This window comes from Allobosea sp. P2_A10 (assembly GCF_056405115.1).
Map to the genome: position 1 here is coordinate 112727 of NZ_JBFUCS010000004.1, position 113376 is coordinate 226102.

Sequence of the window (113376 nt, forward strand, 5' to 3'; positions counted from 1 at the left end):
TCGCGATCCTGTGCGATCTGCCCTGGACGCCGTTCTTCGTCCTGCTCTGCTTCATGATGCATCCGGTCCTGGGCACGATCTCGCTGATCGGCGCGGGCCTGCTGTTCGGGCTGGCGATGCTGACCGAGATCCTGACCAAGAAGGGCGTCGATACCGTCTCACGACTGTCGCACGACGCCTCGGTCTTTGCGGCGTCGGCGCTGCGCAACGGCGAGGTCGTGCGCGGGCTGGGCATGGGCGACACGGTGCTGGAGCGCTGGTGCGGCCAGCAGAGCGCCGCCGTCGCGGCCAACGCCCAGTCGGCCGAGCGTACCGCGATGCTGGTCGCGCTCTCCAAGTTCGCCCGGATGGCGGTGCAGACTGCCGTGCTGGCGGCCGGCGCGTGGCTTGCCATCGAAAAGCAGATCTCGCCCGGCGCGATGATGGCCGCCTCGATCATCATGGGCCGCGCGCTCTCTCCCGTCGAGCAGATCGTCGGCCAGTGGAAGCGCATCGTCGGTTGCCGCGGCTCGTATCGCCGGCTGAACGCGCTCTTCACCGCGCTGCCGCAGCAGGCCGATCCGGTCCATCTGCCGGCACCCGTCGGCCATATCGAGGCCGAGAACCTGGTGATCTGCCCGCCCTCGGCGACGCGACCCTCGGTCCGGGGCGTCAGCTTCGCGCTCGAGGCCGGCGACAGCCTGGCGATCGTCGGCGCGTCGGGCAGCGGCAAGTCGAGCCTAGCGCGGGCGCTGGCCGGCGTCTGGGAATTGCGCAACGGCGAAATCCGCGTCGATGGAGCAGCGCTCGACCAGTGGGACCGCAACCAGCTCGGCAAGAGCGTCGGCTACCTGCCGCAGGATGTCGAACTCTTCGCCGGCACGGTCGCCGACAACATCGCGCGGCTTGGCGAGATCGACTCCAAGGCGGTCGTGGCGGCGGCCCGCGCGGCCGGCGCCCATGACGTCATCCTGCGCCTGCCCAAGGGCTACGATACGCCGATCGGCGAGGGCGGCGTCGCACTCTCGGGCGGCATGCGCCAGCGCGTCGGCCTCGCCCGGGCGCTCTATGGCGACCCCAAGCTGATCGTGCTCGACGAGCCCAACTCCAATCTCGACGAGGATGGCGAGCGCGCGCTCGCCCAGGCGCTGGCGGCGATGAAGGCGGCCGGCCGCACTGTCATCCTCGTCACCCATCGCCCGCAGATCCTCGCCTTCGTCGAGAAGGTGCTGGTGATGTCCTTCGGCAGCGCGCTCGCCTTCGGCGAACGCGACGACGTGATCGCCCGGATGCGCGGCAACAAGGTCGCCGCCGTCGAGAACCGCCGCTCGGCCTGAGCGGCGCGAAACCCTCCACCCAACCCAGATCCGCACCCTGCGGATTGCTCAAGAAAGGGAGATAACGTTATGATCCGTCAGACATTCACCATTCGTCGGTATCCGGGCGCCCAGCAGGGCTCGGGCCTTCCCGTCCGGAGACCCCGCATGTCGCTTCGCTCGCTCCTTGCCGCCGCCATGCTGGCCTGCGCCAGCCTTGGAGCCGCATCCGGGGCGCTCGCCCAGCCTGCCGCCTCGGCCAAGCCGCCGGTTCTCGTGCCGCTCGACCAGGCTTTCATGCGGGCCGCGACCCAGCTTTTCGACAAGCTCGATGCGGCCGCCGGCGAGGCGACCGTCGTCATCGACCCGCTGGTCGACGGCGTCAGCGGCATCCAGTCGGCTGCGACGCGCGGCTTCGACAGGCGCATCGCAGAACTCGTCGCCGAGCGCTACAAGCACGTGAAGGTGCTGCCGTTCACGCCCGAAAACGTCGCCAAAGCGCGCTTCGTCTTCATCGGCACCTTCAACACCATCAACAATGCCGGCCAGCCAGCCGGCGAGCGCGACGCCTTCTGGATCTGCTTTGCGCTGGTCGAGCGCGAGGCCAAGACGGTGTTCGCCCGCAGCGTCGCCCGCGCGACCGTGAGCAATGTCGATATCGCGCCGGCCAAGGCCTATGCCGACACGCCGGTCTGGGGTCTCGACGCCGCGACGAAGGCCTATATCGAGGCCTGCCAGAAGTCGCAGCCCGGATCGCCGGTCGCGCCGGCCTATCTCGACCAGCTCCAGGCCGCGGCCCGCATCCGCGAGGCCACCGTCGCCTACGAGGCCGGCGACCATCGCCAGGCGCGCGACGGCTATCGCGAGGCCAAGGCATTGCCGGGCGGCGACCAGCTGCGCGTGCTGAACGGGCTTTATCTGTCCTATTCGGCGCTGGGCGAAGGCAACGAGGCGAATGCGGCCTTCGGCCAGATGGTCGAGCGCGGCTTCACGCTCGGCAAGCTCGGCGTGATGTTCCTGTTCGAGCCGAACTCGACCGCCTTCAACGCCGACACGCGCGTGTCGGGCAGCTATCCGGACTGGCTGCGGACCATCGCGGAGCAGGCCGGCAAGACTAATGTCTGCCTGCAGGTCGTCGGCCATGCCAGCCGGACAGGTTCGGAAGCGCTGAACGACCGCCTCTCGCTCGACCGCGCCGCCCGCATCGCTTCGCTGCTGAGCCAGCAGACGCCGGCGATATCGAGCCGGCTGCGGCCGTCGGGCGTCGGTTTCCGCGAGACGCTGGTCGGCCTGCCGCGCGACGACGCCAGCACCGCCGTCGACCGCCGGGTCGAATTCAAGGCGGCCCCCTGCGCATGAGCATGCCGCGCGATGGGCGCCGACCGCTTCCGGCCGGTGCGGCCGTCAACGACGATCTCTCGATCGAACGCAGCGTGGCCACGGGCCCCGCTGCGTTCGCCTATTCGGGCTGGAGCGGGGCCGGGCGGCAGCCCGTCGAGATCGTCGAAGCCTTTCCGCAAGGACTAGCGATCCGGCGCGAGGATGGTGCGGTCGTGGCGCTGACGGGATGCGAGGCGGCCTTCGCCAGCCGGCTGCAGGCCTTCGCGCAACGGGCGCAGGCGCTCGATGCGCTCGGCCATCCCTTCATCGCGCCTGCCGGCATGTCGGTTGCCGAGCAAGGCACGCAGTATCGCGTGCGGCCCTCGACCGGGGCCGTCACGCTCGACAGCTGGTGCAACGACCTGCTGCGCCGCCCGAGCCCCGAGGAGGTTGCAGGCGTCGTCGAAGCGATCGCGGATGCGCTGGCTTGCGCCCATGCGGCGGGCCTCGTCCATGGAGCGATCTCGGCACAGCAGATCCAGCTGACGACGGCGGAGGATGCGACCCTGTGCGGCTTCATGCTCGGCCCGCCGGACGGGGCCAGCGCCGCGAGCGATATCGCGGGTTTCGCCGCGACGCTCTACACGATGGTGACGGGGCGCACCCCGCCGGAGCCGCAATTCGCCGAGGCGCGCCACGCCGCCGCGCATATCGCGCCCTACGACTATCCGACCGCCCTGCTGCAGGCGATCGACGCCGCGCTCGGACTCGGGCGGAGCGTCCCACCGGTCGAGCCCTCGCAATGGCTCGCCCAGATCAGGGTTGCTGCCGGCATGGCTGCGCCGGCGCCGACCGTGGTCGTGCCCGTGTCGGCGCGCACCTCGCCTTCAAAGCCGGAAGCCGCAGTGACGCCAAAGCCGGAGAGCGCGGTCCCGGCTGCTGCGAAGCCCAGACGGCTCTGGCCGGCGGTCGCCGCAGCCGTTGTGCTGCTCGCCGCGGGCGGGACCTGGCTCGCGATGCAGCTCGCGCCGCGCCTGAGCCCGCAGCCGACCCCGGCTGCGGTGACGCGCCCCGCCGAAGTTGCGGCCGCACCGCCCGTAGCGACGGCTCCCGCCCCAGCGCCGGTTGCTCCGGCCGCGCCGCAGCCTGCGCCGGTCGTGGTTGCGCCGCTCGTCGCCCCTCCAGCTCCCGTCGCGGTCGCGCCCGTCATCGCCGCGCCGCCTCCAGCCCCTGCGCCCGATCCGGTGGCGGCGCTGGCCGCGCGCGTCGCCGCCGCCACCCAGCGCTCGATCCTGCTCGATCTGATGGCGGCCGGCGCCGGGCTGGAGCTCGTCACCGCTCGGCTGACCGCGCTCGGCTATATTCCGGTCGTAGCCGGCAAGGCGAGCGTACTGCGTCGCCCGGGCGAAGCGGAAGCCTTCAGCGATTGCGCCGATTGCCCTGAGCTGATGCTGGCGCCCGCCGGCGAGGTTCGCATGCAGATCGTCACCAATACCGGGCCGCGCAGTCTGTCGATCACCCTGCCGAAGCCTTTCGCCGCCGGGCGGCACGAAGTCACGCGGGCGCAATTCGCCGCCTTCGTCAAACAGACCGGCCATGCCGTGCAGCCCGGCTGCCATGTCCGCGCTCCGGTCTGGCGCGAGGATCCGCGCCTGTCATGGCAGGAGCCGGGCTATCCGCAGACAGATGACGACCCCGTCGTCTGCGTCAGCTGGAACGATGCGAAAGCCTATGCCGCCTGGCTGTCGCGGCTGACAGGCCAGCGCTATCGCCTGCTTTCGGATGCGGAATGGCACCACCTTGCGGCGCGGATGGCTGACGATCTCAACAACCCGACGCGGCTTTGCGCCGTCGGCAACGGCGCCGACGAGACCGCCAAGGAGAGCAATCCCGGCTGGACGACCGCCACCTGCCGCGACGGCTATCTGAATACCGCCCCGGTCGGGCGGTTCGAGGCCAGCGACTGGGGCCTGAGCGATCTCAGCGGCAATGTCTGGGAGTGGGTCGAGACCTGCGCGCCGGACCCGACGATCCCCGATCAGCCATTTCCGCCGCCGACATGCCGGGACAATGCGCCGCGCATCCTGCGCGGCGGCTCATGGGCCGATCCGCCGTCGTTGCGGACGCTGGATTCGCGCCTCGTCAGTGCGCCCGGCGTGCGCGACCATGTCGCCGGATTCCGCATCGCCCGCGACGTTGGGCCCTGAGGGTTTTCGGCGCAGACGGGTCTTGTCGCTGGCATGGCCGGTTGGAGAAGAGATTTCTCTCCGATGGGCTGTTTCCAGAACCAGACTGCTTATTTCTCGCGCCGAACCCCGATCAGTTGAAAATTTCCTTCCATCGTTGCCATGTGTGCAGCGCAGCGAGGGTTGCCGCGCGCGCCTTGCCGGGCCGGTTGCGCCGGCACCGTCGTTGCGCTGAACTCTCGCTTGAAAATGACGGTTGAAACGGGGGGCGTCATGCCGCTGAAGCATATTCTCGGCCTCGATCATGTCGTGGTCACCGTGCGCGATCTCGACGCCTCGGCTGCGGCCTGGCGAAAGCTCGGCTTCACAGTGTCGCCGCGCGGGACGCATTCGCCGCATCTGGGCACCGGCAACTACACGATCATGCTGTCTGAGGATTATCTCGAGCTGCTGGGCGTGCTGACCGAGACCGACCAGAACAAGCCGACGCGCGACTACCTGAAGGATCGCGAAGGCATCGAGCGCGCAGCCTTCACCACCGACGATGCCGCCGGGGGAGCCGCCGAACTGACCGCGCGCGGGCTCGTTCCGCTCGGCCCGGTGCATTTCGGCCGCCCGGTCGATTTGCCCGGTGGCGGCACCGGCGAGGCGAAGTTCAACGTCTTCCGCTGGCCGCTCGACCAGAATCCCGGTGGCCTGCGCATCTTCGCCTGCCAGCACCTGACCCGCGAGACGGTCTGGATTCCGGAACTCCAGAGCCATGCCAATGGTGCGTCGCGGATCGTGCGGATCGAGGTCCTCGCCGCCGATCCGCAGAAGGCCGCCGCGCATCTGAGCGGGCTGATCGACGAGCCGGCGACGCCTGCCGGCGACGGCTGGCGCGTCGCGTCGGGCGGCAGGCGCGCCGATTTCCTGTTCTACGACGCCGTCGGCTTCGCCCGGCGCTATCCCGACACGGTCCGGGCCGGCGCGGCCTCGGGCGGCGGCGTCGCGGTCGTGCTGGCGAGCCCGGATCTCGCTGCGACGGGCAAGGCGCTCGGCCCGCTCGCGATCGTCCATGACGGCGCGGTCAGCGTTCCCGCAAGCGCCGCCAGCGGCGTCGTCGTCAGTTTCGTGACCGATTGAGCAGCCTGTCGTTTTTTTGAGCAGCCCCCGTATTTACGCCGTTCCCGCCTTGCCGCATCGTCATCGCACAGCGATGGCCACAGGCCCGGCACCGTCAGGAGAATTTCCATGGATATGACCCGTCGCGCCGCGCTTCTGACCGGCGCCGCCATTGCCGGCAACGTGCTCGACCCGATGCGCGCTTTCGCGCAGGCAACGCCCCGCAAGGGCGGCGTCTTCACCGTCCATTACGGGGCCGAGCAGCGCCAGCTCAATCCGAGCCTGCAGGCCTCGACCGGCGTCTACATCATCGGCGGCAAGATTCAGGAGCAGCTCGTCGATCTCGACGCGGCCGGCAATCCGGTCGGCGTGCTCGCCACGAGCTGGGAGGCCGCGCCCGACGGCAAGACGATCACCTTCAAGCTGCGCGACGGCGTGAAGTGGCATGACGGCAAGCCCTTCACCTCGGCCGACGTGCAGTACACCGCGATGGAGATGTGGAAGAAGATCCTGAACTACGGCACGACGCTGCAGCTCTTCTTGACCGCCGTCGACACGCCCGATCCGCTGACCGCGATCTTCCGCTACGAGCGGCCGATGCCGCTGGCGTTGCTGCTGCGCGCGCTGCCCGATCTCGGCTACATCTCGCCGCGCCATCTCTACGAAGGCAAGGGCGACATAAGGCAGAACCCGGTCAATCTCGCGCCGGTCGGCACCGGCCCGTTCAAGTTCGTGCAATATGAGCGCGGCCAGTTCGTCATCGCCGATCGCAACGCCGACTACTGGCGGCCCAATGCGCCCTATCTCGACCGCATCGTCTGGCGTGTCGTCACCGACCGGGCCGCTGCTGCTGCCCAGATGGAAGCAGGCCAGATCCATTACAGCCCGTTCTCGGGCCTGACGATCTCGGATTCGGCGCGGCTTGCCAAGGATCCGCGCTTCATCATCTCGACCAAGGGAAATGAGGGCAACGCCCGCACCAACACGGTCGAGTTCAACTTCCGCCGCAAGGAACTGGCCGATATCCGGGTGCGGCAGGCGATCGCGCATGCGCTGGACATACCCTTCTTCATCGAGAACTTCCTCGGCGACTTCGCCAAGCGCGGTACCGGGCCGGTGCCCTCGGTCTCGACCGATTTCTATCCGGCCGATAACGGCCCGCAATATCCGTTCGACAAGAAGCTCTCGGCCAAGCTCCTGGACGATGCCGGCTTCAAGGCGGGCGCTGGCGGCACGCGCTTTTCGCTGCGGCTGCTGCCGGCGCCGTGGGGCGAGGACATCTCGCTGTTTGCAACCTTCATCCAGCAATCGCTGTCGGAGGTCGGGATCAAGGTCGAGATCGTGCGCACCGATGGCGGCGGCTTCCTGAAGCAGGTCTACAACGACTGGGAGTTCGACCTCGCCACCGGCTGGCACCAGTACCGCAACGATCCGGCCGTCTCGACCTCGGTCTGGTATCGCTCGGGCCAGCCCAAGGGCGCGCCCTGGACCAACCAGTGGGGCTGGACCGACGATACGATGGACAAGATCATAGACGATGCGGCAACCGAGGTCGATCCGGCCAAGCGCAAGGGGCTCTATGGCGATTTCGTCCGGCGCGCCAATACCGAACTGCCGATCTGGACGCCGATCGAGCAGATTTTCGTGACCGCGATCAGCGCCAAGGCGCGCAACCACTCCAACACGCCACGCTGGGGCTCGTCCTCCTGGCACGATCTCTGGCTGGCCGAGTGAGGCGATCTTCCGCGGCCTTCGCTCTGAAGAGAGCCCGCTGCCGTCATTCCGGACAAGCGGCGCAGCCGCGCCGATCCGGAATCCATCATAGAACACCGTCGTGCCTTATGGTGGATTCCGGGTCTGCGCTTCGCTCCGCCCGGAATGACGCGCGTTTGATAACGAAGATGCCATGGTTTCGCCTCTCAACAGAACTGCGTAATCCATGCGCGTCCTGACGCTGGCCGCCCGCCGGCTCGCCGCCTCGCTCCCGACGCTGGTGCTGATCCTGATCGGCGTGTTCGTGCTGCTGCAATTCGCGCCGGGCGACACGGTCGACGCGATGATGGCGCAGATGGGCGGTGGCGACGCCGCGACCGCGCGCGACCTGCGGCGGTTCTACGGGCTCGATCTCTCGGTCTGGGCGCAGCTCGGCAACTATCTCTGGCGGCTGGTGAGGCTCGATCTCGGCTTCTCCGCGATCTACGGCAAGCCGGTCGCGACCGTGATCGTCGAGCGGCTGCCGGCGACGATCCTGCTGATGACTGCGTCGCTTTCGCTCGCTTTCTTCTTCGGGCTGGTTCTGGGCGTCGTCGCGGCGCGGCGCGTCAATCGCTGGCAGGACACGCTGATCTCGACGCTCGGGCTGATGTTCTACGCGATGCCGACCTTCTGGTTCGGGCTGATGGCGATCGTCGTCTTCGCGATCTACCTGCAATGGCTGCCGGCGGGGGGGTTCGAGGATATCACGGTCGTCCATTCCGGCCTGTCCCGGACTTTCGACATCGTCCGCCATCTCGCGCTGCCGACGCTGACGCTGGGGCTGTTCTACATGGCGATCTATCTGCGCATCATGCGCGGCTCGATGCTGGAGGTCCTGAACCTCGATTTCGTCCGCACCGCCAGGGCCAAGGGCATGGACGAGACCCGCGTCGTGGTGCGCCATGTCCTGCGCAACGCGCTCCTGCCGATGGTGACGCTGATCGGCCTGCAGGCCGGCACGATGCTGGGCGGTTCCGTCGTGGTCGAGAGCGTGTTCTCGTTGCCGGGCCTGGGCAGACTGGCCTATGAATCGGTCGTCCAGCGCGACCTCAACACCCTGCTCGGCATCGTCTTCGTCTCGGCGCTCTTGGTGATCGCGGTGAATTTCATCGTCGACCTGCTCTATGCCCGGCTCGACCCGCGCATCACGACGGGGACGTGAGATGAGCTCGTTCCTGAAGCTTTATTTCCGCTCCCCTCCGGCGATCATCGGGCTCCTGCTGCTGCTGCTCGTGCTGGCCATGGCGGCATCGGCCGGCTGGTTCTACCCGAAGGACCCGCTGGCGCTGGCCGGGCGGCCGCTGGTGTGGCCCTTCGCCAATCCGCGCTTCCTGCTCGGCACCGACAATTCCGGACGCGATATCGCGGCGCAGATCTTCCATGGCGCGCGCATTTCGCTGCTGATCGGCGTGGTCGCCACCGTGATCTCGATCATGATCGGCATCACCATCGGCGCGCTGGCGGGCTATTACGGCAATTGGGTCGACACCGCGCTGATGCGGCTGACCGAGGCCTTCCAGACGCTGCCTAATTTCCTGCTGCTGCTGGTGCTGGTTGCGGTCTTCGGCTCGACCATCACGACGGTGACGATCGCGATCGGCGTCGTGTCATGGCCGGCCTCGGCGCGGCTGACGCGGGCGGAGTTTTTGTCGCTGCGCAACCGCGAATTCGTGCAGGCCGGGCGCACGCTGGGCCTCAAGGACATCAAGCTGATCTTCGGTGAAATCCTGCCCAACGCCCTGCCGCCGGTGATCGTCTATGCCAGCGTCGTCATGGCGGTCGCGATCCTGCTGGAGAGCGCGCTCGCCTTCCTGAAGCTCTCTGACCCCAACGTCGCCTCCTGGGGCAATCTGATCGGGGCCGGGCGCGACGTGCTGCGGGTGCAATGGTATGTCTCGGCCATTCCCGGCATTGCCATCCTCGTCACCGTGCTTGCCGTCTCGCTGGTCGGGCAGGGGCTGAACGACGCGCTCAATCCAAGGCTGAAGGGCCGGTGAGCGCGATCCTCGTCCTCGACGCCGTCAGCGTCAGCCTGCCCAGGGGCGCCGATCGGCCACACGCGATGGAAGGCGTCACGCTTTCGGTCGCTGCGGGCGAAATCCTCTGCGTCGTCGGAGAATCCGGCTCGGGCAAATCGATGACCGCCAATGCGATCATGCGGCTTCTGCCCCAGCATGTCGCGATCGATGGCGGGCGCATCCTGTTCGAGGATCGCGACCTCGCCTCCGTCAACGAAGCCGAGATGCGCAAGGTCAGGGGCGCCGGCATCGCCATGATCTTCCAGGAGCCGATGACGGCGCTGAATCCGCTGCGCACCATCGGCGACCAGATCGGCGAGATGTTCGAAATCCACACCGATCTCGCGAAGAGCGCGATCAAGGCGAAGGTGCTGGCGCTGCTGGAGGAGGTGCGGATTCCCGATCCCGTGCTGGCGGCGAAAGCCTATCCCCACGAGCTTTCGGGCGGCCAGCGCCAGCGCGCCATGATCGCGATGGCGCTGGCGCTCGATCCCAAGGTGCTGATCGCAGACGAACCGACGACGGCGCTCGACGTGACCACGCAGGCGCAGATCCTCAAGCTCATTCGCGAATTGCAGGTGCGCAAGGGCACAGGCGTTCTGTTCATCACCCATGATTTCGGTGTCGTCGCCGAGATTGCCGACCGCGTCGCGGTGATGAGCCAGGGCCGCGTCGTCGAGCAGGGCGCGGTCTCCGAGGTGCTGGAAAACCCGCAGCATGCCTATACGCGGCAGCTGATCGCCGCCGTGCCGCCACTCAAGGCCCCGCCGCCGCGCGAACTCGCGGCCGAGCCGATCCTGACCATCGACCATGTCTCGAAGACCTACCGCACCGGCGGGTTTCTGGGGCGGGGCCAGCGCGTGACGCATGCGGTGAAGGACGTTTCGCTGGTCCTGCCCAAGGGCGGCACGCTCGGCATCGTCGGCGAGTCCGGCTCGGGCAAGTCCACGCTGGCGCGTTGCCTGGTGCGGCTGATCGATCCCGACAGCGGCGAGATCAGGCTGAACGGGCATGATCTCGCCAGTCTGACGCGCGAGGAGATGCGCAAGGAGACGCGTCATATCCAGATGGTGTTCCAGGATCCCTTCGCCTCGCTCAATCCGCGACGCAAGGCGGGTGAACTGGTGGCGCAGGGCCTGATCGTCCACGGCGCGCCGCGCTCCCAGGCGCTGGCGCGGGCACGCGAGCTGTTTGCGCTGGTCGGGCTCGATCCGGCTTCGACCGAGCGCTACCCGCATGAATTCTCCGGCGGGCAGCGCCAGCGCATCGGGCTGGCGCGGGCGCTCGCGCTCGAGCCCGACGTACTGATCGCCGACGAGCCGGTCTCGGCGCTCGACGTCTCCGTGCAGGCGCAGGTGCTGAAGCTTCTGGCCGAACTGCGCCAGCGGCTGGGCCTTTCCATCGTCTTCATCACCCATGATCTGCGCGTCGCGGCGCAGGTCTGCGATCTCGTGGCGGTGATGAAGAATGGCGAGGTCGTCGAGGCCGGGCCGATCGGCGAGGTCTTCGGCAATCCGCAACATGTCTATACACAGGCGCTGCTGGCCTCGATTCCCGGCCGGGAGTTCGGGCTTCGGCGCGAGCTGGCGCCGGCATAGACCGGCGCGGTGCGGCATCGGCTATACGCGGTCGATGTTTCGCTTCAGACGCGCATTGACACAGCCAAGCCATGCGGGCCGGCCTATGATGGGTCGCAAGGCCACTGCTGAGAAAGGACAATCCCATGCCCACGATCACCACCACGGACGGCGTCGAGATCTTCTTCAAGGACTGGGGCGCGAAGGATGCGCAGCCGATCGTCTTCCATCATGGCTGGCCGCTCAGCGCCGATGACTGGGACACCCAGATGCTGTTCTTCCTCGCGAAGGGCTATCGCGTCGTCGCCACCGACCGGCGCGGCCATGGCCGTTCGTCGCAGGTCTGGGACGGGCACGACATGGACCATTACGCCGCCGACGCCTCGGCCGTCTTCGAGGCGCTCGATCTGAAAAACGCCGTCCATATCGGCCATTCCACGGGCGGCGGCCAGGTCGCACGCTACGTCGCCAAATTCGGCGAACCGCAGGGCCGCGTCGCCAAGGCCGTGCTGGTCAGCGCGGTGCCGCCGCTGATGCTCAAGACCGAGAGTAACCCGGGCGGCCTGCCGATCGAGGTGTTCGACGGCCTGCGCGCCGGGCTTGCGGCCAACCGCGCGCAGTTCTTCCTCGATGTGCCGACCGGGCCGTTCTACGGCTTCAACCGGCCGGGCGCGAAGGTCGACCAGGGCGTGATCTGGAACTGGTGGCGGCAGGGCATGATGGGCAGCGCCAAGGCCCATTACGATGGCATCAAGGCCTTCTCCGAGACCGACCAGACCGGGGATCTCAAGGCGATCAGCGTGCCGACCCTCGTGCTGCATGGCGACGACGACCAGATCGTCCCGATCGGCGCCTCGGCGCATGAATCGATCAAGCATCTGAAGAACGGCACGCTCAAGGTCTATCCGGGCTATCCGCACGGCATGCTGACGACCCATGCCGATGTGCTGAACGCCGACCTCCTCGCCTTCATCAAGGGCTGATTCCAAGGCGGGGCGTGCCGCTCTTTCGTTCCAACCGCGCCGTCATTCCCGACAAGCGGCGAAGCCGCGCCGATCCGGAATCCATCGTAAGGCGCTGACTGTGCTCTACGATGGATTCCGGGCCTCCGCTTCGATGCGCCCGGAATGACGGCCCGGTTTCGTGTCAGATCAGCGTGCTCTTGGGACAGTGTTGCCGGTCAGCGCGGCTGTCTCGGTACGAAGAACGGGGTGTCCTGCAACTCCGGCTCATCGAAGGCTTCGAGATCGGCGCGGATCTCGTCGATGTCGTCGCGGAAGAACGCGCCGGTGATCGCCTGGGCGATGCGTTCGGCGGCGACCGGCGTGCCGGGAATGTCGCTGGCGATCGCGCCATGGCTGGCATGGGCGCCGTAGTTCAGCAGATGGATGCGGGCGAGTTCCGGCGGCGCGGCTTGCGAGCGCGGCGTCAGCTCGAAGCCGGGGCCGAGAAAAGGATAGGCCGAGAGCTCCGGCCGGCGCAGCGGCTCGGGCGGCTCGTAGACGTCGCCCCAGCGCGCGATGAACGGCGCGAAGGCGGCAAGCTCGGGCATGCGGGCGAGATCGATGGCGAAGCCGGTGCCGACGATCAGGAAATCATGCTGGCGGACGATCTCGCCTTCGGGCGCGGAGAGTGCGAGTTCGACCTTGTCGTCGCGACGAACCGCCGTCCTGACGCCGTGGCCGAGATGGATCCGCAAGCCCTTCTGCCTGAGCGCCCGCAGCACGGTCTCGTGTGGCGGCGGGGCCGGCGTGTCGTTGAGATAGACGAAGAGCGACCAGCGCTGCGCGGGTTCGAGCCCGTGCCAGCCATGGAAGAAGCCGGGCGAAGCCGAGCCGCGACCCTTGTTGATCTGGGGCAGGGCGTCGCGGCGGATATACATGTCGACGCTGCCGGCGCCGCGTTCGAGCGCGGTCGCGGCATTGTCCCAGGCCGAGGCGCTGCCGCCGATGACGGCGATGCTCCTGCCCGAAAGCCCCGCGAAGTCGATCGGCTCGTTGCCATGGGCCGCCAGATCGGGCCAGAGCGCGGGGTCGACGAAGCCGGGCACGAGATTGCCGCCCGCGCCGCCACGCCCGGTCGCAAGGACGACGCGGCGGGCATGGATGAGGCCCGACCCCTCCGGCGACGTCGTGTAAAGCACGAGCAGGCCGGCTGCCGGCTCGATCCGCTCGACCTTGACGCCATGGCTGACGGGGAGGGCGAGCACGCGCTGCAGCCAGGAGAGGTAATCGACCCAGACGGCGTTGGGGATCTTGTAGAGGCTCTCCCAGGCGCTTTCGCCGAAGCTCGCCTCGTACCAGGCGCGGAAGGTCAGGGACGGGATGCCGGGGACCGGGCCGGGCAGGAATTTCGGCGAGCGCAGCGTGTCCATCCGCGCATAGGTCACCCACGGGCCCTCGCGGCCGGGCTCGTTGGCGTCGAGCAGGCGGATATTGGTGATGCCCTTGAACATCAGCGCGGCCGCGGCGCCGATGCCGTTCATGCCCGCGCCGATGATGACGACGTCGGCGACCGGCTCGCCGGCCGGCGTCGTCCTTGGCCTGAGCCAGGGTTTCGCCGGCAGCATCAGCCGTTCGAGGTCGCGCCTGATATCGCGCTCATGGGCGGCCAGCGGGGACATGGCGTGGCGGTCGATCAAGTTCACGAATATCTCGTCATGCGATTGTCTATGCGGCGCGCGACGGTCTTGCGCGGCACATGTCCAGCAAGTTCAGGGCCATGCCCGTCAGTTGGAGGAACCCGATAGCATGACGGGGTCACCTCCGCAGCCGCGCGGGCGGCCTGCGCCCATGCGCTCAGTCGCCGGCCTTGCCGGCATGGTTGATCAGCAGGTCGAGCGCATGCTTGATCACCGCGCGCTCCTCACTCGTGAAGGGCGCGAGCACGCGCTTTTCATGCTCCGTGGCGGCTTTCAGCACGGGGGCTGCCTTGGCGGCTCCGGCCTCGGTCAGATGGATGACGGCGCGCCGCCGGTCGGCTGCGTCGATGCGGCGCTCGACGAGGCCGCGCGCCTCCATGCGGTCGAGCAGTTTGGTCATGCGCGGCTGCTTCATGATCGCCATCTCGGCGAGTTCGCCGACGCCGAGCCCGCCGCCGTCGCTCAGGCACGCGAGCACGCGCCATTCCGCCACGGAAAGCCGCCAGTTCACGAGCGCGGCATGGAACTCGTCCGAGACGGTCTGGCTGGCGCGCGAGAGCAGGTATGCGAGGTAGTTCCTGGCGAAGCCGTCATGGGCGAGGGCGCGCGGACGCTGCCGCCTGGCCGCGCCGTCGATCCGTCGCAGCACGCCCGAGTGGAACAGCAGCGGGTCCTGCGTCTGCGCCTGAAGCTGCAGGACTTCGCCGACGAGGATCATGTGGTCGCCACCATCATAGCGCGCCCAGGTCCGGCACTCGATCACCGGCGCGACGCCGTCGAGGACCGGCGCGCCGGTGAGGCCAACGGCGAACGGGATGTCGGCGAATTTGTCGGCGCCGCGCCTGGCGAAGCGCAGGGCCAGTTCGTGGTGATGGGCGCCGAGAAAATGGATCGCGAAGGCCTCGGCCTCGACGAAGGCGGCATAGCTCGGCGCGGCCTTGGCGACGCTCCACAGGACCAGCGGCGGATCGAGCGAGACCGAGGAGAACGAGTTCGCGGTCATGCCGACCGGGCGGTCAGGCCCTTGCGCGGTCACGATCGTGACGCCGGTCGGAAACTGCCCGAGCGCCTGCCGGAATTCGGCCGGCGTCGGGCCGGGGCGAGGCGGAACCGGCGCGCGTGCTGCGGTCATGACGGCCTCCGGGAGAACCCCGCCGGCAAGAGCCGGGCGGCATTCACTCCCATCAGAGAAATATTCCTTTTCATATACCATGCCCGCGCTCTAGCATAGTGTCGGGCCTTGGAGAGCAGGACATGATCGCGGACCGGATCGAGGCGAAATGGATCGACGCCTTCGCGGAGGTGTTCGCGCGCTGCGCCGTCAAGCCGGGCGAAAGCGCCGCGATCCTGTCGGAGACGCAGTCGCGCGCGCTCAACGTCCATCTGGCCGAACTGGCGTTGCTGCGACTCGGCGCCAGGCCGTTCCACATCGTGCTGCCGACGCCGCGAAATCCTCATCCCGTGCCGGTGCGCTCGACGGGGGCCTGCGAGGCCATCGGCGGGCTCGCGCCGGTCGTTTCCGCACTGGCAGCGACCGGTTTCGTCGTCGATTGCACGGTCGAGGGCCTGATGCATGCGCCCGAAACGCCGGCGATCCTGAAGGGTGGCGCGCGCATCCTGGTGATCTCCAACGAGCACCCGGAAGCGCTGGAGCGGCTCGCGCCCGATCCGGCGCAGGAGACCAGCGTCCGCAACGCGGCGCGTCTGCTGCGCAACGCCCGGCGCATGCGCGTCACTTCTGCGGCCGGCAGCGACCTCGACATCGTTATGGAGGGGGCGGCGACGGTCGGCGTCTGGGGCTGGACCGAGAAGCCGGGCACGCTGGCGCATTGGCCTGGCGGCCTCGTGGTCAGCTTTCCGCGCGCCGGCAGCGTCAACGGTACGCTGGTGCTCGACCGTGGCGACATCAACCTGACGTTCAAGCGTTACATCGAGCAGCCGATCAGGCTGACGCTGGCCGACGACTACGTCGCCGATATCGAGGGCGACAGCGTCGATGCCGGACTGTTCCGCAGCTATCTCGCCGCCTGGGGCGACCGAAACGCCTATGCCGTCTCCCATGTCGGCTTCGGCATGAACCGCAAAGCCCGCTATGAGGCGCTCGCCATGTATGACCGGCGCGACACCAACGGCACGGAACTGCGGGCAGTCGCCGGGAATTTCCTGTTCTCGACCGGAGCGAACGAATTCGCCGGCCGCTACACCGCCGGGCATTTCGACCTGCCGGTGATGCGCACGACGATCGCGGTGGACGATACCGTGGTGGTCAGGGACGGTGTGCTGCAGGACGCCTTCGGCTGAAGCCGAACCGGCCGGGTCGTCATGACCGGGCGTCGGCGACGCCCTCATGGCTTACCCGCCCGCTCTTTCAGGCGAAAATGCTGGACCTTGCCGAGCGCGTTGCGCGGCAGGTCTTCGACGAAAACGACCTCGCGCGGGGCCTTGAAGCGGGCGAGTTCGGAGAGGACATGGGCGATCACGGCGTCAGCGTCGAGCGTCGCGCCGTGTCTCCGCATCACATAGGCGACGGGCACCTCCTGCCAGCGCGGATCGGGACGGCCGATCACGGCGGCGTCGACGATATCTGGGTGGGCGGTCAGCACGCGCTCGATCTCGGCGGGATAGATGTTCTCGCCGCCCGAGATGATCATGTTCTTCTTGCGGTCGTGCACCTGGAGATAGCCCTGCGCATCCTGCGTGCCGATATCGCCGGTGGCGTACCAGCCCTGCGACAGGGCGGCAGCGGTCGCCGCCGGATTGTTCCAGTAGCCGGAGAAGACATTTGGGCCGCGCACCATGACCTCGCCGGCCATGCCCGGTGGCAACACCGCGCCGCGCTCGTCGGCGACCTTCATCTCGCAGCAAAGCCCTGACAGGCCAGTGGAGCCCGGCCGGGAGCGATCTCCGCCAAGCCGCGTATAGACGGAGATCGGGCAGGTCTCGGTCGAGCCGTAGACCTGAAGCACCGGCACGCCCCGCGCCTCGATCGCGTCGACCAGCTTTTGCGGCACGATGGTCGAGCCGGTGGTGAGCGCGCGCAGCGACGACAGATCGGCCGTCTGCCAGGCGGGATGGTCGAGCACGGCCTGGATCGTGGCCGGGACGAGCACGGTATGGGTCGGCCGCTCCGTCGCGATCGCGGCAAGCGTCTGCGCCGGTGCGAAGCGGGCATGGATCGTCACCGTCGCGCCGTTGTGCAAGGCGGGCGTGGTCTGGATGTTGAGGCCGCCGACATGAAAGAAGGGCAGCACGGTCAGGATGTGGTCGCTCGAGGTCAGCGCGTGCATGTGCTGGCTCATCACGCCGTTCCAGAACAGCGCGGCCTGCGTCAGCACCGCGCCCTTGGGCCGGCCGGTGGTGCCGGAGGTGTAGACGATCAGCACGGGATCATCGAGGCCGGCGCGGGGCTGGATGACGGGTTGCGCGTCCGCCAGTAAATCCTGCAGATCGGCAGCGTCGGTGACTGCGCCGTCGAGGCTGACCAGTTGGAGTGCGGAAAAGCCTTCACGCAGTGTCTCTGCGCGGTCGGCGAAGGCCGCGTCGAGCGCAAGGATCGTCGCGCCGCAATCGGCCAGGATGAAGCGCTGCTCGGCGACCGCGAGACGCCAGTTGATCGGCGTCAGGATCGCGCCGAGCCGGGCGCAGGCATAGAGCAGGACCAGGAAATCAGGCCGGTTCAGGCTGAGGATGGCGACGCGATCCCCGGCGCGGACGCCGAGCGTTGCGAGCGCGCCCGCCGCAGCGGCGATCCGCGCGGCGAAACCGGCATAGCTCAGCGCTTCGCCCTCAAAATTTAACGCCGTCTTCTCCGGCGAGAAGGCGGCGTTGCGCTCGATCAGGCTGGCGAGATCCATGTCGCGTATCCGCCTGCGCTCAGTTGTCGGTCTCGCCGGGCTCATAGAGCGCCTCGCGGCCGAGCCTGTCGAGGCAGAGTTCGGCGGTCCAGGGCAGCATCAGCGAGCCGCAGCGGCTGTCGCGGTAGATCCGCTCCAGCGGAAGCGCGCGCAGCATCGCCTGGCCGCCGCAGGTGCGGATGGCGAGCCTCGCGATGTCGTTGGCCGTTTCCATGGTCGAATACTGGGCCGCATAGGCGCGCAGCACCTGCTCCTTGCTCGGATTGGGCCGCGCTTCCGTCACCGCCTGGAACCACAGCGCCTTGGCCTGCTCCAGCTTGATGCGCATTTCGGCCAGCGCGATCTGCTTGGTTGGGAACATGCGCCGCTTCACCGGCGGGGTGCCGGGCATCTCGCCGCGCAGATAGCGCACGGTGAAATCATAGGCCGCCTGGGCCAGGCCCATATAGGTCGGCGACAGGGTCAGGAACATGTGCGGCCAGCGGCTTGCAGCCTGGAAATAGACCCCGCGCGGCATCAGGCTGGCGTCGGCGGGCACGAAGACGTCCTTGAAGATCAGCGTCCGCGAGACCGTGCCGCGCATGCCGAGCGGGTCCCAGTCGCCGACGACGGAGACGCCTTCCGACGCGGCCGAAATGGCGAGGTAGAGCGTGTTGCGGCGCGAGGCCTTGCCGTCCTCGCCGATCTCGGTGCAGAGCACGCCATAGTAGTCGGCATGGCCCGAGAGCGAGGCGAAGATCTTCTTGCCGGAGACGATCCAGCCGCCCTCGACCGGCCGGGCTTCCGTGCCGAAGGCAGCCGCGCCTGCTGCCGCCGCGCCGCCTTCCGAGAAGGGCTGGGAGTAGATCGCGCCGTCCTCGACGATACGGCGGTAGTGGATCGCACGCCTGCGCTCGTGCTCGGCGCGCGCCTGCGGCTCGATCTCAAGATCGTCGGTCAGCGGCCCCGACCATAGCGTCGAGCAGACATGCATGTTCCAGGTCAGCGCGGTCGCGCCGCAATAGCGGCCGATCTCGGCGGCGACGATCGAATAGGTCTGATAGTCGGCCCCCAGCCCGCCCTGCGCCTCGGGAATGCAGATGCCGAGCAGCCCCTCTCGGTGCAGATCCCGGTAGTTCTCGCTCGGGAATACCGCCTCGCGATCATAGGCGGCAGCGCGCGCCGCAAAGACCGTCCGGCCGAGTTCGCGCGCCTTGTCTGCGAGCGCGGCCTGCCTGTCGGTCAGACGGAAGGCTGCGGGGTCGAACAGGGGCGCGTCGGGCGCGGAGACGGCCTGAGGCTGCGTCGTGGCGTGGGCGTTCATCGACGGGCTCCTTCTCCGGTCGGGACATGACGGCGCAGGAAGTCGGCCAGGATGGCGTCGACCTCGGCAGGGCGTTCCAGATTGGCGAGATGCCCGGTCCCGGGCAGGCAGACATACTCGGCGGCCGGGATCTTCTCGGCCATCTTGCGCATCATGTCGTGGGGCGCGTTGCCATCTCGCTCGCCGGCGAGCACCAGCGCGGGCATCGTCAGCCGGGGCAGGGCGGCGCGCTGGTCGAAGCCAACAAGTGCGCGGACGACGGCGCGATAGGTCGCATCGGGGACCGAAGCCATGCAGTCGCGCGCGACTTCCAGCCCGGCTGGATCAGGGTCGTCACCGACGAGCTCGGTCACGATGCCGGGGGCGAGCGTCGCCATGGTCTGCCCACGGTCGAGCGGATCGAGCCTCGTCGCCACGAAAGCGCGCTGCCAGTCGCCGTCGGGGCGGCCGAAGGCCGGGCTCGTCTGCGCCAGGACCACGGCGCGCGCGGCGTCGGGATATTCGGCGCAATAGTGCTGGACGATCATGCCGCCGATCGAATGGCCGACCAGCACGGGCCGATCGAGCTTCAACGTCGCGATGAAACCGTGCAGCGCCCCGGCGAGCGTGGCGATCGTCGTCTCCGCGAGCGGCTTCGACTGGCCGTAGCCGGGCATATCCCAGGCGATGGCGCGATAGTCGCCCGCCAGTGCCCCAAGCTGGCGCCGCCAGGCGCGGGCCGCTCCGCCGATGCCGTGGAGGAAGACGATTGCCGGCGCGGCCGGGTCGCCTTCCGCTTCATAGGAGAAAAGGCCGTCAGCGGTCATAGCCACGCGAGCGTCTCCATCACGATCCCGATCGCGGAGATGCTAGCAGAACTGATTTATATGAAAAGGAATAGTTTGAAGCTTGAAGCAATCTGACTTCCGCAGGCGAACGCCCAACAAAAAAGGCCCCGCGTCTCTCGACGCGGGGCCTTCCGGAAGTGGGACGCTCAGCGGAACAAGGCGAGCGATTTCGACAGGGTGATCCAGACGCCCCAGGCGAGCGGCAGGCCAACAACCGCCCAGGCCAATGCGGCCGTGCCGTCGAAGCCACCCCGACCGATGCCGAAGGAGCCGGTCTGCACCGTTGCGCTGGCGCTGGCGCTCTTGGCCTGGAGGGCGGCGACCTCGGCGTCCTTCATGAACCAGCGCGTCGCGACGGGCCGGATCAGCAGGTTGCAGATGAAGCCGAGCACCAGCATGCCGGCGAGGATGTACATCGTCCGGTCATAGACCTGCGCGCGCGGCACGCCGGCGGTGATCTGGGCCTCGCGGATGTAGTTGACCACCACCGGGCCGACGATGCCCGCCGTCGACCACGCCGTCAGCAGGCGACCATGAATGGCGCCGACGAACTGCGTGCCGAACATGTCGGCGAGATAGGCCGGCACCGTCGCGAAACCGCCGCCATACATCGACAGGATGATGCAGAAGAAGGCGACGAACAGCGCCAGCGAGCCGATGCTGGCCGCCCAGGGCGAGAGGCCGTACATCACGATGCCGAGCCCGAAGAAGGTGGCGTAGGTCAGCTTGCGGCCGAGCTTGTCCGACAGCGAGGCCCAGAAGAAGCGGCCGACGATGTTGAACAGCGAGAGCAGGCCGACGAAGGCCGCCGCGATCGTGGCGATCTGCCGCTTCTGGTCTGCGTCGAGAGCGGCGAAGGCGATCTCGGGCTTACCGATGAGCTTGCCGGCGAAGATCTCCTGCAGCATCGGCGAGGCCATGCCGAGCACGCCGATGCCGGCGGAGACGTTGAGGCAGAGCACCGCCCAGATCAGCCAGAACTGCGGGGTCTTGTGCGCGTTCTGGAGGTGGACGTGGCCAGACGTGATCATGGCGTTCTGGGTCGCGGGCGGGGTCCAGCCCTCGGGACGCCAGCCTGCCGGCGGAATGCGGTAGCCGAAGGCGCCAGCCATCATGAAGACGAAGTAGATGCCGGCCATCACGACGAAGGTCTGCCAGACGCCGACCGCGGTCGGCGTCTTGAAGTAGTTCATCAGCATGTCGGCGAGCGGCGAGCCGATCATCGCGCCGCCACCGAAGCCCATGATCGCCATGCCGGTCGCCATGCCGCGCCGGTCGGGGAACCACTTCACCAGCGTCGAGACCGGGGAGATGTAGCCGAGGCCAAGACCGATGCCGCCGATGACGCCGGAGCCCAGCCACATCAGCCAGAGCTGATGGCTGTAGATGCCGAAGGCCGAGATCAGCAGGCCGCCGCACCAGCACAGGGCCGAGACGAAGGCGGCCTTGCGCGGACCGGACCGTTCCAGCCAGCCGCCCCAGATCGCAGCCGAAGAGCCGAGCAGCACGAAGAACAGCGTGTACATCCAGCCGAGATCGGCGACCTTCCAGTCGCAGGCCGTGGTGAAGAGCGCGGTCATCAGCCCGGCGTCGGCGGCGCAGGCGACCGGCTTGGTGATGCCGACCGCCTGGCTGAGCGGCAGCCAGAACACGCTGAAACCATAGGCCATGCCGATGCAGAGATGGATGCAGAGTGCGGCCGGCGGCACCAGCCAACGGTTGAAGCCCGCCTTGGCGATGATGCGCTCCCTGTCGAGCAGACCCGCCCCCGGGCTTATTTGCCCGATGTCCTGTGCGATTGTCATGTCAGTTCCCTCTTCCCCAAACCTGAAGTCTTACAATTCGGACCGGATTGATGTCCCGGCCCGTTGTCTCGTTTCGTCATGCCGCAAATTTCCGCTCGCATCGCCTTGCTATCGCCCTTGCGGCGGCCGGATCGCCGGCAGGGCGAGCCTTACGAGCGGCTGGATATCATCCGAGCCGGCATTGAAGGCGGCGAGGAAGTCCTCGCGCATTCGCCGGCTCCAGAACAGGTTGATGTGCTCGGCGATGGCGGGCACCGCCTGCTCCTCGGGATAGGATCTGAAGAAATCCGCGATCTGCCCGGCCATGCGCGCAAGCTTTTCGCGCTGCTGCGCCTTGTAATCGGCGGCGTGAGAATCGGCGGCGAGCGTCTCGTCCATCATCGCGCGGCGGTCTCCATCACATCCAGCTTTTCGTCCTGAGCGAGCGCGCCGGCAAACAGCATGGCGGCGTCATCGCGCGCGATGCAGACCAGCGTCAAGCCGAGACGGTTCGCTCGCTCGATCGCGAGCGAGGTCGGGGCCGATATCGCAACCAGCGTGCCGGCTCCGAAGATCGCGGCCTTCTCGACCATTTCGAAGGAGGCGCGGCTGGTGACGAGGATAAAGCCGCCGGCTGCATCATGTCCGGCCCGCAGCCTTGCGCCGATCAGTTTGTCGAGAGCATTGTGACGGCCGACATCCTCGCGCGCCGCCAGGATCGCGCCGCCGAGGTCGCACCAGGCGGCGGCGTGGACGGAGCGGGTCAGGCGGTTCAGCGGTTGGTGCCGTTCGAGCGCGACGAGAGCTTTGTGGATGGCGCTGGCCGACACGGTCTGGCGCATGCCGCCCTGCTCGGCCAGCGGCAGTTCGGCCAGCGTCTCGACGCCGCAGAGACCGCAGGAGGTCCGGCCCGACAGGTTGCGCCGGCGGGCCAGATGCTCGCGAAAGCGACCCGGGGCCAGATCGACCGCGACGACGAGACCGTCGGCCTGCGGCGTTACGGTGATGCCCCTGATCTCGTCCGCGCCGCGGATAATGCCTTCGGTCAGGCTGAAGCCGGTGACGAAATCCGCCAGATCGGACGGTGTCGCCATCATCACGGCATAAGGCAGCGTGCCATAGACGATGTTGACCGGGGCCTCGACGGCGACCTCGGCCATCGTCGGGACAATTCCACCACCCGCGAAGCGAACCGGCCGGACCGGCAGCGCGCAGGAGGCCGGCGGCTGGGCTGGCGGGCTATTCCGCGGCATCGGGCAGCTGTCCCGCGATCCGGCGCAGCGAGATGTCCTCCTCGCGGTTGCGCTCCTGCCATTGCGAATAATAGTTCGTCCGCCGGACTTCGACGGCCGTGACCTTGTATTCCGGGCAGTTCGTCGCCCAGTCGGAGAAGTCCGTGGTGATGACGTTCGCGCCGGTCTCGGCGTGATGGAAGGTGGTGTAGACGACGCCGGGCTGCATCCGCTCCGAGACCTCGGCGCGCAGCGAGATATCTCCCGAGCGGCTGGCGAGCGCGACGAGATCGCCGGTCTTGACGCCGCGATTCTCGGCGTCGAAGGGGTGGATCTCCAGCACGTCCTCGTCATGCCAGGTCGAGTTCGCGGTGCGCCTGGTCTGCGCTCCGACATTGTATTGCGACAGGATGCGGCCGGTGGTCAGGATCAGCGGATAGCGCGCGCCGGTGCGTTCCTCTGTCGGCACGAACTCCGTGATCATGAACTTGCCCTTGCCGCGCACGAAGCGGTCGACATGCATCAGCGGCGTGCCGGTCGGGGCCTTGTCGTTGCAGGGCCACTGCACCGAGCCGAGCTTGTCGAGCTTGTCGTAGCTCACGCCAGCGAAGCTCGGCGTCAGCCGCGCGATCTCGTCCATGATCTCGCTGGGATGAGCGTAGGCCATCTCGTAGCCGAGCGCCCTGGCGAAATCGATCGTGACCTGCCATTCCGCCTTGCCGGCGAGCGGCGCCATCACCTGCCTGACGCGGTTGATGCGGCGTTCGGCGTTGGTGAAGGTGCCGTCCTTTTCCAGGAAGGACGAGCCTGGCAGGAAGACATGGGCGTATTTCGCCGTCTCGTTCAGGAACAGGTCCTGCACGACGACGCATTCCATCGCGGACAGGCCGGCCGTGACATGCTGGGTGTTGGGGTCGGACTGGGCGATGTCCTCACCCTGGACGTAGAGCGCCTTGAAGGTGCCGCCGACCGCCTCGTCGAGCATGTTGGGGATGCGCAGGCCCGGCTCCACGTCGAGCGTCACGCCCCACATCATCTCGAAGATCTGGCGCGTGGCGTCGTCGGAAACGTGTCGGTAGCCGGTGAATTCGTGCGGGAAGGAACCCATGTCGCAGGCGCCCTGGACGTTGTTCTGCCCGCGCAACGGATTGATGCCGACGCCGTCGCGCCCGATATTGCCGGTGGCCATGGCGAGATTGGCCATGCCCATCACCATGGTGGAGCCCTGGCTGTGCTCGGTGACGCCGAGGCCGTAGAAGATCGCGCCATTGCCGGCATTTGCATAAAGCCGTGCCGCCGCACGCACCTCGGAAGCGGGCACGCCGGTGAATTCCTCGCTCGCTTCGGGGGAGTTGACCTCCTGCGCGATGAAGCGGGCCCAGATCTCGAAATCGCCGAGGTCGCAGCGTTCGCGGACATAGTCCTCGTCGATCAGCCCCTCGGTGACGACGACATGGGCGATCGCGTTGATCAGCGCGACATTGGTGCCGGGCAGGAGCTGGAGATGGTGCTCGGCCTTGATATGGGGCGATCTTACCATGTCGATCCGGCGCGGATCGGCGACGATCAGCTTGGCGCCTTGGCGCAGGCGCTTCTTCATGCGCGAGGCGAAGACCGGGTGGCCGTCGGTCGGGTTCGCGCCGATGACGAGGATGACGTCGGCCTTGGCGACCGATTTGAAATCCTGAGTGCCTGCCGAGGTGCCCAGCGTCGTCTTCAGGCCGTAGCCGGTCGGCGAGTGGCAGACGCGGGCGCAGGTGTCGACATTGTTGTTGCGGAAGCCGGCGCGGACCAGCTTCTGGACGAGGAAGACCTCTTCATTGGTGCAGCGCGACGAGGTGATGGCGCCCAGCGATTCGCGGCCATACTGGCCCTGGATGCGCTTGAACTCGGACGCGGCGTAGTCGATCGCCTCCTCCCAGGACACCTCGCGCCAGGGATCGGTGATCTTCTCCCGGACCATCGGCTTGGTGATGCGGTCGGTATGGGTGGCATAGCCCCAGGCGAAACGGCCCTTGACGCAGCTATGGCCCTCATTGGCCTTGCCGTCCTTGTAGGGCACCATGCGGACGACCTTGTCGCCCTGCATCTCCGCCTTGAACGAGCAGCCGACGCCGCAATAGGCGCAGGTCGTGATCTTGGAATGCTCGGGCTGGCCCATCTTGATGACGCTGGTTTCCATCAGCGTCGCGGTCGGGCAGGCCTGCACGCAGGCGCCGCAGGAGACGCATTCGGAGCCGAGGAAGTCGGTCGGGCCCGCGGCGACGCGGGAATCGAAGCCTCTGCCCGTAATGGTCAGCGCGAAGGTGCCCTGAACCTCCTCGCAGGCGCGGACGCAGCGATTGCAGACGATGCACTTGGTCGGATCATAGGTGAAATAGGGGTTGGAGGTGTCCTTGGCCAACCAGTTCTCGTTGGCGAGGCCGTCCGTGCCCTTGGCGAAGACGTGGTTCTCGCCCTCATAGCCATAGCGCACCTCGCGCAGGCCGACGGCGCCGGCCATGTCCTGCAACTCGCAATCGCCATTGGCCGAGCAGGTCAGACAGTCGAGCGGATGGTCGGAGATGTAGAGCTCCATCACGCCCTTGCGAAGGCCGGCGAGGTTCTCGGTCTGCGTGCGTACGACCATGCCTTCTTCGGCCGGCGTGGTGCAGGAGGCCGGCGTGCCACGGCGGCCCTCGATCTCGACGAGGCAAAGCCGGCACGAGCCGAAGGGTTCGAGCGAGTCGGTGGCGCAGAGCTTGGGAATCTTGGTGCCCAGCGACATCGCAGCCGCCATCACCGAGGTCCCGGCGGGAACCGTGACGCTCTCGCCGTCGATCGTCAGCGTCACCGTCTTCTCCGAAATCCGGATCGGCGTGCCGAAATCGATCTCCTTGATCAGGCTCATCGGAAGCTCCTCATTCGGCGGCCATGGGCAGAACCGGCCGGTCGAAATCCTCGGAAAAATGGTTCAGCGCGCTCATCACGGGCATGGGCGTCAGCCCGCCCATGGCGCACAACGATGCGTCGGTCATCAGCCGGTTGAGATCGCGCAGCACGGCGATGTTCTTGGGCCGCTCGATGCCGGCGATGATGCGGTCCATCGTCTCGACGCCGCGTGTCGCGCCGATGCGGCAGGGCGTGCACTTTCCGCAGCTTTCCTTGGCGCAGAACTCGAAGGCGAAACGGGCCTGCTTGGCCATGTCGACGCTGTCGTCGAACACGACGATGCCGCCATGGCCGAGCATCGCCTTCATCGCGGCCAGCGCCTCGTAATCCATCGCGACGTCGAGCTGATCCGCCGTGAGATAGGCCCCAAGCGGGCCGCCGACCTGCACGGCGCGGATTGGCCGGCCAGACAGCGTGCCGCCGCCGAGATCCTCGATGATCTCGCGCAGCGAAATGCCGAAGGCGAGCTCGATCAGCCCGCCGCGTTTGATGTTGCCGCCGAGCTGGACCGGCAGGGTGCCGCGTGAGCGGCCCATTCCGTAATCGGCATAGGCCTGCCCGCCATGCTGGAGGATCCACGGCACGGCCGCGAATGAGAGCACGTTGTTGACGATGGTCGGCTTGCCGAACAGGCCTTGCAGGGCCGGGATCGGCGGCTTGGCGCGGACGATGGCGCGCTTGCCCTCGAGACTTTCGAGCAGCGAGGTTTCCTCGCCGCAGATATAGGCGCCGGCGCCGAGCCGCACTTCGAGGTGGAAGGCGTGGCCCGTGCCGAGCACGCTGTCGCCGAGGATGCCGGCGTTCTGCGCTTTCAGGATCGCTCGCGAGAGCGCCTTGTGGGCGTGGGGATATTCCGAGCGCAGATAGATGTAGCCCCTGGTCGCGCCGACGGCGACGGCGGCGATCGTCATGCCCTCGATCAGCAGGAAGGGGTCGCCCTCCATCAGCATGCGGTCGGCGAAGGTGCCGCTGTCGCCTTCGTCGGCGTTGCAGACGATGTATTTCTGCGGTCCGGGCGCGTCGTGGACGGTCTTCCACTTGATCCCGGTCGGGAAGCCGGCGCCGCCACGGCCGCGCAGGCCCGAGGCCTTCACCGTCTCGACGATCTCCGCGCCGGTCATGCCAAGCGCGGCCTTGAGGCCGGCGAGCCCGCTATTGGCCTCGTAGGCCGCCAGCGAGAGCGGGTCGGTGACGCCGATGCGGGCGAAGGTCAGGCGCTGCTGGCGCTTCATCCAGTCGAGGTCGTCGGTCGGGCCAAGGCGCAGATCATGCGCCGCGCCGGCGGCGAAGCCGGCCTCGAACAGGCCGGCGATATCCTTCACCGCGACCGGGCCATAGGCGATGCGACCTTCCGGAGTCTCGACCTCGACCAGCGGCTCAAGCCAGAGCATGCCGCGCGAGCCGTTGCGGACGAGGTCGATGGTGACGCCGCGGCGCTGCGCCTCGTGCAGGATCGCGTTCGCGACACGCTCGGCGCCGACAGACAGCGCCGCTGCGTCCACCGGAACAAAGATCCTGACGGGATTTTGATCGGCCGTCATTGCCGAATCCCCCCATGCACGCCGCAGAGTTCGGCCAGCAAGGCGGCATCGACGCGGCCGATCAATTCGCCGTCGACGAGAGCCGACGGGCCGAGCGCGCAATTGCCGAGGCAGTAGACCGTTTCGACCGCGACCTCCGCGGAATGGCCGTGGCCATCGACGCCGATGCCATGCTGACGGGCGAGATCGTCGACCAGCGCTTCGCAGCCGAGCGCCTGGCAGGCTTCGGCGCGGCAGAGCTTTACCACGCGGCGCGGCGGCGGCGCGGTGCGGAAATCGTGGTAAAACGAGATTGTGCCGTGGATTTCGGCGCGGGACAGGTTGAGCGCGTCGGCGATCAGCGGCACCACGCTGGCATCGACATAGCCAAACTCCTCCTGCAGCGCGTGCAGGATAGGCAGCGTCGCGCCTTCGAGATGGGCGAGGCCCGTCACGATCGCTTTGGCTTCGATCTCGTCCCAGGCTGGATATCCGGCCATTCTTCCTCCATTCGACGCGGTTCGCCCGACGATCGCTTTTGCAGAATGGTGGCCTAAGCTGGAATCATTTCAAATCGTTTGTTCCAACTGTATGATAGTTTTTGACTATCATAATCTCGCGTTGAACGACCGATGATGCAAGACGTTTTCGATGCAGCGCAATAATCTTGGACTTTCGTCGTATTTTGCGGTGCAGCATAATTGCCGGACCAGAAGTCGATAGCTGTGGTCTATCTGACGATCGGCCGTGTCGGCAGGGCGGCCTCGGCGACCGGGCGCGACATCATCAGGAGGTTGCGGGCCAGCGGCGCGAAGGGTTGCCGGTCGGCGACGATCAACCCGATCGTGCGCTGGGCATCGGGCTCGACCAGCGGCAGCGCCTTGGTTCCCAGAGGCACGCCGAAGAACTCCAGCAGCTGCAGCGAGACGATGCTGGAGACGCCCTGGATGCCGGCGTGCGAGCAGAGGTTGAAGATCGAGTTGGTCTCGATCGCCGGGCGCGGCGCGGCTCCGACCGAGCGGAAGATGCCGTCGATGATGCGCCGGTTCTGCATGTCAGCCGTCAACAGGCAGAGCTTGAGTTCGCCGGCCTCGGCCCAGCTGATGGTCTCGTAGCCGCCGAGCGGCCCGTCCTCGCGGGTCAAGAGGACATAGGATTCCTGGTAGATCGGCTTCGAGATCACGCGGTCGAGCGGTTCGTTGTCGAGATAGGTCAGGCCGACATCGAGCTCGAAATTGTCGATCCGGTCCTGGATTTCGGTCGAGGTCAGCGACAGCACCGTCAGCGAGACCGCCGGATAGCGCGACGAGAAGGGCGCGGTGATATGGGCGATCATCGGCAGCGCGGTCGGGATCGCGCCGAGCCTGATGCGGCCGCTGACGCCCTCCTTCAGTTCGGCAATCGATTCCTTCATCAGGTCGGCTTCGGCGAGAATGCGCCGGGCATGGGTCAGGACGGCCTCCCCCTCCTTGGTCAGCCCCTGGAAGCGGCGGCCGCGCTCGACGATGAGCACGCCGAGCTCGTCCTCGAGCTGGGCGATGGCCGCTGAGAGCGTCGGCTGCGAGACATGACAGGCTTCCGCGGCGCGGCGGAAATGCTTCTCGCGGGCGAGCGCGTCGAGATAGATAAGCTGGCGGATGATCATGACGCCTACAGCTACATCGCGGCCGGCGGTCTTGGCCACCGCTTCCGGTGTCGCCGCCGGCAGTCCGGGACTCTCAGCCTGACGGAGGGCTGGCGATCGCCGCGCCCGGATTGAGGATGCCGAGCGGATCGAAGGCGTGCTTGACCGCCGCCATCAGCTCCAGCGCCTCGGGCTGGGCGGTTTTGCCGAGCGCCCCGACATAGGCGCGGCCGATGCCGTGCTCTGCGGTGATGCTGCCGTCGAACTCCGCGACGATCTCGAAGATGCAGGCGTTCACCGCTGTAGTCATCGCTGCAAGGGCTGCGGCGTCGGGGACTTCGCTGCGGTCGAAGCGCAGCGTGACATGGATGTTGCCGTCGCCGACATGACCGACGAAGAGTGGCTGCGCCGAGGGAAATTGCCGGGCTGTCCGCTGTTCGACGGCGGCGATGAAGGCGGGAACATCGGCGGTCGCGACGCTGCTGTCATGGGAGGCTGCCGGACCGGCGCGCCGGTTGGCCTCGGCGACGGCAAAGCGCAGATGCCAGATCGCCCTGGCCTGCGCGCCGCTTTGCGCGACGACCGCGTCAGTGATGACGCCGGCCTCCAGCGCCGCCGCGAGCACGTTCGTCAGGGTCTGCTCCAGGCCGGCCTTTGCATCGCTGTCGGCGATCTCGATGAAGACATACCAGGGGTGGCGCTGGCCGAGCGGCATCGAGGTGCCCGCGACGAGATCGAGCGTCAGGCCCATCTCGGCGTCGCACATCAGTTCAAAGCTCGAAATCGTCTCGCCGGCGGCCTCCCGCAGCAGGCCGAGCAGCGCGATCGCGTCGGCCGGGTTCGCCATGCCGCAAAGCGCGCTCGCGCTCGCTTTTGGCCGCGCGAAGAGCTTGAAGGATGCGGCGGTGACGATCCCCAGCGTGCCTTCCGAGCCGATCAGCAACTGGCGCAGCGCATAGCCGGCATTGTCCTTGCGAAGCGGCTTGAGACCATGAATGACGGCGCCGTCGGCACGCACATATTCGAGGCCGAGCACGAGATCGCGCACCGTGCCGTAGCGGATGACGCTGATGCCCCCGGCATTTGTGGCGACGACGCCGCCGATCTGGCAGGAGCCCTCGCTGCCGAGGCTGAGGGGAAACAGCCGGTTGGCCTGTTCGGCCGCCTGCTGGACGCGGGCCAGCACGCAGCCGGCCTCGGCCGTCAGCGTGTTGCCGTCGGTGTCGACCGAGCGAATGCGGTCGAGGCGGCCAAGCGAGAGCAGCACGGCATCGCCTGTCTCGTCGGGCGTCGCGCCGCCTGCCAGCCCGGTGTTGCCGCCCTGCGGGACGATGGCCGTGCGGGTCGCCGTCGCCCAGCGCAGGATCGTCGAGACATCCGCGACGGTTCTGGGGCGCAGCATCGCAAGCGCGCGGCCATGCCGGCGGCCGCGCCAGTCGGAGAGGTAAGGCGCCATCGCCCCGGCGTCTGTGACGATGCAGGAGGCGTCGAGCAGGCCGTCGAGGCCGGTGAGCCCGGGCATGGCGTCAGACGGTCCCGGCATCGACGATGAAATTCTGGCCGGTGCACATGCGGGAGGTCTCCGAGGCGAGAAAGAGCACCATGGCGGCGATATCGTCGGGCAGGATCTCGCCCTTGATCGCCTGCGCCTGCTGGGCGGCGGCCCAGCGCTCCGGCGTCATGTGCAGGGTGCGCTGGCGCTCCGTCATGACCCAGCCGGGCGTGACGCAGTTGACCCGGATGCCGTCAGGACCGAGTTCGCGCGCCAGCGAGCGGGTGAAACCGAGGATGGCCGCCTTGGCCGTGGTGTAGGCGATCATGCCCGGCGCGCCCTTCATCCAGGAGGTCGAGCCGAGATTGATCAACGAGCCGCCGCCCGCCGCGCGCATATCGGGCGCGAGCGCCTGCGCGACGAACATCATCGGACGCAGGTTGATCGCGAGGCGGTCGTCCCAATAGTCGGGCGTCACGCTGTCGAACGGGTGCCGGGCGTCATGGCCGGCATTGTTGACGCCGATCGAGAACGGGCCGCAGGCGGCGCGCGCCACGACGATGGCGGCTTGCGTCGCGGCGATGTCGCGCAGATCGACATGATGGAACGAGACCGTGCCGCCGGCCTCGGCAAGGCTTGTGGCCAGCGCCTCGCCGCGCTCGCGATCGATGTCGAGAAAGGCGACCTTCGCCTTCTGCCGAGCCAGTGCCGTGACGATGGCGCGGCCGATACCGTCAGCGCCGCCGGTGACCAGCGCCGCGCGCCCGGCGAGGTCGGGATAGATCGCGGCCGGCGTCATCCGCCGAACTCGTTTGACGGCAGGCCGGGCACATCGACCCGCAACGTGAACAAACCGCCTGAAAAAGGCGCTTCGGCCAGGATGCGCGATGACAGCCGGACCCGCGCCGAGGTGATGAACAGCGTTCTCAGGTCATCGCCGCCGAAGGCGATGCTGGTCGGGCGTGGCACGGGCATCGCGACCTCTCGCACCAGCCGGCCGTCGGGCGCATAGCGGTGCAGGCACCAGCCGTCCCAGATCGCGCACCAGACGAAGCCTTCGCTGTCGACCGCCAGACCGTCGGGGCGGCCAAGGCCGGAGTCGATCTCGGCGAAGACGCGGCGCTGCCCGAGCCGGCCCGATGCGAGGTCGAATTCGTAGGCGTAGATGCGCCCCGGCGCGGAATCGGCGAAATAGAACGTCTCCCCGTCCGGGCTCCAGTCGAGGCCATTGGCGACGGTAAGGCCGCTCTCGCGGCGCTCCCAGCGCAGATCGGGCGCGATCGCATAGAGCGAGCCGCTGGTCCGGCTGGCGTCGAGCCGCATCGTCCCGGCCCAGAGCCGGCCCCGGCGATCGCATTTGCCGTCATTGAAGCGGTTGTCGGAAATCTCGGCCTCGGGATCGACCAGCGGCGTCAGGGTTCCGTTGGCGAAATCGAACGCTTCCAACCCGTCCTGCGTCAGTGCGACGAGTCCGCCCTTGCTCCTGCCGACCACGGCGCTGACGAGGCGGGGCAGTACGACCTCTTCATTCGCCGATGTCGCGGGGTCGAAGCGGTTGACCGACGGCGCGAGGATGTCGACCCAGTAGAGCCTTTTCTCGCGGGCCGACCAGACCGGTCCTTCGGCAAGATGCGCGCCCCAGGGCAGGACGCATTCGACGCCCGGATCGACCGCGCGAGCAGAGCGCGGTTTGGCGCTGATGCTCATCTGCGTGGTGCCGACATTGCCTGAGATCTGCCGCGCCGCCGCCATCAGGTCGCGTCCGGTGACGTGGAGCCGGTCCCTGGTCAGGCGCGAGGACGGGCCGAACACGCCGATCGCGGCAACGGCGCGTCCGGTATGATCGAAGATCGGAGCAGCGACCGAGGCGACGCCGGCGACGTGCTCCTCGAGCGAGACCGCATAGCCGCGGGCGCGCGTCAAAGCGAGATCGGCGAGCAGCGCGTCCTCCTCGGTGAAGGTCGAGGCGGTGAAGCGTTCCAGCACGATCCGGTCGAACATCGCGCGCTGCTCATGCGGCAGGGCGAAGGCGAGCAGCGCCTTGCCGCCGGCTGTGCAATGCAGCGGGGCGCGACGGCCGACCTCGACGCGAAAGCCATACGGGCCGCCACGACTACGCTGGTCGATATAGAGCACCTCGTTGTTGTCGGTGGCGCAAAGCGCGGTGGTTTCGCGCGTCTCCTCGGCCAGGCGATCGAGCACGGGGGCGGCCGCGCCGCGCAGATCGAAGGATTCCCAGACGCGATGGGCGAGCTCGAAGAGCCGGTGGCCGAGCCGGTAGGTCGCGTCGCTCTCTTCCTGCCGGATCAGCCGGAACAGCACGAGGGTGTTGAGCATCCGCGCCAGCGTGCCCTTTGGCAGGCCGGTTGCGAGCTGGAGATCGCGGAAGCGCGGCGGCGAGGGCGCCTCGCCGATCACGTCGAGCAGATAGAGCCCCTTGGCGAGGGCCGCCGCGCCGGTGGGGACGTCGCGCTCGTGCGGCGTCAGGACGTGCGTGTCGCCCGCGCCTGCGCCGCCTCGTCGATCATGCGGTCGAACGTCCATTGCGGTTCATATCCCAGTTCGGTCCGGATCTTCGCATTCGACGTCGTGTAGAAAACGCCGCTGCCGGGCAGGTCGATGGTCTTCAGCGGCAGCCCCGTCAACTCTGCCATTCGCGGCAGGGCCGCCGCGAAGTCGACGGGCTCGGTCGCGCCCAGATTATAGGTCTGGCCGGCGGCCCCGGGATGGTCGAGCGCGAGCAGGATGCCGTCGACCATGTCGCGCGTATCGGTGATGTGCATGCGGAAGGGGCGGCCGGTCTCGCTGCGCGAGAGCACCAGCGCCTCTCGTCCCTCATCGGCCTGCTTCAGCAGGGCGACGGCCGCGGCATTGCCGAAGCCCTCCTGCTGCCTGATCTTGGGATGCAGGAAGAAGCGCGGGCCGGAGAAGACGCTTGTGGGGTCGAGCAGTTCGGCGGCGTCCTGCGTATGCGAGATGCGCAGGATCGTCGCCGGCGTGCCGCTGGTGCGCTCGAAGAAGCGGACCAGTTCCTCGCCGAGCAGCTTCGTCAGCCCATAGGGCGAGCGCGGGTTCAGGGGATGCCGTTCGTCGAGCGGGAGGTAGTCCGGCAGGTTCTCGGGATAGACCTCGCCGGAACTCGCGAAGACCAGACGCTTGAGCTTCTGGCCCGCGGCCTCTTCGATGAGAATGCGTGTGCCCTCGACATTGGCGGCGAAGAGCCGGTCCCGGTCGCCCGGCAGCCAGGACATGAAGGCGCCGAGATGAAGCACGGCGTTTGCGTCGCGCAGGGCATCGCGAGCAGCCGCACGATCGTCGAAGCCGCCGATGACCTCGCGATACGCGGGATGAGCAATGCCGGCCGGGCGCAGGTCGAAGCCGGTGACGCCATGGCCGGCGCCGAGCAGGCGGCGCACGACGCGCGAGCCAACGCGACCGGCGCTGCCCGTAACGAGGATGGAAATGGCGTCGCTCACCTGATCGCCTCCTGCGACGCCGCGTCGAAGACATGCAGCCGCGCCGGATCGAAGGAGAGCGTCATCGCCTCGCCCGGCGGCCTCCCGTCCGGGTTCATCAATCGCGCGATCAGCGAATGACCGCGCGCATCGTCGTCGCGCGCCAGACCCTGGACCCGGTTCTCTGTGGGCAGATCGACATAGACATATTGCTCGCTGCCGAGGCTTTCGATCAGGCGCGGCCGTACCTCGACACTGACCGGGCCGGGGCCGGCGGCGATATGCTCTGGCCGCAGGCCAAGAACGGCCTCCTTGCCGACGAGCGCCCGGGCATTTCCAGGCGGCAGGGCGACGTCCTGCCCGAACAGCCTGACCTGCGCGCCACCGGGCCCGGCGACGACGGGTGAGCGCAGGAAATTCATGCCCGGCGAGCCGATGAAGCCGGCGACGAAAAGATTGGCCGGCTCGCGGAACATCACGTCGGGCGGCGCGATCTGCTGGACGACCCCGTCCTTCATGATCACGATGCGATCGGCCATCGTCATCGCCTCGGTCTGGTCATGCGTCACATAGATCGTGGTGACGCCGAGGCGCTTGTGCAGCGCGCTGATCTCGGCGCGGGTGTGGACCCTGAGCTTTGCGTCGAGATTGGAGAGCGGTTCGTCCATCAGGAAGGCGAGCGGTTCGCGCACGATCGCCCGGCCGAGCGCGACGCGCTGGCGCTGGCCGCCCGAGAGCGCGCGCGGACGACGGTCGAGCAGATGGTCGATGCCGAGGATCTTCGCGGCCTCGCCGACGCGGCGGTCGATTTCGGCGGCCGGCGTGCCGCGCATCTTCAGGCCGAAGCCCATGTTCTTCGCGACCGTCAGATGCGGATAGAGCGCGTAGTTCTGGAAGACCATGGCGATGTCGCGGTCGCCCGGCGCGAGGTCGGTGACGTCGCGCTCGCCGATCGAAACCTTGCCCGAGGACGCCTCTTCCAGCCCGGCCAGGATCTTGAGCATGGTCGACTTGCCGCAGCCCGACGGGCCGACCAGCACGACGAACTCGCCGTCCGTGATGTCGAGCGAGAAATCCTTGAGCACCGACATCCCGCCATAGGATTTGGTCACATGCTCGATGGTGATGCCGGCCATTCCGTCGCCTCTTATTTTTCGGCGCCGGCGGTCAGGCCGCCGACGAGATAGCGTTCGAGGAAGAGGTAGATCAGCAGGACCGGCAGTGCGACGAGGATGGAAGCGGCCGAGATGTCGCTCCAGTTGCTGACGTATTCGCCCTTCATCGTGGTGATGCCGAGATTGGCGGTCCAGTTGTCCTGGGCGTTGGTCAGGAAGGTGCGGGCATAGGCGTAGTCCGACCAGGACAGAACGAACCCATAGAGCGCGGTCGCCGCCAGCCCCGGCGCCGAGACGGGCAGGATCACCCTGACCATGGCGCCCAGCGGGGAGCAGCCATCGACCATCGCGGCCTGTTCGAGCTCGCGCGGGATCGTGTCGAAATAGCCCTTCAGCATCCAGGTCGTGAACGGGATGATCAGCGTGGCGTGGGCGAGGATGATCGACCACAGGCTGCCGATCAGCTCGAGCTGGCGGAAGATGCCGAAGAGCGGGATCACCAGCAGCGTCGCCGGCAGCATCTTCGCGGTCAGGATGAACAGGCCAAGCGACTGGCCGCCACGCACCCTGAAGCGCGACAGGCTGTAGCCGGCCAGGACCGAGACGGTCATCGAGAGCACGACCGCGCCGATGGCGGCGAGCGCCGAATTGCCGAGCCATTGCAGGATCGGCCTCTCGGCCAGGATCTTCGCGAAGACGCCCCAGCGCGGCTGGTCGGGCCAGAATTTCGGCGGCAGCTGGCGCAACTGGTCGGGCTCCGACAGCGCGGTGACGACGAGCCAGTAGATCGGGAAGACCAGCAGCGCGCAGGCGAGCACGATGGCGGCGTAGAGGATGATGCTTTCGAGGCGGCTTCGTTTCATCGCCATGCCCTCACATCGTGTCCGGCGCGCGGGCGATCATCAGCCGGCTCGCGATCACACAGACGATCAGGGTGATGACGCCGATGGCCGAGGCGTAGCCCATCTTGAAGAAGCCGAAGGCCTGCTCGTAGGTCATGATCGAGAGGCTTTGGGTCGCCTTCAGCGGCCCGCCGCCTGTCATGACGTAGATGATCGAGAAATCGCGGAAGACCCAGAGCATCACCAGCACGAGCGTGACCCCGAGCACCGGCATCAGCGAGGGAATGGTGATGTGGACGAGACGCTGCCAGGCGCTGGCGCCGTCGACCCGGGCGGCGTTGTAGAAATCCTCCGGGATGGATTGCAGCCCTGCCAGCATCATGATCGAGACGAAGGGATAGCCCTTCCAGACCATCACGACGCAGACGACGGCGAAGGCGGCCGGCGGCGAGGAGAACCAGGCGATCGTGGTGTCGACGAGGCCTGCCTTGATGAAGAGCCAGTTCATCAGGCCGAAGGACGAATCGAACAGCCAGGCGAAGATCACGACCGCGATGACCTCGGGCACCGCCCAGGGCAGGGCGACCAGCAGCCGTGCCAGCGCCTGCCCCCGGAAGCGGTTGTTGACCAGCAGCGCTGTCGACAGGCCCAGCACGAAGCACGACGCGCTGACGATGACGACCAGCTTGAAGGTGACCCAGCAGGCGTTCCAGAAATCCTCCGAGGCGAACAGCCGCTCGTAATTGGCCGTGGTGAAGGGCCGGCGCGGCTGGTCGAGCCGGGCGATGTTGACGTTCTGGAAGGAGAGATCGACCGAGACAAACAGCGGATAGACGATGATCAGCGCGATCAGCAGTACGGCCGGCGCGAGCAGCAGGTAGCCGAGCCAGTGCCGGCGGCTCGGTCGCGCGAGGTCGAGGAAAGCGGGGCGGGACATGATGTCTCCGGGCTGGTCGTCATTCTCGGGCGGCGCGCAGCGCAGACCCTGGAATCCCATGACGGAAAGGCGCTGGTTTCCGAGATGGCCGGGTCAAGCCCGGCCATGACGTCGCTCACTGCTTCTGCAGCGCCTCGGCCTTCTTCTGCATGGTGGCCGCGACGACCTTGGGGTCGAGATCCTGGATGATCATGCGTTGCGATTCTTCCATGACCATCTTGGCGAACTCGTTGAAGACGAGTTCGAGGCCCTTGGGGATGCGGTCGACCTTGGCGTCGGCGGCGGCCTTGGTCGCCTTCACCAGCAGGTCGAAATGCGGGGTGTCCTTGCTCGCGGCCGAGGTGTCGGCGCGCGGGCTTGGCGGCGGTGAGGCGCCCAGCGTCGCATAGGTGCCCTGGAATTTGTCGGAGGTTGCGATCTGGATGAAGTCCCAGACCAGCTTCTTGTTGTCCTTGGGCGCATCGGCCGCGATGCCCAGCACATTGGACGAGCCGCCCACCGGCGGATCGAACGGCACCATGGCGAGCTTGATCTGGTCCTTCGCCTTGCCCTTCTGGATGATCGGCCAGAGCCAGGGCCCATCCATCTTGAGCGCGATCTTGCCGTCGGCGAACATCTGGCGGACCTCGCCGGCGGCGAGATCGCGCGGAGTCAGGCTGCTCTTGATGATGGTCTTCCAGCGCGAGAGGCCCTCGACCATCTGGGGCGTGTCGATCGTCACCTTGCCGGCCTCGTTGGTCCAGCGCCCGCCGGCGTCGAGCGTGTAGTTCATCATCTCGCTCATGTACTGGCCGCCGCCGCCCCTGGTCTCGTGGCCGGTGCCGAACTGGTCGGTGATGCCGTCGCCGTTGAGATCCTTGGTGAGCTTCTTCGCGGCGGCGAGGAACTCGGCGTAGTTCCTGGGTACCTCCAGCCCCTCCTTCTTCAGGAGTTCCTCGTTGTAGGCCATGACGTAGCCGAAATAGAGCATCATCGTGCAGACGGTCTGCTTGTTCCAGGTGCAGGTGTCCTGGCCGGCCCAACCCTTGAGATCGAGCTTCGCGTCCCTGATGTAGCCGTCGAGCGGCTCCAGCCAGCCATTATCGGCGAATTTCTGGAACTCGAAGGAGGCGAGATGGACGATGTCGGGCGGCTTGCCGCCGGCAAACAGCGTCGTCATCGTGTCGGCATAGGCGCCGCGCTCGACCTTGGTCCATTCGATCCTGACGCCGGGATGGCTCGCCTCGAACTCCTTGATGACCGAGCCCCACCAGTCGCCGACGCCGCGCTCGTCCTTCTGCCAGGAAACGAATTTCAGCACCTTTCCCTGCGCGAAGGCGGCGGTGGAGGCAAAGCCCGATGCGAGCCCAAGGGCGATCGCGACGGCCGATAGCAGCACTCTGTTCCTCGACATGGCACATCCTCCCAGATGATGCGGTTTTCAGCTTTTGTATCGTTGCAGCAGGTCGAGCGCCTGCCTTGAGGGTTCGACGCCGAGCCCCGGACCGCTCGGCAAGGTGTAGAATCCGGCGTCGCAGTCCATGTCGCCGACGAGCAGCCGGCGATTGGGCTCGAAGATCGAATGCTGGAATTCGTGGCACTCCACCGCCGACAACGCCGAACTGGCGTGCAGGCTCGCGGCCAGGAAAAGGCCGATGCCGATGGTGGCGTGGGGAATGACGCGCAGATGGTGCGCCTGCGCATATTGCCCGATGCGCATGAATTCGGTGACGCCCTTGTGCCCCATCTCGGGCTGGACGATGGCGCAGGCGCGTTTCGCGACGCGGGGCACCAGATCATAGACCGTGCGCCATTCCTCACCGGCGGCGACGGGCGTGGCGACATGGGCCGCGACATGCGCGAGACCCTCGTTATCCTCGGGCTTGACCGGCGCCTCGGCGAACCAGAGGCCGTGCGGCTCCATCTGCCGGATCAGCGCGACGGCCTCCTCGCCGGTGTGGACCCAATGCATGTCGCAGGCGATGCGCGCCTTCGGCCCGAGACGGTCGCGCAAAGTCGCCATTTCCGCGATGACGCCGTCATCGGCGACGGGGGCTGCGAACTTGAAGCTGTCGAAGCCTTTTTCCTGCCATTGCGCGGCGAAATCGGCGCGTTCGCCGCGGGTCGGCTTCGGCAGGCCGGAGATATAGGCCGGCAACCGCTCGTGGCGTTGCCCGCCGAGCAGCTTGACCAGCGGCAGGTTCGCCAGTCGGCCGCAGATGTCCCAGAGCGCGATGTCGATGGCGGCGAGCGCATCGAGATAGAAGCCGCCGGTATAGCCGCGCACCCGCATCAGATCGTAGAGATCGTCATGGATGACGCAGACATCGCGCGGATCGCGGCCGACGACGAAGGGGCCGAGCAGATCGTCGATGATCGCCATCGCGGCGCCAGGCGCGACGATGCCATAGGTCTCGCCCCAGCCGACGCAGCCGCCGGTCGTCTCGATGCGGACGACAACGGTGCGGTCGACCACGGGATAGACGGTGCGGTTGCCCCGGCGCACGAGATAGCCGCGCTCGTTGACGCTCTCGCCCTCGCGCAGCGCGCCGAGATAGGGCGTGTCGCGCGGAATGGTGATCGAGAACACCTCGACGCTGGCGACGCGCTCGCTCATTCGCGCATGCTCGCAACGAGGGGGCGGGGTGACGCCTCAGCCTGCATCAGGTCGGCGCAGGCTTCGAGCCATGCGTCGATCTCGGCGATGTCGTGGGCGTCCATCGGCGGCACGGCGGCGCGCACCGTCCGGTTGTCGAGGATGCCGCGCCGGCACAGCACATGCTTGGTGAAGGCCATGCGGAAATTCGCCTGGATAACCAGCAGCGGCAGCGTGCGCATGTAGACCTCGCGGGCGCGGCCGACATCGCCCGAGCGAAAGGCGCGGTCCATCGCGACATGCACGTCGGAGAGTTCGACGGCCGGCATCGCGCCGCAGGCGCCGCGATTATACTCGTCGATCAGGTAACGCGCGCCGCCACCGCCGATGACGCCCTTGAGATGGGCTGGTTTGCCCGCGACCAGCGCCGAGATAGCAAGCCCCGACGGCAGCGTCTCTTCCTTGACATAGGTGATCGCGGGGTTGCCGTTGACGATGGCGAGGATGGTGTCTGGCTTGAGGTCCGAGCCGCGCGGCGCAGGCGCGTTCTGCAGAACGATTTCGAGGCCGGGTACGGCGTCGGCGATGTCACGATAGAAGGCGGAGACAGCGTCGAGACCGACGCCGACGCTTTTGGGCGCCTGGATCATCACCGTGGAGACGCCGAGGCTCATCGCATCGCGCGCATACCCAGCCGCTTCGGCGACGGTCGGCGCGCTCGCGCCCGCGACGATCGGGACCATGCCGGCGACACGATCGACGACCACCTTGAGCAGCGTCGCGCGCTCGGCCGCCGTCAGTTCATCGACCTCGCTGGCGAAGCCCGGAAAAACGACACCGTCGACGCCTGCCGCGAGCGCGAAGTCCGTGATTGCCGCCATCGCCGCAGGGTCGATCGCGCCTTCAGTCGTGAACGGTGTCGGCAGGACCGGCAGAATTCCCTTGAGCACGCTTCATCTCCCGATCGATCCATATGTTGGATCGTATGTTTTCTTATATGGATCGTATTTTGAGGAAGCCGACGCGTCAACCTGGATCATCGCCGGTCGGCACAACGAAAGCTCGCAGGCCGTGTCGCAACATTGTTGAGCCACGTTCACTAAGACTGCGATGGCGTGCAGCCTAAAATCGGCCGGCCGGCGCTTACAGGCATTTCGCCGCGCTTGCTCTGCAAAATTTGGCATCGACAGAATGAGCCCTGCTCACCTAGTCTCGTCGTAATGCCGCCAGATGAAGCGGACCCGGAGCAAACGCCATGGACGCCCATCACATTGCCAATGCACGCCCCGAGCGTGCCGATTTCGAGCTGTCCGAGGAGCGCGAAGCGATTCTCGACGCTGCCGACCGTTTCGCCCGCAACGAGCTCTATCCGCTCGCAGCCCGCATGGACGCCGAGGAATGGTGGCCGCCGGACGCCTTCAAGGCGATCGGCAAGGCCGGCTTCTTCGGCGTCACGGTGTCCGAGGAGGAGGGCGGCTCGGGCAGCGACCTGTTCGCCAGCGGGCTGATCCTGCAGGGTTTTTCGCGCTGGAACCATGCGCTTGCGCTCAGCTGGGTCGCCCATGAAAACCTCTGCCTGAACAACATCTTCCGCAATGCCGAGCCGCATCTGCGCAAGAAATACCTGCCCGGGCTGTGCTCCGGCGAACTCGTCGGGGCGCTCGGCCTGACCGAGCCCGGAGCGGGCTCGGATGCGCTCGGCTCGATGAAGACGACGGCGCGCCGCGAGGGCGACGAGTGGGTGCTGAACGGCCAGAAGCTCTACATCACCAACGGCCCGGTCGCCGACGTCATCCTCGTCTACGCCAAGACCAGTCCGGATAAGGGTCCCAAGGGCATTTCGGCCTTCATCGTCGAGAAGGATTTCCCCGGCTTCAAGGTGGCGCAGAAGCTGACCAAGATGGGTTTTCGTGGCAGCCAGACCGCCGAACTCGTCTTCGACGAATGCCGCGTGCCGGCGGAAAACCTTGTCGGCGGGGTCGATCGCGGCGTCGCCATCGTGATGAGCGGGCTCGACCTCGAACGCGCGATGATCTCGCCGATCTGCCTTGGAATCTGTGAGCGCGCGCTCGAACTCAGCATCGACTACGCCAAGACGCGGGTCCAGTTCGGCCGGCCGATCGGCGAATTCCAGATGGTGCAGTCCAAGCTCGCCGACATGTATGTCTGGGTCGAGACGATGCGGACCTTCAACTACCGGGTGCTGGCGGCTGCCAACGACCTTGAGGTGGGCGGCGGCGGGCGGGGCCGCATCCATGCGCTGACGGCCGCCTCGGTGATGTACACGGCCGAGACGATGAACCGCGTCCTCAACGAGGCCGTCCAGATCCATGGCGGTTCCGGCTATATCTGGGAGAGCGAGATCAACCGGCTCTATCGCTCGGTCAAGCTGCTCGAGATCGGCGCGGGCACGACCGAGGTGCGCAAGCTCATCATCGCCGGCGAATTGCTGAAGGGCTGAGGCGGCGCGATCGATTCTCGCAAGCGGGAGCAGAGCCCGGCGCCCATGCGCGGCGCGAGGCTTGCTAGAGCGGCCCGTGCGGGCGACCTTGCCCGGCACGCCGCGCCAGCACTGCCGCATTCCGACGAGGACGACCGCCGATGACCAACCCCGCCGATCTGAGCGCGGCCGAGATGCTTGAAGCCTTCCGGGCGAAGACGCTGTCGCCCGTCGAGGTGACGCAGGCCGTCATCGCCCGCATCGAGGCCGTCGAGCCGAAGCTCAAGGCGCTCTACGCCTATGATCCCGAGACCGCGAAAGCCGACGCCAGGGCGTCGGAGGCGCGCTGGGGCAAGGGCGAGGCGCTGGCGCTCGACGGCGTGCCCGGCACGATCAAGGAGAACGTCGCAACCAAGGGCATTCCGATGCCGCTGGGCACGGCCGCGCGCGATCTGACGCCGATGGCAGACGATGCGCCGGTGACGGCGCGGCTGCGCGAAGCCGGCTTCATCTGCCTCGCCAAGACGACGATGCCCGATTACGGCATGCTCTCGTCGGGGCTGTCGAGCTTCCACGAACTCGCCCGCAATCCCTGGGATCTGACCAAGAACCCCGGCGGCTCCTCGGCAGGCGCGGGCGCTGCCGGCGCTGCCGGCTACGGCCCCTTGCATATCGGCACCGATATCGGCGGTTCGATCCGGCTGCCGGCCGGCTGGTGCGGGCTCGTCGGCCTCAAGCCCAGCTTCGGCCGCGTGCCGGTCGACCCGCCCTATTACGGCCGAGTCGCCGGGCCGATGACGCGCACCGTCACCGATGCGGCGCTGATGATGATGGAAATCGCCAAACCGGATGCGCGCGACGGCATGAGCCTGCCGCCTCATGCGATCGACTGGCTCTCGCTCGACATCGACGTGAAGGGGCTGCGGATCGGGCTCCAGCTCGACCCCGGCATCGGCCTTGCCGTCGAGCCCGAAACGAAGGCCGCGATCGAGGCCGCGGCGAAGGCTTTCGAAGCGGCGGGCGCGATCGTCACGCCCGCGCCCGCCTTCTTGACCCGGGCGATGCTCGACGGGCTCGATGATTTCTGGAGCCAGCGCGCCTGGGCCGATATCGGGGCGCTGCCGGCAGAGAAGCAGGCGAAGGTGCTGCCCTTTATCTTCGCCTGGGCGAAGCGCGGCGACGGGCTTTCGGGCGAACGCGTCTATCGCGGCATGAGCCAGATGATCGCGATCAGGGATGCGGCGCTGAAGCAGAGCGCGCCCGTCGACTTCGTGCTCTCGCCGGTTTCGCCAGTGCCGAGCTATCCGGCCGAGCTCGCCTCGCCGATCCACGATCCCGACCGGCCCTTCGAGCACATCTGCTTCACGCTGCCTGCCAACATGTCCGACCAGCCCTCGATCTCGGTACATGCCGGGATGACGACTGGCGGCCTGCCGATCGGCCTGCAGATCACCGGGCGGCGTTTCGACGATCTCGGTGTGCTCCGGATGGCGAAATTCTGGGAAGGCCTGCGCGGTGCGATGCCGGTGTGGCCTCAGCTCGCCTGAGCTGCTGCGCGCCCGGCGATCTCGCCAAGCGCCACCGCCGTGAGCAGGCCGTTGCCCGAAAGATAGCCCGAGGCCTGTGCGCCGGAGACGCCGACCGCCGCGCCGCCGCAGGCATGGAGGTTGCCGATCACGCTGCCGTCCCTGCGCAGAACGCGGGCTTCTCCATCGACGCGCAAGCCGCCCTGCGTATGGAACAGCGCGCCGGTGACCCTGACGGCGCAGAGGGGCGCGACGAGTTGCGGTGCGCCGGTGAAGGCGCGACCGAAGCGGTCAGCGCCATCGCCCCGTTTCAGCGCCTCGACCTCCGACGCAGTCGCCCGCAGCGCTTCAGGCGGCAGGCCGAGCTTTCCAGCCAGCGCCTCGATCGTATCCGCATCGACGATCGCGCCCTGCGCCTCCGCGTTGCGGAAATCCTCGAACTGGCGGGCGATGCCGGCAATGCGGGCGTCGAAGATCGTCCAGGCCTTGCCGTCGGGCTGGCGCAGGACATTCGCGGCCTGCTCGGAATAGCCGTGGCTCTCGTCGGAAAAGCGTTCAGCCCTCGCGTTGACCTGAAAGCCACCCTCCATGATCGTCGCCCAGGTGATCAGGATGCCGTGCGGCTGCGCCACCGAGCCATGGCCCTGATGACCGGCCATGTGGACGAGCTCCGCGCCGAGCGCCTGCCCCCAGAGCACGGCATCGCCCTCATTGCCGGAATGGCCGAACCAGAGTGCGTCGACCATCTGCGGGATATGCTGCGCGACCAGCGCGCGATTGCCGCCATAGCCGTTGCAGGCCAGAACCAGCGCCTTGCAGCCGATCGTCTCCCACCCGCCATCGGGGCGGGTTCCGGCAATGCCGGCGATTTCGCCCTCCGCGTTGGTGAACAGGGTCGTGGCGCGAAAGCCGGTCAGCAACGGTATTTCTTTGGCCTCGACCGCTTCACGCAGGCGGTCGACCAGTTCCGAACCGGTGCGCTTGGGCAGGCCGTGCATGCGGTTGGCGGAATGGCCGGGATAGTTGAAATTGGTGATGACGTCGAAGGGCAGCCCGTGCCGATCGGCGAGCCATTCCAGCACCGTGCCGACATGCGCTGTCATGCGCGCGACCATTGCGGGCTCGGGCTCGTGATGGGCCTTCTCCAGAATGTCGCGGGCGAAGAGTGCCGGACTGTCGTCGATACCGGCCTCGCGCTGGAAGCGCGTGCCAGCGGCGGGAATGAGCCCGGCCGAGAGCGCGGTCGAGCCGGAGGGCACGGCGTCGCGCTCGACGAGGACGACCTCGGCGCCGGCTTCGTGCGCGGCGAGTGCCGCAACGAGCCCGGCTGCGCCTGCGCCGATGATGAGGACGTCCGCCGTCGCCTCGAAGGCGATGCCGGCGGCGGGAAGGATCGCGCTCACAGCGCGCCGATCTCCGCCATCACGCCGGCGATCGTCGCGATACGCGCCACGGGCTTGAGCGCCGCGATGGCCTCGGCGTGCATCTGCTCGGTCGGCGCGGCGCAGCCGTTCTCCAGCACGGTGACGTCGATATCGCGGACATGGGCGTCGCGCACGGTCGAGGCGACGCCGCCATTGGTGACGATGCCCCCGACGATCAGATGGGTGACGCCGAGCTTGCGCAGCAGCCATTCGAGCCGCGTCTGGTAGAAGGCGGAATAGGCGATCTTTTCGACGGCGATGTCGATCGGCTGGAGCGCGTCCACGACCTGATGGCCCCAGCCGCCGGGCAGGAAGTCGCCATTGCGCAGAAAGGGCCGCATCTGCAGCAGGTGGGGCGAGATCAGCGGTTCGCCGCCACGTCCGGGCACCAGCGTGAACTGCGTCGCGGCAACGATGCCGCCCTTGGCGCGGATCAGGTCGGCGAGCGGCTTGAGCTTCTCCGGCAATGCCTGCGCGGCGGTTGAGGCCGCCTTGCCCCGGGCATAGGCGCCGTCGGGATGGATGAAGTCGTTCTGCAGATCGACGATCAGCAAAGCGGTGTGGGCGAGGGAGGTGATGGATGACGCCATGGCGATGTCCTTGCTTTCACCCTCCCCGTCATCCCGGACAAGCGGCGCAGCCGCGCCGATCCGGGATCCATCATAAGGCTCGACGGCGCCCTATGATGGATCCCGGGTCAAGCCCGGGATGACGAGGAGGATGTGGTTGTCGTGGAGCACACTCAGCTCCTGAGAATGACGAGGTTGCCGAGTGCGTCGACCTCGGCTGCAAGCCCCGGATCGAGCAGGATCGTCGCGTCGGATTGCTCCAGCATGGCCGGCCCCTCGATGGTCGCGCCGACGGGCAAGTCAAGCCGCGACCAGATCGCGGTCTCGCGCCACTCGCCGTCGAGATAAACCTGCCGAGAGCCGCGCCTTGCCGCCTCCAGCGTCGCGCCGGCAGCGGGTGCAAGCGCGCTCAGGTCGAAGGCCGGGCGACGCCCGATCGCGGCGGTGCGCAGCGTGACGATGCGGACGGGAATGCCCGGAAGCAGTCGGCTGAAGGCTGCGCCATAGGCCTTGTCGAAGGCGGCGCGGATGATCCGCGGCGTGATACCGGTCGTGCCTCTGTTGAGCGTCACCGGGAGCGGCACCGCGACGGTGTGCGTCTGTCCGAGATAGTGCATGTCGAGTTCGTAGATGACATCGATGCCGGTCACGCTGAGACCCGCGTCTGCGACGATCGCATGGGCCTCTATTCCCGCCTCGACCATGCGCATGTCGAGCGCCGCAGCATCGAGCCCGTCAAGCATCAGGTTCACCGTCTGGACGCCGTCATGGCGAATATCGGCGATGACGCAGCCCAGCGCCGAGGTTACGCCGGGGAAGCGCGGCACCAGCGCGCCGCGCAGGCCGACCTCCTTGATCAGCGCGCCGGCATGAAGCGCGCCGCCACCGCCAAACGGCATCGCCAGGAATTTCGCCGGGTCGTGGCCGCGCTCGATCGAGACCAGCCGGATCGCGCCGGCCATGCGGGCATTGGCGATCTTCACGATCGCCTCGGCCGCCGTCATCACATCGAGCCCGAGCGGCTCTGCGATCTTCAGGCGAATGGCCTCGCGGGCGGCCTCGACATCGAGGCTCTGCAGCGTGCCCAGCGGCTTGCTGCCGTCGATGCGGCCGAGCACGAGATTGGCGTCGGTCAGGGTCGGGCGGTCATTGCCCTGGCCGTAGCAGACCGGCCCGGGGCGCGAGCCGGCACTTTCCGGGCCGACCTCGAGCAAGCCGCCGGCATCGACGCGGGCGATCGAGCCGCCGCCGGCGCCGATGGTGGTGATCTCGATCATCGGGGTGCGGATCACCATGCCGAAATCGATCGTGCTTTGCGCTGCGAGCGCAGCCTCTCCGCCCGCGATCAGCGAGACGTCGAACGAAGTGCCGCCGAGATCGCCGGTGATCACGTCGGGGTATCCGGCAGCGCGCGCGATGGCGGCGGCCGCGATGACGCCTGCCGCCGGCCCCGACAGCGCTGTGCGAACGGGGAGCTTGCGCGCGGTCGCGGTCGACATCACGCCGCCATTGCTCTGGACGATGTGGAAGCTGCCGGTGAAGCCGTCTTCCGCGAGCGCATCCTCCAGTCGGCCGAGATAGGAGCCGACGAGAGGCTGCAGCGTCGCGTTCAGAGCGGTGGTCGAAGCGCGCTCGAATTCGCGGATCTCGGGCAGGATCGCCGAGGAACAGGCGAGGTGCTCGTTTGGCCAGATAGCGCGGGCCGCCTCCAGCGCGGCGCGCTCGTTGGCGGGGTTGGCGTAGGCGTTGATGAAGATGATCGCCAGCGCCTCGCAGCCCTGAGCGGCGAGCGTGCTGGCCGCCTCGCGCACCGCTTCGAGATCGACTTCAGTCCGGATCGTGCCGTCGGCCAGCGTGCGCTCTGGCACTTCCAGCCGGTTTTCGCGGCTGGCGGCGGGGGTGAAATCGCCCCATAGCCCCCAGGTCTGGCGGCGGTCGCGTCGGCGCATTTCCAGTGCGTCGCGAAAGCCCGGCGTGGTGATCACGCCAACCTTCGCGCCCTTGCGCTCCAGCAGCGCGTTCGTGCCGACGGTGGTGCCATGGACGATCGAGGCGAGTCCGGAGACCGGGCCGAAGGTCGTCAGGCCGGCGATGAAGCCCTTCGCCTCGTCGCCGCGCTGCGAGGGCACTTTCGCGACACGGAAGCGCTTCTCGCCTTCGTCGAACCAGAACAGGTCGGTGAACGTGCCGCCGACATCGACGCCGACGATGGCCTTGGGAGAGGGGGCGGTCATCGGCTTGCCTCCACGGCGATGCCGTAGTCGGCCAGAGCCGCCGTCTCACTGACATAGCCGTTGGCAACATCCTGCCGAACGGCTTGAGGATCCCGCTCTCCCGGCTCGCCATAGCCCCCGCCGCCGGGGCTCTCCAGCCGCACGCGCTGGCCTTTGGCGATGTGGATGTCGGTGATCTTGGTGACGAGCGGCGGCGATTTCTGGCCGTCGGCGCTGTCATAGACGAAGCGGTTCATCGCAGCCGGGCCGCCGCCCGCGACGCCGAAGGGCGGGAATTTTCCGCGCTCGCCGAGCAGGAAGACATCCGCTCCGCTCTGGGCAAGCGCCTCGATCTCGTAGATCGCGCCGCAGCCGCCGCGATGGCGGCCAGCGCCGCCCGAGTCCGGCCGCAGCGCCCATTGCGTGAACATCACCGGATAGGCCGCTTCCAGGATTTCGGCGGGCGGAATGGTTGCCGTCGAGATCGGGTTGTTGCCGTGGTTGAGGCCGTCGCACTCGGGATTGCCGCCCAAGCCGCCGCCGAAGAAGGAGAACATCACGAAGCGAGAGCCGTCGTCGCGATGGCCGGCGAGCGAGAGCGCGTTGATCGTGGCATAGGGCGAGCCGTTGGCGCGCTCGGGCGCAATCTGCGCGAAGACGCCGAACACCGTGTCGATGACGCGCAGGATCGTCTCGGTGTAGCCGCCAACAGGTTTGGGCGCGCTGACGCCGAGCAAGGTCGTGGCGGGGATGACGAAGGTGATAGGCTTCAGCACGCCGGCATTGGCCGGGACGTGCGGAAAAATGTGCTTGAGCGCGACATAGCAGCAGGCCACCGCGGTCGAATAGGCGATGTTGAGCGGGCCCTGGCAGGGTGGGGCCGAGCGCGAGAAGTCGAGCGTCATCAGATCGCCGGCGATGGTCAGATCGAGCGCGATCCGCAAGGGCTCATCGGTGATGCCGTCATTGTCGAGGAAATCGTCGAAGGAAAAGGTGCCATCCGGCAGGGCCGCGATCTCGGCGCGCATCAGCGCCTCGGCGCGGGCGCTGAAGGCGTCGAGCGCGGCATCGACCGTCGCCGAGCCATATTCCGCCAGCAAGGCGCCCAGCCGCTGCTCGCCGAGATCGAGCGCGTTGAGCTGGCCGTTGAGATCGCCCCAGTTCGATTGCGGCAGGCGCGAATTGGCGTTCAGGATCTCGACGATGTCGTGTTGGAATTGCCCCTTGCGCACGAGCTTCACCGGCGGGATGCGGAAGCCCTCCTGGAAGCTTTCGGTCGCTTTCGCATTGAAATTGCCGGGCACATTGCCGCCGACATCGAGCCAGTGGCCCACTGAAGCCAGCCAGCAGAACAGTTTCCCGTCGCGGAAGATCGGCCGCACCAGCCGCATGTCGTTGAGATGCGTGCCACCCTCATAGGGGTCGTTGAAGAGCCAGGTGTCGCCGGGCTCGTTCGCCGCACCCGCTTCGACGCGCGTGATCACGGCGCGGACCGCGAAGGCCATCGCGCCGACGAAGATCGGCAGGCCGGACGTACCCTGCACCAGCGTGTCGCCGGTCGTCGCGTGATAGAGGCCGTGGCAGGCGTCATGCGCCTCGGCGATGATCGGGTTGAAGGCGGAGCGATACAGGGTCGCGTCCATCTCGTTGGCGATCTGCTCCAGCCGCCCCTTGAGGACGGCGAGCGTGACGGGGTCGAGCGTGGTCATGAGGCCTGCTTGGTCTTTTGCGCTGCTACAAGCTGCGCGGCGATGACCTGCTCGGCCTCATAGGCCTTGCCGGCCGCGATCATCTGGGGCGTGCCGATCACGGCGTTGAGCTGGTCGAAATCGAACATCTGGTTGCGGAAGGGGTCTGTCGTGCCGTTCTGCCTGAGCGAGGCGTAGAAATCCTGTGCCGCCCGAGCCAGCGCCCGCACGATGCCGCCGGGAAAGATCACCAGCGAGAAGCCGAGCGCCTGCAATTCCCCAGCCGATTTGATCGGCGTGCGCCCGCCCTCGACCATGTTGGCCATCAGCGGCAGCGTGCCCTTGAGTTCGGCGACGACGCGGGCGAGCTCGTCTGCCGAGCCCGGAGCCTCGACGAAGAGCAGGTCGGCGCCAGCCTGCGCATAGGCATGCGCCCGCTCCAGCGCCCGGTCGAAGCCCTCGACGGCGATGGCGTCGGTGCGGGCGATGACCAGGGTCTCGTCCGAGGCGCGCGCGTCGGTCGCGGCCCTGATCTTGCCGACCATCTCGGCTGACGAAATCAGACCCTTGTCGGCGAGGTGGCCGCAGCGCTTGGGAAAGCTCTGGTCCTCGATCTGGAGCGCGTTGGCGCCGGCGCGCTCGAACAGGCGCATGGTGCGCTGCATGTTCAGCGCATTGCCGTAGCCGGTGTCGGCGTCGACGATCAACGGGATCGAGACGCGGTCGCGGATCATGGTGATGGTGTCGGCGACCTCGGCCATCGAGACCAGCCCGATATCGGGACGGCCGAGCCGCGTATAGGCGATCGAGGCCCCGGAGATGTAGGCGGCCTCGAAGCCTGCGCCTTCAGCGAGCGAGGCGGTCAGCGCATCGTAGATGCCCGGCGCCAGCACGATCTCGGGCTTGGCGAAACGGGCCTTGAGCGAAATCGTCATGGGCGGGGTCCGTTGGCGAGGGGCGCGGCTGCGAGCAACGCGTTGAGCGTGTCGAGTTCCTGCACTTGCGGCAGGGCGTCGACCCTGGCGAGGATCGCGGCGGAATGGGGTTCGCCCCAGACCGGCACCGTCAGGTCGAAGAATTTCTCGCGGATTTCGGCGGCGCTATAGGGGTCTTCGGTGTCGCCGCGATTGGTCAGCGCCTGCGCTTCCAGCACGCGGCCATCGGTCAGGGTCACCGTCACCTTGGCCGGGCGCAGGGCCGGGAGCTTGGCGGTCGCGTCAGGGTCCTCGGTCACGAAGACGCGGCGGGCGAGGTTGCGGGTCACGGGCTCCAGCCTGGCCGGCTCGCGGAAGGCCTCGACGGTCGCCGCGCCATGGACGATCGTCGTCGCGATCGAGAAGGGCAGCGAGAACTTTGCCGCCAGCATGTTGTGCGGCTCCTGGCCGGCGAGCTGGGCCGCCCAGATATAGGTGCCGACATCGATCCGGGCGATCGCGTCCGGCGCGATGCTGCCGCCTTCGCCGGCGACGATGCGCGCGAGCGCATCGAGCGCCCCGTGATTGTAGCGGCAGCAGGCATGGCGCTTGAAATAGTTGCGCGCGATCTCCCAGCGCTGCCCTAAAGCCTCGACCATCAGCTCGGGGCGCCAGTCGTCGGCGATGACGGTGCCGTAGACGGTGCCGAGACCGTCCGCCTCGCCGGACAAGCCGGCCGCGACGAAGTCGGCGACCATCAGGCCGATCTGGTTGGAGAAGCCGGCGTAGCTGTTGCGGATGGTGCCGCCCTCCAGCATCGTCTTGCGGCTGGTCGAGAGGCCAAGCGACGAGGCGACGTTGATCGTTTCGACGAAGCCCGCCGCATCGCGCCGGTTGAGCCAGGCGATGGCCACCGCCGCGCCGACCGTGCCCCAGGTGCCGTGCGGATGCATGGTGATGCGCAGCTTCGAGGCGATGCCGATGCGCGCGCCGATCTCGTAGCCGAGCGCGATGGCGGTGATGACGTCGCGGCCGCTGGCATGGGCATAGTTCGCTTCCGCGAGGACGGCGGGAACGACATGGATGCCGGGATGGCCGCGGGCGAACTGGTTGCCCTCGTCCATTTCCAGCATCGTGCCCGATGTACCGTTCAGGAAGGCGGCGATGCTCGGGGCTGCCTTGCGGCCGGCGCCGATGATGGCCGCGCCCGCGGCCTCTTCGCAGGGCGCCATGCGGGCCGCGAGCGCAATCGTCTCGGGTTCCTGCGCACCGGCCGCGATCGCGGCGATGCAGTCTGCGATCACCTGCACGCTGCGCGAGACGACCTCGGCCGGCAGATGCTCGAAGCGCAGGCCGGCGCAGAAGGTGGCGAGTCCCGTCAGCCAGTCCGGCGTATCGGGCCGCTGCATCACGGGTTCGGCTTTGACAGCCTCGCTCGTCCTGGGATGTCCGTTCATGGCAGCCTCACAATCCGAGATAGGCGTGTTTCAGAGAGGGATCGGCGGCGATGTCGACTGAGGGGCCGGACACGACGATGCGGCCGTTCTCCATCACATAGGCGCGCGTCGCCAGTTCGAGCGACTGCACGACGTTCTGCTCGACCAGCAGCACGGCGAGACCCTCGCTCGCGATCCGCGCGATCAGCGCAAACATCTCCTCGACCAGCAGCGGCGAGAGGCCGAGCGAGGGCTCGTCGAGGATCAGGAGCTTCGGCTCGCCCATCAGTCCGCGCCCGATCGCGAGCATCTGCTGCTCGCCGCCAGACAATGTGCCGGCGGCCTGCGTCATGCGTTCGCGCAGGCGTGGAAAGAGCGCAAACATCCGCTCTAGATTGGCCTGCCGCGCCGGCCTGCCGCGCCGGTAGCTCCCGAGCACGAGATTGTCTCGCACGCTCATGTTCGGGAAGATGCGGCGGCCTTCCGGGACATGGATCAGGCCGGCGGCGACGATGGCCGAGGGTTTCCGGCCGGCGATATCCTGTCCGAGAAAGCGGATCGAGCCGGCATTCGGCCGGATCAACCCCGACAGGGCGCGATTCAGCGTGGTCTTGCCAACGCCGTTGGCGCCCAGCACCGCGACGATCTCGCCGGGGTTCACGGACAGCCCGATGCCGCGCAGCACATCGGCCCCACCATAGCCGGCGATCAGGTTTTCGACCTCAAGCATGGGCCGCTCCCGCCCCCTGAAGCCGCTTGGCGGCGCCATGGCCGAGATAGGCCTCTATCACCGCGGGATTGCCGGCGATCTCGGCTGGCGTGCCTTGAGCGATGATCTTGCCTTGCGCCAGCACATGGATGTCCTCGCACAGGCTCATCACTGCCTGCATGACGTGCTCGACCATCAGGATGGTGACGCCGCCGTCGCGGATCTGGCGGATGACCGGGATCATGTCGCGGATTTCGGAGGGGTTCAGCCCGGCCAGCACCTCGTCGAGCAACAACAGCTTCGGTTCGGTTGCGAGCGCGCGCGCAAGTTCCAATCGCTTGCGGCCGGACACCGTCAGCGCCGAGGCCGGCTGGTCGAGCATCGTGGAGAGCCCGACGAGGCTTGCGACCTCTCGCGCCTTGGCTTGGGCCGCGTCGCGTCCGGCATGGCGCAGATAGGCGCCGACCGCGATGTTCTCGACCACCGAGAGGCCGGCGAAGGGCTGCACGATCTGGAAGGTGCGGGCGATGCCCAAGCGGGCGCGCAGATGCGCGGCTTCCGTGGTGATGTCCTGTCCGGCGAAGGCGATGCTGCCTTCACTGGCGCGCTCGAAGCCGGCGATGACGGCAAAGAGCGTGGTCTTGCCCGCGCCGTTGGGGCCGATCAGCCCGGTGATCGAGCCGGCCTTGACGGCAAGGCTCGCGGCATTGACCGCGACGAGGCCGCCGAAGCGCTTGGTGATGGTGGCCACAGTGAGCATCAGGACGCGCCCTCCGTCGCCGGTTTGCGTTTGCGGCCGAGCTTCTTCAGCAGACCCATGATGCCGTCGGGCGCAAACGCGATCGCCGCGACGAGCAGCGCGCCATAGATCACGAGATCGACGCCGGGAATGCGCCCGGCGAAGAGCTTCGTCAGTTCGCCGAGCCCATGCAGCGTCACCGCGCCGAGGATAGGGCCCAGCGGCGTGCCGATGCCGCCGATGATCGGGGCGATCAGCGACTCGATCGAGATCCACGCGCCATAGGCGATGTTGGCGTCGAGATAGAGATAATACTGCACGTAAAGCGCGCCGGCCGCGCCGGTGACGCCGGCCGAGAGCGTGATCGCCTTGAGCTTGACGGCAAGCGCATCGACGCCGAGCGCGCGGGCCGCGTCCTCATTCTCGCGCACGGCGGCAAGCCAGGCGCCGAAGCGCGAACGTGCGATCGCGATGGTCATGAGCAGGACGGAGCCGACCAAAGCGAGCCCGATCCAAACGAAGACGGCGCGGCTCGAAAACTGGAAATTCTCCGGCCGCATGTCGAGCTTGATCAGCGTGCCGGCCGCGCCGCCCGTGAAGGACGAGGCGTTGGCGAGGATGCGGAAGACCTCCGCGAAGGCGAGCGTCACCAGCGCGAAATAGGAGCCGCGCAGCCCCGAGCGGAAGCTGAGATAGCCGATGATCCAGCCGACGAGCGCCGAGAGCGCGATGGCTGCGGCAAACCCCGCCCAGGCGTTGACGCCGTAGCGCGCCTGCAGGATCGCGGTGGCATAGGCCCCGGTGCCGAAGAAGGCGGCGTGGCCGAAGGAGAACTGGCCGCCGAAGCCGCCGAGCAGGTTCCAGCCCTGCGCCGAGAGAGCGATGATCAGCGTGAAGACGATGAAGTTCAGCACCGTATTGGCGCTGACGAAAACCGGGATCAGCGCTGCCAGCAGGAGCAGCACGAGCGCGGGTGCGAAGGCGCGAACTGCGTTCATGCGCGCGCTCCGAACAGGCCCGTCGGCTTGACCAGCAGCACCAGGATGAAGATCAGGAAGATACCGATCTGGCCGAGGCTTTCGCCGAAGAACAGCCCGCACAGGCTCTCGACCACGCCGATGAAGAGAGCGCCGACGAGCGCGCCGGGGATCGAGCCCATGCCGCCGAGCACGACGATGGTGAAGGCGACCAGCACGAACGCGTTGCCGGCGCGCGGCGTGACGTAGAAGGTCGGCATCAGCAGGCAGGCGGCGATGGCGACGCAGGCCGCGCCCAGCCCGAAGGTGACGGCGTAGATATGGGCGACGTCGATGCCGGCGAGCGCAGCCCCGGTCTTCTCGCGCGCCACGGCGCGGATCGCCTTGCCGGTGTCCGTGCGGGTCAGCAGCAGGCCGAGCAGCAACGCCACCACGAGCGCGACCGCGAAGGCGAGTACGCGCGGCAAGGCGAGAAACGTGAAGCCGAGATCGACCGAGGAAAAGGCGTAGGGCACGTCGATCGAGCGCGTATCCGAGCGGAACATGGCGAGCATGGCGTTCTCGATCAGGATCGAGAGGCCGAGCGTGACGAGCAGGATGTTGCGGTCCTCGCCATGGCTCGCGGGGCCGATCACGAAGCGCTGGAGGGCGTAGCCGAGACCGAAAAACAGCGGCGTGACGATGAACAGCGCCAGATAGGGATCCAGCCCGAACACACTATGGGCGACATAGACGGCAAACATCGCCGCCGTCAGCGTCGCGCCATGGGCGAAGTTGATGATGTGCAGCACGCCATAGACCAGCGTCAGTCCGAGCGCGATCAGCGCATAGACCGAGCCGGTCATCAGGCCGTTCAGAACGGCTGCGAGGATGATGGTGGGTGCGAACATGAGGCTCCCCTTCTCCCCTTGCGGGAGAAGGTGGCCCGGCATTAGCCGGGTCGGATGAGGGAAGACTGGGTGAGGGCCATGCCGTTTGCGCGTCGGCACGGCCCTCATCCGTCATGGCTTCGCCATGCCACCTTCTCCCCCGAGGGGAGAAGGAAGCGGCCCCGTCGCGCCTTTACGCCGGCACGGGGAACACCGCCTTCGCGTCGGCGAAGTCTGTCGGGAAGATCACCTTGATGTCGGCGCCCTGCACCTGCGTGTTCACCGGCGCGCCGCCCTCGTTCTGGCCGTTGGTGAACTTGGTCGGGCCATAGGGCATGATGTGGCCGGCGAAGGTCGATGCGGCAAGCGCCTCGGTGAGCTTGGCCTTGTCGCCCGAGCCCGCCCGCTCCAGCGCGTCAGCAAGCAGCGCGACGCAGGAGTAGTTGAGCGGGATGTTGTAGGTCCAGAATTTGCCGGCGGCTTCGACCTGCTTGCGCAGCGCCTCGGCGACGGGCTTGCGCGGATCGTGCCAGTGGTTGCAGTCCATCACGAACTGGGCGGCGTCCTGGAATTCCTTGACGAAGCGGAAGTTGGAGGCCGCGCCGTTCAGCACGGCGTAGATGCCCTTGGGGCGGATGCGCTGCTGCTGCATCGTGCGGGCGAGAAGCGCGAACTCGCCATAATAGCTCGACGGGATGACGAGGTCGGGGTTCTTCGCCTTGATCTGCAATGCGACGTTGGACATGTCGCGCGACGGCGTCGGATGGGCGATGGTGTCGAGCACCTCGAAGCCGCGCTTGGGCAGTTCCGCCTGCATCAGCTTGGCAAGGCCTGAGCCGAACAGCCCGTCCTCATGCACCAGCACGACTGTCTTTGCGGGCTTGCCCGCGCCGTCGTTGAGCTTGGAGAGATTATCGAGGGCGGTCTTGGTCACGGTGCCGAAACCAGGGCCGAAGCGGAAGGTGTTCTTCAGGCCACGCGTGACGATGGCGTCGGAGACGCCGACATCGACGATATAGGGCAGGTCGTAGCGCGCGGCGGCCTGGCTCGCGGCAAGGCAGATCGGCGAGGCGAAGCCGCCGACGATGGCGACGACGCCCTCGGCCTGCATGCGCTCGACTTCGGCCGTACCGCCCTCGGGCGTCGAGCGGGCGTCGCCAAAGACCATCTGGAGCTTCGCGCCGCCCATGGCCTTGATGCCGCCGGCGTCGTTGATCGCCTTGATCGCGGCCTCCGCGCCCATCTGGCCCTGCTGGCCGTCATAGGCGAGCGCGCCGGTGACGGGCTGGAGGATGCCGACCTTGATGGTCGCAGCCTGCGCGCGGAGGACGGACGGCATGGCAATGGTCGCAGCGCCGCCGAGCGCTGCGGTGGTCAGCAATGTGCGGCGGGACATCTCGGTCTTGCAGGTCATCTCACGTTCTCCTCTGTTGTCGGTGGGTATCGTCTCGACCCGGTCTGTCGCCGGGCTTCCTGCTATTGGTCGGCCTTCAGGCCGCGCTCGCGGATGAGCGCGCCCCATTTCTCGCGTTCCTTGCCGATGAAGGCGTCGAGCCCGGTGGGGCTCATGGCGACGAACTCGACGCCGAGCGCAGCGAGCTTGGCCCGGATGTCGGGCGTCTCGAACGAGGCGCGGATGATGCCGTTGGCCTTGTCGACGATCGCCGGCGATGTGCCCTTCGGGGCCATCAGCGCCAGAAAGCTCAAGGCCTCGTAGCCCTTGACCGTCTCGGCGATGGCCGGCGTCTGGGGCAGGCTCGCCAGCCGTTCCGCGCTGGTGACGCCGATAAGCTTGACCTTGCCGGCCTCGATCTGCGGCAGCGCGGTCTGGACATTGTCGAACATCAGCTCGACCTGGCCGCCGATCAAATCCGTCATTGCCGGCCCCGCGCCGCGATAGGGCACATGGGTGATCTCGACGCCGGCCATCGCCTTGAACAGCTCGGGGGCGAGATGGCTCGTCGCGCCGACGCCGGAACTGCCATAGTTCAGCTTGCCGGGATTGGCCTTGGCCAGCGCGATCAGCTCCGCGACCGTGTTCGCCTTGAGCGATGGATGGGCGATCAGCAGCAGCGGGCTGCGCGAGAGCAGCGCGACCGACGCGAAATTGTCGGGGTCGTAGGGCAGCTTCGTGCGCAGATACTGGTTGGTGACATGGGTCGCCGGCGTCGCGACGAGGAGGTTCAGCCCGTCGGGCGCAGCCTTTTCGACATCCGCCGAGCCGAGCGCGCCGGACGCGCCGCCCTTGTTCTCGACGATGAAGCGCTGGCCCGTCGCCTGCGAGATCGCCTCGGCGGCGAAGCGGCCCATCACGTCGGTCGCGCCGCCTGCGGGATAGGGCACCACCACCTTGCCGGAACGCGCCGGCCAGGCGTCCTGTGCCGCGCACGGAAGGGCGGCAGCGAGCGCAAGAGCCGCGCCAAGCAGGCCGAACAGGCCTTTCCGAACCGCGATCATGGGCCTTCCTCTCCGCGCCATGGCGTCACGCTCTCGCCGTCCGGCTGGAAGTCGTTCGCGTCTCGTTGGCCGTGGCGGGATCGAGGGCTGCGGCCGGCATCGGCGACCAGCGTCGCTCGCCGGCATCGCCGGCGCGCTGCAGCTCCATCTGGAAGGAGTAGCGGTCGGGACGGTAGAGCGCCTGCAGATGCTCGACGCCGCGCCCGTCCGGGCCGAACACCACGCGGGTCAGCGACAGCAAGGGCGAGCCGATCTCGAGGCCGAGCGCCTCGGCGACATCGGGGCCGGCTAGCGTCGCGCTGATGCCCTGGCTTGCGCGCTCGACCACGGTGCCGGACCGTTCGAGCAGGCTCAGCAGCGGCGTGGCGGCGAGGTCGGTCTCGGAATAGGTCAGGCCGATCCGCTCGGGCACATGCGTCGTCAGGTAGGAGAAGGGTTGGCCGTCGATCAGGCGCACGCGCACCGAGCGCTGCGTCCGTTCTCCTGCGCCAAGGCCGAGCGCCTGGGCCACGGTCTCGGGCGGGTGGCCGTAGGAGAAGGCGAGCAGCCGGACGCCGGTGCGCCGGCCCATCTCGACCAGATGGGTCAGCATGTTCGAGAAATCCGCGACGATCGGGCGCGGCGCCTCGGGCTCGCGCACGAAGGTGCCGGCTCCGACACGGCGGTCGATCAGGCCGTCGCTGGCAAGGCTGTCCAATGCGCGGCGGATGGTGACGCGCGAGACGCCGTGCTCCAGCGCCAACGCCGGCTCGCTCGACAGCCGCGCGCCCGACGCGATCTCGCCGCTCGCGATCCGCTCCCGCAGCAGGAGATAGATGCGTCGCGCCTTGAGAGGTTCGAGCGATGCGTCCACGCAGGGCCTTTCGGGGCGACGGTTTGCGGATGCCCGGCTGGTTTCGGGCCAGACAGGTATTTGTCTAGCGTATAGAACAACTGCCTTGCGTCAAGCGGACCGCGCGCTATGTTTGCAGCGAGAGGACAAGAGCCCCATGCCTGATCCGCGCACCCTGTTCGACAAGCTCTGGGACGCCCATGTCGTGGTCACCAGGCCCTCGGGCGATGCGCTCCTGTGGATCGATCGGCATTTCGTCCATGAGGGGTCGTTCCATGCCTTCGCGCAGGTCGCCGGCCGCAATGGCGTCGTCGCCGAGCCCGGCCTGACCTTCGGCGTCGCCGACCATTACGTGCCGACGCGCAACCGCGGGCAGATATCCAATCCCGAGATCAGCAGGATGATCGACGATCTCTCGGCGAACACCGCGCGCCACGGGATCGAGTTGTTCGATCTGCACGATCCGCGCCAGGGCATCGTCCATGTCGTCGGCCCCGAGCAGGGGCTAACCCTGCCGGGCCTGACCATGGTCTGCGGCGACAGCCACACCTCGACCCATGGCGCGTTCGGCGCCTATGCCTTCGGCATCGGCGCATCGGAGGTGGCGCATGTGCTGATGACGCAGACGCTCTGGCAGAAGAAGCCGAAGCGGATGCGGATCACGATCGACGGGACGCCTGCGCCGGGCGTCGGCGCCAAGGATTTCATCCTCTCGATCATCGCGAAAATCGGCGCGGACGGCGCGCGCGGCTTTGCGGTCGAATATGCCGGCGAGGCGGTCAGGGCGCTGTCGATGGCCGGGCGCATGACCATGTGCAACATGTCGATCGAGGCCGGCGCGCGCTGCGGGCTGATTGCGCCCGACGAGACGACCTTTCGCTGGATCGAGAGCCGGCCCTTCGCGCCGAAAGGCGCCGCGCTGGAGGCGGGAATCGCTGCTTGGCGGCTGCTACCGAGCGACGCTGAGGCCGAATTTGACCGGGAGATCAGGCTCGATGCCACCGCGATCGCGCCGATCGTGACCTGGGGCACGAGTCCGGAGGAGGCGCTCCCGATCGATGCCTGCGTACCCGATCCCGATGCCGTGCAGGACGAGGCGCGGGCCGCCGCGATGCGCGATGCGCTGGATTACATGGGCCTGCGTCCGGGCGCGCGCCTCAGCGATGTCGTGATCGATCGCGTCTTCATCGGCTCCTGCACCAATGCCCGGATCGAGGATCTGCGGGCGGCGGCGAGCGTGCTGGCGGGACGGAAAGCCAAGGTGCCGGGACTGGTTTCGCCCGGCTCGTCGCTGGTGAAGCGGCAGGCGGAGGACGAGGGGCTCGACGCCATCTTCGTGGCGGCGGGGCTCGACTGGGTCGAATCCGGCTGCTCGATGTGCGTCGGCATGAACGGCGACGGCGTTGCGCCCGGCGAGCGCTGCGCCTCGACCACCAACCGCAATTTTCGTGGCCGGCAGGGGCCGGGCGCACGCACCCATCTGATGTCGCCGGCGATGGTCGCGGCGGCCGCCGTCGCCGGCCGGCTCGCCGATGTCCGGCCTATGCTGGAGGGGCGCAAATGAGGCAGGTGCGAAAGTGAAGCCGCTCTCCGTCGTTTCAGGCATCGCCTGCCCGCTGGGTCTGGCCAGCGTCGACACCGACCAGTTGATCCCCGCCCGCTTCATGAAGCGGCCGCGCTCGGAGGGCTATGGCGGCTTTCTGCTGCACGATCTGCGTCGCGACGAGGCCGGGGCGGAGAAGCCGGATTTCCCGCTCAACCGGCCGGTCTGGCGCGAGGCTCCCGTGTTGGTGGCGCGGCGCAATTTCGGCTCGGGCTCGTCGCGGGAGGCTGCGGTCTATGCGCTTGCCGACCACGGCGTCCGGGTGGTGCTCGCGCCAACCTTCGGGGACATCTTCGCCTCGAACGCGGTCAAGAACGGGTTGCTGCCGGCGGCGCTGGACGAGGCCGCGATCGAGGAATTGCTGGCTGCCGTAACAGTGACGCCGGACCTGCCGGTGACGGTCGATCTCGCCGGGCAGACCGTGTCATGGGGCAATCGCTCGCTCGATTTCGCGATCGACCCGGTCTGGCGCGAGCAACTGCTCAATGGCTGGGACGATATCGACGTGACGCGGTCGTTTGCGGGTGAGATCGCGCGGTTTCGCAAGACGGATGCAGGACAGCGGCCTTGGGCGCGGCCGGCTGTCGCAGTGCGCGTTGCTGCCGAACAGGACTGACCCGGAGGAAGAAATACCACGTCATTCCGGACAAGCGGCGAAGCCGCGCCGATCCGGAATCCATCATCAGGCGCCGTCGTTGCTCGAGGATGGATTCCGGATCTCCGCTTGGCTGCGCCCGGAATGACGGCTGAAGAACGGCCGCGAGGCCTGCCCGCTCAGAACAGCAGATGCGGCGCAAACAGCGCCAGCCCCATGAAGGCGAGCGCCAGGCCGCCGAGCCCGCCGCCGACGAAGGCGAGCATGCTCACTCCCGTGATGATCGAGGCGGAGGCGACGACGATGCCGATCTGGAGCAGGCCCGAGGCGATCTCGAAATTCTCGTTCTTGGCCTTGTAGTCGTCGCGGTCGTGCTCGGTCTTCTTGGCGCGGGCCATCAGTTCCTTGCGGCCCTCATTGGTCTCGGGCTCGGATTCGTAACGGGCGACCGTCGCCTTCCAGCTCTCGATGCGCTTGCCCATGCGCTCCTTCGCAGCCGGGTCGGTCGCGCCGGCGAGGTCGACCTCCATGGCGTCGGCGGCCGTGCGCAGGGTGGTGCCGCGGATCGTCTTGGCCTGGAAGAAGGCCCAGAGATTGGAGGCTTCGATGTTCTTGGCGACGGCCTCGTTCTCGGCCTGCTTGCCGCCGATCTCGGCCAGCGACAGCATCAGCGCCAGAATCGCGATCAGCAGCGCGACCTTCTTGTTGCCGCCCTCGGGCGCGTCGTGATGTCCGGACATGAATCGATCTTCCCCCAGCCAGATGGCGGCTGGTGTTTAGGCGATTCCGATGAGGCTTCAAGCGTTTTTTGCAGGGCAGCATTGCGCCGGCTGCGGATCAGCGTCCGGCGCGTGGATGGGCCGCGTCATAGGCGGCCATCAGGCGCGTGGAATCGATGCGGGTGTAGATCTGCGTCGTCGAAAGCGAGGCGTGGCCGAGCAATTCCTGGATCGCTCTGAGATCGCCGCCGCGCCCGAGCAGATGCGTCGCGAAGGAGTGGCGCAAGGCGTGCGGCGTCGCCGAGGAGGGCAGGCCGAGCGCGCCGCGCAGGCCCTCGACCGCGAGCTGGATGATGCGTGGCGACAGGGGGCCGCCCTTGACGCCGAGGAAAAGCGGCCCGTCCGGCGGGAGCCGCCATGGGCAGAGCGCGAGATAGTCGGCGATGGCGGTGACGACGACCGGCAGCACAGGCACCATGCGGGTCTTCTGGCCCTTGCCGATGACCGTCAGCGTCTCGCCGGCATGGGCGGGGGCCTGCGCGCGCGTCAGCGACAGCGCCTCCGAAATGCGCAGGCCGCAGCCATAGAGCAACGCAAGCACGGCAGCGTCTCGCGCCAGCACCCAGGCCTCGCGCTCCTCGCCGGCGCGGATATCGGCCTGCGTCATGGCCTTTGCGGCGCGGGCGTCGAGCGGGCGCGGCAGGGACTTGCCGATGCGCGGGCCGCGCGTCGCGGCGAACGCCGCCGCCGTCAGCTTGCCGGTGCGCTCGCCGAAGCGCGCGAAGGAGCGCAAGCTCGCAAGCTGGCGCATCAGCGTGCGATTGCCGACGCCGTCGCGCCGGCGCTGGCCGAGAAAGGCGCGCAGGTCGAAGGGTTTCAGCGCGGCGATGTCGGCGAGCGCGGGCGCTGCCCCGAGATGACCGTCGAGAAATGCCTGAAACTGACCGAGATCGCGGCCATAGGCATCGAGCGTCTTCGGCGAGAGCCGGCGCTCATGCGCGAGATGGGCGAGCCAGTCCTGACGTAGGGATTCGAGATCGGTCATGGCACGGCACTTTCATCGTGGTCGGGTCCGACCATGATGCTCCTGCCTTAACACTCCCCGAATCGGTGCTAGACACGCGCCCATGAGCGACGGGCCAGACAGCGCGGGGGAAGGCGGCACGGTCGATGTCCTGATCCCGCTCGGGCTCGACCAGGCCTATAGCTATGCGGTTCCCGCCGGGCTCGTGCTGAAGCCGGGCGATGTCGTGCAGGTGCCGCTCGGGCCGCGCGAGACCGCTGGCGTGGTCTGGAGCATCGGTGCGGGGCGCGGCGGCAATCTCAAGAAGGTCACCGGCAAGCTCGACATGCCGGCGCTCGATGGCGCGCTGATGAAGCTGGTCGACTGGGTGGCGTGGTACACGCTCGCGCCCAAGGGCTCGGTGCTGGCGCTGGCCTTGCGCCGCCCGCCCGACGATACGCCGGAGCGGCCCAAGCTCGGTGTCAGGCTGGTCGGCGCGCCGCCGGCCCGGATGACGCCGGCCCGGGCGCGGGCCATCGCGGCGGCCGAAGGCGGGCTGCTGATCGGCAAATCGGCGCTGGCCGAGGCTGCCTCCGTCAGCACGGCGGTGATCGACGCACTGGTCGACGCCGGCACCTTCACGGTCGAGGCGTTGCCGCGCGACGCGGTTGCAGCCATTCCCGATCCGGAATTCGCCAAGCCTGAGCTGTCTGACGACCAGTCTGCGGCGGCTGCCGCACTCGTCGCCTCGGTCGCGGCAGCCGGCTACGGCGTGACGCTGCTCGAAGGCGTCACTGGCTCGGGCAAGACCGAGGTCTATTTCGAGGCCGTCGCCGAAGCGATCCGGCAGGGCCGGCAAAGCCTGATCCTGATGCCGGAGATCGCGCTGACGGCGCAGTTCATCGACCGTTTCGAGGCCCGCTTCGGGGTCAGGCCCGGCCTGTGGCACTCGGCCGTGACCGGGCGCAGGCGCGAGCGGCTGCAGGCTGCAATCGCCACCGGCGAGGCCAAAGTGGTGGCAGGCGCGCGCTCGGCGCTGTTCCTGCCCTATCGCGACCTCGGCCTGATCGTCGTCGATGAGGAGCATGAGGCCGCCTACAAGCAGGAGGACGGCGTCAGTTATCACGCCCGCGACATGGCGGTGGTGCGGGGCAGGATCGAGAACGCGATGGTCGTCCTGACCTCGGCGACGCCCTCGCTGGAAACCCGCGTCAATGCGCAGCGCGGCCGCTATGTGCATCTCAAGCTGCCCGAGCGCTTCGGTGGCCGCGAACTGCCGGCGCTCGGTCTGGTCGATCTGCGCCGGGACAAGCCCGAGCGCGGGCGCTGGATCTCAGGGGCGCTCGTCAAGGCGATCCGCGACAATCTCGAAGCGAAGGAGCAATCGCTGCTGTTCCTGAACCGGCGCGGCTATGCGCCGCTGACTCTGTGCCGCGATTGCGGACATCGGTTCCAGTGTCCCAACTGCTCGGCCTGGCTGGTCGATCATCGCTTCCGGCGAGCGCTGGTCTGCCATCACTGCGGCCATGTCGAGCGCCGGCCGCATGAATGCCCCGCCTGCCATGCGCCCGACAGCCTGTCGGCCTGCGGGCCGGGCGTCGAACGGCTGGCCGAGGAGGTCGCGACGCTGTTTCCGCAAGCGCGCGCGATCGTGCTGTCGAGCGATTTTCCCGGTGGCACCGAACGGCTGAAGACGGAGCTGATGGCGGTGGCCAATGGCGAGTTCGATATCGTCATCGGCACGCAGCTCGTCGCCAAGGGCCATAATTTTCCGGGCATGACGCTGGTGGGCGTGGTCGATGCCGATCTCGGCCTGACCTCGGGCGATCCGCGCGCCGCCGAGCGCACCTTTCAGGTGCTCAGGCAGGTCACGGGCCGGGCCGGGCGCGGCGAGAGGCCGGGGCGGGCGCTGCTGCAGACGCATGATCCCGGTCACCCCGTGCTCAAGGCGCTGATCTCGGGCGACCCGGAGCGGTTTTATGCCGCAGAGACCGCCTCGCGCGAGGCCGCGGGCCTGCCGCCTTTCGGGCGTCTGGCGGGGCTGATCGTCTCGGCCAGCAGCGCGGCCGAAGCCGAGAGCCATGCAAGGGCCTTGGCGCGCTGCGCGGAGGCGCCGGAGGGGGTTTTCGTGCTTGGACCGGCGGAGGCGCCGCTTGCCGTGCTGCGCGGCCGGCACCGCGTGCGGCTGATCGTCAAGACCGGGCGCGAGTTCAATTTGCAGGACTATCTGCGCGGCTGGCTGAAGCGCGGGCCCAAGCCGAAAGGCTCGGTGCGCGTCGCGGTCGATGTCGATCCGCAGAGCTTTCTCTAGCGCGCGGCCTCGATGCTGACGACGCGCCTGCTTTCGGAGCCGATGCCGCGACGACCCGGCCGATCCGCGTTCCTGAAATAGAGCTTGCCCTCGATCGTCAGGAAATAGACCTGCTCGGTATCGCCATCGGTGTAGCTCATGTTGATGACGTTCTCGAAGGCGACATCCCAGACCCCCGTGTAGAGGTCGCCGTCCTCGTCCGTCAGGGCGAAGCTCTTGTCGCGGCGAAACGTGTAGACTCGGCCGTTGCCGAGGGTGATGCGGCGGCCAGCGACCGTGTCGAAGCTGAGCTTGCGGTTGCGGGTCTCGCCGCCAAGCCGGACATCCTGGGCCCTTGCGACGCCAGCCACGGAGCCGGCAACAAGGCACAGGCCGCCAAGAACCAGCCACCGTCTCGTTTCAGCCGCCATCTGGACCGTTCCCATCGTATGGATATTGTCCGATCGCCACGCCCTCACCGCAGCGGCGCGATGTTGATGATCAGATCGCCGTAATTCGGCTGTCCGCCCGTCACGGTCCGCAGATAGAGCTTTTCGTCGATCTTGAAGAAGACATAGGCGCGCGAAGAGGCGTCCTCCATCGTAATGTAGACGGTGTTGCCATAGCGAACGTCCCAGGTGCCCTTGGTCGGCTTCCTGCCGCCCGATTCGTAGAAACCGACATGGAGCGGGCCCGAGATGGTGAACTCGTGGTTCTTGAAGAACGAGATCACGGTCTTGTCGCGAAAGGTCAGGCGCCTGCCGCCGACCGTCTCGTCGTTGAGGTTCATGTAGCGGATATCGGCGCCTGACTGCGCCCGCGCCGGCGCGGCGGCCGGCAGCGTTCCGGCGCATGCCAGCGCCAGCAGCAGGCAAAGGCTGGCCGCCCGCGCCATGAAGGTTCCAGGTCGCGCCATGATCGCTCTCCATATCCGCAGGCCGGCGCTGGAGCGCGGGCGGGCAAGGCCCCGACGAAGTCGGGACGAGCCGGTGAATGGACGGGCGGACGCTAGGTTCGCGAGGCGGCCCGGTCAATCCCGGCCTTGCTCCACAGCCGCGTCGACAACCCCGCCAACTCCTGCCTTTCTTCGGGTTGCGCCCCCCAAAAACGCATGCTAGATCACCGCCGCATTCAGGGTGTTAAATGTGCTGACCAGCGCGCATTTCGTCCGTTCGATACATCGCAGCGCCGGGACGATGCACTCCGCCCTCGCAAGAGGGTCGCCGGTGCGGTCCCTTGAACGAGAGACATGACGCGTGGCTGAAGGCGGATCGCAGGATCGGACACTGGTTTCGGGCGTCGCCGGGCGCTACGCGACGGCGCTCTTCGAACTGGCCGACGAGGCCAACGCCATCGACGCCGTCTCCTCCGACCTCGCCTCGTTCAGCGCGCTGATGGCAGACAGCACCGATCTCACCCGCCTGATCGAGAGCCCCGCTTTCTCGGCCGAAGATCAGACGGCTGCGATCAAGGCCGTGCTCGCCAAGGCCGGCATCTCCGGCGTCGCCGCCAACTTCATCGGCCTCGTCGCCAGCAAGCGCCGCCTGTTCGCGCTGCCGGGCATGATCCAGGGCTTCAAGAACCTCGTCGCCGAGGCGCGCGGCATCGTCAGCGCCGAGGTCACGGTCGCGGAAGAGCCTTCGCCCGAGCGCGTCGAGGAAATCCGCGCCGCGCTCAAGGGCGTCGCCGGCAAGGATGTCGATGTCGTCATCAAGGTCGATCCGGCGCTGATCGGCGGGCTCGTCGTCAAGATGGGCTCCCGCATGGTCGACGCTTCGCTGAAAACCAAACTCAATTCAATTCGTCTTGCCATGAAAGAGGTCGGCTGATGGAAATCCGCCCCGCTGAAATCTCCGCGATCCTGAAGGCCCAGATTTCGAACTTCGGGTCCGAAGCCTCGGTCACCGAAGTCGGCCAGGTTCTCTCCGTCGGCGACGGCATCGCCCGCGTCTACGGCCTCGACAAGGTCCAGGCCGGCGAGATGGTCGAGTTCGAAAGCGGCGTGCGCGGCATGGCGCTGAACCTCGAAAGCGACAATGTCGGCGTCGTGATCTTCGGCTCCGACCGCGAGATCAAGGAAGGCCAGACGGTCAAGCGCACCGGCGCGATCGTGGACGTCCCGGTCGGCAAGGAGCTGCTCGGCCGCGTCGTCGACGCGCTCGGCAACCCGATCGACGGCAAGGGCCCGATCAAGGCCAAGGCCCGCGCCCGCGTCGACGTGAAGGCGCCCGGCATCATCCCGCGCAAGTCGGTGCATGAGCCGATGGCGACCGGCCTCAAGGCGATCGACGCCCTGATCCCGATCGGCCGTGGCCAGCGCGAGCTGATCATCGGCGATCGCCAGACCGGCAAGACCGCCGTCGCGCTCGACACGATCCTGAACCAGAAGGCCAACAACGAAGGCACGGACGAGAGCCAGAAGCTCTATTGCGTCTATGTCGCCATCGGCCAGAAGCGCTCGACCGTCGCCCAGTTCGTGAAGGTGCTCGAAGAGCGCGGCGCGCTGGAATATTCGATCGTCGTCGCCGCGACCGCGTCCGACGCCGCCCCGATGCAGTTCCTGGCGCCGTTCGCCGGCTGCGCCATGGGCGAGTATTTCCGCGACAACGGCATGCACGCCGTCATCATCTATGACGACCTTTCCAAGCAGGCCGTCGCCTACCGCCAGATGTCGCTGCTGCTGCGCCGCCCGCCGGGCCGCGAGGCGTATCCGGGCGACGTGTTCTATCTTCACTCCCGCCTGCTCGAGCGCGCCGCCAAGATGGGCGACGGCGCCGGCAACGGTTCGCTGACGGCGCTGCCGGTCATCGAGACGCAGGCCAACGACGTCTCGGCCTACATCCCGACCAACGTGATCTCGATCACCGACGGCCAGATCTTCCTCGAGACAGACCTGTTCTACCAGGGCATCCGCCCGGCGGTGAACGTCGGCCTCTCGGTCTCGCGCGTCGGCTCGGCCGCGCAGACCAAGGCGACCAAGAAGGTCGCCGGCAAGATCAAGGGCGAGCTCGCCCAGTATCGCGAAATGGCCGCCTTCGCCCAGTTCGGCTCCGACCTCGACGCGGTCACCCAGCGCCTGCTCAACCGGGGCGCGCGCCTGACCGAGCTCCTCAAGCAGGCGCAGTTCTCGCCGCTGAAGATGGAAGAGCAGACGGTCGTGATCTATGCCGGCGTCAACGGTTATCTCGACCCGCTGCCGGTCAACAAGGTCCGCGCCTTCGAGGACGGCCTCCTGGCGCTGGTGCGCGGCAAGCATGCCGACATGCTGGCCGAGATCGGCAAGACCAAGGATCTTTCGGACGCGAACGCCGCGAAGCTGAAGGATCTGGTTACGGACTACGCCAAGTCGTTCTCGTAAGTTTTCCCGTCATGGTCGGCCTTGTGCCGACCATCCACGCCTTGCTCCTTTCGGGCAGCGCGCAGGCGGGATCAGGTGGATGAAGACGTGGATGCCCGGGACAAGCCCGAGCATGACGGGGTGAGACAAAACCTATGCCTTCATTGAAGGATCTCAGGAACCGCATCGCCTCCGTGAAGGCGACGCAGAAGATCACCAAGGCCATGCAGATGGTCGCGGCCGCCAAGCTGCGCCGGGCGCAGGCTTCGGCTGAAGCGGCGCGGCCCTATGCCGAGCGCATGGAGACTGTGCTGGCGAGCCTTGCCGCCGGCGTCTCGGGCGACGGCGCGCCGAAGCTTATCGGCGGCACCGGGTCCGACAAGGTCCAGTTGCTCGTGGTCTGCACTGCCGAGCGCGGCCTGTGCGGCGCTTTCAACTCCTCGATCTCCCGTCTCGCCCGCGACAAGGCGAACGCGCTGAAAGCCGAGGGCAAGACGGTCAAGATCATCTGCGTCGGCAAGAAGGGCTACGACATCCTGCGCCGGCAGTTCGAGAAGGACATCATCGAACTCATCGATCTGCGCGCCTTCAAGCAGATCGGCTTCGCCAATGCCGAGACGATCGCGCAGAGCATTCTGGCGCGCTTCGCCGCCGGCGAGTTCGATGTCGCGACCCTGTTCTTCTCGAAGTTCAAGTCGGTGATCTCGCAGATCCCGACGGCGCAGCGCATCATTCCGGCTGAAATCCCGGCCGGCACCAAGACCACCGATGCCGCCTACGACTACGAGCCCGACGAGACCGAGATCCTGGAGACGCTGCTGCCGCGCAACCTGACGGTTCAGGTGCTGCGCGCGATCCTGGAGAACGCGGCCTCCGAGCAGGGCGCGCGCATGTCGGCGATGGATTCCGCCACGCGCAACGCCGGCGAAATGATCAAGAAGCAGACGCAGCTCTACAACCGCTCGCGCCAGGCCATGATCACCAAGGAACTGATCGAAATCATCTCCGGCGCGGAAGCGCTATAATCGCCTAGCAATTAGGCCGGCATGCCGGCCACCCGACACGCTGTACCCGAGGTTCGAAACCATGGCCAAAGCCGCTACCAAGAAGACCGCCGCTGCTGAAAAGCCCGCCAACACCGGCACCGGCCGCATCGTGCAGGTCATCGGCGCCGTCGTCGACGTGCAGTTCGACGGCGTGCTGCCGGAAATCCTGAACGCGCTCGAGACCGACAATCTCGGCAATCGCCTCGTGCTCGAAGTCGCCCAGCATCTTGGCGAGAACACCGTTCGCACGATCGCGATGGACTCGTCTGAAGGTCTGGTCCGTGGCCAGTCGGTCACCGACACCGGTTCGCCGATCATGGTTCCGGTCGGCGACGAGTGCCTCGGCCGCATCATGAACGTCATCGGAGAGCCCGTCGACGAGGCCGGCCCGATCCTGACCACCGCACGCCGCGGCATCCACCAGCCTGCCCCGTCCTATGCCGACCAGGCGACCGACGCGCAGATTCTCGTCACCGGCATCAAGGTCGTCGATCTGCTGGCGCCTTACGCTAGGGGCGGCAAGATCGGCCTGTTCGGCGGCGCCGGCGTCGGCAAGACCGTGCTGATCATGGAACTGATCAACAACGTCGCGAAGGCTCACGGTGGCTACTCGGTGTTCGCCGGCGTCGGCGAGCGCACCCGCGAGGGCAACGACCTCTATCACGAGATGATCGAGTCTGGCGTGAACAAGAAGGGCGGCGGCGAAGGCTCGAAATGCGCTCTCGTCTACGGCCAGATGAACGAGCCTCCGGGCGCCCGCATGCGCGTCGCGCTGTCGGGCCTCACCGTCGCGGAAGATTTCCGCGACAAGGGCCAGGACGTGCTGTTCTTCGTCGACAACATCTTCCGCTTCACGCAGGCAGGCTCCGAAGTGTCGGCGCTGCTCGGCCGTATCCCGTCGGCGGTGGGCTATCAGCCGACGCTCGCCACGGACATGGGCAACCTGCAGGAGCGTATCACCACCACCAACAAGGGTTCGATTACCTCGGTGCAGGCGATCTACGTGCCCGCCGACGATCTGACCGACCCGGCGCCCGCGGCTTCGTTTGCTCACCTTGACGCCACGACCGTGCTGTCGCGCTCGATCGCGGAAAAGGGCATCTATCCGGCGGTCGACCCGCTCGACTCGACGTCGCGCATGCTGTCTGCCGCGATCGTCGGCGAGGAGCACTACACCATCGCCCGCCAGGTCCAGCAGATCCTCCAGCGCTACAAGGCGCTGCAGGACATCATCGCGATCCTGGGCATGGACGAGCTCTCGGAAGAGGACAAGATCTCGGTCGCCCGCGCCCGCAAGATTGAGCGCTTCCTGTCGCAGCCCTTCTTCGTCGCGGAAATCTTCACCGGATCGCCGGGCAAGCTCGTCGCGCTGGAAGACACCATCAAGGGCTTCAAGGGTCTGGTCGAGGGCAAGTACGACCACCTGCCGGAAGCCGCCTTCTACATGGTCGGCTCGATCGACGAAGCCATCGAGAAGGCCCAGCGCCTCGCGGCCGAAGCGGCGTAACAACACGCGCCGTCATCCCGGACAAGCGGCGCAGCCGCGCCGATCCGGGATCCATCACAGGGCGATGCGCTTTACGATGGATTCCGGGTCTTCGCTGCGCTTCGCCCGGAATGACGGTGGAGGGAGACAACGACGATGGCCACTTTCAAGTTCGAACTCGTCTCGCCCGAGCGCATCCTGTTCTCTGGTGATGTCGTCAGCGTCATCGTTCCCTCGGTCGAGGGCGAGATGACGGTGCTCGCCGGCCATGCGCCGGTCGTGGCGACGCTGAAGACCGGCGTCGTGCTGGCGCAGACCGATGCCGGCCACGGCAAGGAGTTCTTCGTCAATGGCGGGCTGGTCGAGATCAATGCGACCGGCCTGACGATCCTGGCCGAGCAGGGCCGCTTCATCGAGGACGTCGACAACGCCGTGCTCGACGCCGAAATCCTGACCGCCGAGACCCGTCTCGCCGGTTCGCATGACGAGGCCGAGAAGAAGCGCCTGCACGACGCACTCGTGCAGCTCAAGGAATTCAAGGGCGTCTTCGCCGAACGCAAAGCGGCCTGAGCGTTTCGCTTCCGTTATGAGCTTCAAAGGCCGCGCAAGCGGCCTTTTTCATGTAAATTGCCTGAATTCGGCGACAACCCTGTCGTAGACCGGCCGCTTGAACGGCACGATCAACTCCGGCATTCGCGCCAGCGGCAGCCAGGCCCACTCCCCGAATTCGGCGGGTTCGTCGCCATTGGGCTGCGTGATGTCGAATTCGGCGTCCGTGCCGGTGAAACGGAAGGCGACCCAGCGCTGGCGCTGGCCGCGAAAGGCGCAGAGTTTGTGCGGCGGGCCGGCATAGGGCGGGAAATCATAGGCCCACCATTCGTCGGTCGCAGCCAGGAACTCCGCGCTGGTCACGCCGGTCTCCTCGGCGAGCTCGCGCCGTGCTGCGGCAATGATGTCCTCGCTGGCGTCGATGCCGCCCTGGGGCATCTGCCAGTCGAAGCCCGGTAGCACGATTTCCGGGCCGGCGCTGTGCGAGCGGCCGGCGAAGACGAGCCCTTGCCGATTGAACAGGGCGATGCCGACATTGGGGCGGTAGGGCAGTTCCATCGGCCGAGTTTCACCTGCTCGCCAATGGCGATCAAGCCGCCGGGACGCTGCCCTGCTCAGGACGGAGGGTTACGGACGCGGTCTTCCAGATCGGCTCGCCGCTGCTCGGCGGTCGCCATGCGGCGCCAGTATCGCTCTCCCAGCCACCAGGTCGCGCCGGCGCCGGCAAAGCCTGCGAGGAGTCCATCTGCGCCGCCGATCGTAACGGACAGAGCAAGGAAGATCGCGACACCGGCAAACGCCGCGACGCCCCTGACGAGGCCTGCCCGGTTCATTCCCCCATCGCGATCAGGCTGGCATTGCCTCCCGCCGCCGCCGTGTTGACCGTCACGGTCTGTTCGGTGGCGAAGCGCATCAGGTAGTTGGGGCCGCCGGCCTTGGGTCCGGTGCCCGACAGGCCATGGCCGCCGAAGGGCTGTTGGCCTACGACCGCGCCGATGATGTTGCGGTTGACATAGATGTTGCCGGTCGAGAGCCGCCTGGTGACCTCCTCGACCGTCGTCTCGATGCGTGAATGCACGCCGAGCGTCAGGCCGTAGCCGGTCGCCTCGATCGCTTCGATGACCTTGTCGAGCTGGCCGGACTTCCAGCGCACGACGTGCAGGATCGGGCCGAAATGCTCCTGGCTGAGTTCGCTGATACTTTTCAGCGACACGACATGAGGCGCGACATAGGTTCCGCCGAGCGCGGGCGTTGCGCCCGACCATTCCAGCCGGCCGAGCTTGCGCATGTTCTCGACATGGGTGTCGAGCCTTTGTTTGGCGGCGCCGTCGATGACCGGGCCGATATGGGTATCGATGGCGCGAGGGTCGCCGAGCTTGAGTTCCCTGGCCGCGCCGGTGATCATCTCGACCATCTTGTCGGCGACATCCTCCTGCACCACGAGCAGGCGCAACGCCGAGCAGCGCTGGCCGGCCGAGCGGAAGGCCGACATCACGACATCGTCGGCGACCTGTTCGGCCAAGGCCGTCGCATCGACGATCATGGCGTTGAGGCCGCCGGTCTCGGCGATCAGCGGGACGATCGGGCCGTCCTTGGCGGCGAGCGCCCGGTTGATCGCGCGTGCGGTCGATGTCGAGCCGGTGAAGGCGACGCCGGCGACCGCCGGGTGGGCGACCAGCGCCGCGCCGAGCGTGCCGTCTCCAGGGGTCAGATGCAGGGCGGAGACCGGCACGCCGGCCTCATGCAGGAGCCTGACCGTGACGGCCGCGATCAGCGGAGTCTGCGGGGCCGGCTTGGCGACGACGCTGTTGCCGGCGACGAGCGCGGCCGCGACCTGGCCTGCGAAGATCGCCAGTGGAAAATTCCACGGCGCAATGCACAGGAACGGCCCGCGTCCGCGCAGGATCAGCCGGTTGTCCTCGCCGGTCGGGCCGGGCAGCGCGGTCGGCACGGCGAATTTGGCCTCGGCCTCGGCCGCGTAGTAGCGGCAGAAATCGACGGCTTCACGAACCTCCGACAAGGCGTCGTCCAGCGTCTTGCCGGCCTCCGCCTGCAGCAAAGCGAGCAGCAGGCCGCGCCGTTCCTCCATCAAATCGGCAGCCTTGCGCAGGGCTGCGGCGCGGCTGCGGGCGGGCGAGCGGTTCCATGAATCGAAGCCGGCTTTCGCCGCCTTCATGGCGCGGTCCGCCAGGGTGGCGTCCGCTTCCGCCACCGTACCGATCGGCTTGCCGTCGATCGGGGAGTTGACTGGCCGAGGCGTTCCACCGGCCGGTTTGCCGTCGACGATCGCACTCGCCGCCGGGAAAGGTTTTGCGGTGGCGGCGGCGATCTCGGCCAGCAGGGCTTCGAGGCTTTCGGCGTGACCGAGCTCGACCCCGGCGGAGTTTTTACGCGACGGTCCAAACAGATTGGCTGGAAGGGGGATGCGCCGGTGCCGCGCCGCGCCCGCAGTGCCGATGCTGTCGGCCGGCGGTACCAGCAACTGCGCGACCGGCACGTCGGGATCGCCTGAGACGCTGACGAAGGAGGAGTTGGCGCCGTTCTCGAGCAGACGGCGCACGAGATAGGCAAGCAGGTCCTGATGGCCGCCGACGGGCGCATAGGTGCGGCATGCATAACCGGTCGGGTCGGCGAGGAGCCGCTCGTAGAGCGCCTCGCCCATGCCGTGCAGCCGCTGGAACTCGTAGTTCTCGGCATCTCCAGCCATCTCGGCGACGCTTGCGACCGTCAGCGCGTTATGGGTGGCAAATTGCGGGATGATGCGCGGCCGCAGGCGCAGGAGCTGCGCGGCGCAGGCCTCGTAGTTCAGGTCGGTCATCGCCTTGCGGGTGAAGACCGGATAATCGGGCAGGCCACGCTCCTGGGCGCGCTTCAGCTCGGTGTCCCAATAGGCGCCCTTGACGAGGCGCACCATCATGCGCCGGTCATGACGCTCGGCCAGAGCCGCGATGTGGTCGATCACGGCGCAGGCGCGCTTCTGATAGGCCTGGATCGCAAGGCCGAAGCCGTCCCAGTCGGCAAGCGAGGTGTCGGCCACGACGGCATCGATCACGTCGAGCGAGAGTTCGAGCCGGTCGGCCTCCTCGGCATCGATGGTGAAGTTGAGATCGTAGCGCTTGGCCTGCCGGGCCAGCGCGATCACCTTGGGCACGAGTTCCGCCAGTACGCGGGCATGGTTGGTCGCGTCGTAGCGCGGATGCAGGGCCGAGAGCTTGACCGAGATACCCGGCCGGTTCGGCAGGGGCGCGTTGCCGGCGGATGCGCCGATGGCGTCGATCGCGGCGGTGTAGGAGGCGAGATAGCGGTCGGCGTCGGCTTGGGTACGCGCGCCCTCGCCGAGCATGTCGAAGGAATAGCGATAGAGCTTTCCGCTTTTGGAGCCGGCGCGCTTCAGCGCCTCCTCAATGGTCTGGCCGAGCACGAAATGATTGCCCATCACCCGCATGGCCTGCCGCGTCGCCGTGCGCACGGTGGGCACGCCCAGCCGCTTGGCGAGGCCGCCGATGATGCCGCTCGGCGTTTCGCCGGGCTGGATGACGCGGGCGGTGATGCCGAGCGCCCACGCCGAGGCCGAAACAAGGAAGGCGTCCGACTTCGACTCGTGGTGGGCGAAATCGCCCTGTCCGAGTTTGTCCTCGATCAGCGCGTCGGCGGTGGCGGCGTCGGGCACGCGCAGCAGCGCCTCGGCCAGCACCATCAGCGCCAGCCCCTCCTTGGTCGAGAGCGAATACTCGCGCAGCAGTTCCTCGATTCCGCCGAGGCCCACCTTGCGGGTGCGGATGGCGTCGACGAGTTCGGTGGCGCGGGCGTCGATGCGCGCCTTGGCGGCGGGCTCGCGCCGCGCGCCTGCCAGCAGCCGGCCCGCGATCGCGCCGTCATCCTCGGCATAGGGCATGCGGAAGGCGGGAATGGCAGGCTTCGAGGCAGGGGCGGCCATGAACAAGGCTCCAGACGGGCGGCAGCGGGATGATCTGAAGCATCGGGCCAAGGAGACCGCATATCAATTGGCTATTTTGACGAAATTGCTGTATTAATCGCATCATTGAGATTATCTGGCAGAGAATAATCCCGTGCTTGATCGCACCGACCGCCGTATCCTCGCCTTGCTGCAGTCGGACGGCCGTATCGCCGGCGTCGAGCTGGCGGAAAAGGTCGGGCTGTCGCCGACCGCCGTGGGCGAGCGCCTGAAGCGATTGACGCGCGAGGGCTTCATCACCGGCTACCGCGCCACGCTCGATCCGCTGAAGCTCGGCCTGAACCTGCTGGTCTTCGTCGAGGTCTATCTCGACAAGACGACCCCCGACGCCTTCGAGCGTTTCGCTGCGGCCGTGAAGCGCGCGCCGGAGGTGCTGGAATGCCATATGGTCGCCGGCGGCTTCGATTATCTGGTCAAGACCCGCGTCGCCGACATGAACGCCTATCGCCGCTTTCTCGGCGACGTGCTGCTGGCGCTGCCAGCCGTGCGCGAGACCCGGACCTATGCGGTGATGGAGGAGGTCAAGACCGATGGGGCGCTGCCGCTGTGAAGCGACCCGCCGCTTTTTGTGCGCCACTGTTCTGTCTGCAACCATTCCAGCTTGACCTGCGGGCTCGTTGCGCCAGTCTGCCTTTCTGCGGCTGCGGGCCGCGCTTCAGCCCTTTCCTGCAATGACCGTCGATCCGGAGCCTGCCATGCCGCCCCTTTCGCGCCCGCCTGCCATGGCCCTTTCGCGGCGTGGTCTCGGCTGCGCCATTGGCGGGGCGCTTCTGGCTCTGGCTGGTCTGACGAGTTCCGCACAGGCGCAGGTGCCGGTGCGCTTTACGCTCGATTGGCGTTTCGAGGGGCCGGCGGCGCCGTTCCTGATCGCCCTGGAGAAAGGGTACTTCAAGGCCGAGGGGCTCGACGTCACGCTCGATACCGGCAACGGCTCGCGCGAGGCGATCCCGCGTGTGGCGTCGGGCGCCTATGACGCCGGCTTCGGCGATGTGAATTCGCTGATCCGCTTCCGCGACGAGAATCCCAGCGTCGATCTCAAGGCGGTGATGATGGTCCATGACAAGCCACCCTTCGCCATCGTCGGGCGCAAGAGCCGCGGCGTGACGGCGGACGTCAAAAGCCTGGAGGGCCGCAAGTTCGGCGCGCCGGCAGCCGATGCCGCCTTCGCGCAATGGCCGATCTTCAAAACCATCAACAAGCTCGACGACAGCAGGATGCGGCTGGAGAATGTCGGCTTTCCCGTACGCGAGCCGATGCTGGCGTCCGGCGAGGTCGACGCCGTCTTCGGCTTCGCCAGTTCGTCCTATGTCAATCTGAAGGCGCGCGGCGTGCCGGTCGACGATATCGTCGTCATACTGATGGCCGACTATGGCGTCCAGCTCTACGGCAATGCGGTGATGATCGCGCCGAAATTCCTGGCCGAGAAGCCGGAAGCCGTGCGCGGCCTGCTGCGGGCGATCATCAAAGGCGTCAGGGACACGGTCGCTGATCCGGCGCAGGCCGTGCAACTCGTGATCAAGCGCAACGATGTCGCCAAGGTCGAGGTCGAGATCGAGCGCCTGAAGATGACGCTCGAACAGAATGTGATGACGCCCTACGTCAAGGCCAACGGCTTCGGCGGCATCGACAAGGCGCGCTGGGAGCGCGCGCTCGACCAGATCGCGCTGACCGCCCCGTTCAAGGACAGGGCCAAAGCGGGTGAGGGATTCACTGATGCGTATCTGCCGACCCTGGCTGAGCGGGTTTTCTGACGGCCCCCCTCGACGGCCGCGGGGCGCGATACACCTGACCTATGGCGACCGTGACAGTGCGGGCCGTCCTGCCTATCGTGCCGCGCCTTTCTGAAGCCGGACCCGCCAGATTGATCCTGCCCGATTTTCGCGACTATGCCGCCCTGCGCAGCGCTTTCCGCTGGCGCATCCCCGATCGCTACAACATCGCCGTCGACATCTGCGACCGCTGGGCGGCGCTGGAGCCGGAGCGCACCGCGATCATCGAGGTCAGCGAGGACTGGCGCGCCAGCCCGGTCTCTTTCGGCCATCTGCGCGCGCAGTCCAACCGGCTGGCGAACGTGCTCCGGTCGCGCGGCGTCGGGCGCGGCGACCGCATCGCGATCCTGCTGCCGCAGGGCAGGGCGGTGCTGACAGCGCATCTGGCCGCCTACAAGCTCGGCGCCATCGCCGTGCCGTTGGCGGCGCTGTTTGGCGTCGATGCGCTGTCCTACCGGCTGGGCGACGCGGCCGCGAAGGTTCTGGTCACCGATGCGGCCGGGCTCGTCAAAACCCGCCAGATCGCCGAGCCGCTGCCGGAGCTTGCGCTGGCGATTTCGACCGACGGGGCTGATGGCGACGCACTCGGCTGGGGAGCGCTGCTGGCAGAGGCGAGCTCGGATTTTTCGCCCGTCGATACCGGTCCCGACGATCCGGCCTTGATGATCTACACCTCCGGCACGACGGGGAACCCCAAAGGCGCACTTCATGGGCATCGCGTGCTGCCGGGCCATCTGCCGGGCGTGCAGATGCCGCACGAGTTCATGCCCCGGCCGGGCGACATCGCCTGGACGCCCGCCGACTGGGCCTGGGCCGGCGGACTGCTCAACATGCTGCTGCCGGCGTTGCATTTCGGCGTTTCGGTCGTGGCGCGGCCGGTGACGCGGTTCGAGCCGGAGGAGGCGTATCGGCTGATCGCGGAGCAGGGCATCCGCAACGCCTTCGTGCCGCCGACCGCGCTGCGCATGCTGCGCAGTGTCGACAGGCCGCGCGAACGCTTCCGCCTCGACCTGCGCACGGTGGCGGCGGCCGGCGAGACGCTGGGCGCGGAGACGTTGAACTGGGGTCGCGAAGCGCTGGGTCTCACCATCAACGAGGCCTATGGCCAGACCGAGTGCAATCTGGTGCTCGCGTCCTGCGCCGCAATCGGCCTCAGCCGGCCGGGGTTCATCGGCAAGGCGGTGCCCGGCCATGAGGTCGCGATCATCCGCCCGGATGGCTGCGTCTGCGCGGCGGATGAGGAGGGCCAGATCGCGGTCAGGCGGCCCGACCCCGTGATGTTCCTGGGTTATTGGCGCAAGCCCGAGGCCACGGCGGAGAAATTCATCGGCGACTGGATGACGACCGGCGATCAGGGCGTCGAGGATGGCGATGGCTACGTCCGCTTCATCGGCCGCGACGACGACGTCATCACCTCATCGGGCTATCGCATCGGGCCGGGCGAGATCGAGGACTGCCTGCTGAAGCATCCCGCCGTGGCGCTGGCTGCGGTCGTCGGCAAGCCGGACGCGCTGCGCACGGAGATCGTCAAGGCCTTCGTGGTGCTGAAAGCCGGCCTGACACCATCGCTGGGCCTCGCCGGCGAGCTTCAGGCCTTCGTCCGCCAGCGGCTCTCGGCCCATGAATATCCGCGCGAGATCGCCTTTCGCGAGGAGCTTCCGCTGACAACCACCGGCAAGATCATCCGGCGGCTCCTGCGCGCCGAAGCCTGAAGGAGCGCTGGAAGGCGTCGCGGGCGCGGGCTGCGAGGTCGCGCGGCTTGAGCGCCGCCTGCGGGGTCAGGCGGACTTCACCGAAGCTGGCCTCCGGCTGGGACGGCTCGATGATGGGCCGGGACGGCGCCGACTGGCGCATCATCGCCAGCAGCACCTGCTCGGCCGTGAAGGTCGCGAAAGCCTCGTCATGAGCGGCCATGTAAAGCCAGTTGCGCCGTGCGCGTCCCAGGACGATCGCGCCGGCGATGGGCGTCTCGTCGAGCATCAGCAGGCCGACGCGGCATTGCCGTGCGCGCGCCAAAGCGCGGGTCATGGCGCGCAGGAAGCCGACCTCGCGCGTATCGTGCAGCACGGCCGTGCCAGCCCGGCCGACGGGCCCGGACGCCTGCATCGCGAGGATGAGTTCGACCGCGTCGCGTGTTTCGATGCGCGAGCCGGCCTCGACGAGCTGGAGCCGGCCGCGTCGCGACAGGGCCTGTCGGCCGGGTGCGTTGTCGCCCGGCTGGGAGGGGGCGACGAGCGGCAGCACCCGTCCCGCCGGCTGCAGGGTGGCGGACAGGCCGAGTGGTTCGGCCGCGCGCAGCAATGGCGTCATCAGAGCGCTTTCAAGGTCGATGCGGCGCAGCACGAAGCCGCGCCCCTGCAGCACCCAGCCCTGACGCAGGCTGAGCACCGCCATGATCACCGCTTCGGCCGTCGCCGCGTCGAGCAGCGGCGCGCCATTGAGGATGTGCCGCTCGGAGAAGCCGATCAGTTCATCGGGCACGAACAGGCGGTTGCGCGGAAAGCAGGGGATCAGGCCGAGCAGGCGGCGGCGCGGATCGCCTGGCCTGCTCTGCCAGGCGAGGATCACGGCGACGTCCCGGAAGGCGACCAGATGCTGGCTGGCTGCGAGCGCGAAATCGGGCTCGAAGAACAAATTGGGTTCGATGGCGCGGGCGGCGAGATCGCTCCAGGCCTGCCGGATGTCGGCGCAGGCCGAGAGCGGCCGGATCTCGATGACGATCGGGCTGTCGAGCGGGTGTTCCGCGACGGGCGGCGCCGCGATTCCGCTCGCGCCGGCGACGATGCCCCTCAACGTGGTGATCTGGTTCATCCGACCCTGCCTGCCCGTAAGCTGGATCGTCCCGGGACCGCTTTGCGCCATAGCGGCACAAGGTGGAGCCCATCGCGATCGATCGGGAGGGTGGCTTCAAGATCGGGGCCGCGCCCCGGCGTATCAGGCCGTTGCGGCGGCGGAAGCCGGATGCGGCGTCTGGCCGAGGAAGGCAGCCCAGAGCCGCTGGACCATGGTCTCGTCGATGTCCTTGACGATCAGCACCAGCCGCGAGCGCCGGTCGGCGTCGGGCCAGGCGTCGAGCAGCAGCGGCGGATGCAGGATCTGCTGGACGGCGTGGACGAGCAGCGGCCGGCCGGGTTGCCCGGCGATGTCGACCAGTCCTTTGAGGCGCAGCAGCTTCGAGCCATGGGTCGAGCGCAGCAGGGTCCAGAACAGGTCGAAGGTCGTCTGGGCGATGGGTTTTTCCGCCGTCAGCACGAAGGCGCGGATGCTGGCGTCGTGCCGGTTCACATCGTGGCGGTGGCCGTGATGGCGATGGTCGCCATGGTGGTGGTCATGCGCATGGCCATGCGTGTGACTGTCAGCCAGCGCCTCCTGAGCGAGCCAGCGGGAGAGGTCCAGCGGGCGGGCGGCAAGATCGTAGAGACCGGCCCCGATGAGGGCGTCGGCCGCCGCCTCGGGAGGCAGAATTGCGATGCCCGGGTTGAGTTCGCCCAGCCGCGCGCGCAGGGCGCCGAGCGCATCGTCGTCGGTTGCGAGATCGGCCTTGGTCAGCACGATCCGGTCGGCGGCGACGACCTGCTTCACCGCCTCCTCATGGGCGTCGAGCGTCGCCATGCCGTTGACCGCGTCGACCAGCGTGACGACGCCGTCGAGCCGGAAGCGCATCGCGAGATAGGGGTGGTTGATCAGGACGTTGAGGATCGGCGCGGGGTCGGCTAGGCCCGTGGTCTCGATCACCACGCGCCTGAACGGCACGATCCGGCCATTGTCGTGCCGGCGCAGCAGATCCTCGAGCGTGACGATCAGGTCGTCGCGGATGGTGCAGCAGAGGCAGCCCGAGGCGAGCAGGATCATGCTCTCCTCGACTCCCTCGATCATCAGGTGGTCGAGGCCGATCTCGCCGAATTCGTTGACGATGACGACCGTCTGCGCCAGCGCCGGGTCTTTCAAAAGACGGTTCAGCAGCGTCGTCTTGCCGGCTCCGAGGAAGCCGGTCAGCAGGGTCAGCGAAATCGGTTCGGGTCTGGTCATCGGCGCGTGGTTTCAGGTCTTCAGGCGAGCGCCGGCGGGCGGCGCTTTTGTTCTAGTATAACATTGGTCATGATCGCCGCCACGACAAGGCCGCCGCCGGCATATTGCAGGGGGCCGAGCCGTTCCCCGAGAACGAGGCCTGCAATCGCCACCGCGAAAACCGGTTCGGCGCAGAAAGCGAGGCCTGCCGGCCCCGGCGCGATGCGCGCCAGCGCCAGCACCTGCAGCAGAAAGCCCACGAGATAGCAGCCGATCGTGATGGCGACGGCCCAAGGCGCGAGCAGCAGCGCGCCGGGGGGCAGGAAGCCGCCAGCGATGGCCAGGATCGCCACGGTCACCGGCAGGATGACCATATGCGACCAGAACAGTTTCGGCAGTGGCGGCGTCGCGGCGCTGGCAGCGCCGGCGAAGAACTGCGCGGCTGCCAGCACGCTCGCCACCAGCGCCAGCGCCAGACCGCGCCAATCGAGGCCGTGGAAATCGGGCCCGACCACCAGCGCGACACCGAGGAAGGCGACGAGCGCCACCACAAGCCGGTCGAGGCTGAAGCGCGCCGGGGTCACGATGGGTTCGGCCAGCACGATCAGGATGGGGAAAGTGTAGAAAACGACGACCGCGACCGAGACCGGCAGGAAGGCGACGGAGGAGAGATAGGCCGAGCCGACGATGCCGGTCGTCGCGCCGAAGAGCAGCACGGCGCGGCGCTGCTGGCGCTCGACTGTGAGGGATGCGCGCCAGACCAGCGCCGCCAGTCCCACCAGCGCCAGCATGATGAAGACGCGATAGAACACGACCAGCGGCCCGCTCAGCCCGGCCTGACCGGAGATCTGGGCGCTGACGATGTTGGCGCCGAAGGACGCGGCAGCGCCGAGCGCCAGCGCAATGCCGTTTCGCCTCGCGGCGCGTTCGCCCCCGCTGTCCAAGCAGCCGGACTCAGGCGTCGTCGCTGGGCTTGGGCTTTGCCTTGATCTTCGGCGCGGGCTTTCCGGACTGCGGCTTTACCGCCGCCTGTGAGGGCTTGGCCTTGTCCGCGGCCTTGGCCTTGTCGGGCCCGGCGTTCTGGCTGGACGGCTTGGCCAGCAGCGGCCGGGCGGGCGGGCGAGCCGCAGCCTTGATGCCGGCGGCCGCGCCCGGGCGCAGGCTGCTCGGCGTCGCCGCGCCGGGCTGGATCGCGCCCTGCAGTCGCAGCGGTGCGCCGGCGGGGGCCTCGGGGGCCGCAGCCTCGCCCGTCGGTGCGAAGGCGCTGGTCGTGCCGGGAATGCCGCCATTACCGGAAGCCGTGCGGGCGCTGGCTGTACCGAACAGGCCAGGCGTCGCGTTGCCGAGTACGCCTGCGGTGACGGCTGCGCCCGGTGCGACGACGGGAGCCCCGCCGCGCGCGATCTGGCTGTCGGCCCGGCCCACAACATTGGCGGCCAGTGGCGCGGAGGCCGAACCCGGCGTCCGTCCGAAGGCGACGGGCACCGGCGTCGTCTCGGCGCGGGGGCCGAGCACGATCCTGCCCGAGGGCGAGCGGGAGAGCATCGCGCCGGTGGCGCGCGGCTGCGCGCTGAACAGCTGGAAGCGGTCATTGGCGCCGTCGGCATTGCCGCCGACCGTCGCGCTGACGCCCGAGATCGGTCCATCGACATCGACGTCGTCGGCGAGCGCCGCGCCGCCGCCCTTACGGCGGACATCGTCACAGATGCTGTAGGCGCGTCCGCCGCTGGAGGGCAGAGAGGTGACGTTGTAACCGAGGCCGCCCCATTTGCCGAAGCCGTCATCGAGCAGCTGAGCCGCCTTGACCGTGCGCTCGGACCCCGACAAAGCGCCGAGCACGACGGCGATGAGCGTGCGGCCGCCGCGCGTCGCAGTCGCCACCACGTTGAAGCCCGAGGCGCAGACGAAGCCGGTCTTCATGCCGCCGATGCCGGAATAGCGGCCGACGAGACCGTTGGTGTTGTTCAGCACCTGCTTGCCGAGCTGTACCGAGGCCGTGTTCCAATAGTCGGAATAATTGGGAAATTCGCGCATCAGGGCCATGGCCAGGATCGCGAGATCGCGCGCGCTGACCTGCTGGTCGGGATGGTGCCAGCCATTGGGATTGACGAAATGGGTGTCGCGCATGCCCAGCCGCGCGGCCTCGGCGTTCATCATCCCGACGAAGGTCTCGACGTCGCCGCCGACGCCTTCGGCGATGACATAAGCGATGTCGTTGGCCGATTTGACCATCATGATGCGCAGCGCGTTGTCGAGCGTGATCTCCTGGCCGGCCTTGATGTAGACCTTGACCCGGGGCTGGCTGGCGGCGCGCTTGGAAGCGGGAATGGCGGTTTCCAGCCCGAGCCTGCGCTCGCGCACAGCCTTCAGCGCGAGATAGGCCGTCATCATCTTGGTGGTCGAGGCCGGGTGCCAGGGCTGGCCGGCGTTCTCGCTGGACAAAACGTCGCCGGTCGAGGCGTCGATGACGAGGCTGGTGCCGGCAAGCGCGGGGCTGGCGAGGGAGAAACCGAGAGCGAGCACGGCGGCAAGGCGGGATGCGATCATCGGGCTTTGTCTTGAACCTGTGAGGACGCGGAGTAACGGGAACGCTGGGGGTTCAACGCGACGCGTGCGGCAATTTCGAGACGGCTTAAGGCTTTCGCCCGCCTGTGGATGCATACCTACCCTCAGCGGAGCGATTTGCCTAGTCGGCCCGGCCGGTCCAAAAGCGCGCTGGCCGGCTTGCGTCCCGGCCATGAAAGCCCGGACCCGCCCCTTGAGCTTCAGCCTCCTCTGGATCCCCGCCACCATTGTCGCCTCGATGCTGCAGACGGCGCGCAATCTGACACAGCGCTCGCTCACCGAGGTGATCGGCGTGGTTGGCGCGACGCAGGTGCGCTTCCTGTTCGGGCTGCCCTTCGCGCTGGTGTTTCTGCTGCTGGTCTGCCTGGTGTCGGACCGTCTGCCGCCGTCGATCGACGCCGGCACGCTCGGCTATACGCTCTGGGGCGCGTCGACGCAGGTCGCCGCGACCGGATTGATGCTGGCTGCGATGCGGGCGCGCTCCTTTGCCGTGACGACCGCCTACACCAAGACGGAAGCCGTGCAGGTCGCGATTTTCGGAGCGTTGCTGCTGGGCGACCCGCTGGGCTGGGCGAAATTCGCCGCGATCGTGATCGCGACGGTCGGCGTCGTCGTCGTGTCGTGGAAACCCGGCGAGAAGCTCTCCAAGGCCGGGCTGCAGCCGGCGGTGCTGGGCGTCAGCGCGGGCGCGTTCTTTGCCCTGTCGGCAGTCGGCTTTCGCGGCGGCATCACCAACCTTCCCGACGGCTCCTTCTTCATCCGCGCCACCACGATCCTGGCGCTCGGCCTGGCGATGCAGACGGCGCTGCTGACGCTCTACATGCTGGCAGCGAACCGGCCGGCTCTGGTTTTGAGCCTGCGCAACTGGCGACGCTCGCTCTTTGCGGGCTTCCTCGGCGCGGCGGCGTCGCAATGCTGGTTCATCGGGTTCTCGCTGACGAGTGCCGCCAATGTCCGCACGCTGGCGCTGATCGAGGTGCCGCTGGCGCTGGTCGCCTCGCGCCGAATCTTCTCGGAAGGCACGAGCCGGCGCGAACTGCTGGGCATGGCGATGATCGTGCTCGGCGTCGGAGCCCTGCTGCTGATCGCGATCTGAAGATTTCGGGCCCGGTCCGATTGCGCCGGCATGACTGGAAGCGCTGGAGCGGTACAGTTGAACGCGAGGGCGTGCCGGCGTGGCCAGCAATGCCAGCATGTTTGTCCCTGATCGCTGCCTCCTGCACTTGCGGGAGAGGGGCGCGGACATTGCGGCAATTTCAGCCGCCATCTCCGCTGTTGTTTGCGGGGCTTCAGCAAGACGCTGGTTTTTCGGCCGGTTTCGCCGTATATTGTTGAAGCTGGGGTCAGGCCTACGGTTTCGGATCGCGGAGCAAGACAGGGATGGCACGTTGAGCGCAGCCCATTACGAAGCCATCGTCGATCGCATCCATGCCGGCTCGGGCGACCCGCGCGATTGGGTCGAGGCCTTGCCCGACATCTGCGCCTATGTCGGCGGCGAAGTCGGGCAGCTCGTCGTGGCCGATCGCCAACGCAAGCTCGCATCGGGCGAGCATTTCTACGCCTTGACGCCCAATCGCGATGTCGACGACGTGCACCGCTTCATTCGCGAGTATGGCGGTCGCGACCCGCGCCGCTTTGTCTATCTCAACGCGCTCGGGCGCGTCTTCAGCGACATCGAGATGGAGCCTGAAGGGTTCGACGGCACCGGCATCGTCGCCGACTATCTGTCCCGTCTCGATATTCGCCGCCATCTGTTCTGCGCGCTTGCTGCGCCCGAGGGCTCGTTTGCCGCTTTCACCGTGATGCGCTCGCGCCGCATCGGGTTCTTCGGCGATGTCGAGAAAAGCCGCATGCTGCGGGTGGCGCGGCATATGGAGCGCTCGCTGCAACTTGCGACCCTGCTCACGGAGCGCGACGCGGCGACCGCCATGCTCGATCTCGTCAGCGCCCCGATCCTGATCGCAACGGCATCGGGCCGCGTCGTCTATGCGAATGCGGCGGCCGAACGTTTGGCCGAAACCGGTCTGATCGTATTTCAGCACCAGCGCCTGACCAGCCGCGTGCCGCGGGAGCGCGAGCAGCTTGCGGCCGCCCTGCGCGCCGCGACGGACGAGCGCGATGTCGGTGGGCAGGCGGGCATCTGGCAGCTGCGCGAGGGCGAGGCCGTCCAGCGCTTCATCGTGCTGCCATTGCCGGAGCGGCACGCCTGGCGGTCCCTGACGGGACCGGGACGGCTTGCGGCCATCGTCGGCTCCGCGCCGCAGGTGACGCCCGGCGATCTGCTGCGCGTGCTCTATGGCCTGACCTCGGCCGAAACCCGCATCGCCAAGGCCCTGACCGACGGCGAAACGCTCAAGGAGGCGGCGCTGCGCTTCGGCATCTCGGTCAACACCGCGCGAGACCATCTGAAATCGGCTTTCCGCAAGATGGGCATCGAACGCCAGAGCCAGCTCGTGCTGGCGGTGCGCGAGATGCATTCGCTGCCGTTGTCGACGCGCTGACGGTCTCGCCACGCAATTCGCTTGCGCGCGCCGATATGGCGCTGGCCGGTCCGCATGATGGTCCGCCCGTCCTTGCACGGCTGAAATGCGCCGTTGCCCGCTTGCGGGCGCCCGTCGGCGAGAGCAATTAGGGTGAAACGCGACTGCGAGATCGAAATCGGGAGAGATGTCATGAGCGCTGCGATCGTCGGTTGGGCCCATACGCCGTTCGGCAAGCAGGATGCCGAAACCATCGAGAGCCTGATCGTGCGCGTCGCCGTCGACGCGCTGGTCGATGCCGGGATCACCGCCGATCAGGTCGACGAGATCGTGCTCGGGCATTACAATGCCGGCTTCTCGATGCAGGATTTCACGGCGTCGCTGGTGTTGCAGGCCGATCCGGCGCTGCGCTTCAAGCCGACCACCCGCGTCGAAAACGCCTGCGCCACCGGCTCGGCCGCCGTCCATCAGGGTGCGCGCGCGATCAAGGCCGGAGCTGCCAAGGTCGTGCTCGTCGTCGGCGTCGAGCAGATGACGAAGACGCCCTCCGCCGATATCGGCAAGTTCCTGCTCAAGGCCTCCTATCTCAAGGAGGAAGGCGAGACGACCGGCGGTTTCGCCGGGGTCTTCGGCCAGATCGCCGCGTCCTATTTCCAGCGCCATGGCGACCAATCCGATGCGCTCGCCATGATCGCCGCCAAGAACCACAAGAACGGCGTCGAGAACCCCTATGCCCAGATGCGCAAGGATCTCGGTTTCGAGTTCTGCCGTAACGAGAGCGAGAAGAACCCCTTCGTCGCCGGGCCGCTGAAGCGCACCGACTGCTCGCTCGTCTCGGACGGGGCGGCGGCGATCGTGCTCGCCGACGAGGAGACCGCGATGGGCATGCGCCGCGCCGTCGGCTTTCGCGGCATGGCCCATGTCCAGGATTTCCTGCCCCTGTCGAAGCGCGATATCCTGAAATTCGACGGCTGCGCGCTCGCCTGGAAGCAGGGACTCAGCGCCGCCGGCATCACGCTAGACGATCTTTCCTTCGTCGAGACGCATGACTGCTTCACCATCGCCGAACTGATCGAATACGAGGCGATGGGCCTGACCAAGGAAGGCGACGGCGCGCGCGCGATCAAGGAAGGCTGGACGCTGAAGGGCGGCAAGCTGCCGGTCAACGTCTCCGGCGGCCTCAAGGCCAAGGGCCATCCGATCGGCGCGACCGGCGTGTCGATGCATGTGCTCAGCGCCATGCAACTCGTCGGCGAGGCGCCCGAGGGCATGCAGGTCGACGACGCCAAGCTCGGCGGCATCTTCAACATGGGCGGCGCGGCCGTTGCGAATTATGTCTCGGTGCTGGAGCGTATCAAGTGACGCATTCGTGCGTGGAGTGATGCCAGCGTGACCGTCTTCGTCGCGCTGCTGCCGGCCTATTTCCTCTCGATCTTCTACCGCTCGTTCCTGAGCGTCATCGCGACGTCGCTGATGGCGGATCTGGCGATGGGTCCGCGCGAGCTCGGTATCCTCGGCTCGGCCTGGTTCATCGCGTTCGCGGCGGCGCAGTTCCCGGTCGGCTGGGCGCTCGACCGGCTCGGGCCGCGCCGCACGGTGTCCGTCGCGATGGCGGTGGGAGCGGCCGGGGCATTCCTGTTCGCCTATGCGGGCAGCGCCGCGACCGGCACACTCGCCATGGCGCTGATCGGCATCGGCTGCGCGCCGGTGTTCATGGCGAGCCTGTTCCTGTTTGCCCGTACCGCCGCCCCGAGCCGATTTGCCTTCCTGACCTCGGTGTTCATCGGGCTTGGCTCGCTTGGCAATCTCGTCGGCGCGGCGCCGCTGGCCATCGCGGCTGCGCGCTATGGCTGGCGGCCGTCCATGCTCGTCATGGCCGGCGCCTTCGCCGTGGCGACGCTGCTCGCCGCCGCGCTGATCCGCGATCCGCCGCGCGCCGAACAGGCGTCAGGCAAGGCCGTCGGGGTGATCGAGGGACTCGCCAGCATCGTCAGGCTGAAGCCGCTCTGGTTGCTCGCGCCGATCACGCTCACCGCCTATGCAATCCTGGCGACGGCGCGGGGCCTCTGGATCGCGCCGTTCATGGGCGATGTCCATGGGCTCGACAGCGTCGTCGCCGGCAATGCCGCGACCGCCATGGCGGTCGCCATGGTCGCGGGCGCGTTCATCTATGGCGGGCTGGAAAAGGCCATCGGCCGGGTCAAGCCGCTGGTGTTGTGGGGCACGGTGGCGACGGCGGTGACATTCGCGCTGCTGGCGCTGGTTGGCGCGGCGTCCTTGCCGCTCGCCATCGCGCTGTTTGCGCTGATCGGCGCGGTCGGCTTCACCTATGCGATCCTGATGGCGCATGCGCGCATCTTCTTTCCCGCGCATCTGCTCGGGCGGGGCATGACGGCTGTGAACTTCCTGTTCATCGCGGGCGCGGCGCTGGTCCAGTCCGGGTCGGGCTGGTTCATCGCCTCGCAACGCGCGGCCGGGCTCGACGCGGCCTCGACCTTCGCCAATCTGCACTGGGTCTTCGCCGGTCTGCTGCTGGCCTCGGCGGTGGTTTATGCGTTCACGCCGGAGAAGGCGACAGGCTGAGCTTGCCGTCATATCCAGTCGGTATTACTTTTCTGCTGACTGGTAATACGGAGATGCGACATGCCGACCACGGTGACCAGTAAGGGTCAGGTGACGATCCCAAGAGACATCCGCATAGCTTTTGGGATCGAGCCCGGGAACGCTGTCTCGTTCTCGGTCGCCGCCGACGGACGGATCGTTGTCGAGAAGGTGCCGGATCGCAGCTTTGCGACGAGGATCCAGAAAATCCGTGGGATTGCCGGGCCTGGCATGAGCACGGACGAGGTCATGGCTCTGACAAGAGGCGAAGACTGAGTGGTTCTGGTCGATAGCAATGTCTTGCTCGACATCGTCACCGACGATCCCATCTGGTCATCCTGGTCCGCCGCGCAGATCGAGAAATTTGCCGAGGATGGTCAGTCGATCATCAACGGCGTTGTGTATGCGGAGCTCTCGGTCCGCTTTCCGACGACGGATGCGGTGGACGAGGTCTTGAGGCAGGTTCGTCTCACGTTAAGAGAAACGCCACGCTCCAGCCTTTTTCTCGCCGGCAAGGTCTATCGCCAGTATGGGGCTTCTGGCGGAGCCAGAACCGGCGTTCTGCCCGATTTCTTTATCGGCGCACATGCGGCGGTCGCCGGCATCCCGCTGCTGACCCGCGACCCGCGCCGCTATCGCACCTATTTCCCCACCGTCGAACTGATCGCGCCCTGAGGCTCAGCCCTCGCCCGGCCCCCGCGCCACGATCGCCAGCGCGTGGACGCCGTCGGCCAGTTCCTGCGCCAGCGCGGCGTTGACCAGCCGGTGCCGGTCGAGCCGGCTCTTGCCGGAGAAGGCCTCCGACACGATATCGACCCTGAAATGGGTTTCGCCGCCTTCGCGCCAGCCGCCATGGCCCTGATGCTGATGCGATTCGTCGATCACGTTCAGGCGCTGCGGCGAAAGCGCCTGCTCCAGCTTCTTCGTGATCCGTTCAGCCATTGCGGTCATGATCGCGACACTGTCCTGATGATGTTACCCGGCTCCCGGCCGGAGCTGCGCTGCCCGATCATGCTGCGCCGCACTTGCCGGTCGTCCCTCCCGGTCTCATAACCATTCGACGATGAACATCAACTCGCGCCTGTTCGACCGCATCAGGATCGGCCCTTCCGAGGCGGAAGCGCCCGTGGAGACGCATGCGACGCCATGCGACCATCCCGGCTGCAAGCGCGCCGGCGAATTCCGCGCGCCCAAGGGTCGTGGCCGCGAGGGCCAGTTCTTCCTGTTCTGCATGGAGCATGTGAAGACCTACAACGCGACCTACAACTATTTTCAGGGCATGAACGACGAGGCGCTGGCCGCCTACCAGAAGCAGGAGGAGATCGGCCATCGGCCGACCTGGAAGCTCGGCGTCAACTCGAAGGCCGCGCGGATGGCGCAGCGCGGGCGCGTGGCCAATGGCGGCGAGCAGCCCGATGTGCAGGACGCCTTCAACATTTTCGGCGCAAGGCGCGCCCAGCAGGCGGCCACGCCCGAACCGCGTGTCGGCGTCGTCGCGCGCAAGGCGCTGGAGGCGCTCGGTCTCGACGAGAACGCCGATTCGATCGCAATCAAGGCGCGCTACAAGGAACTAGTGAAACGCTTCCACCCCGACGCCAATGGCGGCGACCGCTCGCGCGAGGACACGCTGCGCGAGATTCTGAAGGCGTATCAGCAGTTGAAGACGGTCGGGATGGTCTAGCGAGCGCCGCGTCCCCGCCGCAGGGCGCCCTTCGCCAGCCTCAGGACGATCGCCACGACGCGGCAGGCCACATACCAGAGACCGGCCAGAATCCCCGCCATCGAGGCGAACAGGAACGCGCCGCTCGGCCCCGCTTCTTCCGATGAAACGGAGGCGATGCAAAAGACCGCGAAAGCGGCGAGCGGAATCGAGACGGCCAGACCGATCCAGTGCAGCCAGCGTGTCGTGCGGTCCATCGGGGTGTCCGGGGCGGCGAAGTCGGCCACAACGATTTGCCGGAGGAGTCACCGAATGGGCAAGAGCCCATTGCGGCGGGACACGTAGCGCGCTCCAGTGCGGCAAGCCACATGACAATCCCCCCAAATAGGGGCTATCCTTCCGTAGCGTCAATGATAGACCTCGAACTGTCGGACCAACCGTTCAAGGGGAAACGCCATGCACTCGATCATTCTCGCGGCTTCCATCGCCATTGTTTTGCCAGCGGTCTCCTGGGCGGCGTTGCCGGGCGCAAACGACAAGGCCGGCGTCCGCTCCACGAACGGCGTGCAGGTGGCCGACTATTACAGCGGCAAGAAACATTGCCGCAAAGTCGGCAGCGCGACCGTCTGCAACTAGGTCCGGGCCAGAGGCGTCAACGCCTGTTTCATCCCGTCCTGCGCGGGAGAAAGCCGTCCGCCGGCTATGGTCAGAAGCGATGACGACTATCTGAAAGCGCTCGCGAAATGCGAGGCGCTGGCCGCGCGGGCCGATGCGCCCGAGGCAAGGCGAGCGATCCGGGCGCTGGCGGACGCTATGGCGCTATGGGAGCAAGCCCTGGGCGAAGCCGGCAGCCCTGGCCGCAAGCCTCCGCGGGAGGCGTCGCGCGCAAGGGCCCGCGCCGGCGCCTCAATGAGCAGAATTCTGGCGATCGCGCGTCACGCCCATGCGGCGGCGACAAGCGACGACGGCCACGGTTTCGAATCTGGAGACGCCTTGGCATAGGCAATCACGCCGAATGGCGCGCCCACGGGGAATCGAACCCCGGTTTTCGCCGTGAGAGGGCGACGTCCTAACCGCTAGACGATGGGCGCAGCGCGGCAGAGGGCTGCTGTGTAATCGGCCAGCCGGCGCTCTGCAACTGTTTTTGCGTGGAGCGACGCGAAGCCGGGACGGCGGGTTGACCCGCCGTCCCGGATTGCGGCGCCGTGCAGCGCGATGTCAGCTCAGGCGGCCGCTTCGGTGAGTGCGGGATAGTCGGTGTAGCCCTTGGCGCCGCCGCCATAGAAAGTCTCGACCACGGGCGCGTTCAGCGGCGCGTCGAGCCGCAGCCGTTCGACGAGGTCGGGATTGGCGATGAACGCCTTCCCGAAGGCGATCGCATCGGCCCGGTCCTGCGAAACCGCTTCGATGGCGAGGTCGCGGGTATAGCCGTTATTGGCGATATAGACGCCCTTGAAGGCCTTGCGCAGCGCGCCGTAGTCGAAGGGCAGGTTGTCCCGCGCCCCGCCCGTCGCCCCTTCGACGACGTGGAGGAATGCGATGCCGGCCTCGCCGAGCTTGCTCGCGAGATGCGTGAACAACGCCTGCGGATCGGAATCGCGCGAGTCGTTGGCCGGGCTGACCGGCGAGATCCGGATGCCGATCCTGCCCTTCGGAAAGACCTTGCTCACCGCCTCGACGACCTCGAGCGCAAAACGGACGCGGTTCTCGATCGAGCCGCCATAGGCGTCTGCGCGCGTATTGGAGCCGTCGCGCAGGAACTGGTCGATCAGGTAGCCGTTGGCGCCGTGCAGTTCGATGCCGTCGAAGCCGGCCGCCTTGGCGTTCTCTGCTGCCGCGACGAACTCGCTGATGACGCCCGGAATCTCGTCGAGGGCGAGTTCGCGCGGTGTCGAGACCTCGGCGAAGCCGCTCTCGATATAGGTCTTGGTCTTTGCCTGCAGGGCGGAGGGGCCGACCGGCGGCTGGTTGTCGGGCTGGAGCGAGACATGGCTGACGCGCCCGACATGCCAGAGCTGGGCCGCGATCTTGCCGCCTTCCGCATGAACGGCATCGGTGATCGCGCGCCAGCCGACGAGCTGCTGCTGGCTGTACATGCCCGGCGTCCAGGCATAGCCCTGGCCCTGCTGGGAGACCTGCGTGCCCTCGGTGATGATCAGCCCCGCGCCGGCGCGCTGGCGGTAATATTCGACGTTCAGCGCGTTGGGCGCGTCATTGCCATGCGTCGCGCGGTTGCGCGTCAGCGGCGCCATGACGATGCGGTTCTTGAGTTCGATGTCGCCGATGCGCAGCGGCGTGAACAGAGCGGGCAGGGTGTCGCCGGAATGGCTCATTGTGGTCTATCCTCAGGGTCGTGACGGATGCGGGCGGAAGGCCCGCGTTGGCGGCATGACAGGGTTCTTGACGCCAGCATGTCATGCAATCCGCAGGGGTAGATAGGCATGGTCCGCTGAGATGGCAGGTCTGACCGAGACGACTTTCGCGGCCCGGAACACATCCTGCGTTTTCGGGGCGATCCGGAGATGAACGATATCGAGCAGGCGGCGTCCGGGAGAGAGAAATCCTCGCGCATCCTGCTGAGACGGGGGCGCGATGCGTTAAGCGCAGGCTGGAGCGCCGCGATCGGGGTGGTCTATCCGCCGAGTTGCATCGCCTGCCACCAGGCGGTGGGTGAGGCGCAGGCGCTGTGCGCGCGCTGCTGGTCGGGCATCGGCTTCATCGAGCGGCCTTATTGCGAGCGGCTGGGGACGCCATTTGCGTTCGATCTCGGTGCGGGGCTGTTGTCGCCGGCCGCGATCGCCGATCCGCCGGTGTTCGAGCGGGCGCGCGCCGTCTGCCGCTTCGACGGCACGGCGCGCGATCTGGTCCATCGGCTGAAATATGGCGACCGGCTGGAGCTTGCGCTGACGCTCGGGCGGATGATGCATCAGGCCGGACGCGAGCTCATCGCCGACGCTGCGATCATCGTGCCGGTGCCGTTGCATCGCACGCGGCTCTGGACCCGGCGTTTCAACCAGGCGACGGCTTTGGCCGGGATCGTCGCGAAGCTCGGCGGCGTTCCGCTCGCGCCGGTGGCGCTTGCGCGCGTCAAGCGGACGCGCCAGCAGGTCGGGCTGACGCGGGCGCAGCGCGCCGACAATTTGCAGGGCGCGTTCAGGGTGCCGCCTGCCGCAAGGCCGCAGGTCGAGGGCCGGCGCGTCCTGCTCGTCGATGACGTGCTGACGACGGGCTCGACGGTGAACGCCGCCTCGCGCGCCTTGCTGCGGGCCGGCGCGACCCATGTCGACGTGCTGACCTTCGCGCGGGTGGTGACGGATGGCTGAGCGCACACTACATAGTCGATGCAGTGCAACACGATGGACGCCGCCATGCCTCCGGTCACGATCTACACCACCTCCTGGTGCCCCTATTGCAAGGCGGCGAAGTCGCTGCTGGACAAGAAGGGCGTCGCCTTCGAGGAGATCGATGTCGACGGCAGGCCCGAGCTGCGCCAGGCGATGACGGCGCGGGCCGGCGGACGCACCTCGGTGCCGCAGATCTTCATCGGCGAAAAACATGTCGGCGGCTCCGACGACATTCATGCGCTCGATGCGCGCGGCGAGCTCGACAAGTTGCTGGCGGCATGAAGGCGCGCTGGTCGCGCGACGCTTGCAAAGGATTTGAGAGGGATTACGTGCTGGACTCGCGTTCCGGCGCCCCCCGATCCGAGCAGACATGATCCATTACGCCCTCATCTGCGACAGCGGCCACGAGTTCGAGAGCTGGTTTTCCAGTTCCGCGAGCTTCGAGGAGCAGGTGCGGCGCGGCTTCGTCGCCTGCCCGGCCTGCAACAGCGTCAAGACCGAACGTGCGATCATGGCGCCCAATGTCGCCCGCACCGACCGGGCGCGCGGCGGTATCGAGGCGCAACCGCAAGCGCAGCCCGCGCAGGAGGTCGCCGTGACGACCGAGACCGCGCCGGTTGCGCTGATGGGTGAGAAGGAAGTCGCCTTCCGGCAGATGCTGGTGGCGCTGCATGCCCATGTCGCGGAGAACGCCGAGCATGTCGGCAAGCGCTTCGCGCAGGAGGCGCTGAAGATCCATCACGGCGAAAGCGACGGACGCGCCATCTATGGCGAGGCGACGCCCGAGGACGCCCGCATGCTGCATGAGGAAGGCGTCGAGTTCATGCCGCTGCCGGGACTGCCGGGCGCGCGGAATTAATCGGCCGGAGCGCTTTCGCACGCAGGGGCATCGCATTTCGATTTTTCGAGCCCTCATCCTGAGGAGCAGCCGCAGGCTGCGTCTCGAAGGATGCTCCAGTCTGCGCTGGAAACGCCCTCTGGAGCGTCCTTCGAGACGCGCTTCCTGCGGAAGCGCTCCTCAGGATGAGGGCTGAGGGTGAAATGCGATCGCCCTGGCTTTAAGTACCCTCGCCCTTGCATTCGCCGGGCTCGCATCGGAACGTCATGCCCGACCGACGCTGGAGCCGCCCGATGAATCGCCTGATCGCCGCATGCCTGTTGTCGCTGGCCTTCGTCTCGGGGGCGGCCGCGGACGCGACGATCCCGACCAGGGACATCGCCGGGGCCAAGGACAGCCCGCTGCTGAAGCGTTATGCCGGCTCCTTCATCGTCAGCTATGAGCGCGTCGCCTTCACCGACTTCAAGGTGCCGCTGTCGCGGCTGGAACCGGTCGACCCCGACAAGCGGCGCGACGCCAGCAACAACGTCGTGCACCTGCCGAAACAGGAGAAGGAAATCGAGGGCGGCATGACCCGGCTGGCCTATATCCTGCCGGGCGAGCGCTCGCCGCTGGAGGTTCTGCGCAACTATCAGGACGAGGTCGAGGCGGCCGGCGGGTCCGTGCTCTTCACCTGCAAGGCGGAAGGCTGCGGCGGCGATCCCGAACGCTCGTCGAGCGGTGGCGGCGGCGATTCGAGCCTGCTGATGTATTTCGTGCAGGAGAGCCAGCTCAAGGACGCAGCCTTCTCCAACGGCGCCTGCGCCCTGACGCGCTCGATCACCGACCAGCGCTTCCTCGCCGCAAAGCTGCCTCATGCGGATGGCGAGGTGTATCTCACCGTCCAGACCTACCAGTTGCGCGACGATCTCTACTGCAAGGCCTTCAATGCGCGCACCGTCGCCGTCGTCCATATCGTCGAGCCGCGCCCGCGCGAGCGCAAGATGACCACGGTCAAGGCCGAGGAGATGGCGCGCAGCATCGGCGCGACCGGCCGCATCGCGCTTTACGGAATCCTGTTCGACACCGCCAAGGCCGATCTCAAGCCTGAATCCGATCCTGCGCTTGCCGAGATCGCAGCTTTGCTCAAAGGCGATCCCAAGCTCGCGGTGCTGATCGTCGGCCATACCGACAACCAGGGTGGGTTCGACTACAATATCGACCTGTCGCGACGCCGCGCCGACGCGGTGATCAAGGCGCTCTCGGCGAGCTACAAGGTCGATCCAAAGCGCCTGCGCGCGGCAGGCGCCGGCATGATCGCACCGACAGCGGCCAATGATGCCGAGGACGGCCGCGCCAGGAACCGGCGTGTCGAGGTGGTCAAGCTGAACTGAGTGCTACAGCGGCTCGATCGCCGGCACGCCGAAGGTTTCGACCGTCGATTGCCCGGTCGCCAGCACCTTTTCCCATCCGGCTTCCGCCGAGATGCGCRCCAGGCAGGGCGCAAGCTTCGCTTCGGCCAGGCCATGCGGCACGAAGACGAGCCCGTCATCGTCGCCGACGACGAGGTCGTGCGGCGACACCGAGACCCCGCCGAAGACGATTGGCCCGTTGACGATGCCGCGCTCCATCGAGGACGGGCCGCGCGGCATCACAAAGCGCGAGAACATCATGAAGTCGGGCCATTGCGCGACGACGCCGACATCGCGCACCGCGCCGTCGACGACGACGCCGAGAATGCCCTTGAGCCGCGCCGCGCCGCCCAGCAGATCGCCGATCATCGCCGCGTCGCGCCGCCCGCCGGCCGCGACCACAACGACGTCGCCCTTGCCAGCGACCGCAATCGCATGATGCACCGGGCCGTAATCGGCCGGCTCGCACCAGGCGGTGACGACGGAGCCGACCATGCGCTTGCCCGGCGCAAACGGGCGGATCGGCCGGATGCGGGGATCGGCATGGCCCGTGCCGCCAAGCTGGTCGGCGATGACGGAAGACGGCACCGCCTGCCAGGCCTCGATCAGTGCGGCCGGCAAACGGGGATGGGCGGGTGTGGCTAGACGGGTCGGCATCGCTTTTTGTCCTTGGTTTGCAGCGTGCGGACGCTCAGGCGGCGCGGCCGTTATGCGTCGCGATGTGGCGGCGAACGGCGCGGGCCAGCCGCAACACGCCCTCTGTCAGTCGATCAGGCGGGGAACGGGTAAAGTTCAGCCGTAGCGCGCTCCTCAGCTTGCCTTCGGAATCGAAAACGCTCGATGGCACGAAGGCGATTTTTTCGGCCAGGGCATCGGCATAGAGCAAGTCGGTATCGATCGCGGGCGTGCGCGCCCGCAGCCAGACGAACATGCCGCCGGGCGGGACCTCCCAGTCGAACCATTCGCGGAGGTGGCTGTCCAAGGCGGCGCAGAGCGCATCGCGCCGCTCGCGATAGATCGGCAGGATGCGCGGCACATGCTGCGCTTCGAAACCACTCTCGATCAGTTCGAGCGCGATCGCCTGCGTCAGCATGCTGGAGCTGAGATCGGTCGATTGCTTGGCGAGCGCCAACGTCGCGATCATGCCGGCCTCCGCAACGACCCAGCCGACGCGCAGGCCTGGCACGAGGCTTTTCGACAAGGTGCCGAGATAGATCACCGGCCCGTCATAAGGGCCGTCCGGCTGGCGCGCGCCATGAAGCGCCAGCAGAGACGGTGGGGCCGCGCCGTCCAGTTGCAGCGGCAGATAGGGATCGTCCTCGACCAGCCAGGTACCGGCCGCCAGAACCTCGTCCAGCAACGTGGCGCGTCGCTCGGCAGGGACGAGCACGCCGGTGGGATTGGAGTAGTTCGGCACGGCATAGACGAATTTCGCACGCGCCAGCGTCGCACCGAAATCGGGGCCATCCATGTCCCAGGCGAAACGCTCGTAGCGGGGCTGGCGCGGCCGCCAGGCGTCGAGCGCGCCGAGATAGGTCGGGAACTGGGCCAGAATCGTGTTGCCGGGGTCGATCAGCGCCTTGCCGAGCAAATCGAGACCCTGCATCGCGCCGGTGGTGAGCAGGACGTTCTCCGGCCCGAAGACACGGCCCGCCGCTACCGAGACCCGCGCGGCGACAGCCGCCCGCAGCGCCGGCAGACCCTCGACAGGGCCGTATTCGAGCGCGACCGACCCCCAGCGCTCGATCGCCGCATGGCTGGCGGCGGCGATTTCCGCAACCGGATAGAGTTCGGCTGCGGGCAGGCCGCCGGCGAGGCTGATCACATCCGCCTGTCCACCGATGGCGAGGAACTGCTGCGTGATGCTGTTGCCCTGCGAAAGCCAGCGGGCAGGGGCGGGACGGGCTGGCGGGTTCGGCTGCGGCATAGGTGGTGGCGGTGCTCGCGAACTGGAAACCGCCGCAGGCTACAGAGCAGACCCGCACGGCGAAACCCCTGCCGGCGCATGGGATGCGACCCGCCGGGTGCTGGCCAGGGCGCGTCGAGAGCGGCATAAGCGGTTCCACCGGGAGGCCAAGCCATGCGCATCGTCGATGTCCGCGAGATCACCCAGCCGATCGCCTCGCCGATCCGCAACGCCTATATCGACTTCTCGAAGATGACGACGAGCCTCGTCGCCGTGGTCACCGATGTGGTGCGCGACGGCCACCGCGTCGTCGGCTACGGCTTCAACTCGAATGGCCGCTATGGCCAGGGCGGGCTGATCCGCGAGCGCTTTGCCCCACGCCTGCTGGAAGCCGAGGCCAAAAGCCTGCTCGACGACGCCGGCGACAATCTCGATCCCGACCGCTGCTGGGCGGCGATGATGAAAAACGAAAAACCCGGCGGCCATGGCGAGCGTTCGGTCGCCGTCGGGACGCTCGACATGGCGATCTGGGACGCGGTCGCGAAGATCGCCGGCAAGCCGCTGTTCCGGATGCTCGCCGAGCGCCATGGCCGCAACGCCGATCCCCGCGTCTTCGTCTATGCGGCGGGCGGCTATTATTATCCCGGCAAGGACGACGATGCGCTGCGCGCCGAGATGCGCAGCTATCTCGACCGTGGCTACCGCGTCGTGAAGATGAAGATCGGCGGCGCGAGCCTCGCCGAGGACGCCCGGCGCATCGAGGCCGTGCTGGCCGAGATCGGCAAGGATGCTCAGCTTGCCGTCGACGCCAATGGCCGCTTCGACCTGGAGACTGCCATCGCCTACGCCAGGATGCTGCGGGAGTATCCGCTGTTCTGGTACGAGGAGGCCGGCGACCCGCTCGATTATGCCCTGCAGGCGGCGCTGGCCGAGTTCTATCCCGGCCCGATGGCGACGGGCGAGAACCTGTTCAGCCATCAGGATGCGCGCAACCTGCTGCGCCATGGCGGAATGCGGCCGGATCGCGATTGGCTGCAGTTCGATTGCGCGCTCTCCTATGGCCTGTGCGAATATCAGCGCACGCTGGCCGCGCTCAAGGTCGCCGGCTGGGGCTGGGATCGCTGCGTGCCTCATGGCGGCCACCAGATGTCGCTGAACATCGCCGCCGGCCTCGGGCTCGGCGGCAATGAGAGTTATCCCGATCTGTTCCAGCCCTATGGCGGCTTCCCCGACACAGTCCGCGTCGAGGACAGCTACATCACCATGCCTGAGCTGCCGGGCATCGGCTTCGAGGGCAAGAGCGACCTGATCAGGGTCATGCGCGACCTGGCGGAATAGGCTTCCGAAGCGCTCCGGCTCTCATCCCAACGTCGCGCGCGACTTGCCGGGGCTCTGGCGCTATCCTTCGCCGCAGTGCAACATCGAGATTGCACGGTTTCGAGGGAGCAGCGGCGATGAACGCGATCGGCGACAAGCCAGTCCAGCGCGACAAGCCCGCGTCACGCGACAAGCCCTGGATTTTCCGGACCTATGCCGGGCATTCCGACGCCTCGGAATCCAACAGGCTCTACCGCAACAACCTCGCCAAGGGCCAGACCGGCCTGTCGGTCGCCTTCGACCTGCCGACGCAGACCGGCTACGACCCCGACCATGTGCTGGCGCGCGGCGAAGTCGGCAAGGTCGGCGTGCCCGTCTCGCATCTGGGCGACATGCGGGCGCTGTTTGCGGATATTCCGCTCGCGCAGATGAACACCTCGATGACGATCAACGCGACGGCGGCCTGGCTGCTCTCGCTCTACATCGCGGTGGCCGACGAGCAGGGGGCGGATCGCAAAGCGCTGCAGGGCACGACGCAGAACGACCTCGTCAAGGAATACCTCTCGCGCGGCACCTATGTCTTCCCGCCGCGCCCTTCGATGGCGCTGACCACCGACATCGTCGTGTTCACGGCCCGCGAGCTGCCGAAGTGGAACCCGACCAATGTCTGCTCCTACCATCTGCAGGAGGCCGGAGCCTCGCCGGTGCAGGAGCTCTCCTTCGCGCTGGCGACGGCGATCGCCCTGCTGGATTCGATCCGGGCGCGGCCGGAGGTCTCGGTCGAGGAATTCCCCGATGTGGTCGGGCGCATCTCGTTTTTCGTCAACGCCGGCATGCGCTTCGTCACCGAGCTCTGCAAGATGCGGGCGTTCGTCGAGCTCTGGGACGAGATCACGCTCGGCCGTTACGGCGTCGCCGATGATGCGATGCGGCGCTTCCGCTATGGCGTGCAGGTCAATTCGCTCGGCCTGACCGAACCGCAGCCGGAAAACAACGTCTATCGCATCCTGATCGAGATGCTGGCGGTGACGCTGTCGAAGAAGGCGCGCGCCCGGGCGGTGCAGCTGCCGGCCTGGAACGAGGCGCTCGGCCTGCCGCGCCCTTTCGACCAGCAATGGTCGCTCAGGATGCAGCAGGTGCTGGCCTATGAGACCGACTTGCTCGAATTCGGCGACATCTTCGACGGCTCGACCGTGATCGACGCCAAGGTCGCCGACCTCAAGGCGGCCGCGCTCGAGGAACTGGCGCGGATCGACGACATGGGCGGCGCGCTGGCGGCGATCGAGACCGGCTATATGAAGCAGGCGCTGGTCGAGAACGGCGCGCGCCGGATCGAGGCGATCGAGCGCGGCGAGCAGATCGTCATCGGCGTCAACAAGTTCACCAACAGCGAGCCGTCGCCGCTCTCTGCCGGCGAGGGCAATGTCGTGACCGTGCCGGATTCGGTCGAGCTGGAGGCGATCGGCCGGCTGAAGGCCTGGCGCTCCGCGCGTGATGCGAAAGCCGCAGAGGGCGCACTGGCCGAGCTGGCGCTCGCTGCCAAGGAAGCACGCAACGTCATGCCGGCCTCGATCGCCTGCGCCAAGGCCGGCGTCACCACCGGCGAATGGGCGCAGACCCTGCGCGAGATCTTTGGCGAGTACCGCGCACCGACCGGCGTCGATACCTCGAAGCTCGGCGACAACAGCGATCTCGCCACGGTCAAGGCGGCGGTGGCCCGCGCCACCGAGAAGCTCGGCCGCGTGCCGCGTTTTCTGGTCGGCAAGCCCGGCCTCGACGGCCACTCCAACGGTGCCGAGCAGATCGCGGTGCGCGCCCGCGACGCCGGCATGGCGGTGAGCTATGGCGGCATCCGCCAGACGCCCGAGGAGATCGTGACGCAGGCGCGGGAGACGCAGGCCGACATCATCGGCCTCTCGATCCTGTCGGGCTCGCATCTGCCGCTGGTGCGCGACGTCACGGCGCGGCTGCGCGTCGCCGGGATGACCATTCCCGTCGTGGTCGGCGGCATCATCCCGCCCGACGACGAGAACGCGCTAAAGAATATGGGCGTGGCGCGGGTCTATACGCCGAAGAATTTCGAGCTCGACGGCATCATCGCCGATGTCGCTGGGCTGGCGGCGAAGGATAGGGGGTGAGGGCGTTTCGCACGTCGTGATTTTGACGCCCTGCGCAAACGCCGCGTCATTCCGGACAAGCCGCGAAGCGGCGCTGATCCGGAATCCATCATAGAGTTCGGCCGGTGCCTTACGATGGATTCCGGGTCTCCGCTTCGCTGCGCCCGGAATGACGACGGTGTGTTGGTCGCAACGTCAGTTCAGGCTCGCCCGCTTCATGAACGCGCCGCCCTTCATGATCAGCGGCATGTGCTTGCCCTGCCGTGTCAGCAGCGACAAATCCTTCAGCGGGTCGCCATCGACCACGATGAGGTCGGCATACGCGCCGGCCGCAACAGTGCCGATCTTGCCTTCGAGCTTGAGCAGTTTCGCCGCGATGAAGGTCGCGGCTGCGATCACCTCATGGGCCGGCAGCGCGCGGCCGCGAATGACGAACTCCTCGGACTGGTATTTGTGCATGTCGCCGAGCAGGTCGCTGCCATAGGCCATGGTCAGCCCGGCCTTCTTCATGATCGCAAGCGACTCCATGCCGGCCGAGCGGACGACATCGACCTTCGCGATCGAATCCGGCGGGAAACCGAGCTTGGGGCCGTCACTGACGAGCTTGTCGTAGGTGACGAGCGTCGGCACCGCGACCGCGCCCTTCGAGGCCGCGAGCTTGGCCGTATCGGCCCCGATGATGTTGCAATGCTCAAGCGAATGCACGCCGGCCTCGACGCAACGGCGGATGGCCTCGTCGGTATAGACATGGGCGGAGACATAGGTGCCCGCCATCCTGGCCTCCTCGACGATCGCTTCCAGTTCGCCGACGGAGAAGCCGAGGAAGTGGATCGGGTCGGTCGGCGAGGCGCAGCCGCCATTGGCCATGATCTTGATGAAATCGGCCCCACTCTTGAGCTCTTCGCGCGCGGCGCGGCGGACCTCGCCCTCGCCGTCGCAGATGCGGCCGAGCGCGCCGAGGCGGTGGCGGTCGGTGACGGCGGCGCGGTCGTCATAGCGGCCGCGAAAATCGGCATGGCCGCCGGTCTGGCTCAGCGCCTTGCCGGAGATGACGAGGCGCGGCGTCGGGAAATGGCCTTCCTCGGTCGCCTGCTTCAGGCCGAAATCGGCGCCGCCGACATCGCGCACCGTGGTGAAGCCGCGCAGCAGCATCTCGCGCATGATCACCAGCGAGCGGGTCATGACCAGCGAGTCGGGCAGGCGGGCGTTGAGGCCGAGATCGGCGACGCCGGCGACGACATGGACATGGGCGTCGATCAGGCCGGGCATCAGGGTTTTGCCCTTGAGGTCGACGACCTTGGCCTTGGCCGAGGTGACGGCCTTGCCGACCTCGCGGATGGTCGCGCCTTCGACGAGGACGCTGACCGGTGCACCCGCTTCAGGAGCGGTGCCGTCGACGATGCGGGCATTGGTGAACAGGGTGGAAGCCACTTGAATTCTCCAAAAAGGAACTTGGGTTCTCCGAAAGCGGATGAAAATCAGGACGCGCGAGCGGCGGCTTGCGCTGCGAGGAAACCCGGCACCAGCAGCGGAGCCAGCGCCTCGATCGGCGCGACATGCTCCTCGCGATAATGGCCTTCGGGTGCGAGCAGGTTGATCGTGCCGACGACCCGGCCGTCATAGATCGCGGGCACATTGATGACGGAGCCCAGCCCCATGCTCTCGATCAGCACATGGTCGAAGAAGGCCCAGCGGATGCCGGCCTTGTCCTTGCCGAGATAGGACTGCTTGCCGTCCATGACGTGCTTGCCCCAGGGCGTCGGCCCCATCGGCTTGCGGCCGGAGACCGGATATTCGGTCGGGCGGTTGGAGTAGATGCGCGCGACTTCGGAGCCATCGACATAGAGCAGCGTGAACAGCTCATGCCCGACGAGCCGCTTGGCGATGGCGTCGAACGCCTTGAAGACGGTGTCGGGCTGGCCGGGCTCCTTGAGCAGGGCCGAGAGGGTGGCGAGATCGTCTGACATTGTGAGTTCTCAATGCTGCTGGTGGATGGGTGAAGTGGCGCCATCGTCTCCACCCGTCATTCCGGGCGCAGCGAAGCGGAGACCCGGAACCCATCGTAGAGCCGAAGGTCCGCAAGGACTGGCCCTTCGATGGATTCCGGATCGGCGCGGCTTCGCCGCTTGTCCGGAACGACGGCGGTGGAGCGGCTGAGGTTGAGCCCAACTCATGACGACGGCACAGGCGCCTTGGGAATCCGTTCCGGCAGGATGCCCTGCGGACGCAGATGGAGCACCAGGATCAGCGCAAGCCCGATCATCATCTCGCGCATGGCGGCGAGTTGCACAGGCTGGAGACCGGGCAGCCATTCGGTCATGAAGCGCGTCGCCTCGAGGAAGATCACCACGAGATAGGCGCCGAAGACCGCCCCGCTCGGCCGGCCGACGCCGCCGGCGGTGACGGCCAGGAAGATGTAGATCGTGATCAGCGGCTGGAAGTGGTCGGGCGAGACATAGGACTGGAAATGCGCGTAGAGCGCGCCGGCCAGCGCCGCGATCCCGGCCGAGAGGGCAAAAGCCTGCAGCTTGAAGCGCAGCACCGCCTTGCCGGCGAAGGCGGCGAGTTGCTGGTCCTCGCGGATCGCCTTCATCGCACGGCCATAGGGCGAGAGATCGATCCGGCGCAGCAGCGCCCAGACGATCGCGACGATCAGCGTGACGACGCCGAGATAAAAATAGGTGAAGCCCTGCAGGCCGAGCTCGGCCTTGAGCGGGGCCCTGATGCCGGAAATGCCGTCCGAGCCCCTGGTCAGCCAGCGCTCGTTCAGGGCGATCAGGCGGATGACCTCGGCAAAGCCGAGCGTGACGATGGCGAGATAGTCGTCGCGCAGGCGCAAGGTCGCGAAGGTGACGAGGAGGCCGACGGCCGCACCGACCACGATCGCTGCACCCCAGCCGAGCAGGACGGGCGCTCCGGCCCCCGTCGCCAGCGCCGAGGCATAGGCGCCGACCGCGAAGAAGCCGGCAAGGCCGAGATTGACCAGCCCGACGCCGCCCCAGATCAGATTGAGGCTGAGCGCGAGCAGGGCATAGATGCCGCACAGCGTCAGTGTGAAGATCAGATAGGACAGCATCAGGCGGCCCTCTCGCCCAGAATGCCACGTGGCCGGAAGGTCAGCATCAGCAGGATCGCGACGAAACCGACAGCGGTGCGATAGGTCGGAGGGGCCACCAGCAAAGCGAGTTCCTCGGCGATGCCGAGCGCCAGCGCGCCGACGACCGCGCCGGGGATCGAGCCCAATCCGCCGAGTACGGCAGCGGCGAAGACCGAGAGCAGGACGCGGTAGCCGGTCAGCGGGTCGATCGAGGTGTCGAGCCCGATCAGCACGCCGCCGACGCCGGACAATCCCGCGCCGAGAAAGATCGTCGCGATGGCGATGCGGGCGGGGTCGATGCCCTTCAATCTGGCGAGATCGGGATTGTCGGCGACAGCGCGCATCGCCTTGCCGAAACGGGTGTAGCGCAGGAACAGGAAGACGGCCGCCATGATCGCGACCGCGAAGGCCAGGCTCTGGAGCTGCTGGGGGCCGATGCGCAGGTCGCCGAAGCGCATGTCGCGCGCGATCGGCAGGTCGTAACCCCTGAGTTCGTTGCCGAAGACGAAGCGCACGACGTTTTCGAGGACGAGGTTGAGCGCGATCGAGGCGATGGCGACGATCAGCGCGCCATTGCCGCGCAGGCGCTTCAGCGCCGTCTCCTCCGCCGCGACGCCGACCAGGCCCGTCACCGCGAAAGCTGCGGCGAGCGCGGGCAGCACCGGCCAACCCAACATCGCATTCGCCCACCAGGCGGCGAACGCGCCGATGGTGGCGTAGGAGGCGATGGCGAAGTTGGGATAGCGCAGCACGGCGAAGATCGCCGAGAAGCCGATGGCCGGGACGGCGATCAGCGCCCCGGTCATCACGCCATTGATCAGCGCCTGGAGGAGTTGGGTCACGAAACCGCTTTCGCTCAGGCGATCTTGACGAGCGCGATTTTGCCGCCCTGGACCTGCTCGTAGCGGAATTTCGAGTCCGAGATGTCGCCGATATCGGTGAAGTCGCAGGGGCCGCTGGCGCCGTCATAGTCGACCGCCTGCTTGGCGGCGATGGCCTTCAGCCCGTCGACGGCGCTGTCGATCTTCACCCCGCCCGGAGCCTGGCTGACCTTGCGGAGATTGTTCTTGATCGCCTCGCCCGACGAATCGCCGCCCATCGCGATCGCCATCAGCACGAGGTTGATGTGGTCGTAGATCTGGGTGGTGTAGGGGTCGGGCGAGGCGACGCCGATCAGCTTGACCAGCTTCTCATAGGCCTTGGAGCCCTCAGCCGGGGAGGGCGAGATCATGAAGGTCTTGTCGACGACCTCGGCCGGCACGCTCTCGACCAGCTTCTGGTTGACCGAATAGCCGAAGGCGATCTTCGTGCCCTTGAAGTCGGCGCGGTAGAGGTCCTTCAGCATCACGGTGGTGTCGGGCGTATAGCCGCCGAAGACGATTGCGTCGGGCTTGAAGCGCATGGCCTCGTCGATCTCGGTGCGGTAGGCCGGCTTCTTGTCGTCATAGATCAGCGAGCCGGTCTCGCCGCCGGCCTTCTTGACCGCCTCGGCGATGTTGTCGAACTGGCTTTTGGCGAAGGGCGTCTGCGGCGACAGGAAGAAGACGCGCTTGGCGCCCTCGGCGATGGCGAACTCGCCGAACTTGCGGCCTTGGAGGGTGGTCGTCGGCTGGGTCCGGATCAGATAGCCCTGATGCGGCAGGGCCGTGATCGAATCCGCGCCCGAGGTGGTGCACAGGAAGGTCTTGGATTCCCAGCAGAGCGGCGCGACCGCCGTCGTCACGGCCGAGGCCCAGGTGCCGAGGATGGCCGAGACCTTGTCGACGTCGATCAGCTTGCGCGCGGCCCGCACGCCGGCTTCCGGATTGGTCTGGTCGTCTTCCGAGACCAATTCGACCTTGCGGCCGAGCACGCCGCCCGCGGCATTGACCTCGTCGATCACGGCCTTGACCGCCTTGACCATGACCGGGCCATAGGGGCCGCCGGCGCCTGTCAGCGGCGTCAACGTGCCGATCCTGATCGGCGCGCCCTGGGCAAGAGCGAGGCGCGGAAAGGCGGAGGAGCCGGCGAGCGCGGCGGCGCCCGTCAGGAGCGTGCGGCGGTCGATGCGGAAATCGGTCATGGTCATCCCCTGTCGTTGGTTGTCGTGGTTGGCATATGCGTGTTCTTGGGCGTGATCGGTCTTCAGCCACCCAGGAAGAGGCGGCGGATTTCGGGGTCGGCGGCGAGGGCTGGGCCCGCGCCCTCGCGGCTGTTGCGGCCGGAAACGAGGACATAGCCGCGCGTCGAGATCTCCAGCGCTTCCAGAGCGTGCTGCTCGACCATCAGGATCGGCAGCCCGCCCTTGTTCAGCGCCACGATAGCCTCGAACAGCTCTTCGGCCGCCTTGGGCGAGAGGCCGGCGGTCGGCTCGTCGAGCAGGAGCAAAGCAGGGGCGTTCATCAGGCCCATCGCCATGGCGAGGATCTGGCGCTGTCCGCCCGAGAGCGTGCGGGCCAGCGCCTTGCGCTTGCTCGCCAGCATCGGATAGCGGCCGTAGAGTTCGTCACTGCGCTCGCGAACCTTGCCGGGCTCCTGGAAGCCGCTGATGTCGAGGTTTTCCGCGACCGTCATCGCCCCGAAGACGTTGCGCTCCTGTGGCACGAAGCCGATGCCGTGTCTCGCGCGGCCAAGCGCGCCCTCGCGGGTGAGGTCCTCGCCCTTCAGCACGATCGCGCCCTCGCGCGCCGAAACCAGACCCGCGATCGTTTTCAGCAGCGTCGATTTGCCCGCGCCGTTGGGGCCGATGATCGAGACGATCTCGCCGGTCTCGACCCTCAGCGAGGTACCTTTCAGGATCTGCTCGGCCGCGCCATAGCCGGCGACGACGCCATCGACTGCGAGCAGGGTTTCAGCCGCGCTCAATGCCGCCTCCCGAGATAGGCTTCCTGCACGCGGCTGTCGGCGGCGACCTCGTCGAAAGTCCCTTCCGTGAGCACCTTGCCCTCGGCCATGACGATGACCGGCGAGCAGAGCCTTTTGATCAGCGCCATGTCGTGCTCGATCAGGCAGATCGTCAGCCCGTCGCGGTTGAGCGAGGTCAGGTGCGCCGCGATCTCGTCGGCGAGCGTCGGGTTGACGCCGGCCATCGGCTCGTCGAGCAGCAGGATTTTCGGCTCCGCCATCAACGCACGGCCGATCTCGACCAGCTTCTTCTGGCCGCCCGACAGCGCGGTGACCGGGTTGTCGAGAACATGGTCGAGCTTGAGCCGGCGCGCGATGCCATGCGCCCGTTCGGCGAGTTCGGCCTCGCGCCGGCGCGCCGCCGCGCTGCCGAGCATGGCCGCGAGCAGGCTCTCGCCGGGCTGCGCCGCGCCATAAAGCATCAGATGCTGGAAGACGCTGAGTTTCGGAAAACCGCGCGCGAGCTGGAAGGAACGCACGAGGCCTGCCGCGACGAGCTTTTCGGGCGGCAATCCGGTGGTCTCGACGGCGCCCAGCCGCACGCTGCCGCCCTTCGGCCGATAAAGCCCGGAGACGGCGTTGAACAGCGTCGATTTGCCGGCGCCATTGGGGCCGATCAGCCCGGTGAACGAGCCCGTCGGCACGGAAAAATCGACGCCGCGCAGGACATGCACGCCGTAGAAATCGAGCTTGAGGTTCTCGATCGTCAGGGCATCGCTTGGCGATGCCGCCGTCATCGCGCGGTCCCCGTGCGCCGCGACGGCTGCGGAGCAGCCATCTGCCGATTTTCGGCCTCGATCGGGAAATGCTGGCGGACCTGCTGCTTCCAGAACGCCAGCATCTCGCTGTAATAGGCGGGGTCGTTGGGACGCAGCACCGTCTGGCTGATCATGCCGCGCACCAGGCACATCGTCGCGTTCATGACGGTGCGGGCGTGGTCGGGCTCGACGCCGGCGCGGGTGGCGAGCGCCGTCCAGATCGCGTCGAGACCGGCATGGAACCCGCGCACGGTCGGGATCAGCTCGGCCCGGAAGTCGTGGTTGTGCCGGGCCTCGGGCAGGTACTCCATCGTCACATAGAACAGCCGGTCGTCCATCATCTTCCAGATGTAGTCGACGATCTCGTCGCTGGAGCCGCCGCGCGCGATGAAATCCTGCGCGAAGCGATGCAGATCGGCGGTCGTCTTGCTCAGCATATCGGCGACCGACGCGCCGATGATCGCCTCGCGGCTGCTGAAATGATGCGTCAGCGCGCCGCGCGAGACCCCGGCCTGACGGGCGATCTCGGGGGTGGTGGTGCGGGCGAGGCCACGCTCGTGCAGCAGGTCGATCGTCGCGTTCATCAGCCGCGTGGAGGTGTCCGCGCTGCGCTGCTTCTGCGATCGTCTCTTGCCGGTTTCGCTCACGCCAGGCTTTCTCATAAAAAGCCCTTGCGGCAGGGCTTCATGCAAGCTGCGACTCCACTTGCAAACAGTCAAGCTTGTTTCTTATGCGCGCATTGCCTGCGGGAACGGCAGGTTTCTTGCTGCGCGTGTGGGTCGCTGTCAGGTCGACGCAGTGTGGCGAGGGAGGGCTTTGCGATGCCGGGATTATCGGTGCATGCGGTCGATATCGCCAGAGGCGCGCCGGCCATGGGCATGCCCGTGCGCATCTATGCGCTCGCGCCGGAACGTCGGCTGCTGGCGCAGGCTGCGATCGGCGCTTCGGGTGCGCTCGATCATCCCATCGTCGCGCAGCGGCTTGTGCCGGGGCCATACGAGGTCGTGTTCGGCTTTGCCGCCTATTTCGCGGCGGTCGGTGCGGCACCATCGCAACCGCCCTTCATCGACGAGGCGCCGTTCCGCTTCACCACCACCGATCCCGAGCAGCACATCCACCTGCCGATCAAGTTCACGGCCTGGGGCTATTCGCTGTTTCGCGGGAGTTGATGGCGTTTTCCAAGCCAAGCCCGAAGGCGTCACACCTCGAAAATGCGGCCCCATCCGGCCGCTGCCGGTCGCGTATCGACGCCTGCGGCTTTCAACGCCGCCCAGACGCCCGCAGCAGCGGAATCGATCACGGGCAGGCCGGTCTCGGCTTCGAGCGCGGCTGCGACGGGCGCGCCGTTGAAATTGGTGCAGAAGATGACGATCGCGTCGACGGGATTGTCCAGAGCCGCTGCGCGGGCCATTGCGGCGATCTCGTGGGGCGCGATCGAACCGTAGGACAGGTTGTCGCTCAGTCCCGAATGGCGCTCTGCCGCCACCGTGAAGCCCTTGAGCGGGAAGTTCGAGGCGGTCCTGGCGTGGGCCGCGGCGGTATAGGGCGTGATCAGGGCGATGCGCCTGGCCTCCAGCCGGCGCAGCAGGTCGAGCGTCGCCAGCGCCGCCGTCACGGCTGGAATGCCGGTCGCGGCCGTGATGTCGGCGCAGAGCTTTTCATCGATATCGAAGCCGTAATCGCCGCCCTTCGAGCCGTTCCAGCAGATCGCGGCCGGTTCGGCATGGCTCAGCAGCGTGGCGGCCTGGACCATCACCGGCCAGTCATAGGGGTTGGCGACGACTTGATCGGGGCTGGTGTTGCCGAAGACGGGGATGCGCGTGAACAGCGGCGTGACTGTCGGCAGCGTCGCGCAGATACCTTGCGTCACGCGCTCGACCGTGCGGTTGCCCGAGGGCGTGATGGTGCCGATGGCGATGTCCGTGCTCATGGTGCACCGGGCAGCAAGATGCAGGCCATGGCGTAGCCTTGCTCGTGGGGCTGGTCTTGCGTCGTCACATCGCCGGAACGGCGCTGCAGTTCTGGCCGCCATCGACCGGCAGGCAGACGCCGGTGATGAACTTCGCCTCGTCGGAAGCGAGGAAGACCGCCGCATTGGCGATGTCCCAGGCGGTGCCCATCTTGCCCATCGGCACCAGCGCGTCGCGGGCCGCGACCATCTCGTCGGCCGAGGCGTATTGTCCCGAAATCTGCTTGTAGATCATCGGCGTGTCGATCAGCCCCGGCATGATGCAGTTGGCGCGGATGCCCTGGCGGGCATACTGCATCGCGATCGCCACCGTCGCCTGGTTCACCGCCGCCTTCGTGGCGTAGTATGCGAAATAGGGGTAGCCGACCCAGCGGATCGCAGCCAGCGACGAGATGTTGACGATGGCGCCGCCTCCATTCTTCAGCATCTGCGGGATCACGGCCTTGGAGCAGCGGAAGACCGGGCCGAGATTGAGGTCGATCGCGGCCCTGAACTGGTCCTCGGAGAGTTCCACGGGTCCGCCCATATGGGTGACGCCGACATTGTTGTGCAGGATGTCGATGCGGCCGAAGCGGAGCATGGTCGCCGCGACGCAGTCGTCGATCGAAGCCTGCTGCGTCACGTCGGCCGCGATCGCGATCGCGATACCGCCCTCGCCATTGATGATCGCGGCGGTCTCGTCTGCGGCGGCCTGGCTGATATCGATGCAGGCGACGCGCGCGCCCTCGCGGGAGAAGGCGACCGCGGCCGCCTTGCCGTTGCCCCAGCCCGGACCCGACGAGCCCGCGCCGAAGACGATGGCGATCTTCTTCTTCAGGCGCTCGGTCATTACAGGAACCCGATCGAGAACCACGGCACGGCGGCAACCACCAGCAGCGCCAGGAACAGCGCGAGCATGTAGCCCCAGATCGGGCCGATGCCCTCGTCGGGATTGACCTTGCCGATGGCGCAGGCGGCGTAGTAGCCGACGCCGAAGGGCGGTGCGAACAGGCCGAGCCCCATGGCGAGCACCACCACCATCGAATAATGCACCTCGTGGATGCCGACGGTGCGCGCGATCGGGAAGAGCAGGGGGCCAAACAGCACGATCGCCGGAATGCCCTCGAGCACGCTGCCGAGAATGATGAAGGCGACGATCGAGACCGCCATGAAGCCGGCCGCGCCGCCGGGAAGCTGCGTCATCGCCTGCGCCAGCGTGCGCGAGAAGCCCGACTGGGTCAGGCCCCAGGCCATGGCCGAGGCCGCGCCGATGATGATCAGGATCGCGCCCGAGAGCGCGGCGGTGTCGATCAGGATCGTGCCCATCCGCGACCAGTCGAACTGGCGGTAGACCAGAAGGCCGACGACGATGGCGTAGACGATGCCGATGGTCGAAACCTCGGTTGCGGTCGCGACGCCCTCGACGACCGCGGCGCGGATCAGGAAGGGCAGCGCCAGCGCCGGCAGCGCGATGATGAAAGCCTTGCCGATCTGGCTCCAGTTCGCCTTGACGACATGGCTGAGATCGTCGTTGCGGTAGCGATAGCCGACGACGAGGCACAGGCCCACGGCCAGCACGAGGCCGGGTACGAGTCCGCCGGTGAACAAAGCCGCGATCGAGACGCCGGTGACCGAGCCGATGGTGATCAGCACGATCGAGGGCGGGATCGTCTCTGTCTGCGCGCCGGTCGCCGATAGCAGCGCGACGAGGTCGCCGGGCTTGGCGCCGCGTTCCTTCATTTCCGGAAAGAGCGCCGGCGCGACGGCGGCCATGTCGGCGGCCTTCGAGCCGGAGATGCCGGAGACGAGGTACATCGCGCCGATCAGCACATAAGAGAGGCCGCCCTTGATGTGGCCCAGCAGGCTCGCCAGGAAGCGCACCATGGCCTTGGCCATGCCGCACATCTCGATCAGCAGGCCGAGAAAGACGAAGAGCGGCACGGCGAGCAGGATGAGATGGCTCATGCCCTCGTCCATGCGCCCGACCAGCACCATGGTCGGCACGCGCGTCGTCAGCGCGAGATAACCGAAGGTTGCGAGCGCGAAGGAGAACACGATCGGCACGCCCGAGAAGACGCAGAGCCCGACGACGCCGACGAAGAAGATGATCAGGTTGAGATTGCCGAGTGTCTTGATCGTCGGGCCGAGCATCCAGAAGGCGAAGACCACGGCGGCGACGATGGCGAGCGCGAGCAGGGCCTGCAGCACGCCCGAACGCATCGTCAGGCGCAACAGCGAGAACCCGATCATCAGGATGACGCCGACCGGAAAGGCAGCGGCGCGCCAGACATTGGCGATCTCCATCGCCGGCGTGGTGATGAAGCTCTCCTCATGGGCCCATTTCCAGGCCGGGCCGATGATCAGCAGCAGGAAGGCGAGGCCCGCCATGACGCCGAGCGCATCGAAGAAATTGCGCCATTCAGGCGAGCATTTCGAGACCAGCGCGGTCATGCGCATATGCTCGCCGCGCCGGAGCGCGATCGCCGAGCCGAGCATGGCGAGCCAGAGAAACAGGATCGAGGCGAGTTCGTCCGACCAGGTCAGCGGGGTGTGCAGGAGATAGCGGGCGACGATGCCCGAAAACAGCACGACGACTTCGGCGACGACGAGGATCGCGGCCGGTATCTCGACGATGGTGCCGAGAAACCGGTCGATCTTCGCGGCCAGCGAACGCCGTGGCGCCGCCGCTGTCGGCGGCGGCGCGAATTCGGACACCGTGTCCATGGCGGCGTGCTTAGCTCAGGGAGCCGACGGAGGCTTCGAGCGTCGCCCAGGCGTCCTTGCCGAACTTACCCTCCCACTCCTTGTAGAAGCCGGCGCTCTTCAGCTTGTCGCGGAAGAGCGCGGCGTCGACCGCGTTGAATTTCATGCCCTTGGCCGAGAGTTCGGTCTGGAGGTTGGTGGTCAGGGCGGCGACGTCGGCGCGCTCGCTGAGGCCGGCGGCGTTGATGTGCTTGGTGACGACGGCCTGGATGTCCTTGGGCAGCGCATCCCAGTTCGCCTTGTTGGCGAGGAAATGGAAGCCGTCCCACATGTGGTTGGTCAGCGAGCAGTAGCCCTGCACCTCGTAGAGCTTGGCCGTCTCGATGATCGCCAGCGGGTTTTCCTGCGCGTCGACGATCTTCGACTGGAGCGCGCTATAGACCTCGTTGAAGTTGATCGTCGTCGGCGCCGCGCCGAAGCCCTTGTACATCGAGGTCCAGAGCGGGGCGGGCGGAACGCGGATCTTGAGGTTGTTCAGGTCGGCCGGGGTCACGATCGGCTTGCCCGAGGTCGTGGTCTGGCGGAAGCCGTTGTCCCAGACCGTGTCGAAGGCGAAGATCGAGCGGCTCTTGGCGATCTCGGCGCGGACATAATCGCCGAGCTTGCCGTCCATCGCCTTCCAGACCGTGTCGTAGTCCTTGAAGGCGAAGCCGACGCCGTTGATCGCCGCGGCCGGCACGAAGGTCGAGAGAATCAGGCCCGACAGGGTGAAGAAGTCGACCGCGCCGTTGCGGATCTGGCCGAGCGTGTCGGTGTCGGAGCCGAGCTGGCTCGACGGGAAGACCTGCAGCTCGAAGCGGCCGCCGGTCTCTTCCTTGATCTTGTTGGCGGCCTCCTGGGCCCGCTTGTTCAGCGGGTGGGTCAGCGCGAGGTTGTTGGCGAACTTATAGGTAAATTCGGCGGCCCCTGCGCGGCCGATCGAGAAGCCGGTGACGGCGAGAGCACCGGTGCCGACGGTGAAGCCGCGGCGTGTCAGTTTGGTCATCTGATATCCTCCCAAGTCGAAAGCCGGTCTCTCCACGGGTTGGCCCGCGCGAGAGCTTTAGCGATGAGACGACCTTCGTTCCGGTTGCGGAAGGTCGCATGGTCCGTCGAGCAGGGAGCCTGCGGCCCACATGTTTCGTTCAAGTCGGGGCCAGCGGCCCGA

The 113376-nt window shown here is 67.4% G+C and carries 101 protein-coding genes and 1 tRNA gene (1 of these 102 running past the window's edge); 38 read left to right on the forward strand and 64 right to left on the reverse strand.

Features of this window, described 5'->3' with window-relative positions; translation table 11 throughout:
- The 9 genes from AC1DZY_RS08000 to AC1DZY_RS08040 form a co-directional block, all read left to right on the forward strand.
- Positions 1-1316, forward strand: partial view of a type I secretion system permease/ATPase gene (locus AC1DZY_RS08000; protein WP_476819563.1) — the 3' portion only. 406 nt of this gene lie to the left of the window's left edge; the window shows 1316 of its 1722 coding nt (coding positions 407-1722); the start codon falls outside the window, past its left edge; it ends in the stop codon at positions 1314-1316.
- Positions 1317-1463: 147 nt separating this feature from the next.
- The gene (locus AC1DZY_RS08005; RefSeq protein WP_476819564.1) at positions 1464-2654 is read left to right on the forward strand and encodes an OmpA family protein; all 1191 of its coding nucleotides are present in this window, start codon (positions 1464-1466) and stop codon (positions 2652-2654) included.
- Positions 2651-4822 carry an SUMF1/EgtB/PvdO family nonheme iron enzyme gene (locus tag AC1DZY_RS08010; protein WP_476819565.1) on the forward strand — a complete coding sequence of 724 codons (2172 nt, stop codon included), beginning with the start codon at positions 2651-2653 and terminating at the stop codon, positions 4820-4822. The genes AC1DZY_RS08005 and AC1DZY_RS08010 overlap by 4 nt, the downstream gene beginning before the upstream one ends.
- Positions 4823-5074: 252 nt before the next feature.
- Positions 5075-5926: a VOC family protein gene (locus AC1DZY_RS08015; protein WP_476819566.1), complete on the forward strand. Its 852-nt coding sequence runs from the start codon at positions 5075-5077 to the stop codon at positions 5924-5926.
- 108 nt (positions 5927-6034) lie between these two features.
- The gene (locus tag AC1DZY_RS08020) at positions 6035-7639 is read left to right on the forward strand and encodes an ABC transporter substrate-binding protein (protein WP_476819567.1); all 1605 of its coding nucleotides are present in this window, start codon (positions 6035-6037) and stop codon (positions 7637-7639) included.
- Between the two features lie 205 nt (positions 7640-7844).
- Complete coding sequence (locus AC1DZY_RS08025; protein WP_476819568.1) at positions 7845-8822, forward strand: ABC transporter permease; 978 nt, start codon at positions 7845-7847, stop codon at positions 8820-8822.
- Position 8823: 1 nt separating this feature from the next.
- Positions 8824-9657, forward strand: coding sequence for an ABC transporter permease (locus AC1DZY_RS08030; RefSeq protein WP_476819569.1), 834 nt, complete (start codon positions 8824-8826; stop codon positions 9655-9657).
- Positions 9654-11276, forward strand: coding sequence for an ABC transporter ATP-binding protein (locus AC1DZY_RS08035; RefSeq protein ID WP_476819570.1), 1623 nt, complete (start codon positions 9654-9656; stop codon positions 11274-11276). Before AC1DZY_RS08030 ends, AC1DZY_RS08035 begins: the two co-directional genes overlap by 4 nt.
- A 125-nt stretch (positions 11277-11401) precedes the next feature.
- Entirely contained in the window at positions 11402-12238 is an 837-nt protein-coding gene (locus AC1DZY_RS08040) for an alpha/beta fold hydrolase (protein WP_476819571.1), read from the forward strand.
- Positions 12239-12435: 197 nt separating this feature from the next.
- Here the strand turns inward: AC1DZY_RS08040 and AC1DZY_RS08045 are convergent, their stop codons facing one another.
- Both AC1DZY_RS08045 and AC1DZY_RS08050 read right to left on the reverse strand, forming a co-directional pair.
- A complete protein-coding gene (locus tag AC1DZY_RS08045; protein ID WP_476819572.1) occupies positions 12436-13902 on the reverse strand; it encodes an NAD(P)-binding domain-containing protein in 1467 nt (488 codons plus the stop codon).
- Between the two features lie 151 nt (positions 13903-14053).
- Entirely contained in the window at positions 14054-15028 is a 975-nt protein-coding gene (locus AC1DZY_RS08050) for a flavin reductase (RefSeq protein ID WP_476819573.1), read from the reverse strand.
- A gap of 122 nt (positions 15029-15150) precedes the next feature.
- On the opposite strand from AC1DZY_RS08050, the gene AC1DZY_RS08055 reads away from it, so the two are divergent.
- The gene (locus AC1DZY_RS08055; protein WP_476819574.1) at positions 15151-16197 is read left to right on the forward strand and encodes a 2,5-dihydroxypyridine 5,6-dioxygenase NicX family protein; all 1047 of its coding nucleotides are present in this window, start codon (positions 15151-15153) and stop codon (positions 16195-16197) included.
- 44 nt (positions 16198-16241) lie between these two features.
- Here the strand turns inward: AC1DZY_RS08055 and AC1DZY_RS08060 are convergent, their stop codons facing one another.
- The 20 genes from AC1DZY_RS08060 to AC1DZY_RS08155 form a co-directional block, all read right to left on the reverse strand.
- Positions 16242-17750, reverse strand: coding sequence for a class I adenylate-forming enzyme family protein (locus AC1DZY_RS08060; RefSeq protein WP_476819575.1), 1509 nt, complete (start codon positions 17748-17750; stop codon positions 16242-16244).
- Positions 17751-17769: 19 nt separating this feature from the next.
- Positions 17770-19053, reverse strand: coding sequence for an acyl-CoA dehydrogenase family protein (locus AC1DZY_RS08065; RefSeq protein ID WP_476819576.1), 1284 nt, complete (start codon positions 19051-19053; stop codon positions 17770-17772).
- Entirely contained in the window at positions 19050-19859 is an 810-nt protein-coding gene (locus AC1DZY_RS08070; protein WP_476819743.1) for an alpha/beta fold hydrolase, read from the reverse strand. The genes AC1DZY_RS08065 and AC1DZY_RS08070 overlap by 4 nt, the downstream gene beginning before the upstream one ends.
- Before the next feature lie 167 nt (positions 19860-20026).
- The gene (locus AC1DZY_RS08075) at positions 20027-21685 is read right to left on the reverse strand and encodes an OFA family MFS transporter (protein ID WP_476819577.1); all 1659 of its coding nucleotides are present in this window, start codon (positions 21683-21685) and stop codon (positions 20027-20029) included.
- 108 nt (positions 21686-21793) lie between these two features.
- On the reverse strand, positions 21794-22066 hold the full coding sequence (locus AC1DZY_RS08080) for a formate dehydrogenase subunit delta (RefSeq protein WP_476819578.1): 273 nt from the start codon (positions 22064-22066) through the stop codon (positions 21794-21796).
- Positions 22063-22824, reverse strand: coding sequence for a formate dehydrogenase accessory sulfurtransferase FdhD (gene fdhD, locus AC1DZY_RS08085; protein ID WP_476819579.1), 762 nt, complete (start codon positions 22822-22824; stop codon positions 22063-22065). Before fdhD ends, AC1DZY_RS08080 begins: the two co-directional genes overlap by 4 nt.
- A gap of 79 nt (positions 22825-22903) precedes the next feature.
- A complete protein-coding gene (gene fdhF / locus AC1DZY_RS08090) occupies positions 22904-25786 on the reverse strand; it encodes a formate dehydrogenase subunit alpha (RefSeq protein ID WP_476819580.1) in 2883 nt (960 codons plus the stop codon).
- A 10-nt stretch (positions 25787-25796) separates the two neighbouring features.
- Positions 25797-27368: a formate dehydrogenase beta subunit gene (locus AC1DZY_RS08095; protein ID WP_476819581.1), complete on the reverse strand. Its 1572-nt coding sequence runs from the start codon at positions 27366-27368 to the stop codon at positions 25797-25799.
- A complete protein-coding gene (locus AC1DZY_RS08100) occupies positions 27365-27847 on the reverse strand; it encodes an NAD(P)H-dependent oxidoreductase subunit E (RefSeq protein WP_476819582.1) in 483 nt (160 codons plus the stop codon). Before AC1DZY_RS08100 ends, AC1DZY_RS08095 begins: the two co-directional genes overlap by 4 nt.
- A gap of 230 nt (positions 27848-28077) precedes the next feature.
- On the reverse strand, positions 28078-29031 hold the full coding sequence (locus AC1DZY_RS08105) for a LysR family transcriptional regulator (RefSeq protein WP_476819583.1): 954 nt from the start codon (positions 29029-29031) through the stop codon (positions 28078-28080).
- Positions 29032-29065: 34 nt separating this feature from the next.
- Complete coding sequence (locus AC1DZY_RS08110) at positions 29066-30493, reverse strand: FAD-binding oxidoreductase (protein ID WP_476819584.1); 1428 nt, start codon at positions 30491-30493, stop codon at positions 29066-29068.
- Positions 30494-30497: 4 nt separating this feature from the next.
- Positions 30498-31262, reverse strand: coding sequence for an SDR family NAD(P)-dependent oxidoreductase (locus tag AC1DZY_RS08115; RefSeq protein WP_476819585.1), 765 nt, complete (start codon positions 31260-31262; stop codon positions 30498-30500).
- Positions 31259-33007 (reverse strand): SMP-30/gluconolactonase/LRE family protein, encoded by a 1749-nt coding sequence (locus AC1DZY_RS08120; RefSeq protein WP_476819586.1) that lies wholly within the window; start codon positions 33005-33007, stop codon positions 31259-31261. Before AC1DZY_RS08120 ends, AC1DZY_RS08115 begins: the two co-directional genes overlap by 4 nt.
- Entirely contained in the window at positions 32947-33927 is a 981-nt protein-coding gene (locus AC1DZY_RS08125) for an NAD-dependent epimerase/dehydratase family protein (RefSeq protein WP_476819744.1), read from the reverse strand. The genes AC1DZY_RS08120 and AC1DZY_RS08125 overlap by 61 nt, the downstream gene beginning before the upstream one ends.
- An 8-nt stretch (positions 33928-33935) precedes the next feature.
- Positions 33936-35054 carry an ABC transporter ATP-binding protein gene (locus tag AC1DZY_RS08130; protein WP_476819587.1) on the reverse strand — a complete coding sequence of 373 codons (1119 nt, stop codon included), beginning with the start codon at positions 35052-35054 and terminating at the stop codon, positions 33936-33938.
- A gap of 11 nt (positions 35055-35065) precedes the next feature.
- On the reverse strand, positions 35066-35896 hold the full coding sequence (locus AC1DZY_RS08135) for a carbohydrate ABC transporter permease (protein ID WP_476819588.1): 831 nt from the start codon (positions 35894-35896) through the stop codon (positions 35066-35068).
- A gap of 10 nt (positions 35897-35906) precedes the next feature.
- Positions 35907-36812: a carbohydrate ABC transporter permease gene (locus tag AC1DZY_RS08140; RefSeq protein WP_476819589.1), complete on the reverse strand. Its 906-nt coding sequence runs from the start codon at positions 36810-36812 to the stop codon at positions 35907-35909.
- 115 nt (positions 36813-36927) lie between these two features.
- Positions 36928-38205 (reverse strand): ABC transporter substrate-binding protein, encoded by a 1278-nt coding sequence (locus tag AC1DZY_RS08145; protein WP_476819590.1) that lies wholly within the window; start codon positions 38203-38205, stop codon positions 36928-36930.
- 27 nt (positions 38206-38232) lie between these two features.
- On the reverse strand, positions 38233-39408 hold the full coding sequence (locus tag AC1DZY_RS08150; protein ID WP_476819591.1) for a mandelate racemase/muconate lactonizing enzyme family protein: 1176 nt from the start codon (positions 39406-39408) through the stop codon (positions 38233-38235).
- On the reverse strand, positions 39405-40337 hold the full coding sequence (locus AC1DZY_RS08155; RefSeq protein ID WP_476819592.1) for a dihydrodipicolinate synthase family protein: 933 nt from the start codon (positions 40335-40337) through the stop codon (positions 39405-39407). Before AC1DZY_RS08155 ends, AC1DZY_RS08150 begins: the two co-directional genes overlap by 4 nt.
- A gap of 305 nt (positions 40338-40642) precedes the next feature.
- On the opposite strand from AC1DZY_RS08155, the gene AC1DZY_RS08160 reads away from it, so the two are divergent.
- Together AC1DZY_RS08160 and AC1DZY_RS08165 are read left to right on the forward strand one after the other, a co-directional pair.
- On the forward strand, positions 40643-41848 hold the full coding sequence (locus AC1DZY_RS08160) for an acyl-CoA dehydrogenase family protein (protein WP_476819593.1): 1206 nt from the start codon (positions 40643-40645) through the stop codon (positions 41846-41848).
- A 140-nt stretch (positions 41849-41988) separates the two neighbouring features.
- A complete protein-coding gene (locus AC1DZY_RS08165) occupies positions 41989-43374 on the forward strand; it encodes an amidase (RefSeq protein WP_476819594.1) in 1386 nt (461 codons plus the stop codon).
- Here AC1DZY_RS08165 and AC1DZY_RS08170 read toward each other — a convergent pair.
- From AC1DZY_RS08170 to AC1DZY_RS08230, 13 genes are all read right to left on the reverse strand, one after another.
- The gene (locus AC1DZY_RS08170) at positions 43362-44756 is read right to left on the reverse strand and encodes an FAD-dependent oxidoreductase (RefSeq protein ID WP_476819595.1); all 1395 of its coding nucleotides are present in this window, start codon (positions 44754-44756) and stop codon (positions 43362-43364) included. The genes AC1DZY_RS08165 and AC1DZY_RS08170 overlap by 13 nt on opposite strands.
- Positions 44753-45367: a cysteine hydrolase family protein gene (locus AC1DZY_RS08175; protein WP_476819596.1), complete on the reverse strand. Its 615-nt coding sequence runs from the start codon at positions 45365-45367 to the stop codon at positions 44753-44755. Before AC1DZY_RS08175 ends, AC1DZY_RS08170 begins: the two co-directional genes overlap by 4 nt.
- Before the next feature lie 152 nt (positions 45368-45519).
- The gene (locus AC1DZY_RS08180; protein WP_476819597.1) at positions 45520-47580 is read right to left on the reverse strand and encodes a hydantoinase/oxoprolinase family protein; all 2061 of its coding nucleotides are present in this window, start codon (positions 47578-47580) and stop codon (positions 45520-45522) included.
- Positions 47577-49268 (reverse strand): hydantoinase B/oxoprolinase family protein, encoded by a 1692-nt coding sequence (locus AC1DZY_RS08185; RefSeq protein ID WP_476819598.1) that lies wholly within the window; start codon positions 49266-49268, stop codon positions 47577-47579. Before AC1DZY_RS08185 ends, AC1DZY_RS08180 begins: the two co-directional genes overlap by 4 nt.
- Positions 49265-50176: an isocitrate lyase/PEP mutase family protein gene (locus AC1DZY_RS08190; RefSeq protein WP_476819745.1), complete on the reverse strand. Its 912-nt coding sequence runs from the start codon at positions 50174-50176 to the stop codon at positions 49265-49267. The genes AC1DZY_RS08185 and AC1DZY_RS08190 overlap by 4 nt, the downstream gene beginning before the upstream one ends.
- A gap of 2 nt (positions 50177-50178) precedes the next feature.
- The gene (locus AC1DZY_RS08195) at positions 50179-51618 is read right to left on the reverse strand and encodes an MmgE/PrpD family protein (RefSeq protein WP_476819599.1); all 1440 of its coding nucleotides are present in this window, start codon (positions 51616-51618) and stop codon (positions 50179-50181) included.
- Positions 51619-51625: 7 nt separating this feature from the next.
- Positions 51626-52327, reverse strand: coding sequence for an ABC transporter ATP-binding protein (locus AC1DZY_RS08200; RefSeq protein WP_476819600.1), 702 nt, complete (start codon positions 52325-52327; stop codon positions 51626-51628).
- Positions 52320-53066 carry an ABC transporter ATP-binding protein gene (locus AC1DZY_RS08205; protein ID WP_476819601.1) on the reverse strand — a complete coding sequence of 249 codons (747 nt, stop codon included), beginning with the start codon at positions 53064-53066 and terminating at the stop codon, positions 52320-52322. The genes AC1DZY_RS08200 and AC1DZY_RS08205 overlap by 8 nt, the downstream gene beginning before the upstream one ends.
- A complete protein-coding gene (locus tag AC1DZY_RS08210) occupies positions 53066-54043 on the reverse strand; it encodes a branched-chain amino acid ABC transporter permease (protein WP_476819602.1) in 978 nt (325 codons plus the stop codon). Before AC1DZY_RS08210 ends, AC1DZY_RS08205 begins: the two co-directional genes overlap by 1 nt.
- Entirely contained in the window at positions 54040-54912 is an 873-nt protein-coding gene (locus AC1DZY_RS08215) for a branched-chain amino acid ABC transporter permease (RefSeq protein ID WP_476819603.1), read from the reverse strand. The genes AC1DZY_RS08210 and AC1DZY_RS08215 overlap by 4 nt, the downstream gene beginning before the upstream one ends.
- A gap of 172 nt (positions 54913-55084) precedes the next feature.
- The gene (locus tag AC1DZY_RS08220; RefSeq protein WP_476819604.1) at positions 55085-56305 is read right to left on the reverse strand and encodes an ABC transporter substrate-binding protein; all 1221 of its coding nucleotides are present in this window, start codon (positions 56303-56305) and stop codon (positions 55085-55087) included.
- Between the two features lie 62 nt (positions 56306-56367).
- Positions 56368-57348: a Bug family tripartite tricarboxylate transporter substrate binding protein gene (locus tag AC1DZY_RS08225; protein WP_476819605.1), complete on the reverse strand. Its 981-nt coding sequence runs from the start codon at positions 57346-57348 to the stop codon at positions 56368-56370.
- Between the two features lie 25 nt (positions 57349-57373).
- A complete protein-coding gene (locus AC1DZY_RS08230) occupies positions 57374-58201 on the reverse strand; it encodes a GntR family transcriptional regulator (RefSeq protein ID WP_476819606.1) in 828 nt (275 codons plus the stop codon).
- Between the two features lie 136 nt (positions 58202-58337).
- Between AC1DZY_RS08230 and leuC the strand changes: the two genes are divergently transcribed.
- Positions 58338-59744, forward strand: a complete 1407-nt coding sequence (gene leuC, locus AC1DZY_RS08235) for a 3-isopropylmalate dehydratase large subunit (RefSeq protein WP_476819607.1) — start codon at positions 58338-58340, stop codon at positions 59742-59744.
- 13 nt (positions 59745-59757) lie between these two features.
- Complete coding sequence (gene leuD / locus AC1DZY_RS08240) at positions 59758-60399, forward strand: 3-isopropylmalate dehydratase small subunit (protein WP_476819608.1); 642 nt, start codon at positions 59758-59760, stop codon at positions 60397-60399.
- Positions 60400-60557: 158 nt separating this feature from the next.
- Here the strand turns inward: leuD and AC1DZY_RS08245 are convergent, their stop codons facing one another.
- Together AC1DZY_RS08245 and AC1DZY_RS08250 are read right to left on the reverse strand one after the other, a co-directional pair.
- The gene (locus AC1DZY_RS08245; RefSeq protein ID WP_476819609.1) at positions 60558-61118 is read right to left on the reverse strand and encodes a DUF4337 domain-containing protein; all 561 of its coding nucleotides are present in this window, start codon (positions 61116-61118) and stop codon (positions 60558-60560) included.
- 97 nt (positions 61119-61215) lie between these two features.
- Entirely contained in the window at positions 61216-62142 is a 927-nt protein-coding gene (locus tag AC1DZY_RS08250) for a tyrosine recombinase XerC (RefSeq protein ID WP_476819610.1), read from the reverse strand.
- Between the two features lie 82 nt (positions 62143-62224).
- On the opposite strand from AC1DZY_RS08250, the gene AC1DZY_RS08255 reads away from it, so the two are divergent.
- The gene (locus AC1DZY_RS08255; RefSeq protein WP_476819611.1) at positions 62225-64411 is read left to right on the forward strand and encodes a primosomal protein N'; all 2187 of its coding nucleotides are present in this window, start codon (positions 62225-62227) and stop codon (positions 64409-64411) included.
- On the opposite strand, the gene AC1DZY_RS08260 is transcribed toward AC1DZY_RS08255, so the two are convergent.
- Entirely contained in the window at positions 64408-64821 is a 414-nt protein-coding gene (locus AC1DZY_RS08260; protein ID WP_476819612.1) for a hypothetical protein, read from the reverse strand. The two genes, AC1DZY_RS08255 and AC1DZY_RS08260, sit on opposite strands and share 4 nt — an antisense overlap.
- Before the next feature lie 44 nt (positions 64822-64865).
- Complete coding sequence (locus AC1DZY_RS08265; RefSeq protein ID WP_476819613.1) at positions 64866-65306, reverse strand: hypothetical protein; 441 nt, start codon at positions 65304-65306, stop codon at positions 64866-64868.
- A gap of 340 nt (positions 65307-65646) precedes the next feature.
- Between AC1DZY_RS08265 and AC1DZY_RS08270 the strand changes: the two genes are divergently transcribed.
- From AC1DZY_RS08270 to AC1DZY_RS08290, 5 genes are all read left to right on the forward strand, one after another.
- Complete coding sequence (locus AC1DZY_RS08270; protein WP_476819614.1) at positions 65647-66219, forward strand: F0F1 ATP synthase subunit delta; 573 nt, start codon at positions 65647-65649, stop codon at positions 66217-66219.
- The gene (gene atpA, locus AC1DZY_RS08275; RefSeq protein WP_476819615.1) at positions 66219-67748 is read left to right on the forward strand and encodes a F0F1 ATP synthase subunit alpha; all 1530 of its coding nucleotides are present in this window, start codon (positions 66219-66221) and stop codon (positions 67746-67748) included. Before AC1DZY_RS08270 ends, atpA begins: the two co-directional genes overlap by 1 nt.
- 134 nt (positions 67749-67882) lie before the next feature.
- Complete coding sequence (locus tag AC1DZY_RS08280; RefSeq protein ID WP_476819616.1) at positions 67883-68752, forward strand: F0F1 ATP synthase subunit gamma; 870 nt, start codon at positions 67883-67885, stop codon at positions 68750-68752.
- A gap of 61 nt (positions 68753-68813) precedes the next feature.
- The gene (atpD, locus tag AC1DZY_RS08285; RefSeq protein ID WP_476819617.1) at positions 68814-70280 is read left to right on the forward strand and encodes a F0F1 ATP synthase subunit beta; all 1467 of its coding nucleotides are present in this window, start codon (positions 68814-68816) and stop codon (positions 70278-70280) included.
- A 135-nt stretch (positions 70281-70415) separates the two neighbouring features.
- The gene (locus AC1DZY_RS08290; RefSeq protein WP_476819618.1) at positions 70416-70829 is read left to right on the forward strand and encodes a F0F1 ATP synthase subunit epsilon; all 414 of its coding nucleotides are present in this window, start codon (positions 70416-70418) and stop codon (positions 70827-70829) included.
- Positions 70830-70877: 48 nt separating this feature from the next.
- Here the strand turns inward: AC1DZY_RS08290 and AC1DZY_RS08295 are convergent, their stop codons facing one another.
- The 3 genes from AC1DZY_RS08295 to putA are packed head-to-tail and all read right to left on the reverse strand — an operon-like array spanning position 70878 to position 74745.
- A complete protein-coding gene (locus AC1DZY_RS08295) occupies positions 70878-71366 on the reverse strand; it encodes an RNA pyrophosphohydrolase (protein WP_476819619.1) in 489 nt (162 codons plus the stop codon).
- Positions 71367-71422: 56 nt separating this feature from the next.
- A complete protein-coding gene (locus AC1DZY_RS08300) occupies positions 71423-71641 on the reverse strand; it encodes a hypothetical protein (RefSeq protein ID WP_476819620.1) in 219 nt (72 codons plus the stop codon).
- Positions 71638-74745: a bifunctional proline dehydrogenase/L-glutamate gamma-semialdehyde dehydrogenase PutA gene (putA, locus tag AC1DZY_RS08305; protein ID WP_476819621.1), complete on the reverse strand. Its 3108-nt coding sequence runs from the start codon at positions 74743-74745 to the stop codon at positions 71638-71640. Before putA ends, AC1DZY_RS08300 begins: the two co-directional genes overlap by 4 nt.
- 133 nt (positions 74746-74878) lie before the next feature.
- Between putA and AC1DZY_RS08310 the strand changes: the two genes are divergently transcribed.
- From AC1DZY_RS08310 to AC1DZY_RS08320, 3 genes are all read left to right on the forward strand, one after another.
- Positions 74879-75334, forward strand: coding sequence for an Lrp/AsnC ligand binding domain-containing protein (locus tag AC1DZY_RS08310; RefSeq protein ID WP_476819622.1), 456 nt, complete (start codon positions 74879-74881; stop codon positions 75332-75334).
- Positions 75335-75479: 145 nt separating this feature from the next.
- Entirely contained in the window at positions 75480-76535 is a 1056-nt protein-coding gene (locus tag AC1DZY_RS08315) for an ABC transporter substrate-binding protein (protein ID WP_476819623.1), read from the forward strand.
- Between the two features lie 113 nt (positions 76536-76648).
- Positions 76649-78265, forward strand: coding sequence for an AMP-binding protein (locus tag AC1DZY_RS08320; RefSeq protein WP_476819746.1), 1617 nt, complete (start codon positions 76649-76651; stop codon positions 78263-78265).
- Here the strand turns inward: AC1DZY_RS08320 and AC1DZY_RS08325 are convergent.
- The 4 genes from AC1DZY_RS08325 to AC1DZY_RS08340 all read right to left on the reverse strand — a co-directional run bounded on the left by AC1DZY_RS08325 (position 78234) and on the right by AC1DZY_RS08340 (position 83108).
- Positions 78234-79364: a GNAT family N-acetyltransferase gene (locus AC1DZY_RS08325; protein WP_476819624.1), complete on the reverse strand. Its 1131-nt coding sequence runs from the start codon at positions 79362-79364 to the stop codon at positions 78234-78236. The genes AC1DZY_RS08320 and AC1DZY_RS08325 overlap by 32 nt on opposite strands.
- Before the next feature lie 123 nt (positions 79365-79487).
- Positions 79488-80582, reverse strand: coding sequence for a CobW family GTP-binding protein (locus tag AC1DZY_RS08330; protein WP_476819625.1), 1095 nt, complete (start codon positions 80580-80582; stop codon positions 79488-79490).
- Positions 80583-80602: 20 nt separating this feature from the next.
- A complete protein-coding gene (locus AC1DZY_RS08335) occupies positions 80603-81505 on the reverse strand; it encodes an EamA family transporter (protein ID WP_476819626.1) in 903 nt (300 codons plus the stop codon).
- 10 nt (positions 81506-81515) lie between these two features.
- A complete protein-coding gene (locus AC1DZY_RS08340; protein WP_476819627.1) occupies positions 81516-83108 on the reverse strand; it encodes a D-alanyl-D-alanine carboxypeptidase family protein in 1593 nt (530 codons plus the stop codon).
- Between the two features lie 190 nt (positions 83109-83298).
- On the opposite strand from AC1DZY_RS08340, the gene AC1DZY_RS08345 reads away from it, so the two are divergent.
- From AC1DZY_RS08345 to AC1DZY_RS08370, 6 genes are all read left to right on the forward strand, one after another.
- Entirely contained in the window at positions 83299-84222 is a 924-nt protein-coding gene (locus AC1DZY_RS08345) for an EamA family transporter (protein WP_476819628.1), read from the forward strand.
- Positions 84223-84514: 292 nt separating this feature from the next.
- Positions 84515-85627: a helix-turn-helix transcriptional regulator gene (locus tag AC1DZY_RS08350; RefSeq protein WP_476819629.1), complete on the forward strand. Its 1113-nt coding sequence runs from the start codon at positions 84515-84517 to the stop codon at positions 85625-85627.
- Between the two features lie 171 nt (positions 85628-85798).
- Positions 85799-86968 (forward strand): acetyl-CoA acetyltransferase, encoded by a 1170-nt coding sequence (locus tag AC1DZY_RS08355; protein ID WP_476819630.1) that lies wholly within the window; start codon positions 85799-85801, stop codon positions 86966-86968.
- 27 nt (positions 86969-86995) lie between these two features.
- The gene (locus AC1DZY_RS08360; RefSeq protein ID WP_476819631.1) at positions 86996-88189 is read left to right on the forward strand and encodes an MFS transporter; all 1194 of its coding nucleotides are present in this window, start codon (positions 86996-86998) and stop codon (positions 88187-88189) included.
- Between the two features lie 60 nt (positions 88190-88249).
- Entirely contained in the window at positions 88250-88483 is a 234-nt protein-coding gene (locus tag AC1DZY_RS08365; RefSeq protein ID WP_476819632.1) for an AbrB/MazE/SpoVT family DNA-binding domain-containing protein, read from the forward strand.
- Positions 88484-88882 (forward strand): type II toxin-antitoxin system VapC family toxin, encoded by a 399-nt coding sequence (locus AC1DZY_RS08370; RefSeq protein ID WP_476819633.1) that lies wholly within the window; start codon positions 88484-88486, stop codon positions 88880-88882.
- 3 nt (positions 88883-88885) lie between these two features.
- On the opposite strand, the gene AC1DZY_RS08375 is transcribed toward AC1DZY_RS08370, so the two are convergent.
- Complete coding sequence (locus tag AC1DZY_RS08375; RefSeq protein WP_476819634.1) at positions 88886-89158, reverse strand: BolA family protein; 273 nt, start codon at positions 89156-89158, stop codon at positions 88886-88888.
- Between the two features lie 112 nt (positions 89159-89270).
- Between AC1DZY_RS08375 and AC1DZY_RS08380 the strand changes: the two genes are divergently transcribed.
- Positions 89271-89888, forward strand: coding sequence for a DnaJ domain-containing protein (locus AC1DZY_RS08380; protein WP_476819635.1), 618 nt, complete (start codon positions 89271-89273; stop codon positions 89886-89888).
- Here the strand turns inward: AC1DZY_RS08380 and AC1DZY_RS08385 are convergent.
- Entirely contained in the window at positions 89885-90154 is a 270-nt protein-coding gene (locus tag AC1DZY_RS08385) for a hypothetical protein (protein ID WP_476819636.1), read from the reverse strand. The two genes, AC1DZY_RS08380 and AC1DZY_RS08385, sit on opposite strands and share 4 nt — an antisense overlap.
- A gap of 169 nt (positions 90155-90323) precedes the next feature.
- Between AC1DZY_RS08385 and AC1DZY_RS08390 the strand changes: the two genes are divergently transcribed.
- Positions 90324-90503, forward strand: coding sequence for a hypothetical protein (locus AC1DZY_RS08390; protein WP_476819637.1), 180 nt, complete (start codon positions 90324-90326; stop codon positions 90501-90503).
- Positions 90504-90883: 380 nt separating this feature from the next.
- Here the strand turns inward: AC1DZY_RS08390 and AC1DZY_RS08395 are convergent.
- Positions 90884-90958 (reverse strand) — tRNA-Glu (locus AC1DZY_RS08395).
- A 132-nt stretch (positions 90959-91090) separates the two neighbouring features.
- Positions 91091-92200 carry an alkene reductase gene (locus tag AC1DZY_RS08400; RefSeq protein ID WP_476819638.1) on the reverse strand — a complete coding sequence of 370 codons (1110 nt, stop codon included), beginning with the start codon at positions 92198-92200 and terminating at the stop codon, positions 91091-91093.
- A 189-nt stretch (positions 92201-92389) separates the two neighbouring features.
- Here AC1DZY_RS08400 and AC1DZY_RS08405 point away from each other — a divergent pair, with 189 nt between their 5' ends.
- From AC1DZY_RS08405 to AC1DZY_RS08420, 4 genes are all read left to right on the forward strand, one after another.
- The gene (locus AC1DZY_RS08405; RefSeq protein ID WP_476819639.1) at positions 92390-93190 is read left to right on the forward strand and encodes a ComF family protein; all 801 of its coding nucleotides are present in this window, start codon (positions 92390-92392) and stop codon (positions 93188-93190) included.
- Between the two features lie 45 nt (positions 93191-93235).
- On the forward strand, positions 93236-93493 hold the full coding sequence (gene grxC / locus AC1DZY_RS08410; protein ID WP_476819640.1) for a glutaredoxin 3: 258 nt from the start codon (positions 93236-93238) through the stop codon (positions 93491-93493).
- Between the two features lie 88 nt (positions 93494-93581).
- Positions 93582-94070, forward strand: a complete 489-nt coding sequence (locus tag AC1DZY_RS08415) for a DUF1178 family protein (protein ID WP_476819641.1) — start codon at positions 93582-93584, stop codon at positions 94068-94070.
- Between the two features lie 272 nt (positions 94071-94342).
- Positions 94343-95422: an OmpA family protein gene (locus tag AC1DZY_RS08420; protein WP_476819642.1), complete on the forward strand. Its 1080-nt coding sequence runs from the start codon at positions 94343-94345 to the stop codon at positions 95420-95422.
- A gap of 3 nt (positions 95423-95425) precedes the next feature.
- Here AC1DZY_RS08420 and AC1DZY_RS08425 read toward each other — a convergent pair whose 3' ends face one another.
- Both AC1DZY_RS08425 and AC1DZY_RS08430 read right to left on the reverse strand, forming a co-directional pair.
- Positions 95426-96097 carry an RraA family protein gene (locus tag AC1DZY_RS08425; protein WP_476819643.1) on the reverse strand — a complete coding sequence of 224 codons (672 nt, stop codon included), beginning with the start codon at positions 96095-96097 and terminating at the stop codon, positions 95426-95428.
- Between the two features lie 34 nt (positions 96098-96131).
- Positions 96132-97367, reverse strand: a complete 1236-nt coding sequence (locus AC1DZY_RS08430) for an aminotransferase-like domain-containing protein (RefSeq protein ID WP_476819644.1) — start codon at positions 97365-97367, stop codon at positions 96132-96134.
- Between the two features lie 153 nt (positions 97368-97520).
- Between AC1DZY_RS08430 and AC1DZY_RS08435 the strand changes: the two genes are divergently transcribed.
- Both AC1DZY_RS08435 and AC1DZY_RS08440 read left to right on the forward strand, forming a co-directional pair.
- Complete coding sequence (locus tag AC1DZY_RS08435; RefSeq protein WP_476819645.1) at positions 97521-98684, forward strand: mandelate racemase/muconate lactonizing enzyme family protein; 1164 nt, start codon at positions 97521-97523, stop codon at positions 98682-98684.
- A gap of 116 nt (positions 98685-98800) precedes the next feature.
- Entirely contained in the window at positions 98801-100801 is a 2001-nt protein-coding gene (locus AC1DZY_RS08440) for a methylmalonyl-CoA mutase family protein (RefSeq protein ID WP_476819646.1), read from the forward strand.
- Between the two features lie 174 nt (positions 100802-100975).
- On the opposite strand, the gene AC1DZY_RS08445 is transcribed toward AC1DZY_RS08440, so the two are convergent.
- The 8 genes from AC1DZY_RS08445 to AC1DZY_RS08480 form a co-directional block, all read right to left on the reverse strand.
- Complete coding sequence (locus tag AC1DZY_RS08445; RefSeq protein WP_476819647.1) at positions 100976-102211, reverse strand: metal-dependent hydrolase family protein; 1236 nt, start codon at positions 102209-102211, stop codon at positions 100976-100978.
- A 47-nt stretch (positions 102212-102258) separates the two neighbouring features.
- Positions 102259-102747 (reverse strand): GAF domain-containing protein, encoded by a 489-nt coding sequence (locus AC1DZY_RS08450; protein WP_476819648.1) that lies wholly within the window; start codon positions 102745-102747, stop codon positions 102259-102261.
- A 203-nt stretch (positions 102748-102950) separates the two neighbouring features.
- Entirely contained in the window at positions 102951-103856 is a 906-nt protein-coding gene (locus AC1DZY_RS08455; protein ID WP_476819649.1) for a branched-chain amino acid ABC transporter permease, read from the reverse strand.
- Positions 103856-104719, reverse strand: a complete 864-nt coding sequence (locus tag AC1DZY_RS08460) for a branched-chain amino acid ABC transporter permease (protein WP_476819650.1) — start codon at positions 104717-104719, stop codon at positions 103856-103858. Before AC1DZY_RS08460 ends, AC1DZY_RS08455 begins: the two co-directional genes overlap by 1 nt.
- A 14-nt stretch (positions 104720-104733) precedes the next feature.
- Entirely contained in the window at positions 104734-105939 is a 1206-nt protein-coding gene (locus AC1DZY_RS08465; protein ID WP_476819651.1) for an ABC transporter substrate-binding protein, read from the reverse strand.
- A 62-nt stretch (positions 105940-106001) separates the two neighbouring features.
- Positions 106002-106721: an ABC transporter ATP-binding protein gene (locus AC1DZY_RS08470; protein ID WP_476819652.1), complete on the reverse strand. Its 720-nt coding sequence runs from the start codon at positions 106719-106721 to the stop codon at positions 106002-106004.
- Positions 106718-107497 (reverse strand): ABC transporter ATP-binding protein, encoded by a 780-nt coding sequence (locus tag AC1DZY_RS08475; protein WP_476819653.1) that lies wholly within the window; start codon positions 107495-107497, stop codon positions 106718-106720. Before AC1DZY_RS08475 ends, AC1DZY_RS08470 begins: the two co-directional genes overlap by 4 nt.
- On the reverse strand, positions 107494-108165 hold the full coding sequence (locus AC1DZY_RS08480; RefSeq protein ID WP_476819654.1) for a TetR/AcrR family transcriptional regulator: 672 nt from the start codon (positions 108163-108165) through the stop codon (positions 107494-107496). Before AC1DZY_RS08480 ends, AC1DZY_RS08475 begins: the two co-directional genes overlap by 4 nt.
- Positions 108166-108339: 174 nt before the next feature.
- On the opposite strand from AC1DZY_RS08480, the gene AC1DZY_RS08485 reads away from it, so the two are divergent.
- On the forward strand, positions 108340-108687 hold the full coding sequence (locus tag AC1DZY_RS08485) for a hydroxyisourate hydrolase (RefSeq protein ID WP_476819655.1): 348 nt from the start codon (positions 108340-108342) through the stop codon (positions 108685-108687).
- Between the two features lie 29 nt (positions 108688-108716).
- On the opposite strand, the gene AC1DZY_RS08490 is transcribed toward AC1DZY_RS08485, so the two are convergent.
- The 4 genes from AC1DZY_RS08490 to AC1DZY_RS08505 all read right to left on the reverse strand — a co-directional run bounded on the left by AC1DZY_RS08490 (position 108717) and on the right by AC1DZY_RS08505 (position 113214).
- The gene (locus tag AC1DZY_RS08490; RefSeq protein ID WP_476819656.1) at positions 108717-109448 is read right to left on the reverse strand and encodes a maleate cis-trans isomerase family protein; all 732 of its coding nucleotides are present in this window, start codon (positions 109446-109448) and stop codon (positions 108717-108719) included.
- A gap of 64 nt (positions 109449-109512) precedes the next feature.
- Positions 109513-110316: an SDR family NAD(P)-dependent oxidoreductase gene (locus tag AC1DZY_RS08495; protein WP_476819657.1), complete on the reverse strand. Its 804-nt coding sequence runs from the start codon at positions 110314-110316 to the stop codon at positions 109513-109515.
- Positions 110316-112190, reverse strand: coding sequence for a TRAP transporter large permease (locus AC1DZY_RS08500; protein ID WP_476819658.1), 1875 nt, complete (start codon positions 112188-112190; stop codon positions 110316-110318). Before AC1DZY_RS08500 ends, AC1DZY_RS08495 begins: the two co-directional genes overlap by 1 nt.
- A gap of 10 nt (positions 112191-112200) precedes the next feature.
- Positions 112201-113214 carry a TRAP transporter substrate-binding protein gene (locus tag AC1DZY_RS08505; protein WP_476819659.1) on the reverse strand — a complete coding sequence of 338 codons (1014 nt, stop codon included), beginning with the start codon at positions 113212-113214 and terminating at the stop codon, positions 112201-112203.
- Between the last annotated feature and the right edge of the window lie 162 nt (positions 113215-113376).

What these genes read in the sequence shown, in the direction of transcription:
- AC1DZY_RS08005 (WP_476819564.1), top strand. Translation starts at nt 1,464, where the DNA reads ATGTCGCTTCGCTCGCTCCTTGCCGCCGCCATGCTGGCCTGCGCCAGC.
- AC1DZY_RS08010 (WP_476819565.1), top strand. Translation starts at nt 2,651, where the DNA reads ATGAGCATGCCGCGCGATGGGCGCCGACCGCTTCCGGCCGGTGCGGCC.
- AC1DZY_RS08015 (WP_476819566.1), top strand. Translation starts at nt 5,075, where the DNA reads ATGCCGCTGAAGCATATTCTCGGCCTCGATCATGTCGTGGTCACCGTG.
- AC1DZY_RS08020 (WP_476819567.1), top strand. Translation starts at nt 6,035, where the DNA reads ATGGATATGACCCGTCGCGCCGCGCTTCTGACCGGCGCCGCCATTGCC.
- AC1DZY_RS08025 (WP_476819568.1), top strand. Translation starts at nt 7,845, where the DNA reads ATGCGCGTCCTGACGCTGGCCGCCCGCCGGCTCGCCGCCTCGCTCCCG.
- AC1DZY_RS08030 (WP_476819569.1), top strand. Translation starts at nt 8,824, where the DNA reads ATGAGCTCGTTCCTGAAGCTTTATTTCCGCTCCCCTCCGGCGATCATC.
- AC1DZY_RS08040 (WP_476819571.1), top strand. Translation starts at nt 11,402, where the DNA reads ATGCCCACGATCACCACCACGGACGGCGTCGAGATCTTCTTCAAGGAC.
- AC1DZY_RS08050 (WP_476819573.1), bottom strand. Translation starts at nt 15,028, where the DNA reads ATGACCGCAGCACGCGCGCCGGTTCCGCCTCGCCCCGGCCCGACGCCG.
- AC1DZY_RS08055 (WP_476819574.1), top strand. Translation starts at nt 15,151, where the DNA reads ATGATCGCGGACCGGATCGAGGCGAAATGGATCGACGCCTTCGCGGAG.
- AC1DZY_RS08060 (WP_476819575.1), bottom strand. Translation starts at nt 17,750, where the DNA reads ATGGATCTCGCCAGCCTGATCGAGCGCAACGCCGCCTTCTCGCCGGAG.
- AC1DZY_RS08065 (WP_476819576.1), bottom strand. Translation starts at nt 19,053, where the DNA reads ATGAACGCCCACGCCACGACGCAGCCTCAGGCCGTCTCCGCGCCCGAC.
- AC1DZY_RS08070 (WP_476819743.1), bottom strand. Translation starts at nt 19,859, where the DNA reads ATGACCGCTGACGGCCTTTTCTCCTATGAAGCGGAAGGCGACCCGGCC.
- AC1DZY_RS08075 (WP_476819577.1), bottom strand. Translation starts at nt 21,685, where the DNA reads ATGACAATCGCACAGGACATCGGGCAAATAAGCCCGGGGGCGGGTCTG.
- AC1DZY_RS08080 (WP_476819578.1), bottom strand. Translation starts at nt 22,066, where the DNA reads ATGATGGACGAGACGCTCGCCGCCGATTCTCACGCCGCCGATTACAAG.
- fdhD (WP_476819579.1), bottom strand. Translation starts at nt 22,824, where the DNA reads ATGGCCGAGGTCGCCGTCGAGGCCCCGGTCAACATCGTCTATGGCACG.
- fdhF (WP_476819580.1), bottom strand. Translation starts at nt 25,786, where the DNA reads ATGAGCCTGATCAAGGAGATCGATTTCGGCACGCCGATCCGGATTTCG.
- AC1DZY_RS08095 (WP_476819581.1), bottom strand. Translation starts at nt 27,368, where the DNA reads ATGACGGCCGATCAAAATCCCGTCAGGATCTTTGTTCCGGTGGACGCA.
- AC1DZY_RS08100 (WP_476819582.1), bottom strand. Translation starts at nt 27,847, where the DNA reads ATGGCCGGATATCCAGCCTGGGACGAGATCGAAGCCAAAGCGATCGTG.
- AC1DZY_RS08110 (WP_476819584.1), bottom strand. Translation starts at nt 30,493, where the DNA reads ATGCCCGGGCTCACCGGCCTCGACGGCCTGCTCGACGCCTCCTGCATC.
- AC1DZY_RS08115 (WP_476819585.1), bottom strand. Translation starts at nt 31,262, where the DNA reads ATGACGCCGGCCGCGATCTATCCCGACCTCGCCGGGCGCGCGGCGCTG.
- AC1DZY_RS08120 (WP_476819586.1), bottom strand. Translation starts at nt 33,007, where the DNA reads ATGGACGTTCGACCGCATGATCGACGAGGCGGCGCAGGCGCGGGCGAC.
- AC1DZY_RS08130 (WP_476819587.1), bottom strand. Translation starts at nt 35,054, where the DNA reads ATGGCCGGCATCACCATCGAGCATGTGACCAAATCCTATGGCGGGATG.
- AC1DZY_RS08135 (WP_476819588.1), bottom strand. Translation starts at nt 35,896, where the DNA reads ATGAAACGAAGCCGCCTCGAAAGCATCATCCTCTACGCCGCCATCGTG.
- AC1DZY_RS08140 (WP_476819589.1), bottom strand. Translation starts at nt 36,812, where the DNA reads ATGTCCCGCCCCGCTTTCCTCGACCTCGCGCGACCGAGCCGCCGGCAC.
- AC1DZY_RS08145 (WP_476819590.1), bottom strand. Translation starts at nt 38,205, where the DNA reads ATGTCGAGGAACAGAGTGCTGCTATCGGCCGTCGCGATCGCCCTTGGG.
- AC1DZY_RS08150 (WP_476819591.1), bottom strand. Translation starts at nt 39,408, where the DNA reads ATGAGCGAGCGCGTCGCCAGCGTCGAGGTGTTCTCGATCACCATTCCG.
- AC1DZY_RS08160 (WP_476819593.1), top strand. Translation starts at nt 40,643, where the DNA reads ATGGACGCCCATCACATTGCCAATGCACGCCCCGAGCGTGCCGATTTC.
- AC1DZY_RS08165 (WP_476819594.1), top strand. Translation starts at nt 41,989, where the DNA reads ATGACCAACCCCGCCGATCTGAGCGCGGCCGAGATGCTTGAAGCCTTC.
- AC1DZY_RS08175 (WP_476819596.1), bottom strand. Translation starts at nt 45,367, where the DNA reads ATGGCGTCATCCATCACCTCCCTCGCCCACACCGCTTTGCTGATCGTC.
- AC1DZY_RS08180 (WP_476819597.1), bottom strand. Translation starts at nt 47,580, where the DNA reads ATGACCGCCCCCTCTCCCAAGGCCATCGTCGGCGTCGATGTCGGCGGC.
- AC1DZY_RS08185 (WP_476819598.1), bottom strand. Translation starts at nt 49,268, where the DNA reads ATGACCACGCTCGACCCCGTCACGCTCGCCGTCCTCAAGGGGCGGCTG.
- AC1DZY_RS08195 (WP_476819599.1), bottom strand. Translation starts at nt 51,618, where the DNA reads ATGAACGGACATCCCAGGACGAGCGAGGCTGTCAAAGCCGAACCCGTG.
- AC1DZY_RS08200 (WP_476819600.1), bottom strand. Translation starts at nt 52,327, where the DNA reads ATGCTTGAGGTCGAAAACCTGATCGCCGGCTATGGTGGGGCCGATGTG.
- AC1DZY_RS08205 (WP_476819601.1), bottom strand. Translation starts at nt 53,066, where the DNA reads ATGCTCACTGTGGCCACCATCACCAAGCGCTTCGGCGGCCTCGTCGCG.
- AC1DZY_RS08210 (WP_476819602.1), bottom strand. Translation starts at nt 54,043, where the DNA reads ATGAACGCAGTTCGCGCCTTCGCACCCGCGCTCGTGCTGCTCCTGCTG.
- AC1DZY_RS08215 (WP_476819603.1), bottom strand. Translation starts at nt 54,912, where the DNA reads ATGTTCGCACCCACCATCATCCTCGCAGCCGTTCTGAACGGCCTGATG.
- AC1DZY_RS08220 (WP_476819604.1), bottom strand. Translation starts at nt 56,305, where the DNA reads ATGACCTGCAAGACCGAGATGTCCCGCCGCACATTGCTGACCACCGCA.
- AC1DZY_RS08225 (WP_476819605.1), bottom strand. Translation starts at nt 57,348, where the DNA reads ATGATCGCGGTTCGGAAAGGCCTGTTCGGCCTGCTTGGCGCGGCTCTT.
- leuC (WP_476819607.1), top strand. Translation starts at nt 58,338, where the DNA reads ATGCCTGATCCGCGCACCCTGTTCGACAAGCTCTGGGACGCCCATGTC.
- AC1DZY_RS08245 (WP_476819609.1), bottom strand. Translation starts at nt 61,118, where the DNA reads ATGTCCGGACATCACGACGCGCCCGAGGGCGGCAACAAGAAGGTCGCG.
- AC1DZY_RS08250 (WP_476819610.1), bottom strand. Translation starts at nt 62,142, where the DNA reads ATGACCGATCTCGAATCCCTACGTCAGGACTGGCTCGCCCATCTCGCG.
- AC1DZY_RS08255 (WP_476819611.1), top strand. Translation starts at nt 62,225, where the DNA reads ATGAGCGACGGGCCAGACAGCGCGGGGGAAGGCGGCACGGTCGATGTC.
- AC1DZY_RS08260 (WP_476819612.1), bottom strand. Translation starts at nt 64,821, where the DNA reads ATGGCGGCTGAAACGAGACGGTGGCTGGTTCTTGGCGGCCTGTGCCTT.
- AC1DZY_RS08265 (WP_476819613.1), bottom strand. Translation starts at nt 65,306, where the DNA reads ATGGCGCGACCTGGAACCTTCATGGCGCGGGCGGCCAGCCTTTGCCTG.
- atpA (WP_476819615.1), top strand. Translation starts at nt 66,219, where the DNA reads ATGGAAATCCGCCCCGCTGAAATCTCCGCGATCCTGAAGGCCCAGATT.
- AC1DZY_RS08280 (WP_476819616.1), top strand. Translation starts at nt 67,883, where the DNA reads ATGCCTTCATTGAAGGATCTCAGGAACCGCATCGCCTCCGTGAAGGCG.
- atpD (WP_476819617.1), top strand. Translation starts at nt 68,814, where the DNA reads ATGGCCAAAGCCGCTACCAAGAAGACCGCCGCTGCTGAAAAGCCCGCC.
- AC1DZY_RS08290 (WP_476819618.1), top strand. Translation starts at nt 70,416, where the DNA reads ATGGCCACTTTCAAGTTCGAACTCGTCTCGCCCGAGCGCATCCTGTTC.
- AC1DZY_RS08295 (WP_476819619.1), bottom strand. Translation starts at nt 71,366, where the DNA reads ATGGAACTGCCCTACCGCCCCAATGTCGGCATCGCCCTGTTCAATCGG.
- AC1DZY_RS08300 (WP_476819620.1), bottom strand. Translation starts at nt 71,641, where the DNA reads ATGAACCGGGCAGGCCTCGTCAGGGGCGTCGCGGCGTTTGCCGGTGTC.
- putA (WP_476819621.1), bottom strand. Translation starts at nt 74,745, where the DNA reads ATGGCCGCCCCTGCCTCGAAGCCTGCCATTCCCGCCTTCCGCATGCCC.
- AC1DZY_RS08315 (WP_476819623.1), top strand. Translation starts at nt 75,480, where the DNA reads ATGCCGCCCCTTTCGCGCCCGCCTGCCATGGCCCTTTCGCGGCGTGGT.
- AC1DZY_RS08325 (WP_476819624.1), bottom strand. Translation starts at nt 79,364, where the DNA reads ATGAACCAGATCACCACGTTGAGGGGCATCGTCGCCGGCGCGAGCGGA.
- AC1DZY_RS08330 (WP_476819625.1), bottom strand. Translation starts at nt 80,582, where the DNA reads ATGACCAGACCCGAACCGATTTCGCTGACCCTGCTGACCGGCTTCCTC.
- AC1DZY_RS08340 (WP_476819627.1), bottom strand. Translation starts at nt 83,108, where the DNA reads ATGATCGCATCCCGCCTTGCCGCCGTGCTCGCTCTCGGTTTCTCCCTC.
- AC1DZY_RS08345 (WP_476819628.1), top strand. Translation starts at nt 83,299, where the DNA reads ATGAAAGCCCGGACCCGCCCCTTGAGCTTCAGCCTCCTCTGGATCCCC.
- AC1DZY_RS08355 (WP_476819630.1), top strand. Translation starts at nt 85,799, where the DNA reads ATGAGCGCTGCGATCGTCGGTTGGGCCCATACGCCGTTCGGCAAGCAG.
- AC1DZY_RS08365 (WP_476819632.1), top strand. Translation starts at nt 88,250, where the DNA reads ATGCCGACCACGGTGACCAGTAAGGGTCAGGTGACGATCCCAAGAGAC.
- AC1DZY_RS08375 (WP_476819634.1), bottom strand. Translation starts at nt 89,158, where the DNA reads ATGACCGCAATGGCTGAACGGATCACGAAGAAGCTGGAGCAGGCGCTT.
- AC1DZY_RS08380 (WP_476819635.1), top strand. Translation starts at nt 89,271, where the DNA reads ATGAACATCAACTCGCGCCTGTTCGACCGCATCAGGATCGGCCCTTCC.
- AC1DZY_RS08390 (WP_476819637.1), top strand. Translation starts at nt 90,324, where the DNA reads ATGCACTCGATCATTCTCGCGGCTTCCATCGCCATTGTTTTGCCAGCG.
- AC1DZY_RS08400 (WP_476819638.1), bottom strand. Translation starts at nt 92,200, where the DNA reads ATGAGCCATTCCGGCGACACCCTGCCCGCTCTGTTCACGCCGCTGCGC.
- AC1DZY_RS08405 (WP_476819639.1), top strand. Translation starts at nt 92,390, where the DNA reads ATGAACGATATCGAGCAGGCGGCGTCCGGGAGAGAGAAATCCTCGCGC.
- grxC (WP_476819640.1), top strand. Translation starts at nt 93,236, where the DNA reads ATGCCTCCGGTCACGATCTACACCACCTCCTGGTGCCCCTATTGCAAG.
- AC1DZY_RS08415 (WP_476819641.1), top strand. Translation starts at nt 93,582, where the DNA reads ATGATCCATTACGCCCTCATCTGCGACAGCGGCCACGAGTTCGAGAGC.
- AC1DZY_RS08420 (WP_476819642.1), top strand. Translation starts at nt 94,343, where the DNA reads ATGAATCGCCTGATCGCCGCATGCCTGTTGTCGCTGGCCTTCGTCTCG.
- AC1DZY_RS08430 (WP_476819644.1), bottom strand. Translation starts at nt 97,367, where the DNA reads ATGCCGCAGCCGAACCCGCCAGCCCGTCCCGCCCCTGCCCGCTGGCTT.
- AC1DZY_RS08435 (WP_476819645.1), top strand. Translation starts at nt 97,521, where the DNA reads ATGCGCATCGTCGATGTCCGCGAGATCACCCAGCCGATCGCCTCGCCG.
- AC1DZY_RS08440 (WP_476819646.1), top strand. Translation starts at nt 98,801, where the DNA reads ATGAACGCGATCGGCGACAAGCCAGTCCAGCGCGACAAGCCCGCGTCA.
- AC1DZY_RS08450 (WP_476819648.1), bottom strand. Translation starts at nt 102,747, where the DNA reads ATGTCAGACGATCTCGCCACCCTCTCGGCCCTGCTCAAGGAGCCCGGC.
- AC1DZY_RS08455 (WP_476819649.1), bottom strand. Translation starts at nt 103,856, where the DNA reads ATGCTGTCCTATCTGATCTTCACACTGACGCTGTGCGGCATCTATGCC.
- AC1DZY_RS08465 (WP_476819651.1), bottom strand. Translation starts at nt 105,939, where the DNA reads ATGACCGATTTCCGCATCGACCGCCGCACGCTCCTGACGGGCGCCGCC.
- AC1DZY_RS08475 (WP_476819653.1), bottom strand. Translation starts at nt 107,497, where the DNA reads ATGACGGCGGCATCGCCAAGCGATGCCCTGACGATCGAGAACCTCAAG.
- AC1DZY_RS08485 (WP_476819655.1), top strand. Translation starts at nt 108,340, where the DNA reads ATGCCGGGATTATCGGTGCATGCGGTCGATATCGCCAGAGGCGCGCCG.
- AC1DZY_RS08490 (WP_476819656.1), bottom strand. Translation starts at nt 109,448, where the DNA reads ATGAGCACGGACATCGCCATCGGCACCATCACGCCCTCGGGCAACCGC.
- AC1DZY_RS08495 (WP_476819657.1), bottom strand. Translation starts at nt 110,316, where the DNA reads ATGACCGAGCGCCTGAAGAAGAAGATCGCCATCGTCTTCGGCGCGGGC.
- AC1DZY_RS08500 (WP_476819658.1), bottom strand. Translation starts at nt 112,190, where the DNA reads ATGGACACGGTGTCCGAATTCGCGCCGCCGCCGACAGCGGCGGCGCCA.
- AC1DZY_RS08505 (WP_476819659.1), bottom strand. Translation starts at nt 113,214, where the DNA reads ATGACCAAACTGACACGCCGCGGCTTCACCGTCGGCACCGGTGCTCTC.